The sequence below is a fragment of the Paenibacillus sp. 8b26 genome (assembly GCF_050626875.1).
In the GTDB taxonomy this organism is placed as follows: domain Bacteria; phylum Bacillota; class Bacilli; order Paenibacillales; family Paenibacillaceae; genus Paenibacillus.
This window is the reverse complement of sequence record NZ_CP192445.1, coordinates 4,585,686-4,701,028: the sequence shown is the minus strand read 5'-3', so window position 1 is coordinate 4,701,028 and position 115,343 is coordinate 4,585,686. Positions and strand designations below refer to the sequence as shown.

The following is a 115,343-nucleotide window of genomic DNA, read 5'->3' as shown; positions in this document are numbered from 1 at the left end:
TGCCCAGGCCGCTTCTCTAAAGCCCTCCAGTAGTTCAGCGTCATCCAGCACAAAAGCCATATACTGACGAAGCACCTCAAGTGTCATCAAAGCTCCTGCCGCATTAGCACATTGATGCTCGCCTAACAACGTGATGCCGATTTCCATGTGTCGGAAGGGCCCCGCAAACGAAAAAGTCTGTCCTGTTTCGTCCCCATTCAGCCGTTCATACGTAAACTGTTCTCCTGCTAGATACAAGGTAGCTCCCTGCTTTGCCGCCGTTTCCCGTATAACCTGAATAGCCTTTGGCTGAGATACACAGCTAACAACAGGTACGCCTGGCTTGATAATCCCAGCCTTTTCACCTGCGATCTGTTCAAGTGTATCCCCTAAAATATCCGTATGGTCATAGCCTACATTCGTAATGACAGAAACGATAGGACTCACGATATTAGTTACATCCATCCTTCCCCCGAGGCCCGTCTCCCATACCACAACATCTGGAAAAGTCACCGTTGCATAATATAAAATAGCCAACGCTGTCGATACCTCGAACATCGTGGGTGATCCCAAATCACTGACCGCGATTTTCTTGACCAACGGATACAAACGATTGGCAAGTAAGACCAGTGTATCATCGGGAATATCCGTCCCGTTGAATTGGAATCGGTTCGTAAACCGGGTGATATACGGAGACGTAAAGGTCCCCACATCATAACCGCATTTCAGCAGGACAGAGGTTAAGAAAGCACAAGTCGAGCCCTTGCCATTGGTTCCGGCAATATGCACAAATTTAAGATGCCGTTGCGGATCACCCAACATGCTCATTAACTGCTCAATCCGTTCCAGTCCGGGTCTGATTCCGAACGGAATCAGACCGTTAATCCATTGAACTGCTTCATCATAGCTTTGTAAAGGAGCTACTCCCCCGCCCCTGATCGTATCTGACATTCTCTTCACCTTCAGGTCATTTTATAGTTAGTGGAATTATCCCTTGAGTTCTTCGATCCGTGCGATAACTTTGGCGCGCTTATCCGAATAATCGGCTTGCTTGGCCTTCTCTTCCTCGATGACTTTGGCTGGTGCCTTCGCCACGAAGCCTTGGTTGGACAGCTTTTTCTCCACGCGCTCCACTTCACTGTTCAAATGCTGAAGCTCTTTTTCGAGTCTGCTAATTTCCTGGGCAATATCAAGCAGGCCGGCTAACGGCAGGTACAACTCTGCTCCGCTGACTACAGAAGTCATGGCTTTATCTGGAACAGATAGCTCCAATCCCGCGTCAAATTCAGACGTATTACAGAATCGACGTACATATTCCCCATTGCGGCTAATGATATCGAGAACGGCTTGATCGCCGGGTTTTACGAGCAATTCGATCTTTTTACTCATCGGCACGTTCACTTCAGCGCGGATATTCCGCACAGCGCGAATCACGTCGATCAGCAAATTCATTTCAGCTACCGCATCCTTGTCCTCGAAAGCCGGATCATAGACAGGCCAAGCGGCCAGTGTAATCGTTTCGCCTTCATGCGGAAGATGCTGCCATATTTCCTCGGAGATAAACGGCATGAACGGATGAATCATGCGCAGTGTCCGGTCCAGCACATACGCCAGTACGGACTGTGTTTTCTTTTTCGCCTCTGCGTTTTCGCCATACAGGGAAAGCTTCGCAAACTCGATGTACCAGTCGCACAAGTCATCCCAAATAAAGTTATACAGAAGGCGGCCTGTCTCGCCAAATTCATAAGCATCTATTAGACGCGTGATATCGCGTGAAGTTTCGTTCAAACGATGCAGGATCCAGCGGTCAACTGTGCTCAAGTCACCAGTAATGTCGATATCCGCCGCAGTAACCCCTTCCAGATTCATCAGCGCAAAGCGTGACGCATTCCAGATTTTATTGGCAAAGTTACGAGCCTGCTCTACCCGTTCCCAACGGAAACGAAGGTCCTGTCCAGGCGTGCTGCCTGTAGAAACCATGTAACGCATGGCGTCTGTACCGTATTTGTCGATTACGTCGAGCGGATCTACACCATTTCCGAGAGATTTGGACATTTTCTTTCCATCCGCATCACGAACCAGTCCGTGCATCAACACATCCTTGAACGGAATTTCCTCTGTGAACTCCAGGGCTGTAAAAATCATCCGCGACACCCAGAAATAAATAATGTCATAGCCTGTAACCAAGACATTGGTTGGGTAGTAGCGTTTGAGGTCCTCAGTCTGCTCAGGCCAGCCCAGTGTCGAAAACGGCCACAAGCCAGAGCTGAACCATGTATCCAGCACGTCCTCATCCTGTTTCAGCTTTCTGCCAGCATATTCAGGCAAGGTTGTAGGGTCCTCCACCGATACAATAATTTCTCCGGTTTCTTCATCGTACCAGGCAGGAATACGATGTCCCCACCACAATTGACGGGAAATACACCAGTCACGCACATTTTCAATCCAGTGCAGATAAGTACGCTCAAAGCGATCCGGGACAAAGTTTACGCCATTGCCAGCCTTCTGCACTTCAATCGCTTTGGCTGCCAGAGGCTTCATTTCCACGAACCATTGTGTAGACAGATAAGGCTCTACAACCGCACCTGTACGTTCGCTGTGGCCCACCTGATGCACATGCTCCTCGATACGGATCAGGACGCCCTGCTCTTTCAGATCAGCGACGATTTGCTTGCGGCAATCACTGCGGTCAAGGCCCTGATATTTGCCTGCTTCGGCATTCATCGTACCTGTTTCATCCATAACAGTAATCTGTGGCAACTGGTGACGTTGGCCCATTTCAAAGTCATTCGGATCGTGAGCAGGTGTAATCTTAACCGCACCGCTACCGAAGTCTTTTTCTACGTAGTCGTCCGCAATAACCGGAATTTCTCGTCCGATAATCGGAAGTACGAGTGTTTTGCCGATCATATGCTTGTAACGTTCATCCTCAGGATGTACGGCTACCGCTGTATCGCCCAGCATGGTTTCAGGACGCGTGGTGGCTACAGTGATAAATCCGCTGCCATCTTGAAGCGGATATTGCAGGTGATACAGATTGCCGTTTACCTCTTTGTATTCCACTTCAATATCTGACAAAGCCGTACGTGCAGCAGGATCCCAGTTAATGATGCGTTTACCGCGATAAATCAGGCCCTTCTTGTACAGCTTGACGAATACTTCGCGAACAGCTTGAGACAATCCGTCATCCAGCGTAAAACGTTCACGTGAATAGTCGAGGGAGAAACCCATTTTTTCCCATTGATTATGGATATTGTCCAGGTATAGATCCTTCCATTCCCAAACCTTCTCCAAAAATTTCTCGCGTCCCAGATCGTAGCGCGTCAAGCCTTCCTCACGCAGCTTCTGCTCTACCTTCGTCTGGGTGGCAATGCCCGCATGGTCTGCTCCTGGCAGCCACAATGCGTCATAGCCCTGCATCCGCTTGGTGCGAATAATAATGTCCTGCAAAGTAAAATCAAGAGCATGTCCAATGTGCAGCATGCCTGTAACATTCGGCGGTGGAATAACGATCGTAAAAGGTTCTGCCTCTGGAAGTCGCCCAGCGCGGAAATACCCCTTCTCCATCCACGTTTTGTACCATTTTTTCTCTGTTGATTTTGGATCGTACGTTGTCGGCATTTCCAAGGTTGTCTTGTTGTCTTGTTCTGACATATCAGGATACCTCCATGATTTTTCAATTGGCAAATAAAAAAAGCCCTTCATCCTCAAAGGACGAAAGGCTGTTCTCTCGCGGTACCACCTTTGTTTCACCCCTAGTGTATGTATCCACTGATCCATTACACATGGTGTGACACTTATGCAGATAACGGCTGCGGACCGGCCTTATTCTACCGTGAACCTCGTACCTTCCGTTGGGATTAAATGAGGGACCGTTCGAACAGACGACTCCCGGGTGACTTCGGCCAGTAGCTTCCTGCGGAACCTCACAGCGCTGCAATTCCACTCTCTGAAGGGCTTGCTGCCTACTCTTCCCGATCTCAGTCTTTCAATAGCTATACCACATCATACATTTCCCATTGACTATAGTCAACACCCGTTGCTCATTTTCCAATGACCGGGTTAAGGGATGTACAATACCTGCCCTTCTTCCACATGTTGCTCTGCCAGCCTGTTATACAATTGAAGCTCCCGTGTGCTGAGTTGGTAGCGGTCAGCGATGGTTTCCAGCGTATCTTCACGCTGCACGATGCATAGTCGGACCTTGCGGAAAGACGTTTCATCCTGTGTATGGAAAAAAAGGTTTTTCCACTTGGCATCCTCACGCTCTTCTTCGGCTTCCTGCGCCTGGCCCTGCGGTTCTTGCTCCAGTTGCTGCTGGTATTCCGCTTCCTTCACTGAACGACTGGATTGGAGCAAAGATGAGTAGACCACCGGGTCCGGCTCGTCTGCTTTTTCGTTCTTTTTGCTGTTCAACGCCACGCGCATCTCCGGCTTATCGTCGGCAACAGTATCATGGAACGCACCGTCCACCTGCTCTAATGTCTCAGGTCTAAAATCATTCACCTGACCTGCTTCAAGCTGCGGCTCCAAATAGATCTCCGACTCCGTAACATGATGCGGTTCAGCAAGCAAAGGATCATAGACCACATCGGGAGCGGTGGAGGATATTTTCGGGTCACTTCCCGTCCATGCTTCCTCTTGCTGAAATCCCCATACTTCCGGTGTCTCATGCTCATGCTTTATCCCGGAAGTGCTAACTTCAACAGCTTTACTCGCCCAAGGCTCATAGATCCGGTTCGGGTCTACAGCAGGCTCATAACCTTGCTGTTCCGATGATGACTTCTGTTCCCCATACTTCTGTGACGGCTGTTCCCAGGAAGCGTACTCCTGCTGAGCCGGTACCCTGTATGAAGATTCAGACTCCGTCGTGTGATTGAATACAGAATCCTGGGTGGCATAAGTTTCTTCCTGACGCTGCTCTCCATTCGTGGAAAAGGGTTGAGCGGGATGTTCAGGTGCGTGCACCACCGTAAATTCCTCATCCAGCCAAACCGCTGTCTCCTCCGCATGGGAGCTTTCCACCCCGTGCAGGGAGAGAACACCAGTAATATTCAGACTACGTAATGACAGCAGGTCCACATCAAAATTCTCAATCTCAACAGAGATGTCTTCCAATCTTCCTACCCGATTCAGTGGAATCGTAATTTCCACAGGGATCAAATGATGAAGCTCGTTCGTTACCTGTTCAGGTGTGCGGTATACGCCCTCCAGCAGCAAATGCCCTCGCAAAGCGGCATGGTCGCCGTGGGTTACAACCTGAATGCGTGGCAGAAGCTCAATTTCCTCCAACTCAGCAATCCCGGCAGCTTCCTCCGTCAAATGAATGCGTTCATAAATATCAAAACGCAAGCCTTGCGGCTGATCATTCTGTTGTTTGTTCAAGGATGGCATCCTCCTTTGGGCAGCCTCCGCACATCCTCTGACTCCTGTCAGGCGCACGGAAACTCCATATTGCAAACCGTTTCTAGGTTCAAGTATATGCGCCAAAATAGAAGGCATGCCATCTTTTATAGCTGTTTATGCAGCTTTTGAAAATCATCCGGCCAAGCATCTTCCACAGTAATCGTTTCTCCGCTCAGCGGATGACGGAAGGTAAGACGCTCTCCGTGCAGCGCCTGCCTGCCAAAATCAGCAGCCCGTCCCCCGTATAATACATCCCCCAATAACGGATAGCCCGCATGGCTAAGATGAACGCGAATCTGGTGCGTTCGGCCTGTTTCCAGTGTTAAATATACGAGGCTAACCGCCTTTTGACCGCTCCCCCACACTTCACCAAGTTCCACATGGGTAACCGCGCTCTGTCCGGTCGGAGAAACACGGCGACGCTGCTTGTGATGCCTGTCCTTGCCAATCGGCCAATCCAGCGTCCGCAGTGATGAAGGGACTTCACCCCGTACCAAAGCCACATAACGGCGACCGATATCCTTGGCCCGCATCTGCTCGTCCAGCTTGAGCAACGCGAATTCATTTTTGGCATACAGCACCGGGCCTGTCGTATCCGTATCCAAACGATGTACATGCCGTACTGCCGCATGGATGCCATTCATCTCATAATACGATGCGACCGCATGATCCAACGTCAGTGGGCCATCTTTTACAGCTCCGTCCGGATGTACCGCCATACCCTCCGGTTTGTGTGCGACCAGGCAAAAATCATCCTCATACAGCACCTTCAAATCGTACCAGCGAGGGGTCACGCCAAGGTCCGTAACGGGAAAAAGGGCCAGCCGCAGCCGGTCCCCCACAAGTTCAATCTGCTTTTCGTGTCGCAGTCTGCGCCACAGCTTGTCCGGTAGCTCCAAACGGTTCAGCAACCACTGATCTACAGCATCAGCGCGATTTTCACCCTCTGTGATTTCCCGTCCCGGTGTGACTTCCAGCCACGGTCCCCTTCTTTTCCAGCCGCCTTGCCAGCTCATAGACGTTTGAGCGCGCGATAGTTGGCCTCAATGGTAGCATCAATATCTTCCACCGTATGCACGCCCGACACAAACATGCCCTCAAATTGGGATGGTGCCACACTAACTCCCTCGTTCACCAATTCGGTAAAGTAACGACGAAAGTGGTCCTGATTAATTGTTTTAGCTGTATCAAAATCGACAACCTTCTCTTCCGTGAAAAATGGACAAACCATGGAGCCTACACGGTTGATCGTGACAGGTATGCCCAGCTCACGTGCATTACGTTCAAATCCGGCCTGAAGCCGTGCTGCCCGTTCTTCCAGTCGATCATATACTTCTGGCGTCAGCAATTTAAGCGTCGAATAGCCTGCTGCCATAGCCAGCGGATTTCCGCTAAGCGTACCCGCCTGATAGATCGGACCAGAAGGTGCAATCTGTTCCATAATATCGCGACGTCCGCCATAGGCACCTACAGGCAGACCTCCGCCAATGACTTTACCCAGGCATGTGAGATCCGGGGTTACACCAAAGCGACCTTGAGCTGAATGAAGTCCTACCCGAAATCCGGTCATGACTTCATCAAAAATCAGCAGGCTTCCATACTGCCGGGTTACCTCACGCAAACCTTCCAAAAATCCAGGCTGTGGCGGTACAACTCCCATATTTCCAGCGACCGGCTCGACAATAATGGCGGCAATTTCCTCGCCAAATTTTTCAAAGGCCAGTTTCACAGAAGCCAAATCATTATAAGGAACGGTGATCGTATGTGTGGCCACGGCTTCGGGTACACCCGGACTATCGGGCAGACCCAGTGTTGCCACGCCAGAGCCTGCTTTAATCAGCAAGCTGTCCGCATGACCATGATAAGAACCTTCAAATTTAAGGATTTTGCTGCGGCTCGTAAATCCGCGTGCAAGTCGAATCGCGCTCATCGTCGCCTCGGTTCCCGAGTTGACCATACGAACGATATCCACGGAAGGAACACGCTCACAAACGAGCTTCGCCATTTCGGTTTCCGCCAACGTTGGCGCTCCGAAGCTGGTTCCTTTGACAACTGCAGCCTGTAGAGCCTTAACAACCTCAGGATGTGCATGACCCATAATAAGCGGTCCCCATGAACAAACATAGTCAATATAGGATTGACCGTCGATATCATATACTCGTGATCCTTCGCCACGGTCGATATATACAGGTGTAATCCCAACAGCTTTAAAAGCCCGAACCGGACTGTTTACGCCACCCGGAATATATTGCTTTGCCTCATCAAAGGCTACTTTAGAGCGCGCATCCTCGCGCACCGTTCGTTGTTCGTTGATCATTCTGACCACTCCTGTCTTCTAAAAATACACTTATTGCTTCAACCATCTTGCCGCATCCTTGGCGGAATAGGTAATAATCATATCTGCACCCGCACGCTTCATGCTTGTCAAAATCTCCAGCACCATCGCTTTTTCATCAATCCAGCCTTGGAGGGCTGCCGCCTTGACCATCGCGTATTCGCCGCTGACGTTGTAAGCCACCAGAGGCAAATCAAACTGGTCTTTAATTGTACGCATCACGTCCAGATAGGAAAGGGATGGCTTCACCATCAGCATGTCCGCACCTTCCAGCACGTCGGATTCTGCTTCTCGCAATGCTTCACGTGCATTAGCAGGGTCCATCTGATAGGATTTGCGGTCACCAAACTGCGGCGCAGAATCTGCGGCTTCCCGGAAAGGGCCGTAAAAAGCAGACGCATATTTGACGGAATACGACATAATCGGAATATGCGAAAAGCCTTCCTCATCCAGCCCTTGTCGAATCGCTTGCACAAAACCGTCCATCATATTGGATGGCGCGATAATATCAGCGCCCGCTCTGGCTTGAGAAACAGCTGTACGCACCAGCACCTCCAGAGATTCGTCATTCAGCACTTCACCACATACCTCACCATCATGCTCATGCATGTGGACCATGCCGCAGTGCCCATGATCCGTAAACTCGCACAAACAAGTGTCAGCCACAACCAGCAGCTCGGGATAACGCGACTTGATCAGACGTGTAGCTTCCTGAACAATACCATCGTCCACAAAAGCCGAAGTCCCCAAGCTATCCTTCGTCTCCGGAATGCCAAACAGGAGCACGGCAGGAATGCCAAGCTCACTAATTTCTTTCAGTTCTTCTTCCAATTGGTCCAGAGAAAAGCGGTACACACCGGGCATGGAGCTAATTTCCTGCTTCACTCCTGTACCGAATGTTACGTAGATCGGCTGGATAAAATCAGCCGGATTCAATACCGTCTCACGCACCATGCTACGGATGGCAGCAGATTGACGCAAACGGCGATGTCTGGTAAAAGGAACACTCATGATTGCAAACCTCCAGTTTTTTTACATTCATTTGGTAAAATAAAATTATGATGTCACAGCATTCGATTGTTTCCAGTCACATAGCGATTGGATCAGACTTTCAATAGTTGCCTTTTCCGCCATGAAACTGACGGTCAGGCCCGCCTGGGTCGCTGTTTCTCCAGTGAGAGGGCCAATCACAGCGATCGTCACTCCCTCCAGCAGCGATAGCGGATCTTCGACTCCCATCTGCCTGAGTGCTTCCAGAAAAAAGGTGACTGTTGAGGAACTGGTAAAAGTAATCGCATGGATGGCACGTTCCTCAAGCAGCTTGAGCAGTTCATCATCCTGTGCGTTTGCGGCCAGCATGGTTCGATACAAATCGGCCTCAGTCACCTCAAGTCCCAGCTCTCTCAGCTTCTCCGGCAGCCAGGTCCGGGCAAGATCTCCTCTTGGCAGAAATACGTTCTGACCTGCCTGCAAATCCTGCTCAAACGCTTCGAGTAAGCCCTCTGCCTGAAAAGGACCTTCGATCTGCTCCGCTTCAATTCCGTGCGTGCGAAGTGCCGCCGCTGTAGCCGGTCCGACTGCGGCAATACGCGCCTTAAATAGCGAACGAACATCCTTGCCTTGTTCCTTCAGATGAGTGAAAAAGTATTCCACTCCGTTAACGCTGGTAAAAAACACCCAGTCGTATTCAGGCAATCGTGCAAACGCCTCAGTAATTTGTCGTTTCGTTGGCTCGTCCGTAGGGACAACCGTTTGGATGACGGGAAATTCATAAGGCTCGCCGCCAAGCTCTTCAATCCGATGAACCAGACTGCTGGCCTGTGCGCGCGCACGTGTAACCAAAATCCGCTTGCCGAACAAAGGCATATCCTCAGCCCATTTTAACTGTTCACGCTGATTAACCACTTCTCCGACGACGATGACGGCGGGAGGCTGAAAATTCGCGGCTTTCACCTTGGCCTCAATATCTGCCAGCGTACCCACCAGTGTATCCTGCTCCGCACGGGTTCCCCAACGGATCAAAGCAACGGGTGTGCTAGGCGGCTTGCCGTGCTTCATCAGTTGCTCACTAATATAGCCGATCTTCGCCACACCCATCATAAAGATCAGTGTGCCCGTTGCGTTCGTTACTTTATCCCAATGAATACTCTTATCGAGCTTGTCTGGACTTTCATGACCCGTAATGATAGACAGCGATGAGGCTATATCCCGGTGTGTGACCGGAATGCCCGCATAGGCAGGTACACTGATCGCTGATGTAATGCCGGGTACGATCTCATAGGAAATACCGTGTTTGCGCAGCAGTCCGGCTTCTTCGCCGACCCGCCCAAAAATGGTGGGGTCCCCGCCTTTGAGCCGGACGACTGTTTTTCCTTCCAGAGCCAGATCCACCAGCAACTGATTGATTTCCTCTTGCTTCATGGTGTGACGATCCGGCAGCTTGCCGACATATATTTTCTGAGCACCTGGCTTCATCAAACCTAAAAGTCGAGGGCTTGCCAGTCTGTCATAGACAATCACATCACCCAGTCGAATGCATTCCCAGCCCTTGACCGTAATCAGTCTTGCGTCTCCGGGTCCTGCACCTACTAAATATACCTTTCCCGCCATTCCATCATCCCCTCACCTGCGCCAGAATCTGTTCCGCTCCTTTGGCGATCAAGCTAGCCGCCACCGCTTCTCCCAGCTTTTGCGGATCATTTCCCTGGAGCGTTTCCTTCAAAATAACCTCGCCATCCGGCGAGCCTACCATACCCGTGAGGCGGATCTCTTGATCAACCCAGACTGCGTGGGCCCCGATCGGCACCTGGCATCCCCCGTTCAGCACGCCAAGGAAGGTTCGTTCTGCCGCAACCGTAGCCGAGGTATCCCGGTCGTTGTATAGATGCAGCAATGCGAGTAGCTCTTCATCATTGGCGCGACATTCAATACCGAGTGCTCCCTGCCCAACTGCCGGCAAACAGTCTTCCTCTGGTATATAGGACGTAATTCGGTCTTTCCAGCCCATCCGGTGCAAGCCTGCAGCCGCCAAAATGATGGCGTCAAAACCTTCAGTCTCCAGCTTTTTCAGACGGGAATCAATATTACCGCGCACAGGCTCCAATTGAAGATCAGGTCGTAATGACTTGATTTGACTGGCTCTGCGCAGGCTGCTCGTACCGACCTTTGCCCCTTGCGGCAGGTCGTCCAAGCTCTTGGACCCCAGAGTAACGAAACAATCCCGCGGGTCCTCCCGGCGCGGTACCGCGCCGTTCACCAGCCCTTCGGGCAATTCTGACGGCATATCCTTCATACTATGTACTGCCATATCAATTTCACCTGCCAACATGGCCTGTTCAATTTCTTTGACAAACAGCCCTTTGCCACCCACCTTGGACAACGTTACATCCAAAATCCGGTCGCCCTTGGTCAATATTTTTTTTACGACAAACTGCATATCCAGCCCATGCTCCGCGCACAGCACGTTCAAATCCTCAATGACATGCCCGGTCTGAGTTAGCGCAAGCGCGCTCTGTCTGCTACCTACCACAATTGTTCGCATGCTATTCCTCCTGATTTTGCGCAATCCATATGTCCATCTCTTCTTGCGTCCATGCCGTAAATTCCTGACGTCGTATTTGCTCCAAAATTCCGTTGCTCGCCAAACGTCTCAGCAGTTTCGCCCTTTGCTGCGGGGAAGATACGGTACGTTTAATCGCCTGCCTCATATCGTACATGAAATCCAGATACGGCTCGTATTCGCTACCAAACAGCGTATCCAATGCCGATGTAATTTCGGATGTAACTGCCGGACCCGCACCTGAAGTGGATACGCTGATCGTTAGCCTACCCCGTCGGATGATGCCCGGCGTTATAAAGTCCGCATCTTCCGAGCGGTCCGCCACATTTACCAGTATACCCCTTTGCACAGCCTCATGCGCAACCGTATTGTTCACTTCTCTCCGGTCGGTCGCCGCATATACAAGAAAGGCCCCCTGGAGGTCACCCTCGCGGTATACGCGATTTACCCAGTGGAGCTGCTTATGATCAGCCAGAACCTGTAAATCCGGCGTTATATTCGGACTGATGACGGTAATGAACGCCCCGCTTTCCATCAGTCCCTTTACCTTGCGTTCCGCTATCCTTCCTCCGCCCACAATACAACAGATCTTATTTTTACAATTCAGCGAAATCGGCACAAAATGTTGCAAATGGCCATTCACTCTCCTGTCCACTGATGAAATACAGACCAGGAATTCAGCAAAAAGTTAAGAATTAATAGCGTGTAGCCCACCAATGCCCACTTCGCCATCACAAGGCCCGACTTCTGATTGAATCTTTTGCTCACTAAAAATACAATATACACGCATAGAGCTATCGCTGTCATCAATACTTTCGTATCCAGTAGCAGACGCCAGCGTTCTTCAGCAATAATAGAGATGACGGCAACTACAATGGAGACCCCAAGCAAAGGAGTACCAATCAACAGCGCCATATGGGTATACCGATCCATCATTTCCAGACTCGGCAGACGCCGGATCGTATCATTCCATTTCTTGACTTTCAATTTACGATGCAAAAACAGATAGAGCCCCGAAAATACAGCCGCTACCGTCATGGCTACAAAGCCAAGATTAGCCAAAGCGATATGGATGAGAAGCAGCCCATGCACCGTATGCCAATTTCCAAGTGGATTGTCGGTGGGCTCCATCCATATATTATTGAGCACAAGAACCGCAAAGCTAATAATGTTAAGCAGCAATACCGCAAATTCCGACCGCTGATAGCGTGAGAGAATTAAAGAAATCAGGACCAAAATAAATGAAAACAGAAATAAAAAATCGTAGGTTACAAAAATAGGAAGATGTCCTTCGTTCCAGGTTCTTATTCCCATATATACAAGCTGGAGCACAAGAACGACAGCAAGAAGCCCTGTACCTGTCCGTTTGGCACTCGCATTACGGCGAATGCCATCCGAGAATACAAACAGAAGGCTCAGGGCAAAAACGTAAATCATCGAATCATATATAAGCGTGCTTAAAGCCACGTTCACTCACCCGCCTTTACAGGCCAGCCGGCGCAAACGACGCTGGCGAGGCTTGGGCCTGACCAGATTTTTCATGAATACCGGCCTCCGGTTTCATTAACGCGGATGCATCGCTTTTATCTACTTTCTGAGCGGCGTCCTCCAAACGATCCTCCAGAGCAAAAATGTGGCTAAACAGTTCAAGCGCCTCATTCCCCTGCTTTTGGACAGCCAGTTCCTTCACCGAATTGATCGGATCATGCATCATCTGGTTCAGCATGCTCTTCGTCAAGCGGCTAATCACTTTGCGTTGTCGTTCATCCAACTCGGGAAGCTTGTTGAACAAGCTTTCGAGCGTATCCTGATGCACGGACTCTGCTTTTTCCTGTAAAGCACGAATCACCGGACGCACTCCCATCGTTTTTAACCATTGATAAAACTCGCCAAGTTCTCCTTCGATCATATGCTCAATTTTGGCAGCCTCAGTACGGCGCATTTCCAAATTGCTCTCCACGATGCCTTCCAGATCATCAATATCGTAGAGAAAAACATTCTGCAATTCACCAATAGCCGGGTCCAAATCACGTGGAACCGCAATATCAATCATAAATAAAGGACGGGACCGACGACGTTTCATACTAGCTTCAACCCGCTCGCGATCCAGAATATATCCTTGTGCACCTGTGGAGCTAATGACAATGTCCACATCCGCCAACCGATTCATACCTTCCTCCATCGTGACCGGCGTTCCATGAAACTTGGAAGCCAAATCTTCCGCTCTGGATAAAGTCCGGTTCGCCACAATGACCTCGGCTGCTCCACCGCTGTACAAATGCTTAACGGTAAGCTCGCTCATTTTACCCGCGCCGAGAATCAGCACTTTTTTATCGGTAAACATCCCAAAAATTCGTTTGCCCAGTTCAACTGCTGCATAGCTGACGGATACGGCGCTTTCTCCAATGGACGTCTCCGAATGGGCACGCTTGCCCAATGTGACGGCCTGCTTAAACAGCATATTAAACCACGTTGCCGTAATTTTCTGGGATTGAGCCTGAAGAAAGGCGTTCTTCACCTGTCCCAAAATTTGTGTTTCCCCGATTACCATAGAATCCAAACCACAAGTCACACGGAACAAATGCCGGATGGCCTGCTCGTCCTCATATATATATAGATGCTGTGTAAATTGATCGCGAGGAATGCCGAACCATTGCTCCATAAAACTGCGTATAAAATAACCGCACATGTGAAGGCGGTCCACCACGACATAAATTTCAGTCCGATTGCAGGTTGCGACAATTACGCCCTCCAACACACTTTTGGTGAGTTTGAGTTGTTCCAGCGCTTTTGGCAAATCTTGTTCTCCAAATGTAAATCGCTCTCTGACTTCCACAGGCGCCGTACGATAATTCAACCCAACAACGACGATGTGCATTGCAAATTCACCTGCCTAAACTGTAATAAGAATAACCACTGTTATCATAAACTATGTTAATTATATCACAGAAGTCCGAATCTCCTCCGGCTGTTTTATGAATTGTTTATGAAAATTGGATGGCAAACTCGAACATCCAATACGTCTGTACCGTTGATATAGTTTGAGCCATTTTTAAAGCAAATAACCATGGATTAAATCCATGGTTATTCTTCGCATATGTCTTTTCCGATAGAACGCTCTCCATGGACGCCCTCTTCTTAGATTTCCGGTTGTTCCTCGTCTTCGTCATTCTCAATATAGCTGGAGATGACCGACCATAGCTCGTCCTTACCCATGCCTTCTTCAGATGAAAAGGGGATAAACAACCCCCCGGGAAGTATTCCGAGTTCCTGCTTGATTACTTTATAATGCTTTTCCCGCCGTGTTTTAGGGATTTTATCTGCCTTCGTGCCTACAACGCATACCGGAAGCCCATGATGGCGCAGCCAGTCATGCATCATAATATCATCCTTGGACGGCGGATGGCGCAAATCGACCATTTGAAGCACCAGCTTGAGCGGCTCCCGTTCCAGCAAATACGACTCAATCATTTGTCCCCAGGCTTTGCGAGACGTTTTGGATACCTTTGCGTAGCCATAACCCGGAAAATCGACGAAATAGAGATCATCATTAATCCGGTAATAATTGAGCTGCTGTGTTTTCCCCGGCGTAGAACTGGTGCGCGCCAAGTTTTTACGGCTAATCAACCGATTAATCAGTGACGACTTCCCTACATTGGAGCGCCCCGCCAGAGCAATCTCCGGCAAAGCGTCCACAGGGAACTGATCGGGGCCAACCGCGCTAATAATAAATTCTGCTTTTGTTACTTTCATCGTGTCCTTAATTCCTCTCTAATGTACCCTTGCCTGCTCAACCAAAGCATGCTTTAGCACCTGATCCATATGGGCAACGGGAACAAATTCAACATCCTGCCTGATACTGTCGGGAATATCCTTTAAATCCCGTTCATTATCCTTGGGAAGCAGAATTTTTTTATAGCCTGCCCGGTGGGCTGCCAGCGACTTCTCTTTTAATCCACCAATCGGCAGCACGCGGCCGCGCAGGGTAATTTCCCCCGTCATAGCCACATCCTTGGATACATGACGGTTGGTCAGCGCTGAAATCAATGCTGTAGCAATGGTAATTCCCGCCGATGGTCCATCCTTCGGAATCGCTCCCTCCGGAATGTGGATATGAATATCATTTTTCTCATAAAAGTCCGTAGCAATGCCCAGCTCAACCGCTTTGGAGCGAGTGTAGCTAAATGCGGCCTGCGCGGATTCCTTCATAACGTCTCCCAGCTTACCTGTAAGAATCAGCTTACCGCTGCCGGGTACGACCGTCACTTCAATCATCAGCGTTTCACCGCCGACCTCTGTCCACGCCAAGCCTGTAACCGTACCAATCTGGTCTTCCAGCTCCGCTACACCGTAACGGAATTTGGCGACGCCTAAATAATCTTTCAGATTATCCGGTGTAATTCGAATCGGGCCTTCTCCGCCGGATACCACTGACTTCGCAGCCTTGCGGCACAGAGAAGCCATTTGCTGTTCGAGATTCCGCACGCCGGATTCACGGGTATATTCGCGGATGACACGCAGCAGCGTATCCTCCCCGATGTCCAGCTGCTCCTCTTCCAAACCATGCTCTCTCTTCTGCTTGGGCAGTAGATAACGATTGGCGATTTCGAGCTTTTCCAGCTCGGTGTAACCCGGAATGTACAATGTCTCCATCCGGTCCATCAGCGGACGCGGAATATTATGCGCGGCATTGGCTGTCGTCACGAACATCACATTGGACAAGTCAAAGGGCAGCTCGACAAAATGGTCACTGAACGTATTGTTCTGTTCGGGATCAAGCACCTCCAGCAGTGCCGCCGAAGGATCACCACGAAAATCCGAAGCCATTTTATCAATCTCATCTAGCAAAAAGACCGGATTAGACGTTCCAGCCGTCTTCATTCCCTGAATGATGCGACCTGGCATCGCGCCTACATAAGTCCGGCGATGACCACGAATTTCCGCTTCATCCCGCACACCGCCCAGGGAGATGCGGACAAATTCTTTCCCCATGGACTTCGCGATGGAACGAGCCAGTGAGGTCTTGCCCACCCCCGGTGGACCTACGAGACACAGAATTGGCCCCTTAATGGTCTTCACCAGCTTGCGTACAGCCAGATACTCCAGCACCCGTTCCTTTGGCTTATCCAGTCCATAGTGATCATCATTCAGTATCTCTTCAGCCTTGACGATATCCAGATCATCATCCGTAAACTTGTTCCATGGCAAGCTTAACAGCCAATCGACGTAATTACGGATCACCCCGCCCTCGGCAGAGCTTGCAGGCATCTTCTCCAGACGGTCGATTTCCTTCTCAACCTTCTCCTTCACATGAGCGGGCAGCTCCAGCTCACTTAACTGATTGCGCAGCTCTTCTACTTCTCCTGCGCGACCTTCCTTCTCGCCAAGCTCTTTCTGGATCGCCTTCATTTGCTCACGCAGGTAATACTCCTTCTGCGTTTTCTCCATCTGTTTCTTCACGCGCTGGCTAATTTTACGTTCCAGCTCCAGTACCTCACGCTCGTTATTCAAAATATCCAGAAGCTTCTCCAGACGTTGAGTTACGTCGATCGTCTCCAAAATATCCTGCTTTTCCTTAATTTTGAGCGTCAGATGGCTTGTAATCACGTCAGCCAGCCGTCCGGGCTCCTCAATGTCGGATACCGCAGCGAGAGTTTCGGGGGTTACCTTTTTGGACAAGTTGATATAATGCTCGAACTGGGTCAAAACAGTACGCATGAGCGCATCCGTCTCGGGATGCACGTTTTCTGCCTCATGCAGCTCCTTTGCCAGTACCTCGTAATATTCCTCATTGTCCGTATATTGAATAATCTCGGCACGTTCCAGCCCTTCCACCAGCACCCGAATCGTTCCGTTGGGAAGCTTGAGCATCTGGCGCACTTTGGCTACCGTGCCGACTCGAAAAATATCCTCTTGTGCGGGTTCTTCAATATTCACTTCTGATTGAGAACACAGGAGAATCAAATTATCTTCAACCATCGCTTTTTCCAAAGCCTTGACCGATTTTTCTCGGCCCACATCGAGATGCAGAACCATGCTCGGGTAGACCAGAAGTCCTCTTAAAGGCAGCAAAGGAAAACGACGACCTTTTGTCTTGTTGGGTCCCATCGCTTTCGCACCTCCAGTGATTCTCAAGTTCCGGATTTTACAATCCTTCACGTTGTTATCTTTCATATTTTATCAAATGTTTTATGAAAAAACCAATGAAAGGGTAGTTCATTAGCAAGATCCTGTGTCCGATATCGTCCCGTTATGCGTCCCATCGGCCTGCAACAGGGAAGATTGGGATGGGCGAAAAGTCTCAATTGGCGTGTGTACAGGTAAATCTGACGTCAATTGATCTCCAAATACGTGCCGGAATACTTCCGTAACCGACTGCACCGGAATGACTTTCAAGCCTTCAATGCTGTCAAAAAGAGACTGCCAGTTGTCCTGCGGAATGATCACCTTTTTAGCTCCTGCCTGAAAAGCAGCCTCAACCTTGGCTAATACGCCGCCAATCGGTTTAATACGCCCGTGAATGCTAACCTCTCCGGTCATCGCAATTTCGTGATCCACCGGAATTCCCCGCATTGCAGAAGCAATAGCTGTTGCCATCGCAATACCTGCCGACGGGCCATCTACTGGTGTACCTCCGGGGAAATTAATATGCAAATCGTAATTCGACGGCGATAAACCGAGTGTACGCAAAACGGTCAACACATTTTCCACAGAGCCTTTGGCCATACTTTTACGCCGTAGCGTACGGGAGCCACCGCCAATCTCTTCCTCATCAACTACACCCGTAATATTATAGGTTCCCTTTCCCGCAGGAACCGGAACTGCTGTAACCTCAATCTCCAGCAGCATGCCCATATTCGGGCCATATACGGCCAAACCGTTAACAAATCCGATTTGTGGCAGACCCGGTATTTTCCGGTCAGGACGCGGTTGAATTTGGCTGCTACCTGCTACCCATTCCACATCCGAGGCGTTTAGACGTTCCCGTTTCTCCGTAAGTGCCAATCCGGCAGCAAGCTGAATCATATTGACGGCTTCCCGGCCATTTGTGGCGTAGCGCTGTACAACTTCAACCGCCTCCGGGCAAGGACCGAAGCCCAGCTTGTGGACCGCATCCTCAGCAATACGAGCAATTTCCTGCGGCTGGAGAGCACGAAAATAAATTTCCATGCACCGGGAACGAATGGCAGGCGGCAGTTCATGCGGCGAACGGGTCGTCGCACCTACCAAACGGAAATCGGCAGGCAAACCGTTTTGGAAAATATCATGGATATAAGCAGGAGTATTCGAATCTTCCGAGTTGTAGTACGCGCTCTCCAAAAGTACTTTACGATCCTCCAATACTTTCAACAACTTATTCATCTGTGTAGGGTGCAGCTCGCCAATTTCATCAATGAACAGCATGCCACCATGTGCCTTCGTTACAGCTCCGGGCTTGGGCTGCGGAATACCCGCCACCCCCATCGCTCCAGCACCCTGATAAATCGGATCATGCACCGAACCAATCAACGGGTCTGCAATACCCCGCTCGTCAAAACGGGCAGTCGTCGCATCAATCTCCGTGAATTTGGCGTCTCCCTTGAACGGGGAGGACAGGTTTTTCTTAGCCTCTTCCAGCACCACGCGTGCAGCAGCCGTCTTGCCCACTCCCGGTGGGCCATAAATAATAACATGCTGGGGGTTCGCACTGCATAACGCTGCCTTGAGCGCACGCAGTCCGTCCTTCTGACCGACAATATCCTGTAATGTGGCGGGACGAGTGCGTTCAGCCAGCGGTTTGGTTAATGAAATGGAACGCAGTTTGCGCAGTTTATCCAGTTCCTTGCGGGATTCCCTGTCCACTGCGCTGCGGTTCGTCTTCTGACTCCGCAAAAGATTCCAGAAATACAGACCGATGACAATCCCAAAAAACATTTGCACCAACAACAAAATCATAGTAAAGTCCATCGTATTTCCTCCGTTTCTCATCTCAGCATTTTGAAAAATGCCGCTAAAATGCCGTCTATGAAAAACAGTATTTCCTTTTCCCCAATAGCTAAACGGCAGTCTTCCAAAAGATCAGAGAGAAAATACAAAAACACCGTGAAGAACAGTTCTGTAGCAGAGCTGCCCTCCACGGCGTTTAAATGATGGCAATAGAATATGATTATGCCTCTTTATGGGAATCGATTTTGCCTATACCTTCTCGGCTGTATGACGTTCCTCGCGACCCGGAATTTTACCCGTCTCTTCATACGCCTTGACGATGATGTCAATTTCTTTTTTCAATTCGTCAACCATGTCAGCCTCGGGAACTTTGCGAATCATTTTTCCGTAACGGAACAGAAGTCCTTCCCCACGCGCTCCGGCAATACCGATATCGGCTTCCTTTGCTTCCCCCGGACCGTTCACCGCGCAACCCAATACCGACACTTTAATCGGCACCTTGAGTTTCGCAATATAGTCTTCGACTTCGTTGGCGATAGAGAACAGATCAATATCCAGACGTCCACAAGTCGGACAGGAAATCAAAGTCGCAGCATTCGTGATCAGCCCAAAGGTTTTGAGCAGTTCCCGCGCAACCTTCACTTCTTCAACTGGATCGGCACTCAGCGAAATACGCATGGTCGAGCCAATGCCCGCTGCCAGCAAGGCACCCATTCCCGCTGCACTCTTAACGGTTCCGGTAAAGAGGGTACCCGCTTCGGTAATACCCAAGTGTAGCGGATATTTGATGATTTCGGCTGCCTTCGTATAAGCAGCAATCGCCATAGGCACATCAGATGCTTTCAGCGACACGATAATATCGTGAAAATCAAGCTCTTCCAGTATACCGATATGATACAGTGCGCTTTCTACCATCGCTTCCGGCGTAGGATAGCCGTACTTATCCAGCAAATGCTGTTCCAATGACCCGGCATTCACACCAATCCGAATCGGAATTCCCTTTTCCTTGCATGCCTTAACGACAGCTTCCACTTTTTCACGACGACCAATGTTCCCGGGATTGATACGAACCTTGTCAATTCCGTTTTCAATCGCCAGCAAGGCCAGCTTGTGGTTAAAGTGAATATCCGCTACGAGCGGAATATGGATCTGTTTTTTGATTTCCTTAATGGCTGCAGCAGCTTCCTCATTGTTGACGGTGACCCGTACAAGTTGGCAACCAGCCTCTTCCAAACGGAGAATTTCAGCGACGGTAGCTTCCACATCTGCTGTTTTGGTCGTACACATGCTTTGGATGATGACTTCATTGCTGCCGCCAATCGTCAGGTTCCCGACTTTAACGGGACGCGTGTCTTGTCTTAAGAACATGTACTTTTCTCTCCCATTAACACCAAACCTCCACCCCATAAAACCTCATATGGGTTTAGTGAAGTGGAGATCCGGCTTCTCATGTTTTAGAGATCGCGAAGTATCAATCCTTAGGCGCTCTCTTCTTGTTTTTTATCCTTATCTGTACCACCGAGTTCCGGTGCGATTTTATCTTTTACAACCTGCTCATTGATGACGCAAGTCGTGATATCATCACGGGAAGGAACCTCATACATCACATCCAGCATAATGCCTTCAATGATCGCACGAAGACCACGGGCACCCGTGTTACGCTTGATGGCTTCACGGGCAATGGCTTCCAGAGCATCTTGCTTAAACTCCAAAGTAACATTATCCAGTTCAAGCATCTTCTGATACTGCTTGACTAACGCATTTTTCGGCTCAGACAAAATACGAACCAACGTATTCTCATCAAGCGGCTCCAGCGTAGAAATAACCGGCAAACGTCCTACAAACTCCGGAATCAGACCGAATTTCAAAAGATCCTCAGGCAATACCATAGAAGTATATTCACCCGGTTTCAAATCCTTTTGATCTGTAGTCGCATTAAAACCGATGACTTTCTTGCCAACACGACGTTTGATCATTTGCTCCAGACCGTCAAAGGCACCGCCGCAAATGAACAGGATGTTCGTCGTATCAATTTGAATGAACTCTTGATGAGGATGCTTACGACCACCTTGTGGAGGTACAGAAGCAACCGTGCCTTCCAAAATTTTAAGCAATGCCTGCTGTACACCTTCACCCGATACATCACGTGTAATGGATGGGTTTTCGGATTTGCGGGCTACTTTATCAATTTCGTCGATGTAGATAATGCCACGTTCAGCTTTTTCCACATCATAATCGGCAGCTTGAATCAATTTCAGCAAAATGTTTTCAACGTCTTCGCCCACATAACCCGCTTCCGTAAGGGAAGTAGCATCTGCGATGGCAAAAGGAACGTTCAAAATTTTAGCCATGGTTTGCGCAAGCAACGTTTTACCTGAACCTGTAGGTCCGAGCATCAAGATGTTACTTTTTTGCAGTTCCACATCATCAATTTTGTTTTGCGTATTAATACGTTTGTAGTGGTTATACACCGCTACGGACAATGACTTTTTCGCTTGATCCTGACCAATTACATATTGATCGAGAATGTCACGGATTTGCATTGGTTTCGGAATGTCTTTCAGATCTACTTCTTCCTCATGACCCAGTTCCTCTTCCACGATTTCCGTGCACAACTCAATGCATTCGTCACATATATATACGCCTGGTCCGGCAACTAGCTTGCGAACCTGATCCTGAGATTTACCGCAGAAGGAACATTTCAGTTGTCCTTTTTCATCATTAAATTTAAACATAGAGCCACCCCTTTACAGATTAATCGGTCTAGACAGCACCTGGTCAATGATACCGTATGCTTTTGCCTCTTCCGCTTCCATGAAGAAATCCCGGTCAGTATCACGTTCGATTTTTTCGAGGGGCTGACCCGTACGCTCTACATAGATTTGATTCAGCTTGGCACGCGTTTTGAGAATCCAGTCCGCATGGATCAGCATATCGGAGGCTTGCCCCTGAATGCCACCCAACGGCTGATGGATCATGACTTCGCTGTTAGTAAGCGCAAATCTCTTTCCTGGAGCACCTGCTGTGAGCAGCAAAGAGCCCATACTTGCAGCCATGCCTACACAGATCGTCGATACATCCGGCTTAATGAATTGCATTGTATCATATATACCCATGCCCGCAGTTACAGAACCGCCCGGCGAGTTAATGTACAAATTAATATCCTTCTCCGGATCTTCCGCAGAAAGGAACAATAGCTGTGCAATGACGAGATTGGCGACATCGTCATCAATCGGGCCACTCAGGAAAATGATGCGATCCTTAAGCAACCGCGAGTAAATATCGTAAGATCGTTCTCCTCGATTCGTTTGTTCCACAACCATAGGGACGAGACTCATCACGACCAACCTCTTTTCTTTATTAAAATGAACACCAGTATTCATCCACTTCCTTAAGTCCCATTAAAACGGAAGCAGCAAGCATGAAACGGGAACACCTTACAAAATATTTTAACATGTTCAGAGTCTCGTGTCATATTTCCATCCGCTCATATATGCAGTGCGGGCTGTTGTACAACGTACTTAGCCGAGACCTTCTCATATTTAACCATGTTTCGTATGTATGTGCAAATGTACAGCAGTGACTTATGTACAACAATAAAGCGCAACTCACAGCACTTTCCATAAACGACTAAAATATGGATTGCCCAAGTTAAAAATAAGGCACGTAACTTTCACTACGTGCCTTATCCCTATCTAATTGCTACGTTGCAGCCTGTTCGGCATACCTCGTATATTTTATCGTTTGAATTACTCGGCAGCTTCAGCTGGCGCTTCAACTTCTTTGCTGTTTTCCAACAACAAAGCGATCGTTTTGCGCAGTGAAATTTCTTCTTTCAGGTTTGCGAACGAGCCGTTACCTTCCAGAATACCGCGAATTTCTTCAACCGAACGTTTGTAAGCTTCAGCCATGTTTTTCAGCTCTTCATCAATTTCCGCTTCGGAAACTTCGATGTTTTCCGCTTTTGCCACTTGCTCCAGCACGAGGTTGTTGCGTACACGCTTCTCAGCATCCACTTTCATTTGCGCTTCCAGATCTTCCTGGCTTTGGCCGGAGAATCCGAGGAACATTTCAAGATTCATGCCTTGGCTGCGCAGACGGTTGTCGAAATCGCGAACCATGTTTTGCAGTTCACTTTTGATCATGGCTTCAGGAATGTCGATTGTTGCGTTCTCAGCAACTTTCTCAACTACTGCACCCTCACGGGCAGCTTTAGCTTCGTTTTCCTTACGCTCCAGCAGTTGCTTTTTCAAGTCTTCCTTGAATTCAGCCAGTGTATCAAATTCGCTTACGTCTTTAGCAAATTCATCATCCAGCTCAGGAAGAACTTTGCGTTTCAGTTCATGAACCTTCACTTTGAAGACTGCTTGTTTGCCAGCGAGATCAGCCGAATGATAGTTCTCAGGGAACGTTACTTCAACGTCCTTGGAATCGCCTGTGTGCAAACCGATCACTTGCTCTTCAAAGCCAGGAATGAACGTATTGGAGCCCAGCTCCAGAGAATACTTCTCAGCTTGTCCGCCTTCGAATGGAACGCCATCCACAGAACCGTCAAAGTCGATAATAGCCGTATCGCCGGATTGTGCAGCATCTTCATCAACGACAACCAACTCGGCATGACGTTGTTGCAAACGCTCCAGCTCTTGAGCCAGCTCTTCGTCAGTTACTTCGAGTTTGCTTACAGGCACTTCTACACCTTTGTACTCACCCAAAGTCACTTCAGGCTTAACAGTAACCTTGGCTTTGAATTTGAAAGATTCGCCTTTAGCGAATTGATCAATTTCAACGTCAGGGCTGTCTACCGGGAAAATATCCGTTTTTTCTACAGCTTGGCTGTAGGCTTCTGGCAGCAGGAAGTCAATTGCATCCTGATACAAGCTTTCAATACCATAACGCTTTTCAAAAATAGGACGTGGTACTTTACCTTTACGGAATCCTGGTACACTTACTTGTTTAGCCACTTTATTAAAAGCTTTGTCGAGTGCAGCGGCTACACGATCCGCGTCAACCTCAACTTCAAGAACCCCAAGGTTCTTCTCTATTTTCTCCCAAGTTGCTTTCATTTTATGCTTTCCCCTCCAACAAAATCTTCACTTAGTTTTCATACGATCAACGCACACAAAATAACCACTATAGTATATCTAACATTACTATCTTTTTCAAGGGCAGCCCCTTGAATGCTTCACAAGTAACCGTTTCCGGCCGTTATGGAGTGTTCATTCCCGCCGCTACGAATAGACGCATCGACCGATATACCTGCTCAAAACGGAAGCGCAACGCATCGGTAATGCCATATATAGCACGGGTTTCTTCCTCATCCTTGTTGCCGCTCAGACTCTCCGATACCGTCTGATGGAGTGCTGCCGCCCAAATATCCGGCATCCCGTCCTCCTCCACCAGCATTGACCTGTAATCTTTCGTACCGTACACCGCCATCACAAACTGCGACCATAGCTCCTGCGCAAAATAGAACAGCGTAGGCTCATGCACTTCAGTCTGATCGGCCACCCGCTCCAGAATACGCATAATCGGTTCAGGAAATTCATCCGGCCGCAACGGAATAGACTCAATCTCGATTTCTGCCTTCTCATCTCCCCGGCTGATTTCGATCGTCCCTTCCATTCCGCGTCGTCGTAGTGTCTGCAAAACACGGAATTGAAGCAGAGGGTGGATTTCCCGTTCCTTAATCCAGTTAAGCAGTGCATCGTCGATTTCCGGCAGATCCAGATAAGACAGTTGTTCCAGCGCTAAAATCGTCTGTTCCGACAACGGTTCATCCATAGCCATACGTAGCAACTTGTTGCCGTAGCCTGCATCCTGCTCCTGCTTGAAGCGCGCATTTCGGCGGGCCAGCTCTGCTTCACTGACCTCATCTTCTTCCGCAGCGTCCGTTTCCGCCCCTCTGTCAGCATATTGTGGAAACGCGGCTTCCAGCCATTGTAAAAGGGCATCCCACTCTTCGTATTGCTTCTGTTCCTGTCCCTGACATTGCATCAAAAAACGCAGCATCGCCATCGCCTCTCCGTAACGTTCGTTTTCAAGCATTACAGTGAGTTGAATTTGATAGTAATCCAGTGTCTTCGGAAACAAAACAATATTATTTTCTTTTGTCGTCACCTTGGAGTCCTTTATTCAAGGCACCCCCTCTCCACCGCAAGCTAAAGTATTTGTAGATTATATGAGAAACAGCGGCCGAAGTCCAACCTCTCGTCTTCCACATATTCACCTGTATTCTAACATACCCTTTTATGAGGCAAAAAAAACGATAGCTACTTTGATTTTTATGCTAAAGAAAGCCTGAATTCCGGATATATGCGAAATAAAGCTTGAATCTTTTTTATCCATGTGATATATTAATGTTCGCTTGAATTTTATGTCCCAGTAGCTCAGCTGGATAGAGCAACGGCCTTCTAAGCCGTCGGTCGGGGGTTCGAATCCCTCCTGGGACGTTATCGTGAGAAGCTTCCGTAAGGGAGCTTTTTTTCGTTTCACAACCCCCGCACAAAAATATATATTCTATTCTAATGTAGAAAAGTTCGTATCCACTTCAAAAAAACGCTGAGAATGCTATCATCTAATGTTAAATATTTTCCGACGAGCATGAACTGACGAAGTGCCACAGAAATAAAGCAGTATGCTTACATGTTTGGTACGGCAAGGGAGAATTAATAAATGAAAATCATATCTTGGAATGTCAATGGTTTAAGAGCTTGTGTGACCAAAGGATTTTATACCTATGTAAAAGAAACAGATGCCGATATATTTTGCGTGCAGGAAACCAAGCTTCAAGAGGGACAAATTGTCATGGAGAACATGGACGAATACACGCAGTATTGGAATTATGCTGATAAAAAGGGATATTCCGGCACCGCTATTTTCACCAAAATCAAACCGCTTTCCGTACATTATGGCCTGGAAGAAAATGAAGAGCCGGAAGGTAGAACCATTACTCTGGAATTTGAGAAGTTCTATCTGGTCAATGTGTACACACCGAATACCAAACGGGATTTGTCCAGACTGCCTTACAGACTGGAATGGGAAGACCGATTCCGCAGCTATCTGCAACAGCTGGATACGTTGAAGCCTGTCATTGTTTGCGGCGATTTGAACGTGGCTCATCAGGAAATTGACCTGAAAAATGCGAAAGCCAACCACGGAAATGCCGGATTTACGCCTGAGGAACGTGACAGAATGTCGCAGTTGCTGAGCGCTGGATTTATAGATACTTTTAGACACTTTTATCCCGACCGAACGGATGTTTATTCCTGGTGGTCCTACATGCCGAAGGTGAGAGAACGGAATATCGGCTGGCGAATCGACTACTTTCTCGTCTCGGACAGACTTCGCCCGTTGTTGTCAGATGCGAAGATTGATTGCCATATTACAGGCAGCGATCACTGTCCCGTTATACTAGAATTGCAGGATATTTGAGCGTAATCACTCCAGCTTCAATACCGGAGGCTTATGGAATTGGAATAGGCCGCCAAGCTGATATTACAGCAATGGCGGCCACTTTTATGATCACAAAACAAAGTGCAAATAAGAGCTACAGCCCTAGGTACACCTCAATACGCGAAACCAACCCATTTCTCACGTCCTGTGCCTCTTGTTGTTCCAACACTGATCTGTTTATGGTCTTTCTCTCGCCGCTGGCGTAATACAGTAAATACTTGGCCACCTCGCTGTCCGGCGAATAGGTATCCTTGCGCTCCACGTTGACATAAGTCACCTGACAGCTTCCGAGAAAGCAGAAAGACAACTCACCCGCATCTGTAAACAACCAGCCCGGTAGCTTAGGCTTCAGCTTCAAGGATAGGCCCCTATGATCATAGCCAAACGGTTTCCCGCCCGTCATCATCCATATCCACATATGAATAAATTCTGCCGTAGATCCACTCAGTCTCGCAATATATCCCGTTCCATGCAAACTCGCGTCCGGATTAGCGCTACTAGAAATAAATGAACTATTCTCCAACGTATTTCTTCCATAGATCTCAGGGTCCATAAAAGGGGGCATCGCCTTTTTCATATCAGCGAAAAATTCAGAATAAAGTCCCGATCTTAAACACTCCAATAAATATTTATATTCCATATGCATAAATATGGATTCGTTTTCCAGCCAACCCGGCGTAAAGGCTCTGGAACGACCGAGTTCAAACGGCTGCCCCGTCAGACTTTCATTTACCTTGTACATACCCAGCTTCCCGTCATAAAGCTCGCTATGTCTGATTCGTTGGTACAGCTTCCTTCCGTCTGCAATGTCACCGATAACCTTCATAGCCCGAGTCGGTCCTTCCAGAAAATAAGGTATATCCTTGCGTTCAAAGGAATGTATATCTACGAGCTTGCTCCCGTTCTTATCGTCCTGTACTTCAAACTCTCTGGCTTCATAAAAAAAGAAGGTTGGGTATATCCCCTTTCCTATAAGCAGAGCCCTGTCCATCCCTTGTTGAAGCTTGCGTTCAGCTTGATGTAAAAAGACCACTACACTGTTAAGCGATAATAGCGTTTCTGTTCCTTCAAAGCCAAAACGAACCGCCTCTCGGTATGCCTCTCGGGCATCTGAAATCCGTGACCAAAACTGATAATCCTTACGTCCATTTCCAGCCCCAGTCTCATCAGAGTCGAGATTGTACTCCTCAACTGCGGATTGGAGTTGCCCGATCAGCTCAGCGACCTCATGTGGCACTCGCAACACAGAATCTCCCGAAAGCTTCTCCTGTGCGCCAATTAAAAATCGGACGACTCGCTGTAATTCACACAGTTCACTGAAACCGGAAGCAAACAGCCCCGGGAGTCCGTTCATGGAATCATTCCACCCCGGCTTGCCCGCTTCCATCTCAATTCCCAAGCCCTCCGGGTCGAGCGTGGACAGCTTAATAGCAACCAAGGACAGAAGCTTTTCATATAAATTGGACTTGTAAATCTCGCCGCTTCCCAATCTGGTTCGCACCCAATGGACATCGCGCTCCCTTGCGCGAAGCTGTGCTTCCTTCTCCTTGCTTTCTATAACTGCCCCGTGCTGGCGAATGCGCCCATCAGACATCTGCACGTATTTATTTCGCCGCGGCTGAACCCATGCTGGACTGTCATAATACATATACTCCCTGGTGGTGAGCAACAGTTCCTCCAACTTGTCTGGAAAAATATTTAGGTAGCTTTCGATCAAATCCATGTTATAAGTCCAGTGGTCAATCCAGTAGCCTTCACCAAAATCAGCCTCATAGGATTGCTGCGAATGCTTGAGAGCTTCGATCATAAACGTCTCCATGCTTTGCTTAAGCCCTATATTACAGTGAATAATATGATGAATCAGTTCTCCCGGCGTGTATGACGATTGGAAGAATGTACGCATGGAAGGATGATCGATAGCCTCTACCTGTTCCAGCAACGGTTCGACTTCCCGCACTTGAAAGCTGCATCCCTTAACGACAAGAGGATTATAACCGTCCGGCTGAATCAGGCACATGAACATTCGTATATTGAAATCTCCCACACCGGGATTAAACCAAACATCATTTCTCCGGTTCTGATTGGCATCGCGAAAGTTGCCATTCCCCTGAGAATAGTATCCCGCCTGGAGCTTAAAGAAATTATAGTCTCTTTCCAAGTCCCCATGCTTGCGCGAATATACATGATACACAAAGGGATGTTCCTTGCCATTGTCGAGCAACAGGGGATAACCACCGCGCAGCAGGTTGTCCAGATAGTTCTGGCGGCAGTATTCGTCAAACAACGGAATCGACGTCTGCGTTGCCATAGGGTCCGTCAATCCCTCGGTAAGTGCTGCGGCTTCCTTGGCCTTCTGCTTGATATACGGCATGGTTGCTATTTCCCTAATACGTTCATTTAAAGTTTGAATAGCTTTCACATGTCCGATGACGGTGCAGTGGTTTACGGCTGTACCTGCCGCCAACCGAGCTGTATACCCGTTAAATCCGCATGGCACTTTGTTCGTCGTTACAGGATGCTGTGAAACCAGTTCTTCCACAGAGGTATGGATAAAGTGAACAGGGAAAGTCAGGGACGTATTTTCACCAAATATAATAGACGGGTCAACAATCGGACTCAATAGCCTTGTCTCACCCTCCTGTTCCACAAAGCTATACATAAAATGGCCCGCTTCAATTTGATGAACCTCACTTGTATCCGCTGTACTTCCACGCACCTTATAATAAGGAATACGGTGCTCCAGATTATATACGTCCATCCAGCTTTTCAGAGTATGTCCAAGCTCCTTATACGCCGCATTGTCAATGCCGAAAGGCAGTACGGCAGGCATACCGTCCAGTACCTCAAGTTCTAGCTCCTCCTCGGAATGATTGACGATCTCCACCTTTCGCGCTATTGCAGCGTGGCTTTCATTGGGAATTGTGAAATATTGCACTCTTACCTCCAGCCCCGTGTCCGGGTCTGTGCTGTGAATCTCCAGCATGTGACGAGAAATCAACATTTTTTGCCGTTCACGTTCCAATGGACGCACAGCCGAGAAAGGTTCGATATAGTCCCACTCTCCCTGCCTTTTCACCTTTAAAAACGTTCGGAAACCGTGTATCGGCACAAGACTGTAGCTGCGGTTGGCTGGAAAAAATTCCATAATGGCTCCATTTTTATCTTCCACACCAAAGCTTGCGATTCCCTGCCCACGGTTAACATAATAGGCCCACATCGGAATCCCCTGAACACCGGCAATACCAGGTAAAAAACTGGAAAAGGGTTTGGCTTGCGCATAATTTTCAATCACAAAACGCCCTTGATCGTCAAAATAATACTTTTGCATCGTATACCCCTTTTCTGTTAAAACCCGTTACTCGCCATCACTTGCTTGAACCATAGCGCACTTTGTTTGGGGGTCCGTTCCAGCGTTTCGTAATTGATATGTACGATACCAAAGCGCTTGCTGTAGCCCCAAGCCCATTCAAAGTTATCAAGGAATGACCAGACAAAATAGCCTTTGAGCTGCCCACCCTCCCCGATAAAGCGATGGCATGCCTTCAGATGCTCCTCAATATAGCGCTGACGCCCCGTATCCTCGATCCTTCCATTTACCAATTCATCCTTCATTGCGGCTCCGTTTTCCGTTATTATAATCGGTAAGCCTTTGGTAAAATCCTTTTGAATCCGAGTCAGCAGCTTATACAAGGATTCAGGATGAATCTCCCAGCCCATATCTGTTACTGGTTCCTCTATACGAACTTGCTCCAATTGAAGAAAAGAATCATCCGTAGCCGCGCGAATGACGCTACGGGAGTAGTAGTTGATCCCCAGAAAATCTCCTGGTTGCTTCATCAGCTCCATATCACCCGGCTGTATAAAATCCAACCCGTTCAAGTGTTCCCCATACCACTTCACCATATCTTCAGGGTACTGCCCGTTAAACAATGGCTCGGCAAACCAGCGGTTAATGAAACCATCACGTCGAATGGAAGCTGCTACGTCCTCAGGCCGTTCGGAAGCTGCATCCACATGTTCCATGTTCAGCGTAATACCAATACTGCCCATCAAGCCCTTTTCCTTGTGCAAATTGATGGCAATGCCATGACACAACAGGACATGGTGAGCGGCAGTAAGGGCTTCGTTCCAGTTCTCATGGCCGGGAGCATGTTCACCTGTACCATAGCCCAGGATAGAGGCACAATAAGGCTCGTTCATCGTGTTCCAACAGTTTACGCGTTGTCCAAACCGATCCATTAGTAAAGAGGCATAAATTTTAAAATGCTCAGTAGTCTCACGGTTCGTCCAGCCACCCTTGTCCTCGATCCACTGCGGTAGATCCCAGTGATATAGCGTCAGCATCGGAATCAGCCCGGCCGCCTCAATCTCATCCAGCAAGTTTTCGTAGAAGAGTAACCCCTGTTCGTTAACCACACCCTCTGCAGGAATAATACGAGGCCAGGCCACAGAAAAACGGTAATGTAAAAAACCTAGCTGCTTCATCAGTTGCACGTCTTCCTTGAAGCGGTGAAAGTGATCGCAGGCTATATCTCCGTGGTCACCGCCTATCACCTTCCCTGGTATTTGACAGAAGGTATCCCAAATGGAAGGCGTCTTTCCTTCCTCAGCCATGCCCCCCTCAATTTGATACGCAGAGGTCGAGGTCCCCCATACGAAGGAGGTTGGAAATACAAAACTTTTATCATTCATATTCGATGTCATCCTTTCATCAATTAAGACTTAATGGCTCCTGCCATCGCTCCGCTGACGATAAAACGCTGGAGGAAAATGTACAGAATAACAAGCGGAAGCGTAACAATCAGAATACCGCAGGCCAGCAGTGGCCAGTTGTTCATGTATTGCCCGTAGAAGGAGAACAATCCCTTGGTTACCGGCTGATACGCGGGATCAGACAAATAAATAGTAGGGCCTATGATATCGTTCCACACTCCGATAGCAGTCAAAATGACGCCTGTTGCCAACACCGGCTTCATCAGTGGCACCAAAATCGTAAACAAATAGCGCACATATCCAGCTCCGTCCATTGCAGCCGCTTCATCCAGTTCGCGTGAAACAGATTTTATATATCCAACAAACATCAGGAACGCAATTCCTGTTCCCGTCGTTTTCAGCAAAATAAAACCAAGTTGTGTGTTGTACAGTCCCATGCTATTAATAAGCGCAAATTGTGGAATCAGCGGGTTAGGCAGATACATGGAGATTAGAAAAAATACGTAAAAGAAGTTACTGAACTTAACGTATCCTCGCGCCAGCGGAAAAGCAGCAAACACGGATAACACCAACGTCAATAGGGTAGATACGCCCGTATACAAAATACTGTTCCACATATATTGAGAAAAATTACCTTTTTCCCATGCATCCATGAAATTCTCGAACCGAAAGCCCTTGGCCAGAGCCACAGGATCAATCAGATATTCACTTTGGGTCTTCATTGACACATTAAAGAGATAAAAAAGTGGAAATAAATATAATGAAAGCATGAGCAGTACGATGATGTAGCTCAGCATTTTGGTTCCTTTAGTGCTGCTCATTACATTTCCACCTCTCTTCTACGCAAGTAATATAAAGCAATCATGGACACCGTAAATACGAACAGAAACTGTATCATAGCTACTGCGGAAGCAAGACCATAATCAGACGTTCCCGAGCCAAAGGCTGTTGCGTACACATCAAATGCAAGTGTTGTCGTATTGAATTTACCGCCTGTCAGCACATAGATGATGTCGAAGGTTTGGAGTGCTCCGATAATGGACAGTAACATGTTGACCGTAAAGGACGGTGCAATCATAGGAAAGGTAATATTTTTGAAGGCTTTCCAACCGGAAGCTCCATCCATATATCCAGCTTCGTACAGATCTTTGGGAATAGATTGAAGTCCCGCTAAAAAAATAGTCATCGAATAGCCCATATACATCCATACTTGAACAAAAATAATCAATTCAAATGCAATATTATAATCACCGAAAAAATTGGAACTTGTTCCGAAAAAGTTCATAATGGTTTGCGCAGGACCGCCCAGCGGATTGGCAATCAATTGCCAGATCAGACCGGATACGGTCACTCCCAGCACAACCGGCAGGAAAAATACAGCGCGGTAGAATACATCACCCTTGAGCTTCTTATTAATAAGGATGGCCATGAACAGACCCACCGCATTTTGAATGATTACCACTGCTACGGCAAAATACAAGGAACGACCAATGGAAGCAATCCGATCCCCGGAGTCAGAGGAGCTAAAAAAGGTCATATAATTATCAAACCCCACAAAATTCCACGTTTGTCCCGGTACCCCTGTAGCATTCGTAAAGGAAAATAACACCGTTACCATGGAAGGTCCAAAACCAAGAATTAAATATATCAGCACCGGAATACTCAGTAAAAGATACGGCATTAACCGGGGAGCTCCCTTTCCGAAGGGATACATGGGCCTCACACCTTTTTTTCATTATTTACAGGAGGCTTACAGCTACCTGACAAGATCATAATTCGTGTGCCGGAACCTTGAAATCAGACCCGACACACGGGTAAAATGTATCATTGCGTTGATGCAGATTTTACTGATTTATTTAGGAGCCGCCGCTTCCCAATCCGCCTGAGATTTTTGCGCAAGCTCTAAAGGCGTCTTCAACGGACCAGCAGGCGCCAGAAATTCTGCGTGTACGCTGGCATCCTTGATGTACTGTCCTACATTTTTACGGTTGATGAACAACTGGTCCCAAGAGAGTTTGAAGTCCTTCAGCGAAGGCTGGATTTCATTAATGAATGCACTACTCAACTTCACATCAGGCTGTGTTGGTAAAAATCCCGCAGCGTTCACAAAATCCGTATAGTTCTGCTTTTCGGAGAGCATTTCAAGCCATTTGATCGCATATTCCTTGTTTGGTGACTTTTCCAATACCATCCAGGTCATATCGTACTTGCCTGCAAGATTTTTATTTTTAGCGGGATCATTACTGCCGGGAATCGGGAAATAACCAAATTTCAGATTTGGATTTGCCGTCTGGATGGTAGCTGCATCCCATGTACCGTCTGCGATCATAGCTACACGACCTGTTGCAAACAAACTTGGCAAGGTTCCGTAATCAATTCCCATGAATCCATTGATTGCGTTATTCATTAGAATCTGCGTTTTTTCCAGCACCTCAAGCTGGGAAGCATCTGTTAATTTCGTCTTGCCTGTCCACAGTCCTTTGATATATTCCAGTTGATTATCGTGGATGGAAGCTTGGAGCCCCTGAACAGCGAGGTTAATCGGCCATACGTCCTTACCCCCAAAACCAAGAGGCTCTACGCCGTTCTCCTTAAGCACCTTCATGACATTCACCAGTTCGTCCCATGTTGTAGGTACGGCTAGGTTATACTTCTCAAAAATTTCCTTGTTATAGAATAGACCCGTCAGAGCCACTTTCCCCATATTCACACCGTATACCTTGTTGTTATAGGTCATAGCATTTTTGACATCCGTAGGATTATAATTCTTCATAAACGCTTGATCTGAAAGATCTGCAATTAATCCTCCATCAATCCACTGTTTCCACATCGGATCAGCCGCTCCCTTAGACCATTCCTGCGGTGCGCCTACAAAGCTGAATTTCAAAGGGATAATGTCTGCATCACCTGATGAACCGGCGTTCATGCGCGTTTGCATCAATTGATCATACGTGGAGTCGGCAGGAACTGTCGTGTACTCTACCTGAACATCTGGATATTTCGCTTCAAACTTTTTATTAAATTCCTTAATATAATTATTAATGTTTTCCTGTTGCCAATGAATAATCTTTAATGTGATCTTTTTATCCCCGTTCTGTACAGCTTCGTTACCTTTACCGCAAGCGGCCAATACCACGATTAAAGCGGTTACAATAAGTAAAGAAATACTCTTTTTTAGCATTGCAGAATCCCCCCAAATAATCTTAGAATAAATGCTTTTGCATTTTACGAAAGCAGTTTCGCTATTCACATTTACCATTATGTAACGATGATCTGTATTTGTAAATAGAGATTTGTGAATTATCAAAAAAAACATAAACTACCTTTAAATTAAACTTATTTTTCCATAATACATTAAACTACATCCTAAATAGCACTGTTGACTCTCATCTATGAGGTAGCATAGAATACGAGTAATTATTAAATTTGAATGTAAAGTCAATTCAACTAAAACGGTTTAGTTACGGAGGATTTCATGAATATAAAAACAATAGCTAATATGGCAGGCGTTTCGGTGGCAACAGTTTCGAAAATCATAAACAATTACACTGATATCAGTGAGGAAACCCGGCAGCGAGTGCTTAAAATTATGGAGGAAACAGGCTATAGACCCTCCTCTTCGGCTAAAACGCTTGCTACCAAAAAATCAAATCTGGTTGGCGTTATATTCGCTGGCAAGCTGAATGTCGATTTTAGCCATCCTTTTTTTGTAGATATCATTAATGTCTTCAAAAAACAGATTGGCTTGCTCGGTTACGATTTGTTGTTTTTTTCGAATGAGAAATTTTTGGATAATGGAGAGGACTATTTAGCTCGCTCGAAATATTTTTCAGTGGACGGGTGTATTATTATTGCTGGAGATGAAGTGGAGAAGAGCGTTTTTGATCTCGACGCCAGCCCCATCCCCTGCATCGGTGTCGATATTGAACTAACCGGAGCCAGTTCCTGCTACATTATGTCCGACAATCAGAAGATCTCAATGAAGGTTGTTGAGCATTTTTACATGAATGGCTACCGCGATATGGGTTTTATAGGCATTGAACGCCCATCCTTGGTTATTAAAGAGAGAGAAGAAGCCTTTATCACTTCACTAAAACGGTTTAGTCTTGATGTCAGACCTGAATGGATAGTGTATGGTAAGGACTACGCGGCGGAAGATGGATACCAGATAGCGAAGGCGTGGATACAGCAAGGAAATTTACCAAAGGCTATTTTTGCGGCTACCGACCTGCTTGCCTTTGGTGCCATACGTGCTTTCAAGGAAAGCGGCTTGAAAGTACCCGAAGATATTGCTGTGGTGGGATGTGATGATATAGAAGCCTGTCGTTATACCGACCCTCCACTGACCACTGTTAAACAAGACAAACAAAAAATAGGCCGTCTAGCCGCTATGGTGCTGTTTGACCTGATGAATAAACAAATGGAAACGAAATGTATTAAAGTAGAGCCGGAACTAGTCATTCGTAGCTCCTGCGGAGCCCGGCAAAATTGGAACCATACGCTGGTCAAGGGTTAACACACACCAGCCTCTCAGCGGTTACCACTGGCCGTGTGTCCAATCCGTACCCGGTAATTTGGGCTAATAACACATCAGTATTACATGAACTGTGACCCGCAAGATGGACACTTTGAAAAAAATGTTCATCTTGCGGGTTTTAATCAGTAACAACATGGACCTAAAAAAGTTGACTTCTGATCAATTCAGAAGTCAACTTATTGCAGTTTAATATCCCTTTTGGGAGTGTATCCACAAATAGGGTTACAGTTCAAAATCTACTTTTGGACAGCCCCTTTTTTGATTAGCTGGGCATCGTTCAGAAGAGACCCTTCGTTTAAGCTATTACTTGTAGGCCATCGTCGCGTTCACGGCCTTTTTCCAGCCCTCATACAAACTGCTGCGCGTTTCTCCATCCATAGCGGGGGCAAAAGATCGCTCCACCCTCACACGCTTGCGCAGTTCATCCATGCTCTTCCAATATCCAATCGCCAAACCTGCCAGACATGCGGCTCCCAGTGCTGTCGTCTCATGGATCACTGGCCGCTCTACTGTGGCATCTAGAATATCGCTCTGGAATTGCATCAGAAAATTGTTCAGCACGGCTCCTCCATCCACCCGCAACGTCTTCACGGCAATGCCGGAGTCAATTTCCATCGCTGCAAGCACATCCTTCGTCTGGTAAGCAAGTGCCTCCAGTGTTGCGCGGATAAAATGCTCCTTCGTGGTGCCACGTGTCAGGCCAAACATCGCTCCACGCACCTCACTATCCCAGTATGGACTGCCCAGGCCGACAAAAGCTGGTACCAGATACACCCCTTCCGAAGAGGGAACGCGGGCTGCATAGGCTTCACTGTCTTTGGCTTCACGGAACATGCGCAGACCGTCACGAAGCCACTGAATCGCCGAACCCGCTACAAAGACACTCCCCTCCAGCGCATATTGCACCTTGCCTTCTTCCAGCCCCCAAGCGATGGTCGTAATAAGTCCGTGCTTGGACTCCACCGGTTGATCGCCCGTGTTCATCAGCATGAAGCAACCTGTGCCGTAAGTATTCTTGATCATCCCTTTTTCGTAACAAGCCTGACCAAATAGAGCCGCCTGCTGGTCACCCGCTACGCCTGCAATCGGTATATTTTGACCAAAGAAATGATAATCCACCGTATGCGCATATACCTCGGAAGAAGGTCGTACCTCAGGCAGCATGTTTTTTGGCACACCGAGAATGTCCAGCAGTTCTTCGTCCCACTTTAGCTCATAAATGTTATACATCAGTGTTCTGGCTGCGTTGGAATAGTCGGTCACATGCGCCTTGCCGCCGGATAGCTTCCAGATCAGCCATGAATCAATCGTACCGAACAGCAAGTCGCCTCGCTCTGCCTTTTCCCGCGCACCTTCTACATGATCTAGTATCCACTTCACTTTTGTGCCTGAGAAATACGGGTCAATCAACAGCCCTGTTTTACTGTGGAATAGCTCCTGATGCCCTTGCTGCTTCAGTTCTTCGCAGATCTCGGAGGTTTGGCGCGACTGCCATACAAGTACGTTATACACAGGAAGTCCTGTATTTTTGTCCCACACGGCTACCGATTCACGCTGATTGGTAATACCGATAGCGGCAATTTGGTTCGCTTTTACACCGGATTCGGATAAACAGGATGCAATGACCCCAAGAATGGAACTCCAGATTTCATTCGCATTCTGTTCTACCCAGCCGGGATGAGGAAAGTATTGCGGAAACTCCCGCTGAGCCGAGTACACCACATCCCCTTTACTGTTAAACAAAATCGCTCTTGAGCTTGTCGTTCCCTGATCCAGTGACAAAATATATTTTTCCATCGTTGATCTCTCCCCCTGTAATCCGCTCATTTTATGCTGTTATTTTATTAGCTTTATCACTTTTATAAGTACGGCTGAAACGAAAGGTAATCATGAGTACCACTACAATCATACCCAACACAATCCAGAAAGCTGGAGTCATATTCCCTTTAAATACAGTCTGGTAAAACAACCCTCCGAAAGAGCCCCCCAGCAACGGACCTACAATTGGCACCCAGGCATATTTCCAGTTAGATGTGCCTTTACCGGGAATCGGAAGCAACCAGTGCACAAGACGCGGGCCCAAATCTCTAGCCGGATTAATAGCATAACCTGTCGTCCCACCCAAGGACAAGCCGATACTGACAACCAGAAAACCCACAATAAGTGGTTTCAGTCCCTCAGTAAAGGAGTTGGCACCGAATGACTGCAAAGCAAGAACAAAGATGAAAGTACCGATCATTTCACTAAGCACGTTGGCGAACGGATGATCCATAGCCGGTCCTGTAGCAAATACACTGAGTTTGGTTGCTGTGTCCTCCGTCTCTTTCCAGTGGGGTAAATAATGCAGAACCACGATCACGGCACCCGCCATGGCCCCAAGAAGCTGAGCTGTAATATAGCCCGGAACATCCCTCCACGGAAAAGCACCCTGAAATGCAAGCGCCAGCGTCACCGCCGGATTCAAATGTGCTCCGCTGATCTGGCCAACCGCATATACCGCAACGGCGACCGCGAGCCCCCATCCGAATCCGATCACAATCCAGCCAGAGCCGTGGGCAAATGATTTTTTCAGGGACACCCCTGCGCACACTCCGCCACCTAGAGCAATAAGGATCATTGTCCCTACGAATTCGGCTGCGTATGGCGACATACAACCTACCTCCTCAATATATCAACCGATTTTTAATCGCTTTCACCGCGCACAAAAAAAGAAAAGCCATCACAAACCGCCCCCTGTGCTCTTGCATGGGATGTCTGCGTGGCTCTCTTGTCTCCGTCACGATTATTAACTTAAATTTGATATTATATAAGCTTGTAAGCGATGTCAACTGCGGATTTACGTTTTCTTATGTACTAAAATAATCATTGACCGTGTCAGATTTCCCGATTTATGATGTAAAAAAATAGACGAAAATAAGAATTTCAGGATGGTACGACGCTCCCAAACTCGACGAAGAAGGGAAGAATGTTATGCTGAAATTTCTTCAAAAAATTGGCAAGTCGTTAATGCTTCCAGTAGCCACACTACCCGCCGCAGGGATTTTACAAGGATTGGCTCTGATTAACTATGAAACGGATATACCGCTTGGTCCCGAAGTGGGCGGATTTCTGAATCATTATGTCACTCCTTTTCTGAACGAGGGGGCGGGTGCCATTTTCGGCAATCTGGCGTTAATTTTTGCCATCGGTGTTGCTATTGGCCTGGCCGGGGACGCTGTAGCCGCACTATCAGCAGTCATTGCCTACATGGTGCTGACCCGCATTTTGGCGGCAGTACCGGGCATATTTGCATATATCCCGGATGACGTCAAACTGGATATGGGGGTACTGGGTGGTATTTTTATCGGCGGATGGTCTGCTTTTTTGTTCAAAAAATATCACAACATCCAGCTTCCGGATTGGCTCGGTTTCTTCTCGGGCAAACGTTTCGTCCCTATGGTCACGGCCTTCACGACCATGATTCTGGCCATTCTGCTTGGTATGATCTGGAGTCCAATACAAGATGGGATTGCAGCCTTCGGCAACTGGATTGTCGGCTTTGGCGGAATCGGGTCGATGGTATTCATGATCGCTAATCGGCTGCTGATTCCGCTCGGTCTGCACCATGTACTAAACTCTATCGCGTGGTTTCAGATTGGAGACTACACCAATGCGGCAGGCGAGGTCGTTCATGGTGACCTGACACGTTTCTTCGCAGGCGATAAATCGGCAGGAATGTTTATGTCCGGCTTCTTCCCCATTATGATGTTCGCTCTGCCTGCGGCTGCCCTCGCGTTTATTCATACGGCCAAACCGGAAAAACGTAAAGCGGTCGCTTCCATCTTCATCGGTTCTGCGCTGGCATCGTTCCTGACCGGAATTACCGAGCCCCTCGAATTTTCCTTTATGTTCGTTGCACCGTTGCTTTACGGCATCCATGCACTGCTTACAGGTCTGAGTGGTCTGATCATGCACCTACTGGATGTCAAACTCGGCTTTTCTTTTTCTGCAGGACTCATTGACTATCTGGTCAATATGAAGCTCTCCACCCACCCATTGCGAATGATCCTGGTCGGGCTTGCTTTTGCCGTCGTATATTACTTCCTGTTCCGATTCATCATTCTCAAATTCAACCTAAAAACTCCTGGACGTGAAGACGATGCAGAAGACAGCCTCCTGTCTGACACTAACAAATCCGTCCCCAGCGAAAAGGCGGGTGCCGCATCTGACAGTCAGTCCAGTCATGCAGTCAAGGTGCTGACCTATCTCGGCGGTTCAGACAATATCCAAAGCATCGATGCGTGCATCACACGGCTGCGTCTCGTCGTCAAAGACGACAAAACGGTTAACGACCAAGCTCTCAAGCAGCTCGGAGCGTCGGGAGTCATCAGGCTTGGCAGCGGTACGGTACAGGTTATTTTCGGTACGCGATCCGAAATTCTGAAAGATGAAATACAACGGTTGATGTAGTAATCCGACCTCTGAGCTTAGGCACGTGTGATCTTCATGCAAGAGACGCACGTGCTTTTTAAGTCAGCATTTTGCATAATTCGATTTCCAACGCTCGAAGGTACAATATATAGACGAACTAAACCGTTTCGATCTATATATTGCTGATTTGCAATCGCTCTTGGGATTGTTGCAAAATGCTCAAGTGGATATATGTTTCAAATTTTTTGTTTTTGGTTAAGGCATATGCACATAAATGGATAACCGCTTCATATGATGGAGCTAAACCATTTACAACTTGTTCAGTAGGTAGACCATCTCAGATAGCAAGGAGGGAAATGATGTGAAGACAGTGCGATGGCTGGTGTTATATCTTGCTTTCCTCACGATGATTAGTGGTTGTAGCGGCCCTCTGTCCTCTGAAGGCCGTTCATCTGAAGGCAATTTGTCAAACCACAAAAAGATAACGCTTACATTATGGTACTGGAACCGTTCGATTGACGATGAATTGCTCACTCGTGCCGAAAAACAGTTTCCCGGCATTGAATTGATCACCCAAAAAATCGGCGGTGATTTCAAAGCCAAGCTCAAGACGACTCTGGCAGCCCGTTCCGGTGAACCGGACATCGTAGCTTTAAACGACTGGATGGTAGAGTTGTTTCCCAGTGCGGATCGTTTTTATGATTTGAGGACATTGGGAGCCGATCAGTTCAAGGATCAATATTTGGAGTGGAAATGGAATCAGGGCATTACCCCTGACGGCAAAATGATTGCTTTTCCGATGGATACAGGTCCCACTGCCCTCTTCTATCGCAGCGATCTCTTTGCGCAGGCTGGTCTGCCCAGTGATCCTGAAAAGGTCAGTGCTACGATTCGCACATGGGACGATTATTTGGCCGCCGGAGAACAGCTTCAGCAAAAGCTCGGCAGCCGTTCGTTTTTAGCCGACAATATTGTAAACGTTTACAATCAAATACTTGCCCAAAATACAGACCTGTACTTCAAGCCGGACGGCAGCTACATCGGCAATCAATCCCCTCATATCCGTTTGGGCTGGCAAACCGCCGTGGCTTTTCACAAGAAGCATCTACTCGCCAATGCGGATGGCTGGACCCCTGAATGGAATGCTTCGGTCAATAACGGAAAAGTCGCCTCTTTTGTAGGCGCAATCTGGATGAAGCAGGTTCTCACGGAGGCTGCACCGGATACTGCGGGCAAGTGGAGAGTAGCCCGTGCCCCTGGAGGGGACGGCAATTTGGGTGGATCTTTCATTTCCATCCTCAAATCCAGCAAACATCCCAAAGAAGCCTTTGAAGTGCTGACCTGGCTGCAAAACCCGGAGCACCAACTGGAAGCCTACCAAAAAATCGGGCTGTTCCCGTCCACTCCCGGCGTCTATGACGATCCTGTCATGGAGACACCCGAGCCTTTCTTTGGCGATCAGGCCACCGGACTGATCTTTGCCGCCTCCGCACGTAATGTCAAAAGCAGTTATTTCGGTGAACGATATCCTGTCATCCACGGCATTGTGACCCGCCGCCTTGCGAATGTCGCCAAGCAGAATGCCGATCCCGATGCATTATGGACGGAAACGATGGATCGAATCGAACGGGAATTACAGCGGTAAAAAATCAAAAATTCAAAAAAGGCGTGTGGTCAATATGCTGAAAGAAATCTGGAAGCACCGTGCCGTATATGCCGCTATCTCGCCGTTTTACCTGCTGTTTGGCATCTTCGGCTTGTTTCCGATCGGTTTTTCATTATATCTGGCGTTTCATAAATGGGATGGTATCGGAGACATGACCTATAACGGCTGGGGTAATTTTCGCTACCTTGTGACAGATAACGAATTTTGGCAGGCTGTGGGCAATACCTTTGTGATCTGGGTGTACTCGACGATTCCGATGTTATTTTTTGCACTGATTATTGCCTTCCTGCTTTATGCACCTTTTGTCAAAATGCGTACCCTGTGGCGGGTCGGATTTTTTCTGCCGAACGTGACATCCATTGTGGCTGTTGCCATCATCTTTGGCGCTTTATTTGCCAATAATTTCGGATTTCTCAATTACCTGCTGCAACTCCTGGGCTTGCCTATGATCCAGTGGCTTAATGTGCCGTGGGGGATCCAAATCGCCGTTTCCTCCATGGTTGTATGGAGATGGACCGGCTATAACGCGATCATCTACCTGGCCGGACTCCAGAGTATTCCGCATGTGCTGTATGAGGCTGCGAAAATAGATGGAGCAACTGGAGCACAAGCTTTCTTCCGCATCACCATTCCTATGCTTCGTCCAGTCATCCTGTTTACCGTAATTACGTCCACCATCGGGGGCATGCAGCTCTTCACCGAGCCACAGGTACTGGTCGGTAATGACGGTGGTGCCGGAGCAAGTGGCATGACCATCGTGTTGTACCTGTATCGTGAATCGTTCATTAACAACTATTTTGGATATGGTGCAGCCGTCGGATGGGGCATGTTCCTCATTATCGCCCTGTTCTCCATCGTGAACTGGAAACTCGTACAAGGCAAAAAATAACGGCAGGAAGGGGGTTTTACAGCATGATGCAGGCACGTGTAAAATCCGTTATTTTATATACCGGGCTGTTGGCGGGAATGATCCTGTCGATGTTTCCTTTTTACTGGCTTATCGTCATGGCTACCCGTACCACTTCGGACATCTATCGTTTTCCACCACAGTTGTGGTTTGGAAGCCACTTCTGGAGCAATGTGACGAGAGTATTGCAGCAGATTGATTTTGCCGGAGCCTTTTTTAATACGCTTTTTGTAGCCAGCTCCGTTACCCTGTTGGTGCTGTTTTTCGATTCACTGGCCGGTTTTGCATTTGCCAAATTTGATTTTCCGGGCAAAAAAGCATTATTCATCATCCTGCTGGCTACGATGATGGTCCCTTCCCAACTGTCGCTTGTCCCCTCCTTTGTCATGATGGCTACCTTTGGATGGGTAGGTACGTTCAAAGCACTGATCATTCCGGGGATGGTGAATGCCTTCGGCATCTTCTGGATACGCCAATATGCGGAGGAATCCATTCCAACGGAACTGCTGGATGCGGGGCGGATGGACGGATGCAGCTTTTTTCGGTTGTATTGGAATGTGGCCCTCCCGATTCTACGTCCTGCGTTCGCTTTTCTCGGCGCATTCACCTTCATAGGAGCATGGAATGATTATTTATGGCCGTTAATTGTATTAACCGATGCGCGCAAATTTACGCTCCAGATTGCATTGTCCCAATTGAACGGGATTTACAATACAGATTATGCGATGGTCATTGCTGGCACCCTGCTGGCTGTACTGCCGCTCATCATTTTGTTTCTTTTCATTAGCCGCCAGTTTATTTCCGATCTTGCCGCCGGAGCGGTCAAAGATTAGATTTTCTTGAATCCCACCAAATTAATTTTTGGAGAAAATCATTTGATGAGCCACGTGTTTGAGCAGTATTTTCACAATGTCAAAAATACACCTTTGCAAGATCGCATATGCTTTTCCGTACTGCAAACCGTCATTGAAACTGCGCCTAAGCTGCTGGAGGATCTGCACAGCTACGAGCATCGTTATAAACATCCGATGCCGTTCCCAAGGCTGCCATGCTCCTGTAATACGGGCATGACAGCCTTTTTAGTGTGGAATGCCTGTTCTTGTCTTGGTGTGAGAAATGTGATGAGTGTCATTGCCAGCCTTTCATCTAAAAGCCATCATTGTAGAGTTGTCATCTCGGACTGGTGAACAAATCAGCCCAGAACAATATTTACAACTACAAAGGATGTGTAACGAATTCATGACACAGAACGTGCAATGGAAGCCTTCGCGTTTTAATGCGCGAACCGCAGTGGATGACGGCGGGCTTATGCTGTTCAACAGCTATACAGGAGCCCTCGCGGTATTTGGGCCAGAGGAAAATCAGCAGGTAGTGGCCTTGCTCGACGCCAGACCGGATGACCCTGTGCCTGAAAGCAGCCTTTCCTTGCAGGAGCAGCTTCTACAGCATGGCTTTCTGGTCAATGCTGCAACCGATGAGCTAAAACAAGCGGAGGAATTACATCAGTCTGTGCAGCAGCAGAATAGTATGCATCTGGTTTTGCTCGCTACCGAAGCCTGCAACTTCCGTTGCCTCTATTGCTACGAATCCTTCCCGAGAGCGACGATGAAGAATCACGTTGTGTCCGGGCTGGAAGCCTATATTCAGCAGCAAGCTCAAAGCGGCAATCTCCAGCAGCTCACGATTAGCTGGCACGGGGGTGAGCCATTATTGGCACCGCACGTTATAGAGCAACTATCTCAATCCTTTATTCGCTCCTGCGACCAGCATGGTGTCCTCTATGGCGCAGAAATTTCGACGAACGGCTACTATTTGTCCCGTGAACGATTTGAGCAGCTGTTGGACTGGCGTGTGGAACGATTCATGGTTACGCTCGACGGCAGCGAGGAAGTCCACGATGCACGACGCGGGCTGCATGGCGGAGGCGGTACATTCCGTCGTATCGTCGATAATCTTCTGTCTTTAAAAGACGTACAACGACCGTTTGAGATTAATTTGCGCGTTAACTTCGATAACAGTAACCTGGAGGCCGTCACTGACTTTATCCCGCAGCTTACGGAATGGTTTGCAGATGATCCCCGATTTAAAGTATATTTCCGGCCTGTCGGCTGTATGGGGGGCGAAAATGATCTGAATTTGCCCGTATGCGACGACCGTACGAAAGACCGTAAAATATGGGAGTTTAACGAAGCAGCCATTGCACAGGGATTGACTGTCAGCTCCTTTATCTCGGATATCCTGCTCCCTACAGGAGCCATATGCTACGCAGCCAAGCCCAATTCCCTGATTGTCGGATCAGACGGAAAGCTGTACAAATGCTCAGTCGCCATAGATCAGGAAAACAATCAGTTGGGCCAGATTCACGGAGATGGGAGTATGGAGCTGGATCTCGATAAAATGGCACTGTGGACCACTTCAGGTGAAGAAACGGACGCAAAGTGCCAAGCCTGCTTTTTCCGACCTGCCTGTCAGGGGAATCATTGTCCCCTGTACCGGATGCGCACGGGGAACCGCCCTTGCTCCTACGAAAAACGGCAGATCAAGCGAACCTTGCGTACGGTGTGGCTGCAATCCCAATCGGAGGAGGTGAAATAACATGAAGATTATTCGTCCTGCTGTACGACCTACAGCGATTACAACTGGCCGTCTGTCCAAATCTGTACCCGGCAATTTAAGCTAATCCTAAAGTAAGCTAAGTACACATATCTATAGAGCGCCCGAGCTTCATCCTGCTCTATAACGCAAAAAGGGAGTGCCTCCCAGCTGTAATGGCTGAGGGACACTCCCTTTTCTTTGTTTCTTTACGAGCTGACTGTTTGTCCTTTTTCTTCTATGTCTATGGCTGCTCCTGCACTGGCACCTGCGAGTATTCCCTTTTTCTTGTTGGGATACAGGGAATCCATATAGGTACGGGTTTCTGCAACTACAATTCCCGACAAGCCAAGCAGTGCAATCAAGTTCGGGAAGGCCATCATGGCGTTAAAGATATCTGCCAGTAACCAGATCGCATCCAGCTTAATAAACGCGCCTCCGGCAACCAGCGCAATGAACAGATAACGGTACGGTTTAATCCATTTGACACCCAGCAAATATTCAACACAGCGTTCTCCGTAGTAGTTCCAGCCAAGCATCGTGGTGAACGCGAACATAATCAGAATGATTGTGAGCAGTTCCGCACCAAGCGGGAATGCGCTGGAGAAAGCTTGCTGCGTCATCAAGCCCGCATCGGTAGGACCGCTCCATACGCCGCTAACCAGCAGCGTCAACCCGGTCATCACACAAATAATCATCGTATCTATAAAGACACCTGTCATGGAAATCAACCCCTGCTCCGCAGGCCATTTGGTTTTGGCAGCTGCGGCTGCAATCGGTGCGCTTCCCAATCCGGCCTCATTGGCAAAAATCCCTCTGGCTACCCCGCTGCGCATCGCCAGCATAATCGTAGCCCCGGCAAATCCACCCGTCGCAGACGTCGTGGAAAATGCCGAATGCAGCACAAGCGCGAGTGCGGCAGGAATCTGATCGGCGAACCGAATCAATACGATCATACAGATCAGTACGTACAAGCCTGTTTTGAAAGGGACCACTTTGGTCGATACCTTGGCAATGCTCTTGAGTCCTCCAATGGTAACGAGTCCCGTAAGAGTAGCAATGATCACTGCCGTTACAATCGGCGGAACACCAAAGCTGTTTTCGGTCGAGGATACAATCGCTTTGACCTGCGGAAACGTTCCAATCCCGAACAGCGCCACCAGCATCCCGGAAAAGGCGAATAGCATCGCCAGCGGTTTAAAGCGGCGTCCAAGCCCTTTTTCAATATAATACATCGGGCCGCCGGAAAATTGTCCATTCCGATCCTTCACCCGGTATTTTACCGCAAGCACACCTTCCGCATATTTCGTCGCCATCCCGAAAAAGGCTGCAACAACCATCCAGAACAAGGCACCCGGTCCGCCCAGTTTTATCGCTGTCGCGACGCCGACAATACTTCCTGTACCTACTGTAGCCGCCAGCGCCGTACTCAGGGCCGCAAAGCTGCTGACATCCCCGCTACCTTCATTTGGGGCCTTGCCAATCAGTTTGATCGCCAGAGGCAGGCGGAAAACCTGCAACATTTTCAAACGTATGGTCAGCCACAGACCTGTTCCCATGACGAGAATGATCAGAGGAGCCCCCCATATCCAACTGCTAATCGTTTCTAACACATGTACCAAATTCATTTCAACCCGCTCCTCCAGCATATTAAAAAACAAAAAAGAGTCAAATCCGCTGATTCGACTCCTGGAGAGGTTAAAGGCACGAAAAAATACAACCGTCTTGTGCAGGATTCAGCCACTACAGCTCATAAAAAAGCCTAGGGCATCCCCTGTCACAGGTTATTCGCGTCTCTGTCCTTTTGCCTGAGAGTTTAAGCAGATGATATCTGCGGTGCACCTTCGGCGCCCAATTAAGGGTCTCTCCAGAGTTCTGTCCGTTTACGGTCCCGCTTGTTGCTGTAATCAGCCCAAGCACCTGAGAGTTTTGCCCCTTCGGTCGGAACTTACGTTCCATCTCCCGCAAACATCAACCAGACATATGAAATTGTTTTTTATTATACAGAAAACTTTCAGCTTTTTACAAGTGAAAAATTTGTGAAGTCGTTTGGTTATCTTAAGATGAGCCTATAAAATAAAGGCGGGCGCAGCCAGATTCATCCTCATGATGTTCTCTGTCGCCCCCGCCCCCAGGCCATATTGGGTTATATTCAGTTAGCTTGAATTACAGTTCTTCGCCGTTGGTGGCAATTACATTTTTGTACCAGTCAAAAGAATCCTTCTTGGAGCGCTTCAGTGTTCCGTTACCGTCATCGTCCAGATCAACATAAATAAATCCGTAACGCTTGGACATTTCGGAAGTGGACATACTCACGAGGTCGATAGGTCCCCAGCTAGTGTAACCGATCAGATCCACACCGTCCGCAATCGCTTCCTTCATTTGAGCGATATGCTGGCGCAAATAATCAATGCGATACGTGTCGTGAATGAAGCCGTCTTCTTCCACCTTGTCATATGCACCCAAGCCGTTTTCCACGATGAACAGCGGCTTTTGATAACGGTCATATAATGTGTTCAGCGTAACACGCAGGCCGATCGGATCAATCTGCCAGCCCCAGTCAGAGGATTGTAAATACGGATTTTTCACGCCGCCAATCAGGTTCCCCGCTGCCTTCTCGCCTTCCGGTCCTGCAGAGACGGTCAAGGTCATGTAATAGCTGAATGAGATGTAATCGACCGTGTTGTTTTTCAGAATTTCGGCATCGCCGGGTTCTGTGTGCAAGACAATATTATTTTCTTCAAAATAACGGTTCATATAATTTGAATATTCCCCACGGGCATGTACATCCGTAAAGAACAGATTCATCTGGTTTTCATGCTGACTTTTCAGCACGTCTTCCGGGTTACACGTATGTGCATAGCTTTCCATACGAGCCAGCATACAGCCAATTTGAGAACCAGGAATAATCTCATGGCCTCGTTTTGTCGCCAATGCGCTCGCCACAAACTGGTGATGCAGGGCTTGATAGATCGCTTGTTGCTTATTATCTACACGGTCAATGACCACACCGCCACCTGTGAACGGACTCATCGTCATCACATTGATCTCATTAAAAGTCAGCCAGTATTTCACTTTATCCTTATAACGTGTAAACACCGTTTCGGCATAATTTACGTAGTGCTGTATTACTTCGCGACCCAGCCACCCATTATACTTCTGTGTCAGACCTAGCGGTGTTTCGTAATGGGACAATGTCACCAGTGGCTCTATCCCATACTTGCGCAGCTCGTCAAATACATTGTCGTAAAATTGCAGTCCTGCTTCATTCGGCTCTGCATCATCGCCATTCGGGAAAATCCGCGACCAGTTGATGGACATACGGAATACCTTAAAGCCCATTTCCGCAAACAATGCGATATCTTCTTTGTAATGATGATAGAAGTCCACACCTTCGCGCTTTGGAAAACGGGCATTTACCTTGCCAGCCAAAATGTCTTCGAGCCGCTCGGACGAAATCTCTATAGCATGATCGTTTGTGCGCTCTGCTTTGGGTACATAGGCAATTACGTCCGCACTGGACAATCCTTTTCCATCTACGTCAAAAGCGCCTTCCAATTGGTTGGCTGCGGTTGCCCCACCCCACAGAAAGTTTTTCGGAAATCCTTTTAATGTCTTAGTCATAGTATAAGAGCCTCTTTTCTTAGTTTATAGGTTAACACTTGTGGAGCATTCCAATCAGGTGTTGTCCTGCGCAAACAGCTTGATATCTTCTTTGTAACGATGGTAAAAATCAATACCTACCAGCTTCATATTGTCTTCTGTAGGCACTTCTGTAATAGAGCCCTTGATTCCTTGTGGCGATACGTCCTGAGTGGACCAGCCTTTACCATCTTCGTTATAAGCACCCTCACACTGGTTATGGCGTAACTTCCTTTCTTGATGGCAAGTCTATCGGCGGAAATCAACGATGGACGGAGAAGGCTGCTTAAAGCCGTTTTCCAATATTTCAATTGTCAGCAAAATCTCCTCGTCCTTCACCAGCTTGGGTGTGCCGTTCACGATTGACTCATACAATGAGTCATACAGTTGTCCATAATCTGCTACCGGTGTAGGAATGGTTTCTTCAAAAGCTTCACTGCTACCGGGTAGCACGTATTTAAGCTTGCCATAGGAAGACGGATCATCCAGTCCGAAACCTTCCGCATCCGGGGTCTTGCCGGCTTTCAGCCAGGTTTCCTGCTGATCGTCCCCCCATTTGACAAAGCTGCCTTTCGTCCCGTGAATGGTGAACTGCGGGTAAGGCAGACACACCACAAGAGAGGTTTTGACAATCACTTTTTTGTCCGGGTAATACAATATGGTTTCATTGTAATCATCAGCGCCCTGAGGAGTACGAATGGACTTGATGTCATACCCGACTTGCTCCGGTCTGCCAAATAAGGCGATGAGCCTGTCCAATGTATGAACACCGAGTCCGTAGTACATTCCGTTGACAGGATTGCCGCCGGGCATACTGGCATCGGGACGGAAATAATCGTAATGGGATTCAATTTCGACGATGTCGCCCAGTTTTCCGGAATGGAGAGCTTCCTTGAACGCCAGATAATCGCTGTCAAACCTACGGTTTTGATAAGGCATAATGATGAGATTATGTTCCTTGGCGAGTTGGGTCAGTTCCCGCGCTTGCTCAAGGTTTTCACAAAAAGGCTTTTCCACCAGCACATGCTTGCCATGGGATAGTGCCAATTTTGCATATTCATAATGCGTAGAGGAAGGCGTACATACAACGACGAGTGATATTTCCGGGTCGCCCAGAACGTCCATAATTTGGTCCGAGAACTGAATGTCTGGGTAAGCCGTTTCCATGTCCTCCCTCACTTGGCGTGTGAACACTCTCGATACTTGAAAGGTGTCCCTGATCTGAACATAGGGCAGATGATATCTGGTTGTACTTTTGCCAAATCCTAAATATGCAATTTGAATCGTCATTTCGCAAATCCCCTCGTTTCCTAAAGGCTTAGCTTTACGATATCGCAAGTATTGCCAGAATAATACCACATCATAAAAACTGTTCTTTTGAAATGCATTGACAGATGATATAAAATGGACGTAATGCCCTCATAAGCATCCTAACCGTTGTAACGCGTTTCATGTCAAGTATTTTTCTTATGTGAGGAGAAGCATCATGTCGAATCTTGATCAAATTGCCAAACTGGCTGGCTTTTCCAAAGCTACGGTATCCAGAGTATTAAACAATTCCCCCCATGTGAGCCAGGAAACGAGAAGCAAAATTTTAAAAATCATGCAGGAGCTGGATTACGTTCCCAACCGGAACGCCATTTCCTTATCCAAAGGTCAGACCCTTCAAATTGGCATTATCACTTCAACCATTAATGAAATTGTTCTCGCATTTCTGAACAGCTTTGTAGAGGTGGCGGCCCAGTATGAATTCCAAACGATTATTTATACTTCCGGAGAAGACAAGAAGAAAGAGCTTCTGGCCTTCGAAGATCTGAAAAGAAAAAGAGTTGATGCGTTAGTTATCATTTCCTGTGTAAATGATACCGATTTGTTAAGCACTTATTGCAAGTATGGCCCGATCGTGTCATGGCAACGAATGGATCATACCGATATTCGCTCCGTCGCCATGGACCAGTATGAAGGATATATGCTAGCGCTAAAACACTTGATACAAAAAGGCTATACTCGTATAGCCAATGCCTTTGGTCGCCCGAGCAGCATCAACACCCACAGCAGACAACGAGCCTATGCGTATATTATGGAGCAGCACAATCTTCCTGTATTGCAGCATTGGAATAATTCTTCCATCTATAACATCCGTGACGGTGAACAGGTGGTGCGTGATTTGTTACAGTATCGGGACGAATTCCCACAGGCTATTCTGTGCTCCAACGATTACGTGGCGGTTGGGATCCTCTGCGAAGCCCGTAGACAACTGCTGAACGTGCCGGAAGATCTGGCGATTGTCGGGTTTGATAATACGGAACTTGCGCATACTATGGGCATTACGACCATCCAGAACCCGATTGCAGCTCAGGCGCAAAATGCTTTTTACATGCTTTCCCCTCAGCTCGTAGGTCACCAAATGGAGCTGCATACCCTGCAATACAGCCTCATTGAACGCACGACTACATAGAGTAACGCTTAACCGGGGGGCTAGGTGAAAGTACCTGTGTATGTAATGTTTTTTGTCGAATAAGAAGAAAATATGTTGAAATCGCTTTTTTTTGTGCTACAATAGCACTATATAAAAGGATTGTGACCGGTAATGCGGGCAATGCCTGAGTTCAATTGAGTGCTATTGCTAACAATAGTGTTGAATTGTGCTTGGGCATTTTTTATTGGTAAAGGATGGGAGGGGGAACTTCAATGATTATTGAGAAGGTGCTCAATAACAACGTCCTGTTGACTAAAAATGATAAAGGCAAAGAGGTCATCGTAATGGGAAGAGGCATTTCCTTCAAAAAGGTGGCTGGCGACCAAGTCGATGATCATAAAATAGATAAAATCTTCATGTTAAATGAAAACGAGTTCACAGCCAAATTAACGGAGTTGCTGAACGATATCCCTGTATCGCATCTGGAGGTCGTAAATGAAATTGTGACCCATGCAACGCAAGTGCTGGATACAGAATTAAGCGATAACATTTATTTAACGCTGACCGATCATATTCATTTTGCCATACAGCGGCAAGAAAAGGGGCTAGCGCTCCAAAACGCGATGCTGTACGAGATTAAGCGCTTTTACAAGAAAGAATTTGAGGTTGGACTGGATGCTCTGCAAAAAATTGAAGATACGCTCGGAGTAAAGCTGGACGAAGACGAAGCGGGCTTTATCGCATTGCATATGGTGAACGCTCGAATCGACGGTAACGAAATGAAATCCACGCTAAAAATGACGGAAATCGTTCAGCATATATTGAATATTATTACGTATCATTACGGTATTGTGCTGGATGAGTCCTCCTTTAGCTATTCTAGATTTTTGACACATTTGCAATATTTTGCGATGCGGGTGATTCGTAAAGAGGTCATTCACAGCGGCGAAGAATTTTTGTACAACCAGGTGAAGCAGACGTATACCGAAGCTTTCGCATGTGCGCAAAAGATCAATGAATATCTGGAAAAAACATACGACCAATATTTAAGCAAAGACGAATATGTGTATCTGACCATTCATATTCATCGAGTAACTGAGCGAAATAGCGGAGTAACAGGCAAGTAAACTTCATAATTCCATCGTATAAGGATTGTGACTGGTAAGGCAGGCAAAACCTAAACTGATGGCGAAATCTACGTTCTTCTTTAAGGAGAGGACGTGTTGCTTTCGCTACGAGTTTAGGTTTTTCTTGTTTACAAGGTTAAAAAGATGCACGCCGGCGCATCTTAGCAACAGAAGTAAACGGTAAATCCTATCCATATCAAGAATAACCTATAAGGAGTTCTGAACATGAGTGATAAAGAGCTATCCAAAAAAATAGTGACCCTTGTTGGCGGCGAAGAGAATGTCAATTCGGTATTCCATTGCGCCACACGCTTGAGATTTAAATTAAATGATCGTACAAAAGCAGACAAAGCTGCATTGGAAGCAACGCCCGGTGTCATTACCGTGGTGGAAAGCAGTGGCCAGTTTCAAGTTGTTATCGGCAACAATGTAGGTCAAGTATTTGAGCATATGATGGCAGAAACGAATTTGCAGGATGCCGAAAATGCAGGTGAGAAAAAGGAAGAGTCTTCCGAAAAAACGAACTTTCTTGGTAAAGCCGTCGATATCATTTCCAGCATTTTTTCGCCTCTCTTGGGCGCTCTTGCCGGAGCCGGTTTGCTCAAAGGGATTCTGGCATTAATTTTGTCACTCCATTGGATTAATGATAAAAGCGGTACGTATCTGATCCTAAACGCAGCTTCAGACAGCGTATTTTATTTCTTGCCCGTATTTCTAGCTATTACATCGTCCCGTAAATTTAAGACAAACACCTTTGTATCGGTCGCAATCGCCGGAGCTCTGGTCTATCCGGCGGTTATAGCGGCGGTAAGCAACCCGGAAAGATTGGCGTTTCTGGGTATTCCGATCATTCTGATTAATTACAGTTCCGGTGTTATTCCAATTATTCTCGCAGTCTGGGTTCAGTCCTATGTGGAACGCTGGTTCAATTCCTTTATCCATCAATCGGTGAAAAATATTATCGTTCCGATGCTGGCTTTGCTGGTCGTTATTCCGTTGACATTCCTGGCCTTTGGTCCAATAGGTAACATGATCAGCCAAGGCTTGGCGAACGGCTTTACCTGGGTATACAATTTAAGCCCGCTGGTCGCTGGTGCTGTTGCCGGGGCATTCTGGCAAGTGTTTGTTATTTTCGGCGTGCATTGGGGCTTCGTTCCGGTCATGCTGTCGAATATTGCAACATTGGGCTATGACACGATGCTTCCGATGCTTACAGCAGCCGTACTTTCTCAGGCTGGTGCAACATTGGGCGTATTCCTGAAATCCCGAAATACTCAAATGAAGGCTTTGGCAGGTTCCTCTACGCTGGCGGCTGTTTTTGGGATTACAGAACCAACGATTTATGGCGTAACTTTGAAATTGAAAAAGCCATTTATTTATGCTTGTATTTCCGGTGGTATTGGCGGGGCTATTATCGCTTCCGGCGGAGCGACTGCAAAATCCTTCTCCCTGCCTAGTTTGTTGGCATTGCCGACTTACTTCGGACCTGGATTTTTGTGGCTTGTCATCGGCTTGCTCGTTGCCTTTGTACTTGCAATGGTGCTAGTTATGGTATTGGGCTTTGATGATCCAAAAGAAGAAGCTGTCAAAACAACACCAACACCAGAGAAAAAAGAAACTGTGATCGAGAAGGAAATTCTCGTAAGTCCGCTGCAAGGTAAAGTGTTGCCACTCGAAGAATCTTCTGATGTCGCTTTTGCATCAGGGGCTATGGGTAAAGGAATTCTGATTGAACCTACAGAGGGCGTACTGACTTCTCCTGTAGACGGAACGATTACGACGGTATTCCCGACTGGACATGCTATCGGTATTACTTCCAATGACGGAGCAGAAATTTTGATCCACGTTGGCGTGAATACAGTGAAGCTGAAAGGACAATTTTTTGACAAGCGTGTGAAGGAAGGCGACGTGGTTACACAGGGACAACTGTTGCTCGAATTTGACATTGAACAAATTCAAGCTGCAGGTTATCCGACAGCCACGCCGATCATCGTGACGAATTCTGCTCAGTATCTGGATGTTCTGAAAACAGCAGAATCTGAAGTGAAACGACAAGATTACCTGATGACGGTGGTTGTCTAGTTTCCATTAAACCATAATAAAGCCAGCTAATACTGCTCAAAAAAGAAGCTTTCCGAATGGAAAGCTTCTTTTTTTATACAGAGTGAGACAAGTATTACAGCGAAAAATGGAAATATCATTTATGGTATGTATAAGATTGTTAAATAAAGGAGGATTTCTGTGAAAAAAGGATATATTGTCGGTCTAAGCGTGATTGCGCTGCTCGTCATTGCTATCGCTATTTCGGCTGTGTTCAAATTTCAGGATCTGGAGCAGGTTGTTCAGCAGAAAGACAAAGAGATTCAAGCGAGTAAAAGCAATTATCCCGAAATATACGATCACTTGAATGCGGTTACAATTAATGGTTTTAAAACCATGATCCAGCAGGATCAAAGTGTGTTTGTCTATGTAGGCAGACCTAGCTGTGGAGACTGCAACCGCTTTGAGCCGAACTTTAACAAGATGATTGAGCAGTATAATCTGGGCTCCAAAATCACTTTTTTGAATGTTCACAAAATTCATAAGGACAAGCCTCAATGGAATAAATTTAAAGAGGAATACAACGTAAAGTATACCCCCACCATTGCTGAATTCAGACATGGCAAGCTGGTGGATAAAGTGGAATGGACACCTGAAAGAGACCTCAGTACGGATGTGGTAAAAGAGTGGCTGATTTCCAAGAAACTGATTTTATAAGCATCGTCCTATTCCGTTTCTTATGGACAAGCTTTCATGCAGAAAAAGGTATTCACGCGTTCACCGCATGGATACCTTTTTTAGGAATTTCAGATGATTAAGGTTTCCAAGAAAAATTGGTTCCTGACTCTCCATTCTACCTTATGATACCGCCCTTTGTACTCAGCCGAGTCCTACTGCGCAGACGGATCATGCTTCGATTGTAGAGCACCATTCTGCCAACTCCGTTTCTCATGTACCTTTTTTAGTTAAGCTTATATAGCTAGTATTAGATGGAGTCGGGAAATTCGTATCTGATAATATCGGTTTCTGACACGATATGCCCCATTTGAGATTCGATGAACTCCAAATCCCCTTCGACAGCACCTATATAATGCTTGGTACCCGGCTCTACGACGATAACCTCACCGGGGTTGACCATTTGCATTATTCCATCGATACAGACGCTTCCCACCCCGGACGTAATAGTCCACACCTCTTTACGGAACTGATGTTCATGATAGCTGATGAATCTTCCAGCAGAGATGACTACCCGTTTGGTGACTGTCTGTAAGCCGCTGGCCGCTTGTTGCTGGGACAATACCGTTTGCTTCCCCCAAAAGCGCTCCTCAAAACGAGGACCAATCTCAATTTCCGCCACCATATCCTTAATCCCTGTGGATGATTGTCGATCAGTGACCAGCACGCCATCCGGCCCGGCAACGACAATAATGTCCGGGACATTCCAGATGCTAACCGGAATCTCAAGTTCATTGATAATATGCGAATCATGAGAAGCTTCTGAAATATAGCCCGGGCCGCTCAGCTCTGAACTCATTTCCCGCACCAGCGAATCCCAAGTTCCTAGATCCCTCCACTCCCCATGATACGGAAGCACCGAAAGCCGACGGGTCTGTTCCACTACCGCAATATCGAAGCTGGTTTTAGGCAATTCTGCATAATTTGTCGAAAGTGATGCATAGTCCGATGATAGGCCCTTTTGCTCCAGCATGTCCAATAAAAAACCAAGCCTGAAGGCAAATACACCGCAATTCCATAGGGCTCCTTCCCGGATCAGCGCCTCCGAACGGATCAGATCCGGCTTTTCCACAAATGAGCTAACCCTGAGATACGGCTGATTGGCGGAGGAAGATGACGAAGGAACAATATAGCCGTATTTGTCAGAAGGCTCGGTTGGAGCAGCTCCCATGAGTGCGATGTCACTCCCGGATTGCTCCAATATAGATGGGAGCCTGCGCAGATGCTCGAAAAACTCATCCCCAGCATATCCGTCCACCGGCATGACCCCTACAATCTCGTCGCGCGACGCACCTGCCCGGTCATGTAAGTAGGCCGCAGCCAAGGAAATGGCCGGAAATGTATCCCGCCGGGTCGGCTCCTCAATTACCACAGCGTCCGCCCCAATTTGCCCGCGGATCAGCTCAGCTTGAGTTCCACTCGTTGAAAAATAGGCCTCCCCTGCCAAATTGGCTTCAGATAACTGCCGCCAAATCCGTTGCAGCATGCTTTCAGGTCGTTCGTCATGACGCAGAATCGTAAGAAACTGCTTGGGGCGACTCTCATTGGACAAAGGCCAGAGACGTTTCCCGGAACCTCCAGATAGTAAAATCATTCGCAATGATGCAACCTTCTTCCTATAAATTAATAAATTAGTGCCATCTGGCACTGTTCGTTTTTCATATATTTGCCGAATACATAAGTATGCATAAATCGCAATTTATACATGATTACATCATGTATTTGTATATTAGTTTGTACAGGAGCTGTCGTCATGTCTATTAAAATACTTATCATTGAAGATGAAAAAAGTTTGGCAGATATGATCGCCCTTCATCTTCAGGAAGAAGGTTATCATACCGAACTTATTTACGATTCCAAACAAGCACTTCCAGCACTTATGCGTTTTAAGCCTGATATTATTGTGACCGATCTTATGTTTTCCGGTATGGTCGAATGCGCACTGATCGGCCAACTCCGTCAATATACGATGGTTCCTGTGCTGGTGATCTCCAACAATACCCTTTTGAATATAAGAATTAAAGCATTGGAAGACGGGGCGGATGATTTTTTATGCAAGCCATTCAACCTGAGAGAGCTAAACGCTCGTATCAAAGCCTTACTGCGCCGCTCTGGCCGCAACATACCTGCCGAGTCCCAAGCCATAACCAAAAAACTCAAAAAAGTGCGGGTCTGGGTGAATGATTACCGTCACAGCCTGTTGGTCGATGACCGGGAGGTTGAAGTGACTCAAATCGAATTTTCCATTATAAAAGAGCTATCCTGCTATCCGGGGAAAGTCTTTACCCGCAGCGAGCTGATGGATCGGATTAAAGGCGGAGACGGTGCCTATCTCGATCGCACGATTGACGTACATATCTCCAGTCTCCGCAAAAAAATCGAACGAGACCCCAAAAATCCTCAGCACATCCGTACCGTCTGGGGCCGGGGGTACAAATACGAGATGTAGCCGTGCCTTCTAATGGCTACTGAATTGCATCATGGTAACTTCCTTCTACGGAATCTTTCGTTTTTTCCATCGCCGATAAGGAAGAAAACAAGCCGCCCCACCAAGTATCCCAAGTATGAACAATATCCAGCCAAAGCGGTAGGCGGAAGCCAGAATAATGACGACCTTGCCGCTTCCGCTGCCACTGGTTATAAATCCGGTAGTCACTCCGTTCACCGACAGACGGGCACGCTGGGTTTCACTTCCCAGTCTGAATTCCCACAGTGGATTGGGCGACTCGGTTTCCCGAATCAGCACCTGCTGATGCGTCGGATTATACAGCGTAAAGCTGCGTTCCATGGAATTTTCACGAGAAGCCTGAATACTTTCTGAAGCATGGGAAGCCGTAAAAAAGGTTTCCATATCCGTCCCCTCAAACAACGTAAGCTGATCCACTGTAATCATCGCCTGATAAGGGATGACGGAATAATGCTTCATTTGAAATAAGCCTGACTGCTTCTTATGCGCATGCGCCAAAATCTGAAACTGCATAAAGGCGGTTCCTGCCGGAGCCTTCACAATCTGATCATAATGATTCCATTGCTCCTTATCTCGCTCCTCCACCTCGTTAATATAAGAGGTCTGGAGGATTTGGGAGGCTTTATTTAAAAAAATAACCTTCATATGCCGACTTCCAATTTGTTCTGACCGTGCATCCAGTTGTACGGCATACTCTTGCAGTGGCTCAACCTTCATCTTCTTCGACGCATATATATTCCAATCACATGAATAGCTCGGTGCGTAACGAATGGACAACCCCTCGCCGCCAGATGACAGACTCGTCTTCCCAGGCTGAATATCCGCCACGCAGCCTACATCATTGGTTAGAGATTCCTTCGTATTATCCTCTGGCATAACCGTCACTTCCTGCGCAGCCATCCGATGAATATCTCCATACCCGCTCATGGACGGCACCTGACTGTCCGACACCAGCGTTAAGCGATACTTCCCTTTGGTTAAAAACAGATTTTTGAACTCTACACGTCCATAATCGTTCAGTAAACCGGGAATTTGAATGATTTGTTTGGCAAAGCCATCCTGATTCGGCACCGTTTCAATGACCTGTTTTTCGGACGAAGAGGTAACGGGCAACCGCTTATACGACTCACCTGTATGGATCGTTCTTGTCAGCACCTTTCCTGTCTCTTCATTCGTCCACTTCACCGTCAATGCCCCATGATACCCGGCAGGTAAATCAGCCAGAATAGCTGTGGAATAGGTGCCAGTTTTGGCGATCTCCACATCCCTGCTTAATGTACCTTTCTGATAGCTGATTCCCCGTCCCATGCTGAGCCTCGGCAGAGCACGCTCTGACTGCACATTTCCTTGGGCGTTAAAATCGCTCTCGGCCTCCAGGGTGAAAAAGAGCTTGCCCCGCTTCAACGCCTGCTCCACCGGAAAAGATAGCTCATCCAGTTGGTCTACAGGCACAATCGCAAATTGATTGATCGCGTTAAAACCTTGCAGGTTATTAACTGTAATCGGGGTATCCCCTTTGGGAAAAGCATGTTCTCCCAGGTCGACCCATTGGAACTGATTCAAGCCTTCATCATGGGTCTTGATGTCGACCACTCCACCCGGCAGCGTAACTTGCAGCTTCCCGCCAGCTTTATTCATAAACACTCTCGCAAATACATGCGAGGTTTGCGACTGTGCCAGCTTTTTGTGCATCGTAAATGCGTTAGGCTTACTATATTGTCCCAAATCACGTAACTGGATATCATGAATCCACCAGTAATTCTTTTGCTGCGGGCGTTGCAGGGTTAACAAATCCATTCGCATCCAGTAGCTGCCCGGCGGGGACACATATTCCCCGTAAAATTTCACACCGTCAAAATTGTATCCCTCCGAAGGAGCCACAACATAGCTAACCCCCAGCTCACGCATCTGCTTATCATAAAATCTCATTTTAACATGCATTTTGTTCGTGCCGCGTCCAGAGACGGTAATCTGAAACTGGTACGGGTTATTTTCCTTGGCTTCCAGCAAACCGGATCTGGCGACCTGCCATATATTGCTCGGGTCTCCCTTCATAATCTCGCCGTGTAGGGTCGGCACATCATTCAATTCCTCACGCGGATTAGCCTCCACGCTGAACAACTGCGGATTATCCGGTTTGAAGAAGGTTTCGGTCCGCAGCATGGAATCAAAATCCACGACTGTTTTCCCTTCAATGCTGCTCATCTGATAAGGGGCCACATCCAGTTTCTTACTGGCAAAGGTGACAGCAATCCCAGCGTCCATTTCCATATCAAACGGGAAATTCCGTATATTTTGGGACGATAAATACCATAACCAATCGTTGGTCGAGGCAAAGGTTTTGGACCATTTTAAAAAAGCATTGCCATCTTCAATGACATCAAACGGGCGCAAGTAATCCTCTGCCGGAAGCTGTGACAACAGCAAATCGTTAAAGGAGGCCGCTTCCACATAATCCCCCTTGTTAACCGTCTGAATGGTTTTTAGCTCAGGCTTCAACGCACTGAATAGTACCCCGAAACGACTAAAATCAAATCCAGGCAGATGACTGTAGCTCTCCAGTCGGCTAAAACCGTAAGGTGTCACTATTTTGCTCGGTAATATGTTCATATAAGACGGAGCCTGATCCAGATTAAATATGGAAAAAAGTCCGTTCTTGTATGTGCGCTTCAGCCCCGTCTGACCTTCCAGTTGAGACAGATGAAAATCCTGCCGCTTCTCCTGTCCCTCATATTCGTCATGGTACACTAACTGATCAACCCCAAAGGTGGAGAACAACCAGCCTAACCGAGAGCTTAGCCCGTTGTCCAGCAAATACTCCAGAAAGTTCATATAGTATGTAATCCCGGGGTCGTTGCCTTCATGATGGAAAATCGTATTTTTAGGAGATGAGTACACCTGAAAATCCCCGGTTGCCTTCTCGGTTGCTGTCTTACCCTTATTCCATTTAGGCGTGGCCACGCCGTTAAAGCTCTGAATCATATTGTCGGCAATCGGAAAATACAAGACCTTGCTGTCGAAGCGATCCGGGTCGGTCAGCTTTTCAGCCATTTGGCTGTAAGCCTCCGGCACTTGAACCGGCTTGTAATATCCCTCAATAAATTGGGTACGCAAGGGTGCAAAATACACGCCAAGGCACAGGACGACAATGACAAGCGCCAGCCTTTTATACACTCGTTGCAGCGGCGATGAGCCGAACCATTCCATAAACTGAATCACGCCGAAGGTCAGCAGCACCCCGAAATTAAGGGCAATCAGCCCGATAAACTTGTTGGGATCACGGAAAACTGAGCCAATCACAGGTGTCTTCGTCACCAGAATGACAAACCACTTGGCAATGGACGGAAAGGTTGTCCCGGTGGCTAAGACGAGAAATAATAACGTAAGCAGCGAAAAGATGAGAATGATCGGATTTTTGTGTGAGCGCGTCACCATCGCATAGCCAATCAAGAGCAGTAAAAGCCCTCCGCCCACATAAAACATCGCAGGCAGTGAGGAAAAGGAAAACATAGGCCACCAATAGCTCAGCAAGTAGCCCACATTATATAAGCTGCTGTTACGACTGAACAGGGACAAAGTATCGACGACGTTGATATTATGCTGCGATGCCTGAGCATCCATCACCATACTGCCGAGATATAGGGACAACCAGTAAAAACTGAGTAGCCCGAAGAACACGCCAAAAATGATCCCTTTACGCAAAAAATTGCCGTATAACGGCTGTAAATAGGTGCGACCGGCCTTGCGGTGCGTCCAGGTCAGTTTGATCAGTAAGAGCACGGTGAACAAGCCCAAATAAATCATGCCGAAGAAAAAATAATGAATCGCAGCGGCGCTGACGGTAAATACCGCCGCCAACAGGAACAAGTCTATCCAGTTCCGCTGGTACAGCTTGTGAGGATTATAGTTTTTAATTTGCTGAATTTGAAATTTGGGATCAACCGCGCTGAAAAAGAAACGCAGCATTAACGGAAACAAACTATACCCACAGAGCAAATAAATATGCTGAATGCGGAAAATAACCCACGGATTCAGTGCATAAAACAGTGCGCCGATCATGATGGCAAAAATACGGGTTTTCGTAAAGCTCGGTGAATAATATACACTGACCAGCCGCTTGGCAAAGGCATACATCGAAAATGCGGAAACAAACAGCAGACCCGTGATAAACGACTTGAGCAAAACCGGCCCGCTTTCCCCGAATAGCAACGAAAGTCCGTAGAAGGGCAAGATATAAAGGATACGGGGAGCATTGAACATGGTAGAGGTAGACCACCTTTCGTTCCATACTCCCATAATTTCCTCCAGATACCGATGAGAGGTGGCTCCAAAGGCAATATCACTAAATACGATTTGCCCCGGTCCATAGATAGGCGCAAGATATACGCCAATCGCTGCCAGCATCAGCAAGATTGCTGCCATATCATAGCGGTATCGAAATATCCATTTTCTTACCATGCCTGGCCCCCCCTCTCTTGAAATTTCCGATGATCTTTCGGTTTATCTCTCCGTTATCTTCTCAAACGAACGATTGCCTGCAAGCCTTGATCCGTATTACGCAGCTTTAAGCGGCCACTGATCGTCTTTAGATAGGCATCCATATGATACAGGCTGAACGTATGCTCCTGCGAGTTTTGGGAATAGTCCGGCTGGAAATAGCTCCAGCGCATCTTGTCATCAATGCCACCGCCCGTATCCTCAATGGTAATAACAATTTCTCCTTCTTCCAGCCGCGAGCTAACCTTGAGGACTTGAGTCTGGCGCTTGGAAAGCAGCAGACCCGTACGTCCCCGCTCCTGATCCTCCGATAGCTTATTCGTTTGGCCCATCGCCTGTACCGAGTTCTCCAGCAATCCCTGAATCGTCTTGTACAGCATCGGCGTTTGGGCTGCAATGGACGGAATAGGCTCTTGCCGCAAGATGACCTGAATATCCTTCATGTTCAACGAACGGTTCGCCCATTTCAGCGACTCAGATAATACCTCATTCATATCCGTAAAGCTGATTCCGCTGTTGTCGTGCATCTTCTCTTCCAGCTCATCACGTAAGGTGCGGACTCCGGTCAGCAGCCCTCCCAGTGAGGATTCCTGTTTGAGACGTCCCTGAATGAAATTTTCATTCAACTCACGGAAATATTCCAATTCCTCATGGGATGCTCCCTTTCCCTGACTGGAAGCTGCTTCAAAGCGGTTCGCCAGATCATGATAAAAGCCTAACAGCTTCAAGTCATCTCCGCCTGTCAGGCGGGCAGTCTGCTCTTGCAACTCTTGTAGCCGCTGCTCAATCGTCTGCATTAACGGCAAGTAGTACGTATCCTGCTGCTGACGCATATCTTCATCCCGCCGTTGGTCCTGCACCTGATTATTCACGAGCGTATCCTTCACGATCCGTTTGCGAAACTGTACGAGAATGGCCCATAGTATCAACAATAGCAGAGCCATGACCAGCCATACCTTTTTGCGAAAAGAGCTGATCCGCTGGGCAGTGTCCTGATCAACATCCTCAACTGAAATGTAAAGAGCCTCTTCCCCAACGCGGCTGAACCCTATGCCGTGTTTCACTCCCTGATCTTCAACAACACCCGTATTGCCCTCCAGCAACCTGCGGGTTACACCCGTAATGTCTGTCCGATTGATATCCGATGTGTTGAGGGAAGCTACGACCTTGAATTGATCATTATAAAATAAAGTCTCGTGCGGATTGACCGGTTTACTCTTGATGATACCGCTGAGCATACCGGAGTCAATGGTACGCACCATAAAGCCGCCCGTCTGCGCCCCTTGAATCCTGCACACGATATACTGCGCAGGCTGATGATCCTCTGTCACAAAGGAGCTTACGGCACAGCCGTTTTGCAGCAATTTAATTTGCTGTACCGCGCTTTTCATCTCACGGTTATCACGTCCGGCAATCACACGATACTGTTCATCCAGCACATAAAATGCCCCGCTTTCACGCTTAAAGCCCTCGGTATACTGACGCGTCCCCTGATTCAGTATATTTCTGCCGAGGCTGGAGGCCAGCTCATTCAGTTCAGCCTGCCATGCCGCGTAGTGCTCGGATATACGGCTGGACCAATCCTGCACCTCATACCGGAGCTGCTTGTCCTGAATGTCCGCCAATTGACCGCTGAACTGTCGAACAATAAACCACTGAAGCACGATGGCCAGAAGCATGGTCATACCCAGAACAAGCAGGTACAGGATTAGCTTTTGCCAACCCGGTTTCAACAAAGCCCATCGTCTCATGCTTCCCTGTCTCCTCCATTCGGTTCGATTCGGCCCAGAATAGCCTGCATCAGACACTCCAGCTCATAGCTGACCAGCGGAAGCCGTGCGCACAGCAGCCGGGGAGTCCGACGCTGGAGTGCGGCAAACCTCGCAGCGGTTTCCGTCGCCCCATCCGTCAGCAGCAGCAACTCGCAGGTTTTTGCAATATATAAACGACCCAGCTCTTCTTCGCTATACTCGCGCAGATCAACAATGTAAATATCATGACGATCGTCCATATGCTGAAGTGCGCTGGAGACGGTCAGGGTTACTCCCGCATGCCGTGCAGCATGATACTGGTGAAGCAGACGCATTCCTTTTTCCCAGAGCGCATGCTCAGCCGAGTCGAATCGTTCACAAAACAGACGCAGCGCTCGTTCTGTATTGACATCTTTCAAAAATGCCAAAACGCTGATATTATACATGTAGTTCCTCATTTCTTACTTCCTGATTGGAGTTGCGCAGTTCATATGACACCCCAAAACATTCTATTTGTTGACGACAGCCCTATGGTTTTGTCCCTGCTTGAACGGACATTGTCGGAAGAAAGGTTCACCTTACATACCGCTCATACCACCAAAGAAGCCTTGCAGGTGCTAGAGCAGCACCCAATTGATGTCGTGGTTTCCGATCTGCTTATGCCTGGTCTGGACGGGATTACCTTCCTTCGCATGATCAAGGAGGATTATCCCCATATCGTGCGGATCATTTTGTCAGGTCACCTGCATACGCAGACCATTTTATCCGCGATTAATCAAGTGGGCGTCTTCCGCTTTTTGACCAAACCACTGGAGCTCGATGATGACACACTGAAAAAGATTCTATACGAGGCGCTTGATGAAGCCAAGCTCAATCGAACACATCTGAACACAAACCAGAGCATCGCTCCTGCCCTGTCGGTATTTATAGACAGCATTCTGAATGCTCCATACCGACCCTATGTGCTGATGAATGAGCAAGATATCGTAACTGCAGTACATGTTGCACTCGCTGAACTGTATCCTGTAGGCAGCTCTCTTCGCCACCCTAAACAGGCAGGCATTCAGTTAGCCGCGCATTCACTGTATATACCGTATGAGGAGTCGGAATCTTCCGATCCTGACCTGTACACGCTGGATACGCTGACCGTCGGCCATTCATCCTTACGACTTATCCGCCTTAGCGAGATCGCCTGAGTGACGGGAGCCTCCCTTTAACACGGAGGCTCCCCCAATCACAGTCAGACATACATACATCCACAACATCCCCATCGTCAGCAACGGGTGACGGATATAGTTTTTCAAATTCCCCCATGTATACAGCACCGGACGGAAGAAGTACCAACGTTCCAGTGCCTTTCGCAATCCGCCCTCTTCAGATGACATCGTACGATCCATCACCGAAAAGTAGTAGGCTTTTTTACGTAATACATCGTGTAGATACACCTGTTTTTCATCATGATATACCCGTGTAAATACCGCCCGGCGAATGACTCCACCAGACTCTATATAACGTAGGGTTGGCTGTATTTCTTCAAAAGCAATCTGCTCCGCATTGAACCCGCCCGTCGATTCATAAGCGCTCATGCGCCAGAAGCGTGCCGCTTCAATGGAGCGTTTTCCCAAGGTCTCACCCGCGTTGTTAATCACATTTCGCTCAAAAACCTTCACTTTGGAAAAAAAATTGTCCGCATCCGAATACGCCTCCTCCGGAACGACCAAGGCGCCGATATCCTGATGATCGTCAAAAAAGTCGATGCTCTGCTGAATCAGATGTTCGGCTAAAATCATATCGGAATCCAATACAAATATATATTCGGCACCCAAGCGTTTCGCTTCCTCAACCGCCCTGACCCTTGCAACTCCCCGCTCCCCATGAGGAAGCTCCAATACCGTTACGGGTACTGTACTCCCTGCTGACAGCATGCGAATCGTCTCGACGGTCCGGTCATTGGAGCCATCATCGGCAATCACAATATGCAGATCCTTGTAATTCTGCCCCATGCAGCTTCGCAAACAAGGCTCTATCGTCCGTTCATTGTTGTACGTGGAGAAGAGAATGACCACTTTGTCCACTCTGTTCCGCCTCCTTTACCCATTCTCCGATCAACTGCTCAAATGCAGCCGCCGTATGATCAAAATGAAATCCCAGCGCATACTGATACGCCCGCTCACGCATGGCCATATAGTCTTCGCCGCCGTTTGCTGCTCTTTCCATTTGTTCAGATAATCCCCGGATATCGCCGTGAAAGCATAGATACCCGCTCTTCCCAAAATCCGTCGCATCCACCAGTCCGGGTGAATTACTGACGATGCTGGGAGTCCCCACAGCCGCTGCTTCGGTAATCGTCAAGCCCCAGCCTTCACGCAAGGAAGGGAAGACGAGCGCGTGGGCGCGGCTCATCAGCTCCAGCTTATGCTCTGCTGAAACAAATCCGTAAAAGGTAATATCCGCTTGGGATTGTCCCTGTTCATCCGGTTCTCCGTAGGTCAATCCATACCGTTTCATAATCGGCAATAATTGTTCTGCCACATAGGTTTTATCGGTTTTTCCAGCGATCCATAACATAGCCTGAGGAAATTTTTTCTTGAGCCTTCCAAAAGCTTCAACCACCAGATCAATGCCTTTATATTTCACAAAGCGCCCGGCGTACATAAAGGTCGGATTGGACTCCTTGGTTAAAAATTGTTCCCGAGACCAGTGTTCAAACTCAATGCCTTCAGGCAACAGATGGACACGATCCGGGTGAAAGCCCAGCTTGAGCAGATCATAGCGGGTAGAAGGGGATACGGTGATTGTCCGATCCTTACGAGCAAGCTTGAGCATCCGGGGCTCCAATCGATATCCGATATGATTCAGCGGAAAACCAGCATTTTCAAACCATATTTCCCTTGTTAGCTGATGTATAAAGAAAATCCGCTTGGGTGCCTCCACCCAGAAACGGGTGAAAAACTGATGTGTGTTCGCCTGATTAATCACATAATCAATATGCTTACGATGATGGCGATAATAGCGCATGGCATAATAAATGACGCTATAAATGTTTCCTTTTCGGATATACGTAATTCCGTCTATGATTTCTTCCTCGGGCATCCCCTCGAGCCTGGGCGAAAAATGAATAAACTGAAAACGGTCTTGCTGTGAGCGTTTGAGCATTTCGTGGGTAAAAATTTCGGCTCCCCCGCTTTTAGGCGAACGAATGTCACGCCAGGAGAGCAACAGAACTACGGTTTTACCATCCTGTTCAGGTATTGTATTCACGGGTTGAATCCCCTCTTATCTTTATTTTGAACAAATATACATAGGCATCTACCACAAAGTAGAGAGACATGGCGCCGTAAACAATCAATTCAGATAGCAGAAAGTCAGACGGGTTTTGATGCGCTACATGAAAGGCTGCCAATAAAGTCGCAGCTCCGGCCAGCAGCCCGAACATAAATTTGCGTCTGCCCACCAACACATGCACATGAACAAAGAACAGCACGATAGAAAACAGCCAGTACACCCATCCTCCCAACGGAATATAAGCTTCTGCCGACTGGTATGAAGCCCCGAATAGTACGGGAATAGAAGGCGGGAATATAAAGGTGGTGCCCACATATACACAGATCGCTGCAACAGCCATTAATCCGGCATAGACGGCAACCAACTTGCCCAGGGCTTGGCGATCATGACCCTGCGCACCGAGCTTTGGAATAAAGGCGGCAATCAGGCTGTACGACACGTAATAGACCAACTGGCTGTATTTCAACGCAATCGCATAGCCACTGGCCTGTTCGGGAAAATAATGCTGCACATAGAGCATGTCAATGGAGATACAGAACAAAATAAATAAATTCGTAATGAGACTATCCGTAAAATCCTGACCTAGTGATTTCCATAGCCCGGAAGGTATACGTTCTCCAGTCCGTCCGAGTAAAGATAAGCCCCGAACCGAAACAGCCCAGCCGTGAAGCAGCGACAGCAGCATCCCCCCACAGCTTGCCAGCAGTAAAGCCTCCAGCTTCAGCCCTGATGCAGCCAGTATAAAGAACAGGATCAGCTTTCCTAAAACCTCCAAGTAATAGTTCACATTCAGCGCCAGCATGCGTTCTCTGCCCTGTAAATCTCCACGGCACGAGCTGACGAGAATATGCAGCCCCACCAAGGCATACAGCATAAATAGCGGACCGGAATCCACGCCTAATAACGAACGCAGTAACGGATGAAGCGCCAGTAATATCGCCATGGCAAGCACGGTTAGCAACAGAGGTGCTTTTAGCAATAGGGAACCGAGTGGCAGGCTACGCAGCGGAACCTTCTTGTCTCCCTTGGAGACCAGCTTGGCTGTTAATAGCTGAATGGACAGGCCCAAAACGGACAAAAGTGCAAAGAGGGCCAGCAGCGCATTCGCCTGACCATAAGCTTGTCCGGTAAGATACCAGCTCGCTGCAATATGGAAGAAAAAATTAAATCCGTTCAGCAGCACATTAAATAGAGGAAACATCAACGTTCGCAAGCGGTTTGTCACGTTCTTATCTCACCCGCCGATCCAGCCGCCAAATATCAATAATGGAGCGCAAAAAACGAATCGAATCCTTCCAGACATGGATGTGCGATCCGTCCCGATCAATACACTTGACGGGTAATTGCAGCACCCGAAGCTGGAGTCGCTTGGCAATAAACATCATTTCCAGATCCAACGCCAGTCCAAGCTGTTCCTTCAAATGCGGGAACATCCGCTTCACAGCAACGGAACTCATCACTTTAAGCCCTGTCTGGGAATCCACTACGCCTGTCGGTAAAAACGGCCGGGAAATGACACGTTTGCCAAAGCTGACTACAGATCGTAATAAGGAACGGTTTTCAGCGGTCATGTCTTTGGTTCCAATCACCACATCATAGTAGCCCTGCCTAACGACATTAATCATTCTGGCAATATCCTCAATAAAAAAGGAGTCGTCCGCGTCCACAAATACGTAGTAATCCGCGCCGATGGTGCGCATCCCTTCCAGATACGTTCCTGCTTTGCGGGTATTGCGTCCCAGTTCCCTGGTTTGAAGCAGCGGACTCAGATTCTGATTAATCCGGTTCACGGACAGGTCTGTCGCCGCCTCCAGCGCTTTGATCAAGGCATTCGTGCCATCATGACTGCCATCATCAATGAGATAAATAGAGCCCTCCACAATATGACTGCGGATAAAAGCTTGCAGCCGTTCAGCAAACTTCTTGACATGAACAAAACGCTGCTCCTCGTTATATACAGACAAGATGAAAGCAATATGCTGGCTTTTGGCCGAATACTCGGGATAGAGCAAGCTTTGAATTTCGGAAAGCATCTCTTCGTTGTCATTGGCTTGCCAAAACAGCAAGCGCAAGCGGCCTATTCCGGTAATCTGCACCATATGCTGATCACTGAACGGATGCGATACATCCGTCACCAGTAACAGCGGCATCTGCGGAAAGCGACTACGGATCTGATTCGCTACCCGTACAGCCTGTCCAGGCTCCCTGTAATCAATCAGGCAGCAGCATGCGTCCTCATAAGCTGAAGTGACCTCCTGATCCTCGCACTGTATATACTCGTAAAAATAAATCACGTTGGGATAATCAATAGCCCTGTGGTTATCGCTAAAAATGGCTATAGGTCCCTGCACACAAACATCTCCTTTTCCTCCGGGTAATTCTATTTTGTTGAAAAGTAATTAAAAATGTTTGTTTAAAGGGATTAAACATGGCTGCTAATCCTTCATATTTTTTTAACAAAATATCTGACATGCCATGATACATATGGATAGTGTCGAATTGAGACTGATATTTCACATTTAGCAGAAAACAAGCATTTAGACCTACTTTCCCCTGTAAAAATAAGTGTCAAAAGGCCTTGTATTCCATTCTTCATATATAGTTCTTTTTAATCAAAATCAGAATGTATTATGGTTATTTTGTCATATAAAAATAGACGAATAAAACAGATTTACACGTCCATACTATGGGCAACATGTCATCTTTCGACACGAATGGTCATCAATACGAAATGAAAGAAGGTTATTCTTATGGAAGCATTTTATATAAATAGGGACGGATCATTATCTACTCCGCTACGGGGAAAGGATGTATTAGCCAATCCACTTTTGAACAAAGGGGTCGCTTTTACCGATGAGGAACGCAAAGAACTGGGTCTTGAAGGAATTCTTCCGCCAACCATCCTTTCTCTGGAGAAACAGAGCGTCCGGGCATACCAGCAATTTTTGGCACAACCGACCATGCTGCGCAAAAACGCTTCCCTGAACGATCTTCACAATCGAAATGTCGTGCTATATTATCGATTGCTAACCGACCATTTGAGCGAGATGCTGCCCGTTGTCTACACACCTACGGTGGGGACCGCGATTCAGGAATATAGTCATGAGTATAATCGCCCTGGAGGTGTCTATTTGTCGATTGATAATCCGAACGGCATCGGACAAGCATTCTATAATTCTGGCTTGAGCGGTGAGGATGTAGATCTGATTGTAGTGACGGATTCCGAAAGTATTTTGGGGATCGGTGACTGGGGCGTGGGAGGCATTAATATTGCCATTGGCAAGCTGGCTGTATACACGGCTGCGGCAGGAATTCACCCGGGACGGGTGCTACCGATTGTGCTGGATGTGGGTACGAACAATGAAAAACTGCTGAATGATCCGCTGTATATCGGAAACCGCCATAAACGGGTTCGCGGAGAGGCTTACAACCAGTTTATTGATACCTTTATCAGCAAAACGTTAGCTCAATTCCCAAAGGCGCTTTTGCATTGGGAAGACGTGGGTAGCGTGAATGCACGCCATATTATCGGAAAATACGGTCAAAGTATTCTCACGTTTAACGATGACATTCAGGGTACGGGAGCCGTAACCTTGGCTGCAATTCTTTCGGCGGTAGGCGTCACCAAGGTTCCGCTGCGTGAGCAACGAATACTGGTCTTCGGCCCGGGAGCAGCGGGAATCGGCAACGCCGACCAAATCCGGTTAGCCATGATCGTGGACGGCCTTGCAGAGAAGGATTCCTTCAAGTCGTTCTGGGCCTTTGATTATCGAGGTCTGCTCACAGACGATATGGAAGATGTATTGGATTATCAGAAGCTGTATGTGCGCAAAAAAGAAGAAGTCAGCTCATGGACACGGTCTGATGACGGCAAAATACCGCTGCTGGAGGTCATTCGTCAGGTAAAACCTACGATATTAATCGGAACCTCCGGCGTAGCGGGTGCCTTTACCGAAGAGATTATCAAAGAAATGGCCAAGCATGTGGAGCGTCCCATTATTATGCCGATGTCTAACCCTACGAACCTTGCGGAAGCTGTTCCGGAGGATTTGATCCGATGGACAGATGGCAAAGCACTGATCGCTACCGGAAGTCCCTTTGAACCTGTCAGCTATAACGGAACGAAATTTGAAATTGGACAGGCGAATAATGCCTTTGTTTTCCCGGGGCTTGGTCTGGGCGCAATTGTGGTCCGAGCTAAGAGAATTACACCCGCCATGTTTACCGCTGCGGCAGACGCTGTTGCCAATGGGGTAGACACCGATCAACCCGGAGGCGCATTGCTTCCCAACATCCGAAAATTACGGGATGTTTCATACGCTGTTGCGGTTGCAGTAGGAAAAGCCGCGATTCAGGATCAGGTGGCTCAGGCACGCATTTCAGATATCGAGCAAGCCGTTCGGGATGCGATGTGGAAGCCGGAATATGCGAAGGTAAAAGCAGTGGAAAACGTAATACACCACCCGCATTAATAGGGCTTTCAGGAGGAAAAATCCATGAGTGTCGGACATATCTTTTACATTTTGGTGCCTATTTTCTTCGTTATTATTTTAGGGTGGTTGGCAGGCCATTACAAAAGCTTCGATGCCTCTTCCTCGAAAGCCCTAAATTCACTGGTTACCAAATTTGCGCTGCCCGCGCATTTATTTATCGGCATTACGACCACCAGCAGGAAATCCCTTATCGAGCAATGGCCTTTCTTGCTGGCTCTGTTCATTGGTATTGTCGGCTTTTATGTCGTCCTCCTGCTGGTGGGTCGGTTTGCGGTGAAGCAATCGGTAAAGGATGCATCCATGTTTGCTTTGAACTCGGCCCAGCCGACATTTGCCTTTATGGGCATTCCGGTACTAGGTGCCATCTACGGTTCCTCTGCTGTAGCCATTCCGATTGCACTTACGGGGATCGTAGTCAATGCCGTTCTTGATCCAGCGGCTACCATTATAGCTACCGTCGCCAGCCGGAACTCAGGCAAAGAGCGGAATGGTCATCTCGGGAAGCTTGTTTGGGACTCCATTCTCCACGGCTTAAGAGAACCGCTGGCGCTGGTGCCGCTTATTGGTGTTATTTTGACCTTGTTCGGCTTCCACTCCCCGGATTTGCTGAACAAATCGTTCAATCAAATTGGCGATATTACGTCCGGGGCCGCTTTATTCGCGGTCGGTGTGACCATTGGCGTGCGCAACATCAGTTTCAGCATAATCGCCATTGCCATCGCGCTGTTAAAAACGATTGTACAGCCTCTATTGATGCTGCTGATTGCCTACCTGTGCGGCCTTTCGTCTGCCGATACGGTGAAGGCGGTATTACTCGTTTCCTTCCCAGGCTCAGCTGTCGCTGCCATGATTGCTACACGTTTTGAAAGTCTGGAATCGGAAACGGCCTCTGCTTTTGTCATTAGTGCGGTCATTTCTCTTGCTACACTGCCTGTGCTGATTTCCCTGCTGGTGTGAATCATTTCCTATTAGACATTGGAGCTTGCCGCAAATTCCTTCGTGTAGATAGAACTGACCATTAACACTAGAGTGGCTCCAGGTCAAGCACAAACTGCCGCAGAGCGAATGGATGACGGTTTGACATAACGTATGAACGAATGTACAGTAATAGTCAAAAGAATAGGAAGTCCACTAGGGGAGCCGCTTATGGCTGAGACAAGAACGTATCTTGGACCCTTTGAACCTGATCTAGTTCGTACTAGCGTAGGAAAGTGGAGCCTTCGTATATAAGGTCCCTCGTGCTTTTTTGCGCATTGGACCTATGATGAAGCCGCTCCAGTTTTCGGGGCGGCTTTTTAGCGCTGTTCCGGAATTGCATTCTTGCGGGACTTCCTGCTCTTCATTTTGTTGGAGGTGGGGAAATGAGCTTTACACAAGAGCTCCGTCGGCAGGCGGATGGCATTTTTCAAGCGATTTTTGAGCATCCCTTTGTGAGAGGTATTGCTGAAGGGAGTTTGACAAGAGAACAGCTGATTCACTATGTAAAACAGGACTTTGAATATCTGAACGCCTACATGCGGATATACGGCATTGCGATCTCCAAATGCACGAGCCGGGAGGACATAGCTGCATTTAACGAACAAATCTCTTTTATCCTCCACAGTGAGATTCATCCGCATCAAAATTTCTGCGCTGTCGCAGGTGTGACCTATGAAGAGTTGCAGGGATATCCGCTTGCTCCGTCCGCTCACCATTATATCCGCCACATGCTGACGGTCGCGCATGAGGGCAGTCTTGGCGAGATCATGGCCGTGCTGCTGCCGTGTCCGTGGACATATCTTGAGATTGGCCGCAGGCTGCTGGATGAGGTAAGGCCGGACGAGTCCCACCCGTTCTATGAATGGATCAACTTCTACCAGTCTGAAAATCTAACAACCAAGTTTCGAGAACGTGTGGATGCTTGGGCGGAAGGCGCAACGGCTGCCGAGCGGGAACGGATAATTGAGCATTTTATGCTGAGCTGCCAGCTGGAATATATGTTCTGGGATATGGCTTATAAGCAGGAAGAATGGCCGGTCCAGATGCAGGCTGCGGTCGGGTCAACGATATGAGTACATGGGAAAAGGATTGTTCGGAGCTTCTGACAAAGGTACACAGCAGCAACCCCCTCGTTCACAATATGACCAATGTGGTGGTCACCAACTTTACAGCTAACGGCCTATATGCGCTGGGCGCTTCGCCGGTGATGGCTTATGCACCCGAGGAAGTTGCGGATATGGCAAAAATAGCAGGTGCCGTCGTTTTAAACATCGGTACGCTGAACCGCGAACTGGTCGATGCCATGATCACTGCCGGACAATCGGCGAATGAACATGGCGTTCCGGTTCTGCTAGATCCGGTCGGTGCGGGAGCAACTCACTTTAGAACTGAGTCGGCATTGCGAATCCTGAGTGAAGTCAAAATCTCACTGGTACGGGGCAATGCGGCCGAAGTCGCACATCTTATCGGGGAAGCCCATGAAATTAAAGGCGTAGATGCTGGTGACAGCCCGAGCAGCAATCATGTCGATCTGGCAATTCGAGCTGCGCGGGCACTCAGTACCATCGTTGTCATCACTGGAAAAGAGGACGTCATCACCGATGGATCTAGTGCACGAATGATTTGCGGCGGAGACGCGCTGCTTACGAAGGTAACCGGAGCAGGCTGCCTGCTGACCTCTGTGTTGGGCGCTTTTGCCGCCGTTGAATCTAATCTGCTGCTCGCAGGGACAGCAGGCTTGGCATTTTACAGTGCAGCGGCTTCCCGGGCCGCCGCACGCACAGCAGACCTGGGACCCGGCAGCTTCCAAATTGCCTTTCTCGACGAGCTAGCTCAACTGCATACGGGCTCGCTGATGGGGCATGTATCAGTTCGTGAAAGCGGAACAACGACAGCAGGTGGTACGCGATGACAGACGTTCTTGTACCCAGAGCACTGACGATTGCCGGTTCGGACAGCGGTGGCGGGGCCGGGATTCAGGCCGATCTCAAAACCTTCCAGGAGCTTGGCGTATACGGCATGTCGGCGATTACGGCCGTTACCGTACAGAACACCTTGGGGGTTCACGGCGTATATCCGCTGCCACAAGAGGCGGCAGCCGAGCAGATTGAAGCGGTAGGATCAGACCTTGGCGTGGATGCCCTGAAGACTGGCATGCTGTTTGATGCAGGCATCATCCGTCTTGTGAGCGAGCAGATCCGAAAGTTCGGCTGGAAAAAGGTCGTCGTCGATCCCGTGATGATTGCCAAGGGAGGCGCAGAGCTGCTGCAATCGGAAGCAGTGCAGGCTTTGCAGGACGACCTGCTCCCCTTGGCCCTGGTTGTTACGCCGAATATCCCGGAAGCGGAAGCCCTGACAGGGATCAGCATCCGTACGATGGAGGATCGCCGGGAGGCTGCGAGACATATTAGCAATATGGGTCCAAAATTCGTCGTGATCAAGGGCGGTCACGCTGACGAAAGCGAGAACAGCGGGCAGATTGTTGATCTGCTCTTTGACGGAGCCACCTTTACAGAGCTACGCGGCAAGCGGGTACGGACTGTCCATACACACGGAACAGGGTGTACCTTCTCGGCAGCGATCACCGCCGAACTAGCAAAAGGGATGTCTGTACCGGAGGCTATCTCGAAGGGTAAAGCCTTTATCCAGGCGGCGATTGAGGAACCTTTGCATCTTGGACAGGGACATGGCCCCACCAATCATTGGGCCTTCCGCCGTCGTCAGGAGATGCTTCTATGAGCAGCAGAATATTGTCAGAGGCGGTGCGCCGCCATCTACAGATGTACCTGGTGCTTGGAAGCGTGAATTGCCTCGCGGAACCAGGCTGGGTTGTGCAGGAGGCTCTGGCTGGCGGCGCAACCATGGTCCAGTTCCGGGAAAAGGGCCGTGGTGCATTAACAGGCGCCCCTATGATTGAACTGGCACGCCGGCTACAAGACCAGTGCCGCCGTATGGGGATTCCCTTCATCGTGAATGACGATGTAGAGCTGGCTCTTGAGCTTGACGCCGACGGCGTTCACATCGGCCAAGACGACGAATCGGCCGATTCCGTCCGCGAGCGGATCGGAAACCGGATTCTCGGCGTCTCCGCCCATACGATTGAGGAAGCCCGCCGCGCCATCCTGCAAGGTGCAGACTATCTCGGCGTGGGGCCTATCTATCCGACCATCTCCAAGGATGATGCCAACGCCGTGCAGGGTCCGGCCATATTGCATGAGCTGCGCAAAGCGGGAATGGATGTGCCGATCGTCGGGATCGGGGGCATTACGGTGGATCGTGTAGAGGAAGTGGTACGTGCGGGTGCGGATGGTGTAGCAGTGATTTCGGCCGTGACGCGGGCAGAGCAAATTCGGACTGCGGTCGAGGAATTGAAGAAAAAGGTAGTGTTGTACATCTAACATCCGGAGGTGTCTTAAAAACCATACAATAGCAAATGGGAAAGCATCTTGCTTTTGTGTGCAAACGGACCGTTGTTCCAGTCGCTATTGTCTTCAGATGATCAGATACTTTTTGGATAACACAAAAATGGGGAGCGGAATAATCTGCTTCCCGCTGCCCAATTTATTTTCGATTTTGACTTAAAATAAATTTGCTACTTCTCAGCAGCATGAGCAATTCCTTGATAGTGATGAGCAAGGGCTTTGTGATAATATTCTTTTTCGGCAAACTGAAAAAACAACACTGGATTGTTCGCGTTAGCCATTTTCATACGTTCAAAATGCTCCGCCTTTACAAAATTTTGACCAGCGAGTTGATTAGGGTCGTTATACGTATACATATCACGGTAAAAAACTGTATTGTACAAAATATACACTCCCTGTCTTGTTTTGATGTGTAGACAATAACACTGTATGGTAAACACCCAGTTATGGTCACATGATAAGAGCCCAAAGGTCGGCGTGGGGCCCATCTATCCGACCATCTCCAAGGATGATGCCCATGCCGTGCAGGGGCCGGTGATATTGCACAAGCTGCGCAAAGCGGGAATTCATGTGCCGATCATCAAACATCCGGGGGTGTCCCAAGAACTATAAAATGCTATGTATTTTCCTTCGTAGTTTCACACCGTTTTTAAATGAAGAGAGCTGTCTCAGTTGTAGAAAAACCTCCAAATTAATTAATTCATCTTGTGCCGATCCCTATTGATCCACCTTCTGATAGCAATAAACAAAAAAGTAAAAAGCGCAACGAAAAAAATGATACCCACTATTACTATAATCAGAGCAGTAGTCATACTTAACAACTCCTTCCTTTTTCGCTCGTATATCCGTGAAGGCTACCGACGATCTGCACACTGATATTGTATAATAATTGTAAATGGAGTGAGGGGAGAAAACTATGCTGAACAAGCTGAAGAATCCATTTTTTCTTATTCTGATAATTTTCTTGGCTACCTTAATAGTGCGAATTATATATTATAATCCACCCCATTATATTTATGATTGGTTGATGGGTGCATATGCCATCCGTTTGATTGGTCGGACGATGTACGAAAAATACCAGAATAATCATAGGACCCGTATTATAACCGATACGATTGTAGAACTGATAATGCTTATGATCTCATTTGGAATTATCCTATTTTTATTTATCTCACAAGAAACATGGTGGCATAAGTCGCTTTTTCTAATTGGAGAATCCCAATTCCTTATTTATAGCGGCGTAACTTTTAAAGAGATCATACAAAAAGAACGGAATTGATCTGTCCCTCTTTTTGTATGTTTACTGCTGTACATAATTCATTTTATAAGGAGGCCTTTATGAAAATACAAAAAAAATACGTGCTAAGTTTCATAATCCTTTTTGTAGTAATCGTTGTTATAAGAGTCATTTTTGCATCTAAAATAACTATAACCTTTAAGGAAGCGGCTTTGGGGCAAGTATATTTGGAAGAAATTGATACAATTGAACTCATTAAATCAGATGATAATTCTACAAACGAAAGAAAGATAACCGTGTCAGATCCTAAAGTAATTCATCTAATAATAAATGAACTTTCGCAAGTACAGCTAAAAAAATCCAATTCAGGTTCCCCCTCGTCCGACTCGTACTGGATCACTATAAGATCAAAACAAGAAAGAAAACTTGGATTAACCATTTTAGGAGAGAAAAATATAGTAATTTATAAATACAATTCAGCCAATCCTAAAAATAGCATTGTTTCATATGAAATTGTTAGCAGGTATAATGGAAAACTAATACAAGATTTATTCGAATAAATTTTGTTGTAAAAAATAAAAGATGACCGCTTGTCTTAACCAAGGCAAGTGAAACCAGGTATACACCGAGGACCAGGAAGGATAATAGTCTGGCACATCTCGCCATCGTGCCCAGGTACAGGCACCCTACAAGCTGGCTACATGCTTCTTCACACTTGTTCCGAATTCAATGGACTGAACCAGGTTAAGTACGAATTGTTTGAGAAGATAATTGAATTTAATATCAAGGATAAGGCTAAGAATCCGAATTTTTGGCGGCAATAGCATAATATCGAAGGAGGAAAACATGGAGGTTTTTGCGAAATATTTGGCAGGTATCGATAACCCCGACCACCGCGACCGAACAGAGGAAATTTTGGCGTGGATCGCCAATAAATTCCTAAATTTAAAACCTCAAATCAAGTGGAATACGCCAATGTTTTCAGATCACGGCACATTTATCATCGGCTTTTCCACAGCGAAGCATCATTTGAGCGTTTCACCCGAAGAAGTAGGTATTGCGCACTTTGCCGATGACATTGCACAAGCTGGCTACAGCGCTACCAAAGGCTTGCTTCGAATTCCGTGGAATAAGCCGGTAAATTACGAATTGCTTGAGAAAATGATTGAATTTAATATTCAGGATAAAGCAGAATATACGAATTTTTGGCGGAAATAATGTATCAAGCCTTATCAAAAAACGCATGACACGAAAAAATGTCATGCATTTTTTGCAACTCAATTAAGGAGCCGACGGTTCTATAGTAGCCGTATGCGAACGCCCGTCAAAATACTTCCCCAGTGTGCGAAGAAAATAAAGTATTAGACTGGAGTCATTGATTTAACGCGGTTTTTGAATTGAATAATCTGTAGCTTATAAAAATTAAGTTTTAGACTGATCCATAAATAAAATCAGCGGTAGTCTAAGACTTGATAAATAAAGTATTAGACTTCTGCCGCTGTTGTCGTTGAACTAACGTTTCCCGTTAGTTCAGTCATGTAGTATTTCTTCAATATTAATAAAAAGGCTGATACCTTTAAAAGGGTATCAGCCTTTTTTATGTTGCTCGACAAACTGGAAGTTTGATCAATGGTATTCGGATAAACTCTAGCTAAAAATCTAGTCTTACCTGTCTTTAATATTCATCGACTATCTTTATTATATTTCCTGTATTTTTCTGCCCAATTTGCAAATGTTTCAATCACAGGTAAAAATTCACTCCCTATTTCAGTTAGATAGTATTCCACTTTTGGTGGTACTTGTTTATAGACTTCACGATGCACGAGTCCGTATTGTTCAAGCATGCGAAGCTCCTTTGTGAGGTTAGCTTCTGTAATATATGGCACTCTCCTTTTAATTTCTCCAAATCGAAGGGTGCCCTGACCTAAAAAGTAGATAATGACCATTGACCATTTTCCATTGATTATCTTTTGTACATCTGCCACAGGACAGCTCAAATCTACGATTTCACTATCTTTCTGTTCCATATTCCCTCCATTACTATCATATTTGATAGTACCTATCAAAAAATAACGTACTTTTCAATAAAATATGTATCAAATATATTATATGTAACAACGAATATATGCAACTATAAAAAATAAATAGTAAGTAAGGAGAATCTATAATGAGAAAAATCTTATTAAATGAATATGGAACTGTAGATGTTCTTCATGAAATCAAGGAGCCCGTCCCAACCCCTGGCAAAGGAGAGATACAGATAAAGCTTGTTGCAACAAGCGTTAATGATACAGATATTTTAATCAGGCAAAATGGCCCCTTCCCTACTATGCCCAAAGAATTACGACCTATTCTTCCACACATGCTTGGTGTGGACTTCTCTGGAATTATTACCGCAGTTGGTGAGGGTGTAAGCAAATACCACGTTGGTGATCACGTAATTGGCCTTACAATGAGTGGCACTTATGCTGAGTATCTCATTCTCGACGAAAACAGTCTCCTGGCTAAAGTACCATCAGACCTAGACCTTGTCCCTCTTGGCGGCTTATACGTAACAGCTGCCACTGCTTGGGCTGCTATTGTTTCAAATGGAAAAGTAGAGTCAGGTCAAAAAGTTTTAATTCATGGTGCTGCCGGAGGGGTTGGTAGTATGGCCGCGCAGCTCGCCAAACATTTCGGGGCTTCTGTAATTGGAACAGCTGGCTCCTATTCAAAAGAATACTTGGTGGAATTAGGTGTAGATGAAGTAATCGATTATAGAAGCCAAGATTTTACCAAACTAGTTTCTAATGTAGATCTGGTCGTTAATATAACAGGTCCTACAACTCTCGAGCAAAGCTATCAAGTAGTAAAGAAAGGGGGACGACTCACTTCTACAAATGGTGTTCCAGACAAAGAAAAAGCCGCAAAAATGGGTATTGAGGCGTCATATACAATGGGAATGATTTCCCCAGAAGACCTTACTTCAATCATCCGCTTGTATAGCGAAGGAATACTGAAATTAAACATTACCAAAAAGTACCGATTTACGTTAGATTCGATTAAACAAGCTCATTTAGATTTTGAAAAAGGCCCCAATCAAGGGAAAAGAATTATTGAATTTGATAAAAACGAATGAGGAGATCCAAATGAAAAATCAACTAATTATCACTAATCTAAGTAAAGAGTTACCTGACGATCCAGCTCTATTGACTCAACATATGGAATATTTTAAAAATTTAGCTGAAAACGGTAAGTTCTTATTAGTTGGTACTGGCGACTTCAATGGCATTGGGGGTATTTATGTAGCGGTAACATCCAATGAAGAGGCAAAAGTTATTATTCAAAATGAACCACTCTTTTTAGGCGGTTATATGAACTATACCATCACTGAAATTGATGTGGTATTTTCATATCCTGGATTAGAGGAGTTGCTTAAGTGAAAAATTAACTATATATACAAAAAGGGACTCTTACGGGTTAAGTGGTAGTCCCTTCTTGCTTTTTATTCTGACTGGGGAAGTATTGTCAGTCTACAACTTTATTTACTTAGTCTATCACTTTATTTTCTTTTGACACCCAGCACATCAAAATACCACGCATCCTCTAGGCTCTCTTTTTCATTACATTTTAGGAAGAAGAACGCCCCTCATTTCTCTTATTCTTCTCCAGGGATTTGATTGGAGTTATTGATTTTATTAATACTTATGTTTAGACCGAGCTTTCAAAAATAGATAACATACATTATTCTTAAATTCCAAGCAATCGGATACTTGTTTTCTATATCTTTTGGCCTTGCGTGTCCCGTGAATGAGATTGGACAATCTGGAAGCCGGAATCTGATATGTAGTGCAAAACGTTTTCTGATCCATTCTTTTCTCGATCAGTTTTTGTTTGATCTCCCATCCAAAAGGGGTTACAGGATTTCGTTGATTCAGCCTTATGACCTCCACATCTGGAGACCGCCAATGGACCGCTGGTCCGTACTTTGGCGGTGCTGCCAGGCAAGCAGGACGTAGCGTGTGAACACAATTGTCGTATGGCTAACGAGCAAATCGTATGAACGACCTTGAAACTCTTTTTGAAGTCGCAGCAGCGATTTAGCGCACTTGAAGAAGACCTCAATATCCCACCGCATTCTGTAAATTCGGATGATCTCCTGAGCAGTTAAACTCAGATCGGTCGAGAGAATAGCGAGCCACTCGTTTTTCTTGGAACGATGACGGACAAATACCACTGTCACCGGAATATCTGGAGCCAGTTCCGTCCGGATTTGACGTAGGATGTTGGTATTTTTGCCTTCGACACGAGTCGCAGCAGTATATAGTTCTCGCAGACACAGTCGCTGTGCATTCACCAAGTAGCGTTTGTTATCGTTCTTTACCATGCCGATCACATGCAACGCACGACGGGTTACTTCTTGAATCAGCGGCGCATGCGTAAACCAACTGTCCATCAGGACATATGTCGCGGAAACGCCGGCTTGAATAGCGCGATCCAGCATCTCGGCGATGACTTGAGGGGCGGATCGCAGAGCTTCTTCACGACGTTTGTAGCCATGGGTACGCTTATCGATTCCCTGCATCATCCCGTTAATGGCGGATTTCGCGGAACTAAGCAGGGCAAAGTCCATGGGGATAAACGAGTGACCGTCGGACCAGCCCATCGTAAGTAAGCATGCGAAAACCTTTATAGTAGCTCCCTGTCGCATGGTCCTTGAAGCGCGCCAGCATTTCTACGGCTTTACTCCGATTGCGTTCGAACATAATCGTCAAAGATGAAAGCAGTCTCCCGATGTTCCGAAGTTAGGTTTTCGACTCGCTGTACGGTATCGCTGCTTAGCGATAGCAAAAAACGTCGCCACGCGTACCCGCCGTGATTGAGAAACCGATACACCGTATCTTTTCTGGGGAATGATTCGCCTTTGCTGCTCTCCAGCAAACGGAGCCAGTTCTTTTGGCAGTTGATCAATTGGTTTCTTTTGCTCTATCATATAGAGGACACCTCTTCTGTATGGTAGTGCTTGCTCGACACTCTCACTTTACCAAGCGAAGCGGTGTTTTTCTATTTTGCAAGAGGGTTATTTAACCTCTTAAAAACCAAGTAACTACAATGATTCAAACCGATTTTCGCAGCTAAAATTGCCGAACAAACCCTTGATGTACAAGGGCAAATCAGCCATCCATTGCTGGAGTTGGCAAGCTATCCGTCAAGTGCGCAAACTTACTTTTGAGACATCTCATCTCACTAAGCAAGAGGTTTATCCAATGTTTTTCGATATGACGATTTTCCCCCGTTTCGGCAGCTCTTCGCTTCTGTGATACGCCTGAAGCAGGCCTTGAGCAGTAAAGGGATAGGTCTCATCGATATGGATATTCAATTTATTCTCTTTCATATGGCGAACAATGGATTCAAAATCGGTACGGTTAGGTCTTGCCTGGAAGAAACATGCGGCAATGTCGCGGACCTTCGGATATTGATTGATCGCGAATGCCACCACTGAAATATAGGTCCCGCCATCCTTGATGACCGAGTAGTTCTTCTTTCCGATTTCTCCCGGTAACCCGGTACCGAAAGTGGATTGGTCCATAGCGGAATCCAATACGATATCAACAGGATCTGTTATTTGGGTGGCAAAGTCGACTTTCGTGTAGTCGAACACCTCGTCAGCACCGAGTCCTTTGACGAAATCATGATTATAGTCCCTCGCGGTTGCGATAACATATGCTCCATGTTGCTTGGCCAACTGGACCGCCGCATGTCCCACTCCTCCGGCGCCGGCTTGAACAAGGATGCGTTGTCCCGGTTGAAGACGGCCATGCTCAAACAGCGCTTGCCAAGCTGTCAGGGCAACCGTAGGCGCGGCGCCTGCCTCTTCGAAGGAAAGACTCTCAGGAATAACGGCAAGAAGATCTTCCTCCACCGCAACATAGTCCATGTAGGAACCCCTCTGAACCATGCCCATGACACGATCCCCCGGCTTGAAATGACGCACTTTTCCGCCAACCTCTTTTACAATGCCGGCTACTTCATTACCAAGAACAAGCGGCAATTGAAAAAATTGAGCTGGAAATTTATCCGCCATCGGACTCTGAAGTATCGCGCCGCTGCGAAATAAAATATCTGCGGGATTGATGGAAGAGGCGCGCATTTCGATGAGAACCTGTGTGTCGGTGAGTGCGGGGATTGGCACTTCCAGTTCCTCTAGCACTTCGGGGATTCCAAAGCTTGTCAAAGCAATAGCTTTCATGATTATCCTCCTCTTAAATTGAACATACGTTGATTTTTCAACTGTCGCTGTTTCTAGTGTGTTAACTGGGCCAAATCCTTGCATTATCCGTAAATTGCTTTCCCACTGGGGAGGGAATATCAACCGTTTCCCGTCCTTTATGGAGCCTAAGGTGATGTCATCGCCGGTCGGATATCATTTTATGAAACATCTCGTCTAATAACATTATTTCTGCTTTTTGGCTGATGGCATGGTTCCCAAGCTTTACATCAATTATGAAGTCATTGCTCAGCATCTGGCGGTAACGGGAAATAATATCGTTGTCAGGCAATTCTCCCATTGCCTTCGTTTCGGGTGGGATTACCGGAATTCCGGCTTGCTCTACCAGGTGAATGTTTTGTTTAATATCTGCGGCGATCTTGCTTAGAGTGCTTACACTTCTTGCCGTCTCTATATCCACCATTCCGTCATTCGTATAGAAATGCTTGTTGACGATAGCCAACGCAGTATGCGAAATATGGAATGCTTGAATGTCTTTTTGGATTTCATAATGCAAATCTACCGATTCAAATATTTGGGCAAGCTCTTTCACTCTTTCGGTCGTTAATCCATTTATTTCACCAAAAATGGTTCCTTGATGTTTTTCGGAACCGAATTGGGCGTATAGAACATCTTCTTTGATGTCTCCACCGGCGCCCGGGAATCCCGGAAGTAAGCGATCGCCCACGATTTCAAGCCAAGAGTCATATCCAATGGTGTTGGTAAAGGTGACGATGGTCTTGCTCCGATTATGCTTGATCGCAGACAGGGCAGATTCGGCCTGATCATATCGTACTGGAACAAAGATAAAATCATAAATGTCGTCGTTATCAAGCTTTTCTATCGTGTTGATCGATATTTTCTTTATCGATCCATTATCGTTGTATTGCAGGCCGTCCCTTTTCAGCGCCTCCAGTCTCTTTCCTCGTGCCAGTATAGTGACGTCCAGTCCCGACTGTGCTAATCGGAGTGCATATACACTACCAATCACGCCGGCGCCAAATATCAAAAGTCTATGTGGTTTGGTGTTCAATATGATCCTTCCTTTCATAGAATTAGTCACAGATTGTTTAAGCAACACCTGTTTGATAAGATAATAATATCGCATGCTTATGATTTCAACCGGCAGAGTTAGATGAAAGTTGCATAGGCAACACATTGTGATAATTGATGTTTAACAAGGAGATATAGAAATGGTAAATCAGGAAGATCCGAGGGTGTTGCGCACACGACAGTTAATTAGGGCAGCGTTCAGAGATTTGTTGCGGAGAAAAGGATTTGATGCAATCACCATCAAAGATATCGCTCAGAAAGCAACCATTAACCGCGCCACCTTTTATGCCCATTTTGAAGATAAATATGCTTTGCTTGACGAAGTCACAGAACAGGCTTTTCATGAAATGATTCCTGAGCAAGTGGCGAATGCACAGGAGTTTACGGATGAAATATGTGACCAGTTGATCTTGCTGACGCACCAATACATCGTGGATTTTTATCGGATCTGCAGAATGGATTCCAATTCGATGGCTACGCTTGTCGATGAAAAAATAAAGAAAATGCTGCAGCAAACCATAGAGAGCATTTCTCTGAAAGGGGATACCCCCCATGGGGCGGACAGGCATCATATAAAAATCATGGCGGCCATGACAGGTTCAGCGATCTATGGCGCTGCGCATTATTGGTTGAATGTCGAGGAGAAGGATCGAACCGATGTGCTTGTAGACATTGTTCGTCCCTATGTAATGAACGGTCTGGGGCTGTATCGCAATGGCGATGAATACAGATGAAAAACGAGACTGGTCAGATAGGGAACGATGGTGTACCATAAGTTACACATCTCTCTTTGTTTGCATGGTTGCTCAACACATCCATGATACCAAACGAAGAAGGTGTTTTTTATCAAGAGAAGTAAATAGATTGATTCAACGCCTACAGACGCAAGGTGTTTAGGTTAATTCGTTGCTGCGAAAATTGAGTTACAAAGGCCATTGAGCAAGGGTTTATTGCCGAGAAAAATCCCATACTTGCTGTTAATATTGTTTGGGCATCACTGCCATATGCGGAAGTCTTCGTGAAGGTTCTTTCAATAGAAGGGTGTTAAAGGCTGTGAAAGAGCTTGCGCCAAAGCATTGGGAGATTCATCACGTTGACTTATCAACGATTCCTCTTTATAATTCTGACATCGAGAGCCAAGGCGATCCCCAGTCGGTTGTCGAATTTGAAGAAAGCATTCGAAAAGCGGACGGTGTACTGATTGTCACCCTGAATACAACATGGGAATTCTAAGCGTTTTGAAAAAACACGAAAAACCGAATGAAACCACCGGAGAATTGGACGACGAATCAACGCTTCGCTATTTGGAAAGATTTCTGACAGCTTTCGAAGAATGAATCTTGTCTTTAAACAAACTTATAAGTGAAAGATGTGAAGGAATTATGACTAATCATAAAGTATACTACGGTAAAGATATCGAGGTAATGTTTAATTCGGAGGTATGCATTCATTCTGGTATTTGCGTAAAAGGCCTCCCTGGTGTTTTTAATTTAAGCAAGCGTCCTTGGGTTAATCCCGATGCTGACACTATGGAGGCAATTGCCCGACATATTGATACCTGCCCAAGCGGAGCACTGACGTATAGACGTCTGGACGGTGAATATTCAACAAAGAAAGAGGGATGAACATGCATACTGTAGATCATGATACCGCTAATAAAAGATTTCTTATTCGAGATAACGGCGGCATTGCTGCGGTGATGACGTATGTAATCTCAAGTCCGGAGCTTTACATTATTGATCACACTTTGGTCGAAAATGCTTACCGAGGACAAGGGCTTGGCGATAAGCTGGTCAAAGCTATGGTGGAATACGCGCGGGAAAACGGTATTAAGATTTTACCCTTATGCCCGTTTGCCAAGGGACGATTCGAACGTCTCTCCGAATACGCGGATGTTCTCCATAAATAATCGCTAATAATATAATGATGACAATAATAAGAGAAGAGCCTGAGGGTACGAGATTTCTTCGTCCCTCTCAGGCTCTTCTCTTATCTGTCAATCGATCCCCGTACTGTCAGAAGAAAATAAAGTATCGTTGAGATGTTCTCCATGACTGTGCCGAATAAATATGAATTCCATTTTCCGTTCTCTACCGTCTGTAAAAGTATACCTTTATAGGCTAACATAATTTCTACACAAGCTAGCCCCGGAAGAATCTCATCTTTCGTCGTGCATAACATGCCAGAACACTTACTGGTCACATTCAAAGAACGCCCCCTTCCCACTCGGATTATTATCGTATGTTTCCAAGTTTTGAGGTGGGCGTACAGTAAAAAATAGCCTTGGCCGACTAACGGCCAAGGCTATTTGCATACGAGCGAATCGGAGCCGATTCGTGATTAGTGACCTATCATCATCGCGGGGTCCGGATTATCCTCGCCAGCGGTTCCGTCTTCTTCCTGCTGCTTCGGTTTATGCAGAAGGAGCGACAGTGCGACACCTGCGGTCACGATGCATACGGACAGGAAGAACGTGTCGCCACAACCCGCGACGACGGCACTCAGTGGATTCGCGTCCGCTCCCGCGCTTGCGGCGTGGGAAGTGATTTGCGACGTCACTTCCGATCCGTCAATATGGCGCTTTCTCGTACAAATCCGCAGGCAATGCCTGCACGAACGGCGACCAATCGCCCGTCGTGTAAAGATGAAGCCGGTGCATGGCCCGCGTACACGCCGTATAAAGAAGTTTGCGTTCGTTGTCCCGGCCGTAAGCTTCGGACGAAGCATCATAGACCAAGACTGCATCGAACTCGACACCTTTAGCGAGATACACGGGAATGACCATCACTGCTTTTTCAAAGTCTGACGTCTCCTTCGTAATGAGCTGCAGAGCTTCGCCTCCATGAATCCGTAACGATTCATAGGCCTCACGACTTTCGGCTGCGGTCTTCGTAATGACGGCGATGGAATCGAAGCCCTCGACCCTGAGCGCCGCAATGTCTGCCAGAATTTGCACATCACGCTTCTCCCCGCCGTCCAGTCTCGTGAGAAGTGTTTTTGGGCCTCCCCTTTCAAACGGAGCAATTTCTTCCCCGCCTGGAAGCATCGATTTCGTAAATTCAACAATCTCTTTGGTTGAACGATAACTGCGTACAAGGCAGACAAAGCTTGTTTCAGCTTCGCCGAAAAGGCGGACCAGCGGCGAATCGGATGCGTCCAGACTTGTGGCCTGCATGAAGATCGCTTGCCCGAAATCGCCGAGCACTGTCATCCGGGCACGGGGAAACAGCTTTTTTAAATATTCATATTGAAACGGCGAATAATCCTGACCCTCATCAACGAAGACATACCGAATTTCCGTGTTCGTCCGGACGCCTTCGATCAGTTCTTTTAGATACAAATACGGAGTCGCATCCTCGTAGAATAACTCGCTCCGGAGCAGCGCTTCCTTGGTTTGCCTGCATATTTCAGGCCACAGCGGGGGGATGACGGCCCCATTCGTTTTCTCTCGATAAGCAGCTTCGTCGACAAACAATTGGCCATATATGCCTTTGATATCTACAAACGAGAGTTTCTTCACGATTTTCCTTAGCGGTTTAAAGCTTTCTTTCACGATCCTGCGGCGGAGCAGATCTTCCTCTCTCCGGGCGAAGTCAAAGTCACCTTCATCTTCCCGGCGCTTATTGTTTATTTTCTCGCGAACTACGGCGTATTGTTCCGCAACGTCGAAGACTTCCTTCTCTTTATGCAGCATTCCGAAGACTTCCGCGTACTGCTCGGTGTCGAGATAATTCAACTCTTCCTCTACCCAAAGCGCGTCCCGTTCCATGCGTTCCAGCGAGGCCAGTTCATTCAGCAGCCATTCTTGCAAGAGAACGACACGATTGAACAACGGCAGTGAACGGTCATAACCGTAAAATTTCGCTCTCATTCGCTCCGCGGTAATCAAATCGCGGTCCCGAAACCGAATACCGTAGAATCGCATGCCTTCCCGTCCCAACCACATTCCATAGTTCTGCAGGGCTTGCAGGAAAGCCTCGGAAGCTTTGTACTCGATCCCCTGAAGACGAGCCTCATATCCCGGTGCTCCTTGTGCGGTCAGTACGTATTCGATCTGATCAAAGGGATCCTCCGGCCGTAACGAGGAACCTGACCAATAGTCGAGATATTCTTGAAAAGTCGCCTGCTGCATATTCTCTTCACCAAGCTCCGGAAGGACGGTGGAGATATAACTGGCAAACATCGGATTCGGTGAGAAAAGAACGATCTGATCGGCCCTGATCGTCTGGCGGTGTTTGTAGAGCAAGTACGCCACCCGCTGCAAAGCCGCGGAAGTCTTACCACTGCCGGCCGCCCCCTGTACGATAAGCATCCGGCTTTTGTCATTGCGGATGATGGCGTTTTGTTCCTTCTGAATGGTTGCCACGATACTCTTCATTTGCGAGTCTGCACCTTTGCCGAGCACTTGCTGCAGCAATTCATCTCCGATCGTTTCGCTCGCGTTAAACATGTTGCGGATTTGCCCGTTTTGAATCTGAAACTGCCGTTTGAGCTCCATCGTCCCATCGATTCGCCCGCCCGGCGTGACATAAGACGCTCGGCCGGGGGAGTAGTCGTAGTACAGGCTCGCGATTGGCGTACGCCAGTCATAGATCAGAAAGCTCAACCCGTCTTCGTCGACGAAGGAAGATACGCCGATATAGATCTGCTCGCTGAGATCCAGGCCATCCTCCTTAAAGTCGATGCGTCCGAAATAAGGAGACGGGAGCAGACGGTTCATGCTTTTCCATTGCTGCGTCAACAGCTTGTGGCCGCGCTCCCGTTCGGCCAACACCGCCGACTGCTGGTTAATCGTGTAGAAGGTCTCTTCAAAATCTTCATGGGTGCTTGTGTTGATCGTAACATCTTCCCAAAACCGCTTGCGGATGTCCGCAGCCTGATCGCGTAGTCCGGCAACCTCCGGCTCCAGTTCGGCGATTCTCGCCTGCAGCTTGTTCCTGACCCGTTCCAGCCGCTCCTGTTCCTGCTGCCAATCCTTCGTTTCCTTCATCTCTCCTTGAACACACTCCTTTTTCCGTTTTCTGGGACAAAAAAGAGCATTGACAAATCAAAGTTCCAGATGTACAATTAAATTAGGAATAAAATTGGATTTACTTTTACTTTTAAATTCGTCAATGGCGCTATCGATTATATCATAGCGTTTATTTGTGTTCAATTTATTTTTTTGTTGTTACCCCCGGCAGTGCTGAACACTGACCCGGATTGTGGACTGTTTAAACAAACCACCGCGAAGTAACTCCCGTTAGTTCAATAAAAAAGATGCTCCCGCGCCTTCGCTTGGGCTACATCCTCCTCATTATATTCCATTTCCAATTATTAATTGAAGTGCATGCGCGAGTAGCATGTATTGCTTTGAAAAGAGCATTGTCCTAATCTAAGCACTACTGGATTTAATTATTTTGGTTTTTGGTCCCCCACTCACATAACCCTTCCAAAACGGGTAATAGTGTTTCCGCTTTATCTGTGAGACTGTACTCGACTTTAGGGGGAACTTGAGGATACTCTTTCCGATTCACCAGACCATCCGCTTCCAATTCTTTTAGCTGTGAACTTAATGTTTTATAAGTAATAGCTCCTATCTGTCTTTTCAGATCGTTAAAGCGAACCGGTTGGTTTTCTGCCAGGAGGTAAATAATAACCATTTTCCATTTACCACCAATAACTGACACGGTATAACCAAAAGGTGTATCTTGAATATTTTTAACTTTACCTTTAAATTCAGCCATACTCATATTTACACTATCCTTTCGGGTAGTACCTATCAAAAAAGTGCGTACTACGTTTTTATTTGTGTTCAGTTTATACTGACCTTACTTTTGAAGTAAAGGAGAGAAAAACATGACTAAAAAAACAATACGCCTGTTAATGCCACAATGGCAAGGGGGAAACAATTCTAACTACTCTTTTGGAGCCGAACTGCTTGCTTGGCTAGCTCCGGACAATGATCAACCCCTTATTCATGTTCCAGTGCAAGCTTATGATGGAACTCCGCTTGAAAACGAGAACGGTATGAATGGGAGAAAACAGCTACTTGAACAATTAGAGGCTGCCCAGCATATCATTGACGCTCATAAGCCAGATCGCATTGTAATGTTTGGTGGTGACTGCTTGGTTGAACAAGCCCCTTTTGCCTATTTAAACGAACGATACGGCGGGGAATTAGGTTTAATTTGGATCGATGCTCACAGTGATTTAGTTCGATATGTGGGCTATGATAACGGACATACATTACCGCTCGGGAATCTGTTGGGAGAAGGAGATGAGGAGTTCGCAAAACATGTGAAAATCCCTCTGAAACCAGAAAATGTATTTATCGCGGGATTAGCTGTTCCTACAGAGCAAGAAATAGAAGTGATTTCAGAAGCGTTTCAAAGACTAGGTATAGCTCCAACAGAACCAGACACAGAGGTGATTCAAAGACTAGGGATTAGAACTGCAGGAACCCAAGAGTTAACGAACAGTACTGAATCTATAAGAGAGTGGGTTAAAGAAAGTGGCATCAAGCACCTGGCTATTCATCTTGATTTAGATGTGCTTGACCCCAAGGCATTTCGTTCTTTATTATTCGCCAACCCTGAAGCACCTTATAATTATTCTCCTGCAGGAACCATGCAAATGCCTCAACTACTTCATCTGATTAAAGAACTATCTGAAGAAACCGATGTAGTTGGCTTGGGTATAACGGAGCATATGCCATGGGATTCTATTAACTTGAAGAATCTGCTTGGAGAAATACCTATTTTAAATAAGTAAATTGACTATAGAGTAAAATCCACACCCCGAATCTCGGATGATTATATTATATGTCTAAAATTCGGGGTACGGTTCACTTAAGTGGTCGCTCGCTCAACTAAATTGAACTCCAAAGGATGTAATTCTTCATGAAGCCCCTCAAGGGCATTTCGAATCATAATGAATGCATTTTCCGCTTGCTTGTCAATCGGGTAATGAATGGTGGTTAAATCAAGCAAATGCGAAATTTCGGTATTATCAAAGCCCACCACTGCAACATCACTCGGTACAGAAACACCAAGCCTACGTGCTTCGGTCAAAAGACCTGCAGCCAAATAATCGGTAGAACAAGCGAAAGCATCCGGCTTGTGGGGTTGTTCTCCCCACCAGTGAGCAATTTGTTCACCCGCTTCTATTGAATTCAAGTCATAAAAATGCGGAAAGGCCTCAGCGTCCAGATCATATTTTTTGCAAAAATCATGATAGGCCCGAATGCGCTCCTTCGTATTCAACCCCCTCATGTTCCCATACACATTCACAATGCTGCGATAGCCTCTGGCATACAGATGCTCCAGCGCAAGCATGTACCCCTGATACTGATCCATAAATACGGACGGAATCGTCTCGATGTTCACCCGCTGCCACGTCACAATTGGGCCATATTTGGTGTAGTGCTCAATCACACTCCACTCATTGACACGAATCATGCAAACCAAAGCATCCAGTTGCTTTCTCCGCAGCATTTCCAGTGCTTCCAGCTCCCGATCCTTTACTCCATTCGTAATGAACAGCGCTATATTAAAGCCATGCTCCTGAGCATACGTTGTAAAGCCACGCACAAATAAACCCAATGAATCATTAAAAGAAATTGAAATAATTCCTATGAGCTTGGTCATGCCCTTTTTTAAAGATACCGCATTTAAATTAGGAACGTAATCCAGTCGGTCTATGACCTCCTGCACACGCTGTCTTGTCGGTTCACTTACGTACGGATGGTTATTAATGACACGGGACACCGTAGCCGAGGATACACCCGCGAGCTTTGCAATTTCATGAATATTCGCCACATTTCTCACCTCGTTCTTTCTATTTTAGCATGTTCGTGGTCCCGGCCTCTGATTGTCACCCTTTCAAAATAAGTTTTTTAAAAACGCTTGACCTGTAATGCATTACAGGGATTACAGTGAAATAGAAGCTTGAGAAAGCGGTTTAAAAAACATACTCAGGAGGCACTAACCATGAAAAAAGGCTTAAAGATTGCAACCATTGGCGGAGGCTCCAGCTATACACCAGAATTAGTAGAAGGCTTCATCAAACGTTATGAAGAGCTTCCCATTCGGGAATTGTGGCTGGTAGACATTGAAGCAGGACGCGAAAAGCTGGAGATCGTGGGAGCCATGGCCAAACGAATGGTGAAGGCTGCAGGCATCGATTGTGAAGTACACTTGACGCTGGATCGCCGGAAAGCCTTGAAGGATGCCGATTTTGTAACAACACAGTTTCGGGTAGGCTTGCTCGAAGCCCGGATTAAGGATGAAAGTATTCCGTTAAAACACGGTATGATCGGTCAGGAAACCAATGGTGCCGGCGGGATGTTCAAAGCCTTTCGTACCATTCCCATTATCCTTAGTATCGTCGAAGATATGAAAGAACTGTGTCCAAATGCGTGGTTGATTAATTTTACCAATCCTGCAGGTATGGTCACCGAAGCGGTGCTTCGTTATGGTCAATGGGACAAAGTCATCGGATTATGTAATGTTCCAATCGGCGCGATCAAGAGTGCATCGGCTGTGCTGGACAAACCAGAAGAAGAGCTGTTCTTTAAATTTGCAGGAATTAACCACCTTCACTGGCATAAAGTATATGACAAAACAGGGGCCGAATTAACGGAGCAAGTGATTGAAGGACTGTACGCGCCCGGCGCAAAACCGGAAAAGGTCGTTGAAAATATTAGAAACATGCGTTTCCTCTATGATCAGGTTCGTCAATTGAAAATGCTGCCTTGCCCTTACCATCGGTATTACTACATGACAGACAACATGCTGAAGGAAGAATTAGAGGAAGCCAAAAACGAAGGAACTCGGGGTCAAGTCGTCAAACGTCTCGAAGAAAGCCTGTTTGAACTGTATAAAGATCCGAATCTGGATTACAAACCAGAGGAATTATCCAAACGTGGCGGTGCCCATTACAGCGATGCAGCCTGTGAAATTATTAATTCGATCTATAACAACAAAGGCACACTGATGGTTGTCAGTACACGTAATAATGGAGCGATTGATGATGTCCCTTATGACAGCGCGATTGAAATTACCAGTGTGATTCGTGCACATGGTGCTGAACCCGTGAACTTCGGCAAATTCCCGCCTGCACAGCGCGGCTTGCTGCAAGTGATGAAGGCCATGGAAGAATTGACGATTGAAGCGGCGGTCACTGGTGACTACGCAACAGCGCTGCAAGCCTTCACCCTGAATCCGCTCGTTCCAAGCGGTGACATTGCTCAAACCGTGTTGGATGAATTGCTGGAAGCACATAAAGAGCATTTGCCGCAATTTTTTGCCAATAAGGCGAAGGCGACAGTGTAAATTAATAAAACATGCTGTCCGTACCGGACATATGAAAAAAACGGTCGTCTCCCTCCGTTTCGGATGGGATCACGACCGTTTTTTATTTAGCATCCACGTAGAATGTAGATGAACCTGCTGCTATACGTCGTAGGAGGGGGATACTCTCCCTGCGGTTAAGACTGCGAAGTTTATGCTAACGATGCTTATGCTCCGACGTCCAGGGGGTTCTCATCCCACTGGAACACAAAAAAGCTCCCTTATGGAAGCTTCTCTGTTATACGTCCCAGGAGGGATTCGAACCCCCGACCGACGGCTTAGAAGGCCGTTGCTCTATCCAGCTGAGCTACTGGGACAAAATGGTATTCGTTGGAACCTTATGTATTCAGTGCATTGATTATTATATCATATTTTTGCTAACTGTCAAAAGCATTTTTTTATCGTACAGTAAACAGGCTGCAAAAGGAATCATTTGGACGCTGACGGGGTATTATGTACAAAAGGCCATGCTACGAAGGAGGTATATAATCCGTGAGAGGTCTATTGTCATCCCTTTGTTATTTCAGTATTTTTTTCGCCCCTTTTCTGTTGCCCGTCATTGTATGGATTGCGGTACGGGACGAGTATGTTCGGGGACATGCAAAAAAGGCTATTTTATCGCACATTTTCCCTATTATCGCGGCGATTCCGCTATTGTATTTTATTGCAACGGCGAATCATGCAGGTTCTGTAATCGGGTTTGTGCTGCTATTCGCTGTGGTCTATCTCGGGGTATTTGTTTACAACATCTACAAAGGTATCATGACGCTCCGTGAAGCCGCATAAATCTGAAGAAGAAGCCTCCTGCATTCCACGAGTTAAGCGGGATACGGAGGCTTCTTTAACCATTTTTGATGGACAAATTTATTTATTACCGAAACGTCTAGGACTTTTTGGCACTTCATGCCTTACGTTTTTCTCAAGCACTTCTTCCGCAAATTCATTGTTATGAATATAACTGCTGCCTTTGTTCTTCTTATACTTCGCTTTGCCGTCTATGATTTCCCCCTCCTTTCACGCTGATCCCGCAGTGGCGCTGGAGCCCAAATCAACAAAAGCCGAGGCATGGCGCATCCTATTCTCATACGCCGAACTCCTTGGCAAATTCCGTGCTGAGCTGCCCATAGGAAAGTAACTCCCTTTTAAACTTTTCTCGTTCTTCCCCAGCCGTAATGTGTGTGGAGTCGGTAAAAGCCTTGTCCGTCACTTCCTCAAACGCGGAATGCAGATTATTATCGTACCAATCCAGCGCCAAATCGGCGTCATTACGAATGATGCGTACCACGTCATAACCTTCCTGACGATCCTGCTGATTGGTGGCGGTGATGTAGACCAGCAGTTCCGGGTCATCTGCCGCACCGGGTCGCACCTCTACCTCAGCGCAGCGCACTCCGTCAAGTTCGGTGAAGCGGCGTATTTTAGCATCCTTGATGTAGTACATTTGCCTTCCTCCTTCCTTGCGAATACACGGGTTGCCCCATTTGTAGTTTTCGGAACGGACAGACATTTTATGCTCCTTTTCGGCATATATACTGATGAACTGGGGATTTAGTTTTTGTTTCATCCCAACACTGGATGAACACGACAAAGAGAGGATGAACAGACATGTGCGGAATTACTGGTTTCATACAGTGGAACGGAGACCTAATGCATCAATCGGAGCTGCTGCTCAATATGACGCAAACGCTCTCCGATCGCGGACCGGATGCTGCAGGCACCTGGATATCCAACCCGTGTGCCTTCGGACACAGAAGACTGAGCGTCATGGACCCGGAAAACGGTGCCCAACCCATGATCCGGCAGCTTGAGGATATCACTTATACGATTGTATATAACGGGGAAATATATAACGCGCCTGAGCTAAAAAAAGAGCTGCAACAGCGAGGGCATTTTTTCCGGACACAATGCGACACAGAGGTATTACTCGAAGCCTACATGGAGTGGGGCCCGGATTGTGTGGATCGGCTGAACGGCATTTTTGCCTTTGCGGTCTGGGACAGTGAGCGAGAGCAGGTGTTTCTGGCACGCGATCGGCTGGGGGTTAAGCCGTTATTTTACAGCCAAACCGGAGATGTATTCGTATTTGGCTCGGAACCCAAAGCGCTGCTCCAGCATCCTGCGGTAGAAGCCGCAGTCGACGCCGAGGGCTTGGCTGAAATTTTTATTATCGGGCCTGCACGCACCCCCGGACACGGCGTCTATTCGTCCATGAAGGAGTTACGCCCCGGACATACGCTCACGTACAGCCGCGACGGTGTGCGCATTCAAGCCTACTGGAAGCTGGAAAGCTTTGCGCATGAGGATAACACCGAAGAAACAGCGCTCAAGGTACGCGAGCTGTTGCTGGATACGGTGGAGCGGCAACTGATTTCAGACGTTCCGGTATGCACTTTGCTGTCGGGCGGTCTGGATTCAAGCGCACTGTCCGCGCTGGCTGTCGATTATTACAAGCGTACCGGACAGGGACAAGTTCATACGTATTCGGTCGATTATGTGGATAACGACAAGCATTTTAAAGCCCATGCGTTCCAGCCCGGAGCCGATGCTCCCTGGATTCAGCGGATGGTCGATGAGTTAGGCACGAACCACCACTGGATCGAATTCGATACACCCGAGGTCGTAGCAGCGCTGAACAACTCCACGCTAACGCGGGATTTGCCCGGTATGGCGGATGTGGATTCGTCGCTGTATCTCTTTTGCCGGGAGATTAAAAAAGGAGCCACTGTCGCCATTTCCGGCGAAGCGGCGGATGAAGTGTTTGGCGGATATCCATGGTTTCATCGTGAGGAAATGCTCAATTCGGGTACGTTCCCGTGGGCAGTCGCTCCCGATATGAGAGCCAGTCTGCTGTCTCCCGAGGTGCGGGACTGGATCAAGCCCTTGGAGTATTTGAACGACCGATACTCGGAAGCGGTAGGAGAAGTGCCGAAGCTGCCGGGGGAAACAGGTAAAGCTGCGCAAATGCGCGTCATGTCCTATCTGAACATCACCCGCTTTATGCCTACTCTGCTGGACCGTAAGGATCGGATGAGTATGGGAGCCGGACTGGAAGTGAGGGTGCCGTATTGCGACCATCGACTGGTGCAGTATGTATGGAACATCCCGTGGAGTATTAAAATGACGGGCGGACGTGAAAAAGGTATTTTGCGCAAGGCGCTGGAAGGTGTACTGCCGGATGATGTGCTGTATCGCAAAAAAAGCCCGTATCCCAAAACGCATAATCCTTCCTATCTTGCTGCTGTGAAAAAGCAGGCGCTGGATCTATTGGATGATTCCTCCTCCCCACTGCTCAAGCTGATTGATGCCCAAAAAGTACGGGATATCGCGGCCTCACCGGAGGCATCTACTAATTTGCCCTGGTTCGGTCAACTGATGTCGGGTCCGCAGTTGTTTGCCTACTTGGCCCAAGTGGATAACTGGTTGCGCACTTACAAGGTAGCGATTCGGTAAGGATTAGCCAATAGCTAAAGTAGCAGGCTTCGAGGCAAAGAACGGTTATTAGTTCGTGGTGTACGGGAAATAGCGACGGAAAATAGTGAAAGTCAAAAGGCTATCCGCAGCTCATGGCTAGCGGATAGCCTTTTGATCGTTATGTGTCTGGCCTGTTACTTATATCAAGCTATGCCTGTGGATTCCCCAGCTTTTTCGCCAAGTCCCGCAATGCTACACCACGGTGGCTAATGGCTTGCTTTTGTTCCAGCGTCAGTTCGGCCATCGTCTTTTCAAACTCCGGCAAATAAAACAACGGATCATAGCCAAATCCCCCGCTGCCTGCGGTTTCCGTTGTAATCCAGCCCTCCACGGAGCCTGTCGATTCCAGCGTCTCGCCAGTCTGCGGATTATACAGAATCAAGGTACAGACGAATTGAGCCGGGCTTAGCAAAGGCTGTCCGGTATCATCACCAAGCTGCTTCGATTCCAGAACGTCGAGCAGCTTGATATTGTTTTCGTGATCGCTAGCGCCTTCCCCAGCATAACGGGCCGAGTATACGCCTGGCGCTCCGTCCAGCAAATCTACGCACAGGCCGGAATCATCAGCCAGCACAGGCAATCCGAGCACATCTCCGACTGCTTTGGCCTTTTTCAATGCATTCTCGGCAAAGGTTTTACCATCCTCAACGACATCAGGAATATCGGGGTAGTCGTACATGCTTTTGACTTCCTTGCCAAACGGAGCAAAGGCATGTGCGAACTCCCGCACTTTCCCTTTATTCTTCGTAGCGACAATAACAACCGGACCCTCCAACAGCATCAGGCCCCAGCCCCCGCACGTCCTGCTCCGATCTTGTCTGCAATCGGTCCGAGCACCTCTTTTTGACGCTCGATCATTTGCAGAATTCCTTGTTCACCCAAGCTGAGCAGTTGATCCAGCTCATGACGGTCGAACGGACTTTCTTCACCCGTACCTTGCAGCTCGACATACTTGCCGCCACCCGTCATCACGAGGTTCATGTCTACCTTGGCCTTCGAATCCTCTTCATAGTTCAGATCCAGTAGCGCCTTGCCACCAACAACCCCCACGCTGACGGATGCCAGAAAATCAGTAATTGGAAAAACAGGCAGCTTGTGCTGGACTGCAATTTTATTTACAGCAATCGCCAGCGCTACGAAAGAACCGGTAATTGAGGTCGTGCGTGTGCCGCCATCCGCCTGAATCACGTCACAGTCGAGCGTAATTGTCCGCTCACCCAGCGCCTGCAAATTCACAACCGAACGCAGCGCTCTTCCGATCAGACGTTGAATTTCCATCGTCCGGCCTGTCAGCTTCCCACGTGCAGCTTCTCGCTGATTACGCGTATGGGTCGCCCTCGGAAGCATGGAATACTCTGCCGTTACCCAGCCCTTTCCTTGTCCCTTCATAAAGGGTGGAACGCGTTCTTCCACGGTAGCCGTACAGATGACTTTCGTCTCGCCAACCTCTATAAAAACAGAGCCCTCCGCATACTTATTTACTCCTGCTGTCAATTTCATTGGGCGCAGCTCATCACCGTTTCGTCCGTTAGATCTACTCATGCTTTTTCCTCCTACGTCGTATGCAACCTGTTCTTATACATTTATTCTACCAAAGTGTGCAGGCAAAAGCACCCCAAGGACGATTCGCCGCCCTTAAAGAGGAATTTCGTTAATATGCTGCGGCTTGGCTACAGGCTCTCCATAATTCTGATTATTTTGTCCAATCACGCTTTTTTCACCGTTCAGCTCAATTCGAATTTTAGTTTTAACCGCATCCTCTGAATTGTCTGCCGCCGTCAGCACGACCGATTCCAGAAACTCGGCAGGCACCGCTTCTCCCTTGGCAAACATGTCATCCGAGAGCGATACCGTAATCACGTTATCCTTGGAGCGTTCCACGGATTTCAGAGCCGTCTCCCCTGTCATGACTTCCTGTAGTCCGTCCTGGGTCTGCGGCCCCTGGATCAATTGATGCAGCGCGGACTGAACACGATCTTTTTCCGGGCTGACCAGCCGTGTTACAGGCACATAATATTGAACTCCGGCAGGAGAAGATGATGAAAAATATACTGTGACCGGACTGGAATCCAGCGGCGTTACACCATGACCAACCTCCAGGTTAATGCCTACTGCACGAGTCAGCGGATGATCCAGCGGTGTGCCGCCAACAGGCATTTCGCTCAGCTTTTTGCCATCCACCCAGATTTGTACACTTTGAATGTCGGGACGGTCAGTCAGGGTCCAGGTCAAGCTCTCCATTAATTTGCGTTCTTCCTGTGGCTTGTAGCTACCAAACGATTTGTTGAATTCGACGACTGCCAGCTTGTTCTTCTTGTCCACCGTCACACTCTTCACTTCCGTACCTTGTGGCAACACGCCCTTAAAGCCTTCTGGCAATAACCCGGCATACGGTCCGCCCTCAACCAGCGTTTCCAGCGCCGACTTGGCATCCGCCTGCACATCACCTGTAGCAATCGGCAAAGATACCGGAGCCAGTAGACCGTTATGATCCTGTAAAAATACAGCTCTCAACTGTCCGATGCTGACGGGAGCTTTTCCTGTCACCGCCTTAATCATGGACTGCTCCGTCGTGGATGGCGGGGGATCAATAGATGCCGATTCATTGCCGAAAAGACTGCATCCGGACAACAACAACGGCAGGGACAGCAGCCCTACTACAGACGTTACGCGCAATGGATGTTTTATGTTCATAAATGAAGTTCCTCCCTAACAATTTTGTACAGATTGTACTAATATGTATACGAGCCTCGCGTAAAAAATAACTACTTTTTCATCCGACTGGACACACTGGTCATAATTGCAGTAGAAATCAGGAACGATACGAGGAGGGAAACTTCAACTTTATGGACAAGAAAAAAGTGCCTTATAGCCTGAACAGTAAAAAAGTAGCCGATGCCACCCGCGAATGGCTGCACAAGCGTGGTGTAAACATTACAGAGATCGCAGAGCTGGTCATGCTTTTACAAAAAAAATATTATCCGAATTTAACGATGGAAGAATGTATGGAGAATGTGGAAAAGGTGCTGATGAAGCGCGAAGTCCAAAATGCGGTGCTCACAGGCATCCAACTGGATATCCTTGCCGAGCAAGGCGCTCTCCTTCCCCCATTGCAGGATATGATTGAAAATGATGAAGGGCTGTACGGAGTGGATGAAATTTTGGCCTTTTCCATTGTGAATGTATACGGCAGCATTGGATTTACGAATTACGGTTATGTCGACAAGCTTAAACCAGGTGTGCTGGAACGACTGAACGATAAAAGTCTGGGGCCGATCCATACGTTTCTGGACGATATTGTCGGCGCTATCGCTGCTTCGGCCAGCAGTCGTATCGCCCATCGCAAGCAAGCGGAACGCGAGCAGGAGCTTGGGGAGGAAAGCGCCCCGGATACGACTCGTTAATTAACGACACGTTAGATAACGACGGTTAGAATAGAACAGATATATGCAGGGTAAGAGGAGAACAAGACATAGCAAACGTGACCGAAGGATATACATTCCGCACAATGAAGGCTGACGATTATGATCAGGCTATTGCACTGTGGAATGGGATTTTATTATATTCCCGAGGGCTGGAGTGGCGTCTGAGCGCTTGATCTATGTAAGCAGAAATGCCGGGTCTGATTCGAATGAGAAGCAATCAGACCCGGCGCATGGGGAAAACTAATGTGATTTATACAATCTGATTTAATTTTTTGGGCGCAGTGCACGTTCTACAATTCCCAGCGTGGATTGACGAGAGAAGAACCGGGACACCTGAGCTACCCAATAGTTTTGGCGACCGGAAATGATGTGACTACGCCCCTTTTCAAATGCTCTCAGCGCGTTCTTCACAACGGTTTGGGGAGTTTCCCTAACTCCAATTGACGCTTCACTTGCGCCAACAATATCAAAAAATGGCGTTTCTGTTGAGCCTGGACAAAGGGCCAGAACTTTAAGCCCCCGTTTCCGATTTTCGGCCCATAGCGATTCAGTAAAAGAAAGCACAAATGCTTTGGTTGCTCCATACACCGCCATATACGGATCGGGCTGAAACGCCGCCGTGGAAGCAACATTGATTAATCCCCCATCCCGATTACGCAATAAATCAGGCATAAATGCATGCGTGATATCGACTAAAGCGGTCACATTGAGCATGACTTCCTCATGCTGCCGTTCTCCTGAAACCTGCTCGAAGTATCCATAGGTGGCAAAGCCTGCGTTGTTAATCAAGAGATCCACCTTTAATTGATGTTTTTGAACCTCCTGATGTAATGTTTGCGGTGCTCCTATCGCGGAAAGATCAAGTGCGATGACTGTTGTCTTTACATTGTATTTAGCAGAAAGCTCTTTAGCCAACGCCTTCAACTTCGTTTCATTACGTGCCACCAAAATGAGATTGCATTTTTGAGCTGCCAGCGAATAGGCAAAGGCTTCGCCAATACCGGATGATGCGCCTGTGATCAGAGCTGTTTTGTTTGCGTACATAAACATGATTATGAACCTCCATAGTATCGTTGTTTTATTCAAGAAACATTGTTACCATTGTTCCAAAATGAACTGAAGTCACCTATTATGACGACCTCAGTACACCTTATATCTTAAGATTGGGATGAGGATGTTTTAAATGCTGCGAGCACATTCTTCAGTGTAAATGCATACACCCCTTGAGCCATATCTACTTCTGAAAAATGACCTGCAAACTGAAGATGTATGACTCCATGTAAAGCAGACCAAAACATCCGGACAACCAGCAGCGGATCATGTTCTTCCAGTTCACCCTGCTTCATAGCGTGTATGACGGTTTCCAGAATTCGAGATAGGGCCGTAGTCGTACCCTCCAGACTCTGTTCATCCGGTTTAAAATCAGATAAAGCCCCGCCAAACATCATTTTGTAATAGGCTGAATGAAGCTGTGCAAATTGCCAATACGCCCAGCTTAAAGCTTCCAGATCAGCGAGTACGTTATCGGTGCTTGGAACTTGTTGAAAGGTTTCGGCCAATAGCCGACATCCATCCAGGTACATCTCATTGGCGAGACCATCCTTGCTGCCGAAAATACTGTAAATAATCTTGGTGGAACAGCTTAATTTCTGGGCAACTCGTCGCACGGTCACAGCCTCTGGCCCTTCTTCCGCAAGAAGGATACATGCCGCATCAATGACATTTTTTCGTAGCAATTGCTGCTGCTGTAGCTTCACTTCCGAATAGGTTTTATAGGGATGCGATGGCTCGGACATTTTTTAATGCACTTCCTTACTATTTTTAACATAGAGTTTGAGCGTGATCTTTTCGGAAACAACGTTACCAACAAGAATCATAGTATTCTAATTCTGAATTTTTGTCAAATATTAAACTCGCTACAGCATCAATAGGCAATGCCTACCCGTGTGTGTAGAAAATCGCTACTACTCAATTGACGATACGTAAAATCGGCCGTGTCAGCGGTCGTAATTTGTGTGCCACCCTCGGGCAGCAGATCCTTTTCCACGCGATATATGCCCGTCCGCGCTCCGTCCGGCAGCCATGTCGGGCAGACTATCGTCCAGTCCAGCGCCGAATCGCGCAGCAGTTCGTACACCCGGCGGTGTTCCTCAGCCGCACGGGTGCTGCGCCGCCGGGGCTCGGAGGATTCATACCGATACAAACCCGGCTCTGTCCGGCTCTGTAAAATCCCTGCCGTCCCCACTGTAATGAGCCGGGGAACGGACTGCTCCTGCATAAGCCGGATCAGCAAACGGATATTAACGGATAAGGTCGTGGTTCCATCCGTATTCAGCGCGCTGATGACTGCTGTCGTCCCGCCCTTCAACGCTTGTGCTACATTCTCAGCATTGGTGGCATCTCCTTGTACGATCTGGAGCTGCGTTCCATATCTTAATTTGTAATCCTCCAGCTTGTCCGGTGCACGAACAAGGGCTGTAACGGTGTGACCGTCCGCTAATGCATATTCCAGAATAAAACGCCCCACACGTCCGGTAGCCCCCAGCAGCAGCAAATTCATAAAAGCCTCTTTCCCGGCATGGATGCCGTTGTCCTTATATTACTTTCCGCCATTACTTTCCGCGAAGCGGGTAGAAGCGTGCGATAGGGTTCGTCTCGCTTATAGAGGCCCGACCGCGTCGCTCCAGTTCCACCAGATGGGCCAGTGTCTCGGACATGGCAAACCGTAGCTGATGAATCCCCAGTTTGTCACTAAATACAGCGATACACAGCTCATAGGCTGTACTGCCCTCTGACTGAATCAATTCATGGAACTTGTCCAGCCGTTCCTCATGATGCGCCATCAGCGCCTGCGTCCGTTCACGAAAATAACCAAACGGATTACGGTGCCCCGGATATGCCCACGCTACCTCCAGCTCGCCAAGACGCTGCAAGCCGTCTAAAAAAGACTGCAAAGGCTGAGTATCACTCCCCGGCAGCAGGCTGATATTAGGCGAAATCCTTGGCAAAACCGCATCACCGCACAGAATAACGCCGCTATTCGGCTCATACAAAGAGACATGTCCGGGCGCATGCCCCCCTGTCTCAATGGGCAGCCAGCCACGTCCACCCCATTCCAGACGGGCATCCTCCCCGACAGGAATAACGGTGATATCAGGCTGTGGATTCACTTGCAGATGAGCCTGCTGCATGTGCAGTTCCAAGGCCGATACCTGCTCCACAGGAAAGCCGTGACGGACAAAAAAGCTTGGCAGCCTCTGCTCCATCGGCATAGAGATATCCGCTTGTGAATCCGGCTGGCCCCACATCATCATCGCTTCCTTATAGCTTCGCGCTGACATATGTACACGAGCCTGACTTTGCTGCTGCATCCAGCCCGCCAAACCGTAATGATCCGGGTGATGATGAGTCACGACAATGTCCGAGATATCACCAAAGGACATCCCCAGCTCCTGGAAGACATGCGCCCATTCTTCCTCCGTATCCGTACTGCGCGGGCCGGGGTCTACGATTGTAAATCCGTCCTGCCCCTTCAGCACATAGCTGTTCACCCAGCGCAGCGGAAAGGACATGGATATTTTGACCTGAAAGCCTCCGTCGATCCGTTCACACGGGGTTAGCTCCGGCATCTTCATGGCTTCCCAACCGCCTTTCCGTATCAAGCACGCACACCGACAAAAATCATTCGGGGCGATACATTTTCCATATATTTATCTTCATTATAGCTTCCATGTACCTGCTCTACAGACAGTCCCGCTTCCTCCAGCAAAGCACGGAATTTTTCATATGGGTACAGCTTGACGCGTTCATGATACACACGTACAGGCTCTTCACCTGCTACAGTTGTATCCTGACCAGCAGCACCGCCCTCAGAAGCCGAAACAGAAGCGATGGAACGAATGGCAATCTGTTTTTTCACAAATCCGTCCTCGATAACCCGATGCTCCTCAATCTGATTTCCTTCATCCTCCCGCGACGAATGCGGCACCAGATGAGCAGCTACGTACGCAGGATTCAAATAATCTATAATAAAACGTCCGCCCGGCTTCAACAGCCGATAAATTTCTTTTAATACTTTAAGCTGCTCCGCATCCTCCTCAAAGTAACCAAAGGAAGTAAACAAATTCACTACCGCATCAAAACTCTCCTCAAGAGGCACCTCTCTCATATCGCCCTGATGCCAGCTAACCCGTCCTTCGGGATCGGCAGCATGTGCCTCACGCAGCAGCACACCGGACAAATCCACACCCGTTACCTTATAGCCCGCATCCGCGAGCGCAAGAGAATGGCGTCCCATACCACAGCACAAGTCCAATACGCTAGAGCCCTGCGGCAATTTGAGCCAAGAGATCATTTTCTGTACTTCATGATAGGCTCCCTGAAAGTCGCGATGCTTGTATACTAATAAGTAATCTTCCCCAAAGCTCTGCTCATACCATTCTGCCATATTATTTCTCCTCCATAAACTCGTTTCGCTCTATTACATACTATATTAGCTTTTTCAAACTGGAAACTCAAAAACATTACGATTAAGCAACATGTTACAATAACCATATTTAAGCTTAAATATTCATAGGAACTTCATACCAGCTTCATGCGATTCACCCTATTTTATCATTAAAATGAATCATGGGAACGCCTTTTGACGGTATTTATGAAGGAAAGGAGCGGCAACGTTATGATTCAAATCGGACTGACGGGTTGGGGCGATCACGATGATCTGTATCCGGTCGGCACCAAAGCCAATCAAAAATTAAGCATCTATGGAAGCCATTTTACAGTGGTTGAGATGGATAGTTCTTTTTATGCCGTACAGCCTACGGATCGTATGGCACGCTGGGCGACCGAAACCCCTGACTCATTTTCATTTCTCGTCAAAGCCTATCAGGGCATGACCGGGCATACGCGAGGCAAACAGCCTTATTTCAAAACAACTGATGCCATGTACGAAGCATTGCATACATCCATACAGCCTCTCCGCGAAGCAGGCAAGCTCAAGGCTGTGCTGTTCCAGTACCCTCCCTGGTTCGACTGTACACGTGAGAACGTCGTCGTGCTACGTGACACGAAAAAAAGGATGGGAGATGTCCCATCTGTACTTGAATTCAGAAATCAAAGCTGGTTCACACCCGAATTTCGAAAGCAAACACTGGCATTTATGCGTGAGGAAGGCTGGATACACAGCGTATGCGACGAGCCGCAGGCGGGACTGGGGTCCGTCCCGATTGTGCCGCAGGCTACAGACAGCAATCTGACGGTGGTACGTCTTCACGGACGGAATGTATCCGGCTGGAATCAAAGCTCCGCGCCCAACTGGCGAGAGGTTCGTTACCTGTATCGGTATAATGAGAACGAGTTGGCCGAATGGAAAGACCGCTTGCTGGAACTGGAGCAGCAAAGCCGCGAGGTGTGCGTTATTTTCAACAACAACTCAGGTGGAGATGCCGCCGCTAACGCCAAGCAGCTCATGAACATGCTCGGCATGGAGCCTAAGCCTTTTCCACCCCGCAAGCCACCGGAAGAGGACAATGAACCGGAACAGCTTGAACTATTTTGAAGGACGGGCTGAGGATGAAAGGTTTTGAATAGCACTCCTGAGCTTGCGTTCGTTATCCAGCAAATGCGGGTCCTCAGGCAAGTATTGCAAAGCTTTTTGGTTATGCTCATATGAAGCGTCCAGCTTGCCCAGATTGGCACAGCAATGGCTAAGTCGTACATGCGGCAGCCAGGAGTAGCAGGGCACCGGAACAGCTCTCAAGCCAGATACGTCCTGCTGCTCCAGTGCTTTTTCGTACCAGTAGGTGGCTGTGCTCCACTCTTTTCGTGTGAAAAACCAGTCACCGATCATGCAGCACAAGTCCGCTTGCGGCACATCATATCGGAAGGAGCGCAGCAGACTATCCAGTTGTTGCTCCGGCTCCCCGAGATGAAGATAGCATTCCGCCAAACGCACGCAAGCGGTAATCCGGTCCTCCCGGTAGCCGCTCGGCTCCCCCAGCAGGCGAATGAACGCCTCTGCCGCCTCGGCATATTCCTTACGATCAAAGCACTCATTCGCGTGAAAATACAGTAGACGTCCCTCCACCTTGCCGCTTTCGCTGATCCAGCGGGCAAGAATATGTTGATTGCGGAGCGTGTGATCTTCCATGCGGCGGTGTGTTACAGCCACATCGGAATGAACGATTCGCCCTTCTGATATCACCAGATCCTCATGCAGACGCCCTTCCCAGCGGTATAGCCGCTCCCGCTTCACGAGACGGATACGGCACGAGGTAAACAACGGCTCACCCTGCTCATCTTCCGCCAGATGGAGTGGCATCACCACCGCGTCGATGTCCGCAGACAAACGCCGCTTCAAGGAACGCATACGCTCCCGGTCCGGCTCCAGCAGTACATCGTCCGCATCCAGCCACAAGATATAGGAACAGGTCGCCTTGTCGAACGATTCGTTACGGGCGGCGGCAAAATCGTCGTTCCAGTCGAATGTATACACCCGATACGTATAACAGGCTGCAATGGTCTTCGTCTGATCCGTGGAGCCTGTGTCCACGATGATGATTTCATCCATCAGGTCCGCCACCGAATCCAGACAGCGGGCAAGCGTCTGCTCCTCGTTTTTCACAATCATACACAAGCTGATTGTGACGGGAGGTTTAGTTATGGAGCCCCCCGCGCTACAGCTATGCGCCTTGGGCATTTCCGTCGTCATGACTTCACGCCATCCCCTTTACCGTCGGCTACATTCCCGGTCTTTTTCCCGGTAGACCCGCCATCAGTATATGAACCTTTCCCTTCATCCTGCCTCTTGCCTGCCTGTTCAGGACGTGGAGTCCTCTCCGCTGGCAAAGCCCGTTCCTCCATATACCGGATTCGCTGTACCGCCTTGTCGAGCGCTGCCTTGCGCTGATTCATTTTGCGAACATGCTGCTCCTCCACCAGCCGGAATTGTTCCTCGTCCAGCTCCATCCAGCGGGCCAGATGCTCTGCCCCCGGCTTGGCCTCACACAGCTCTTTCGCTTTTTTACGGCCTGCAAAGCACAAATATTTGTGATGCACCTCCAGCGCTTGTTCATCAACATAAGGAAACAGCACACCGGACAGGCTCCCGGCATAGTAGGTCCGCTTGTGATCGTGAAACGGATGATATCCGTAGGGGACAGAAAGGACGAGCGCCCCTTTTTTATGAAGCAAACGGTAGGCGTGTGCAAGCAATGTATGAGGGTGTGCGTAATGCTCCAAAATCTCGCCTAAAATAATCGTGTCAAATCCGCCGGGCGGACGTTCGAATTGAGAAATATCTTTTAACTGAAAATGAACTCTTCCACGAACAGGTGCAGATTCCTGACGAAGTTCTTTTTTTGCGTATGAAATACTGCCCTCTTCCAAATCAATGGCCGTTACCTCAAAACCTTCCCTCCCGAGCAAAATGGACGTTATCCCCTGACTACATCCAGCATCCAGCACGGTATGACCTTGCACATGGCGGCAAATCCAGTGGATTCTGCTACGGGTAGCCTCATGGGATTCCTCCGAGTTAATCTGCCCGTAATAACGCTCATTCACCTGATCACGGTTAGCCAACAGCGGCGCCCCCTCCAGTAACGGGATGCCCCAGTATCACGACATGCCCGCCTGTGCAATGCACCGTTGCATTACGTGTATCGAACACCAGCGGGGCATGGTCGACTAACTGCTGGTAATCCAGGGCAGAATGATCCGTCGTGATCACGACGATATCTGCACTTTCCCACATCCGGGTGGTCGCCACACGAGATTGGATGACCTCGCCGTTCAGCTTAAAGCTCTTTACATACGGGTCGGTGAAGCTCACCGAAGCGCCCATTTCCTTTAAATGCTCAAACAGGACAAGAGCAGGGGATTCCCGAACATCATCTATGTCTTTTTTGTAGGCTACGCCCGCCAAAACGATCTCGGCCTTGTTCACGGCTTTACCTTCCTGGGCGAGCAGGGTTTCAATTCGCTCCGCAATATACAGCGGCATACGCCGATTCATACGGTCTGCCAAATCCACAAACTCCAGCGGAAACCCATGCTGCTCGGATTTCCATGACAAATACAGCGGATCGACGGGAATACAGTGACCCCCGATGCCAGGCCCCGGATAGAACGGCATATAGCCAAAGGGCTTCGTCGCTGCCGCATCCAGCACCTCCCATATATTGATGCCGATTTTCTCACAGGCCGCTGTCAGCTCATTGACCATCCCAATGTTGACACTGCGGAACGTATTCTCGAACAGCTTCGCAGCTTCCGCGACAGTTGTCGAGCTGACCGGAACCATTTGATCCAGAAAGGAGCCGTAAAAAGCTACTCCTGCTGCCAGGCAGTCCGGTGTACAGCCACCGATCACCTTGGGCGTGTTCCGAATGTTAAAATGAACACTGCCCGGATCGACACGCTCCGGTGAAAAACACACGTAAAAATCCTGACCTACCGTCCAGTCCCTGCGCTGTTCAATCACCGGGCGGATCAGTTCCTCCGTCGTTCCCGGATACGTGGTGCTTTCCAAAATCAGCAGCGTCTGTTTACGTAAATGAGGGATAGCCTGGTCGACAGCCGCTTCTATATAGGTCGTATCCGGCTGATGGTCATCCGTCAGTGGTGTAGGCACGCAGATGACGACGATATCCGAATGCTCCAGCACTTTGATATCCGTAACCGGATGCAATCGCTGTCCGATCAGCCCCTCCAATGCATCATCGCTAATATCTATGATGTACGATTGTCCTTGAAGCAGCTTGGCTACTTTGGTCGGATCGGAATCCACACCGTACACGTCGTAACCGGCTCGTGCCATTTCCACAGCCATCGGCAGTCCCACGTAACCGAGGCCGATCACCGCAACCTTTACCGTTCCTTTACTTATTTTTTCTATAAGTTGCAAAATACCCACCTCTTTCATCGTTACTCCATGCCTCGCAATAGCTCAGCAATGCCTGCGCGGTCCATTAGCTCATCGTCCGAGCGGTATTGGTTAAAGCTCACCCGCTCCAGCCCGCCATATTGGCGCAGTAATCGCTTGTCTGCTTGCTGTGGGAGAATGACAAAATAACGATCATCATAGCGGTACGTGTGCGGCACCTCATAAGGTGAAATCAGCACTTCGTGCAGCTTTTCCCCACCGCGTATGCCGATTTCCTTCAACTTTAGGGCTGGCTGACCTGCCTGCTCCTTCATCACTTCCGCCAGATCCGCAATGTTGCAGCCCTTCATTTTCATAACCAGTGTCTCTCCACCAATCGCTGTCACAGAAGCCTTCAGCAGCAAACCAATAGCCTCTCCAAGCGTGAGGAAAAAGCGGGTCATATCAGGACTCGTCAGCGTCAAATCCTGCCCTTCCGCAATCTGGCGCTTGAACAGCGGCACAACACTTCCGCTCGTACCCAGCACATTGCCGCCGCGAATACACACAAAACGGGTGCGCTCGCTCAGATCGTTGGCACGAATCATCAGTCTTTCGCCAATCGCCTTCGTCATGCCATATACATTCACCGGGTCTACTGCCTTGTCGGTAGAGACGTCAATAACCTTGGTGACTCCCTGCTCAATGCTGGCCCGGATTACATTTTGCGTACCGTGTACATTCGTCTTGAAAGCCTCCTCCGGCTGTCTCTCGCATACAGGAACATGCTTCAACGCCGCCAGATGGAACACATAATCCATCCCGCGACATGCCTCTTGCAATGCTTGTAGATCCCGAATATCACCAATAACGAAATTCAACCGGGGATCAGACTGGAATTGACGCTGCATGGCAATCTGTGCAAATTCACCACGTGAAAAAACACGAATTTCCGCTGGCCCTTCCTTGAGCAACTCCTCCGTCAGACGTTGCCCCCAAGATCCCGTCCCTCCGGTCACCAGCAGTTTTTTTCCTTTGAACAATATAATCTCCTCCTGACCGTTACAAATTGGCAGTACCCGTTCCCAGAAATTCAGCCAGCACAGCATTCATGTCATCCACTGTCAGTCGATCCTTCGCTGGCACTTTTTTTACCGAGGTATTGGCGGCGTGAATGACGTTCACATAGTTGCGAAGCGGAATGATCTCATGTGGCAGCTCCGTTACATATCCATGCGTACCCTTGCCGGGAATGACAATACGGTAATCATCCAGAAAGTCCGTCGCTTGATAGCGGAACACATAAAAGGAGGGCGAACGGTGAAATACCGGTGCCATCTGACCTTCTACCGCGTCCCACAGGTAACCCATCTGGTTCACCAACGCGACCGTATCTGGCAGAAATTTGTAATCATGTAACTGTTGTACAAACGATTGATGATACAAATCGTCGGAATCAATTCGCGCAATAAGCAGTTCGTCCGCAGCTTCGATATACGCATTAATGCGGCGCTTGCTTTCGATGCTCGTGCCAAAGCGGATAGGGTCGGGAATCGGCTCACGCTTGGCTAATTCATCCTCCACGATGTCACTGCATCCGCCCGCCAGCTTGACGACAGACAAGAAATCCGCATTCGTCTGACTGAGCAAGCTGCGCAGCGTAAAGGTTCTGAATACATCCAACCGCTCGCTGATCCACTCACGTGTCAGCCGATTGGGATTCATCCCGTAGTTATTAAAATTAATTTCAATCACAATCTTGCGATTCATTTATCTTCCTCCCTTTCAACCGTCTCCTCACAAGTTATGAAACCGCCGGGGAAACGGCACGTATAAATGCATCAACTCTTTCAATAAATAGGTAGAATCCAAAAAGAATAGCTGATCATACAAAAACCTTGCCGCTTTCGACATATGATAGAATACAGAGTTTTTTGCACCATTCTAAAAGCTGAAGAAGAAGGATAGATAGGGAGGAAGCATGATATGACTAAGTCAAAGTATCTGGAGATTGACGAGGTACTGAATCATTTGAAGTTGGCACTGGATCAACAGCAGCCCTTCTCGTTCATTCGGATTGGGGATGGTGAAAATTTGATTTTGTCTCAGGATACCGTCTGGCCGATGGAAAAGGTGTTGCAGGAACGTTGGGCAGTCAAAGCCAATCTCGGGCAAAAAGGATTGTTTCTACCGAATACGGAATTGCGAGATGCGGTGGCCGAGGCGGTACGCAAAGCCGACATTGCTGGCATCCTGCCTTATGATGACGAATCTATCAAAGCACCGTCCTATATGAAGCGGGAGCTGACCGACCAGGTTTTTAACCATTACGGCCTCTCTCCTGCACTGACCTGCCATGCCTGCCTGAACCGGTATTTGGCTGAGACACCCGCTTTCTGGGACATGCTTAAAAATCGGCGCATCCTGCTCGTCACCCGAACAGCCACCGAAGTGAAGCCCGTCCTTGAAGCCGAGCCATATCAGCTGCATATCCCGCACACGCTTGCATTTCATCAATATGAACAAATGAATAAAACGCTCCAGTGGATCGCAGCGCATAAAGATGACTTTGATATTGCGCTATTCTCCTGCGGGGTCAATGCGGTCGTACTGGCGGAAAAAACGGCAGAACTAACTGGCAAAGTAGGTATAGACTTCGGCAAGGCAATTAATATCGTAATGTTCGGCAAAGCGAATTAATGGATAGCCTCTGCTTCTCATATCAAAAAAGCACCAGCAAATTCAAGATTTGCTGGTGCTTTTGGCTATCACAAACCGTCCTAAAGTCCGTGGTCGCATGGAATATCCATATAAAGCCTTGAAATCTTATTTGCTTAAAAATAGACTTTGAGATTTCCTGTCAATTATTTTACAATATTATAGAAAATAGCATTAAATTGGAGATCATGAGGAGGATATCGTAAATGACACATAACAAGAAATTGAAGACATATCCACTTACAAAAGCAAAGCATGTAAAGGTTCATGGTCGAACTACACAAACACTTACACCTCTTACTCTGTTTTGGACAGGCAGCGGCATTGAATTGAATATCAAAGGCTCGGAGCTGTGGATTGAAGTTGAGGCCGATTACCAGGTGTATGAGCACTGGATCAGTATTGTCATCAATGGTGTCCCGATGAGTCGTCTGATGGTGACCGCAGGACGGCATTGGATTTGTCTTTTGAGAGGAATGAATCCTAACATGGTTAAAAATGTCCGGGTGGTCAAGGATGTCCAGCCTATGAGTTCGGACTCGCGCTGCTTGTTGCAAATTCATGCCCTGAGGGTTGACGGAGAATTACTGCCGGTCAGCGATAAGCCCCACAAGGTGGAATTTATCGGTGACAGCATTGCCTCGGGAGAAGGAACAATTGGAGCGAAGGAGGAGACAGACTGGGTCCCCATGCTGTTCACGGCACTACGCAATTATACAGCCATAACAGCCGAAGCACTGAATGCGGACTACCGAGTGTTATCACAAAGCGGATGGGGTGTCCTAACAAGCTGGGATAATAATCCGCATGCGAACATTCCGGCATATTATGAGCAGGTATGTGGTGTGCTCACCGGAGAGAAAAATGAAGCATTAGGGGCATTTTCCGATCATGATTTTACCTCATGGCAGCCAGACGTGGTCGTGGTGAATTTGGGGACTAATGACGGGGGAGCCTTTTATTCTCCTGCATGGACGGACCCAGTAAGTGGGAAAGTGTACAAGCAACGCTTGAACAAGGACGGTTCATTTAATGAAGAAGATTTACAAGCCTTTGAAAACGCTATCACAATTTTTCTTGCCAAGCTTCGGACCTGTAATCCTGCTGCCCATATTGTGTGGGCCTATGGGATGCTTGGCACTCCGATGATGCCAGCGATCTACCGGGCGGTAGACGCGTACAAGAAAAGAACGAGGGATCGGAATGTGTCCGTGTTCCAACTGCCGAACACGACGGAAGAAACGTTAGGATCTCGCAGCCATCCCGGGCTCACCGCCCATACCAAAGCAGCAGATGAGTTGACAGGGTATTTGCGAGAGATTTTAAAGAATTAGAATCCGGGAAGCAGAATATGGAGAATCGGTCACATGGGACGAGACGCTCCGATTCTAGGAGCCTGAACTGATGAGCTTACAGCAAACAACACCCAGGATATTTATATTCTGGGTGTTGCAGCGAGCTCTTAATTAAGTAAATACTCGTCTGATATATTTAGAAAAAAGGAGTCGAAGCGATGCCAGTAAATACCTCCGGACCGTTACGTACGGTCGTCGATACCCCGGAAATATAAGAGGAATACACCGTTTGTATCGCCCATGGCGCGGAAAGATCCTGTGCATTAAAAGCTTGCGTTTCAGTGGCTCCTGTGACGCCAAGTACACCCTCTGCCCGGTAAATAACATCGTTCGGATCGTACTCGGCACCACGCACGATTTCAATCGCATACGTATCACCAAGCTCACCGATCAGACCGATGGAACCGCTAAAGGTCACTACCGGACCCGGTACGAGATAGGTTCGCAGCCCAATCAGGCCGAACCGCTCCGGTTCAGGACCCAGCTGGATATCGGGGCCCTCACCTGTTTTTGATGAATTTGTTGAACTTCTCATATCCAGAAAAAAACCCATTGCTTATCCCTCCAAATTGCAAGATACTCCATGTTATGCGATGAAATTCTTAAGCGTATTGGACAAATTAGCAATAAATCTATCAATTCCGCTTAAAATAGCCGATAGTAAATACATACTATATAAATTTTGGAATTGAAATGTACATAGAAAGCAGGGGGTTTGATGAAACAACTGAAACGACTGAAAACTTTAACGCTTCGCAAAAAATTGACAGCAGCATTCCTGCTGGTCATGCTTGTTCCTAGTATTATTGTCAGCTCTTTTTCTTATCAGGCAGCGTATAACCAGACAGACCAGCAATTAATGGACAGTGCGACGACTAGCGTTACCGCAGCCGACCGCGCAGTCACCCAGACGATTCAAGCCAAAATTGCAGATATCGAATATTATGCTACTACGATGACGGCCAGTGACAACACTCCAGAAGCAGATGCAGCACTCCTGACGGAGCTGCAAATCTATTTGAAAATGCATGCGGAAGCCCTCGATATGTTCGTAGGAACTCCCGAAGGAAAACTCATCATTGGCAAAGCCGTAGGCTCCAAAAACGATCCTCGTGAGCGTCCTTGGTACAAACAGGCCATGGAGAAACCCGGGCAAACCGTAATCAGCCCTGTCGGACTCAATACGGCTAAGGTCGCCGTTGTGTATATTTCACGTACGCTTCCTGACAATAGCGGTGTTCTTGGTCTTTCCCTGAACCTGAATAATTTAAAGGAAATTACGAATTTAAAAATCGGGCAGCAAG

The 115,343-nt window shown here is 47.7% G+C and carries 97 protein-coding genes, 2 tRNA genes, 3 pseudogenes and 3 riboswitches (2 of these 105 cut by a window edge); of the genes and pseudogenes, 39 read left to right on the top strand and 63 right to left on the bottom strand.

Annotated elements, in window-relative coordinates; genetic code table 11:
• The 19 genes from ACQ4MX_RS21875 to ACQ4MX_RS21785 form a co-directional block, all read right to left on the bottom strand.
• A protein-coding gene (locus ACQ4MX_RS21875; protein WP_431087293.1) for a bifunctional folylpolyglutamate synthase/dihydrofolate synthase crosses the window boundary here: on the bottom strand, nucleotides 1-930 show its 5' portion. Its footprint begins 447 nt before the window's first position; only the first 930 of its 1,377 coding nucleotides appear in the window; its start codon is at nucleotides 928-930; the stop codon falls past the left edge of the window.
• Between the two features lie 36 nt (nucleotides 931-966).
• Nucleotides 967-3,633 carry a valine--tRNA ligase gene (locus ACQ4MX_RS21870; protein ID WP_431087292.1) on the bottom strand — a complete coding sequence of 889 codons (2,667 nt, stop codon included), beginning with the start codon at nucleotides 3,631-3,633 and terminating at the stop codon, nucleotides 967-969.
• A 408-nt stretch (nucleotides 3,634-4,041) separates the two neighbouring features.
• On the bottom strand, nucleotides 4,042-5,364 hold the full coding sequence (locus ACQ4MX_RS21865) for a LysM peptidoglycan-binding domain-containing protein (protein ID WP_431087291.1): 1,323 nt from the start codon (nucleotides 5,362-5,364) through the stop codon (nucleotides 4,042-4,044).
• Between the two features lie 125 nt (nucleotides 5,365-5,489).
• Nucleotides 5,490-6,401, bottom strand: a complete 912-nt coding sequence (locus tag ACQ4MX_RS21860; protein ID WP_431087289.1) for an RluA family pseudouridine synthase — start codon at nucleotides 6,399-6,401, stop codon at nucleotides 5,490-5,492.
• The gene (hemL, locus tag ACQ4MX_RS21855; protein WP_431087288.1) at nucleotides 6,398-7,702 is read right to left on the bottom strand and encodes a glutamate-1-semialdehyde 2,1-aminomutase; all 1,305 of its coding nucleotides are present in this window, start codon (nucleotides 7,700-7,702) and stop codon (nucleotides 6,398-6,400) included. Before hemL ends, ACQ4MX_RS21860 begins: the two co-directional genes overlap by 4 nt.
• A 30-nt stretch (nucleotides 7,703-7,732) precedes the next feature.
• Entirely contained in the window at nucleotides 7,733-8,731 is a 999-nt protein-coding gene (gene hemB / locus ACQ4MX_RS21850) for a porphobilinogen synthase (protein ID WP_431087287.1), read from the bottom strand.
• A 45-nt stretch (nucleotides 8,732-8,776) separates the two neighbouring features.
• Nucleotides 8,777-10,330, bottom strand: coding sequence for a uroporphyrinogen-III C-methyltransferase (gene cobA / locus ACQ4MX_RS21845; RefSeq protein ID WP_431087286.1), 1,554 nt, complete (start codon nucleotides 10,328-10,330; stop codon nucleotides 8,777-8,779).
• 4 nt (nucleotides 10,331-10,334) lie between these two features.
• Complete coding sequence (gene hemC / locus ACQ4MX_RS21840; protein WP_134913026.1) at nucleotides 10,335-11,261, bottom strand: hydroxymethylbilane synthase; 927 nt, start codon at nucleotides 11,259-11,261, stop codon at nucleotides 10,335-10,337.
• 1 nt (nucleotide 11,262) lies between these two features.
• Nucleotides 11,263-11,910, bottom strand: a complete 648-nt coding sequence (locus ACQ4MX_RS21835) for a precorrin-2 dehydrogenase/sirohydrochlorin ferrochelatase family protein (RefSeq protein WP_431087285.1) — start codon at nucleotides 11,908-11,910, stop codon at nucleotides 11,263-11,265.
• An 8-nt stretch (nucleotides 11,911-11,918) separates the two neighbouring features.
• On the bottom strand, nucleotides 11,919-12,746 hold the full coding sequence (ccsA, locus tag ACQ4MX_RS21830; protein ID WP_431087284.1) for a cytochrome c biogenesis protein CcsA: 828 nt from the start codon (nucleotides 12,744-12,746) through the stop codon (nucleotides 11,919-11,921).
• Nucleotides 12,747-12,762: 16 nt separating this feature from the next.
• Nucleotides 12,763-14,157 (bottom strand): glutamyl-tRNA reductase, encoded by a 1,395-nt coding sequence (gene hemA, locus ACQ4MX_RS21825; protein WP_431087283.1) that lies wholly within the window; start codon nucleotides 14,155-14,157, stop codon nucleotides 12,763-12,765.
• A gap of 260 nt (nucleotides 14,158-14,417) precedes the next feature.
• Complete coding sequence (gene yihA, locus ACQ4MX_RS21820; protein WP_014277608.1) at nucleotides 14,418-15,032, bottom strand: ribosome biogenesis GTP-binding protein YihA/YsxC; 615 nt, start codon at nucleotides 15,030-15,032, stop codon at nucleotides 14,418-14,420.
• A gap of 18 nt (nucleotides 15,033-15,050) precedes the next feature.
• On the bottom strand, nucleotides 15,051-17,387 hold the full coding sequence (gene lon / locus ACQ4MX_RS21815) for an endopeptidase La (RefSeq protein ID WP_431087282.1): 2,337 nt from the start codon (nucleotides 17,385-17,387) through the stop codon (nucleotides 15,051-15,053).
• Between the two features lie 111 nt (nucleotides 17,388-17,498).
• Complete coding sequence (gene lonB / locus ACQ4MX_RS21810; RefSeq protein WP_044645653.1) at nucleotides 17,499-19,226, bottom strand: ATP-dependent protease LonB; 1,728 nt, start codon at nucleotides 19,224-19,226, stop codon at nucleotides 17,499-17,501.
• 228 nt (nucleotides 19,227-19,454) lie between these two features.
• Complete coding sequence (gene ispG / locus ACQ4MX_RS21805; protein WP_134913021.1) at nucleotides 19,455-20,573, bottom strand: flavodoxin-dependent (E)-4-hydroxy-3-methylbut-2-enyl-diphosphate synthase; 1,119 nt, start codon at nucleotides 20,571-20,573, stop codon at nucleotides 19,455-19,457.
• Between the two features lie 110 nt (nucleotides 20,574-20,683).
• Nucleotides 20,684-21,940 (bottom strand): ATP-dependent protease ATP-binding subunit ClpX, encoded by a 1,257-nt coding sequence (gene clpX / locus ACQ4MX_RS21800; RefSeq protein ID WP_025684004.1) that lies wholly within the window; start codon nucleotides 21,938-21,940, stop codon nucleotides 20,684-20,686.
• A gap of 12 nt (nucleotides 21,941-21,952) precedes the next feature.
• Nucleotides 21,953-22,543, bottom strand: coding sequence for an ATP-dependent Clp endopeptidase proteolytic subunit ClpP (clpP, locus tag ACQ4MX_RS21795; RefSeq protein ID WP_431087281.1), 591 nt, complete (start codon nucleotides 22,541-22,543; stop codon nucleotides 21,953-21,955).
• A gap of 411 nt (nucleotides 22,544-22,954) precedes the next feature.
• Nucleotides 22,955-24,268 carry a trigger factor gene (gene tig, locus ACQ4MX_RS21790; protein ID WP_431087280.1) on the bottom strand — a complete coding sequence of 438 codons (1,314 nt, stop codon included), beginning with the start codon at nucleotides 24,266-24,268 and terminating at the stop codon, nucleotides 22,955-22,957.
• Between the two features lie 142 nt (nucleotides 24,269-24,410).
• Nucleotides 24,411-25,322: a hypothetical protein gene (locus tag ACQ4MX_RS21785; RefSeq protein ID WP_431087279.1), complete on the bottom strand. Its 912-nt coding sequence runs from the start codon at nucleotides 25,320-25,322 to the stop codon at nucleotides 24,411-24,413.
• A 258-nt stretch (nucleotides 25,323-25,580) separates the two neighbouring features.
• On the opposite strand from ACQ4MX_RS21785, the gene ACQ4MX_RS21780 reads away from it, so the two are divergent.
• Nucleotides 25,581-25,654: transfer RNA gene (locus ACQ4MX_RS21780), tRNA-Arg, on the top strand.
• 223 nt (nucleotides 25,655-25,877) lie between these two features.
• Nucleotides 25,878-26,636: an exodeoxyribonuclease III gene (locus ACQ4MX_RS21775; protein ID WP_431087278.1), complete on the top strand. Its 759-nt coding sequence runs from the start codon at nucleotides 25,878-25,880 to the stop codon at nucleotides 26,634-26,636.
• A 115-nt stretch (nucleotides 26,637-26,751) separates the two neighbouring features.
• Here ACQ4MX_RS21775 and ACQ4MX_RS21770 read toward each other — a convergent pair whose 3' ends face one another.
• The 5 genes from ACQ4MX_RS21770 to ACQ4MX_RS21750 form a co-directional block, all read right to left on the bottom strand.
• Entirely contained in the window at nucleotides 26,752-29,985 is a 3,234-nt protein-coding gene (locus ACQ4MX_RS21770) for a cellobiose phosphorylase (RefSeq protein WP_431087277.1), read from the bottom strand.
• Nucleotides 29,986-30,002: 17 nt separating this feature from the next.
• A complete protein-coding gene (locus ACQ4MX_RS21765; protein WP_431087276.1) occupies nucleotides 30,003-31,349 on the bottom strand; it encodes a GH1 family beta-glucosidase in 1,347 nt (448 codons plus the stop codon).
• Nucleotides 31,350-31,372: 23 nt separating this feature from the next.
• A complete protein-coding gene (locus ACQ4MX_RS21760) occupies nucleotides 31,373-32,191 on the bottom strand; it encodes a carbohydrate ABC transporter permease (protein ID WP_431087275.1) in 819 nt (272 codons plus the stop codon).
• Nucleotides 32,191-33,084, bottom strand: coding sequence for a carbohydrate ABC transporter permease (locus ACQ4MX_RS21755; RefSeq protein WP_431087274.1), 894 nt, complete (start codon nucleotides 33,082-33,084; stop codon nucleotides 32,191-32,193). Before ACQ4MX_RS21755 ends, ACQ4MX_RS21760 begins: the two co-directional genes overlap by 1 nt.
• Before the next feature lie 138 nt (nucleotides 33,085-33,222).
• A complete protein-coding gene (locus tag ACQ4MX_RS21750) occupies nucleotides 33,223-34,551 on the bottom strand; it encodes an ABC transporter substrate-binding protein (protein ID WP_431087273.1) in 1,329 nt (442 codons plus the stop codon).
• A gap of 294 nt (nucleotides 34,552-34,845) precedes the next feature.
• On the opposite strand from ACQ4MX_RS21750, the gene ACQ4MX_RS21745 reads away from it, so the two are divergent.
• Nucleotides 34,846-35,886 (top strand): LacI family DNA-binding transcriptional regulator, encoded by a 1,041-nt coding sequence (locus ACQ4MX_RS21745; RefSeq protein WP_431087272.1) that lies wholly within the window; start codon nucleotides 34,846-34,848, stop codon nucleotides 35,884-35,886.
• A gap of 324 nt (nucleotides 35,887-36,210) precedes the next feature.
• Here ACQ4MX_RS21745 and glpK read toward each other — a convergent pair whose 3' ends face one another.
• Nucleotides 36,211-37,704: a glycerol kinase GlpK gene (glpK, locus tag ACQ4MX_RS21740; RefSeq protein ID WP_431087271.1), complete on the bottom strand. Its 1,494-nt coding sequence runs from the start codon at nucleotides 37,702-37,704 to the stop codon at nucleotides 36,211-36,213.
• 31 nt (nucleotides 37,705-37,735) lie between these two features.
• Complete coding sequence (locus tag ACQ4MX_RS21735) at nucleotides 37,736-38,557, bottom strand: MIP/aquaporin family protein (RefSeq protein ID WP_134913016.1); 822 nt, start codon at nucleotides 38,555-38,557, stop codon at nucleotides 37,736-37,738.
• Nucleotides 38,558-38,877: 320 nt separating this feature from the next.
• Here ACQ4MX_RS21735 and nagE point away from each other — a divergent pair, with 320 nt between their 5' ends.
• From nagE to ACQ4MX_RS21705, 6 genes and pseudogenes are all read left to right on the top strand, one after another.
• Nucleotides 38,878-40,356 carry an N-acetylglucosamine-specific PTS transporter subunit IIBC gene (nagE, locus tag ACQ4MX_RS21730; RefSeq protein WP_431087270.1) on the top strand — a complete coding sequence of 493 codons (1,479 nt, stop codon included), beginning with the start codon at nucleotides 38,878-38,880 and terminating at the stop codon, nucleotides 40,354-40,356.
• Between the two features lie 322 nt (nucleotides 40,357-40,678).
• Entirely contained in the window at nucleotides 40,679-41,962 is a 1,284-nt protein-coding gene (locus tag ACQ4MX_RS21725) for an ABC transporter substrate-binding protein (RefSeq protein ID WP_431087269.1), read from the top strand.
• A 34-nt stretch (nucleotides 41,963-41,996) separates the two neighbouring features.
• Nucleotides 41,997-42,872 carry a carbohydrate ABC transporter permease gene (locus tag ACQ4MX_RS21720; protein WP_149094795.1) on the top strand — a complete coding sequence of 292 codons (876 nt, stop codon included), beginning with the start codon at nucleotides 41,997-41,999 and terminating at the stop codon, nucleotides 42,870-42,872.
• Nucleotides 42,873-42,895: 23 nt separating this feature from the next.
• Complete coding sequence (locus ACQ4MX_RS21715; RefSeq protein WP_134913014.1) at nucleotides 42,896-43,723, top strand: carbohydrate ABC transporter permease; 828 nt, start codon at nucleotides 42,896-42,898, stop codon at nucleotides 43,721-43,723.
• A gap of 39 nt (nucleotides 43,724-43,762) precedes the next feature.
• Nucleotides 43,763-43,906: pseudogene (locus ACQ4MX_RS21710) on the top strand (NADH-dependent alcohol dehydrogenase); the annotation flags it as partial.
• Between the two features lie 223 nt (nucleotides 43,907-44,129).
• Nucleotides 44,130-45,485, top strand: coding sequence for a radical SAM protein (locus ACQ4MX_RS21705; RefSeq protein WP_431087268.1), 1,356 nt, complete (start codon nucleotides 44,130-44,132; stop codon nucleotides 45,483-45,485).
• Between the two features lie 206 nt (nucleotides 45,486-45,691).
• On the opposite strand, the gene ACQ4MX_RS21700 is transcribed toward ACQ4MX_RS21705, so the two are convergent.
• The 4 genes and pseudogenes from ACQ4MX_RS21700 to ACQ4MX_RS21685 all read right to left on the bottom strand — a co-directional run bounded on the left by ACQ4MX_RS21700 (nucleotide 45,692) and on the right by ACQ4MX_RS21685 (nucleotide 50,414).
• Nucleotides 45,692-47,110, bottom strand: a complete 1,419-nt coding sequence (locus ACQ4MX_RS21700; RefSeq protein WP_337916437.1) for an alanine/glycine:cation symporter family protein — start codon at nucleotides 47,108-47,110, stop codon at nucleotides 45,692-45,694.
• A gap of 158 nt (nucleotides 47,111-47,268) precedes the next feature.
• A riboswitch (glycine riboswitch) is annotated at nucleotides 47,269-47,363 on the bottom strand.
• Nucleotides 47,364-47,380: 17 nt separating this feature from the next.
• Nucleotides 47,381-47,457: riboswitch (glycine riboswitch) on the bottom strand.
• A 191-nt stretch (nucleotides 47,458-47,648) separates the two neighbouring features.
• Nucleotides 47,649-49,106 (bottom strand): glycoside hydrolase family 1 protein, encoded by a 1,458-nt coding sequence (locus ACQ4MX_RS21695; protein WP_431087267.1) that lies wholly within the window; start codon nucleotides 49,104-49,106, stop codon nucleotides 47,649-47,651.
• 54 nt (nucleotides 49,107-49,160) lie between these two features.
• Nucleotides 49,161-49,331: pseudogene (locus ACQ4MX_RS21690) on the bottom strand (family 1 glycosylhydrolase); the annotation flags it as partial.
• Nucleotides 49,332-49,373: 42 nt separating this feature from the next.
• Nucleotides 49,374-50,414 carry an oxidoreductase gene (locus tag ACQ4MX_RS21685; protein WP_431087266.1) on the bottom strand — a complete coding sequence of 347 codons (1,041 nt, stop codon included), beginning with the start codon at nucleotides 50,412-50,414 and terminating at the stop codon, nucleotides 49,374-49,376.
• A gap of 196 nt (nucleotides 50,415-50,610) precedes the next feature.
• On the opposite strand from ACQ4MX_RS21685, the gene ACQ4MX_RS21680 reads away from it, so the two are divergent.
• The 4 genes from ACQ4MX_RS21680 to ACQ4MX_RS21665 all read left to right on the top strand — a co-directional run bounded on the left by ACQ4MX_RS21680 (nucleotide 50,611) and on the right by ACQ4MX_RS21665 (nucleotide 55,427).
• Entirely contained in the window at nucleotides 50,611-51,582 is a 972-nt protein-coding gene (locus ACQ4MX_RS21680) for a LacI family DNA-binding transcriptional regulator (protein WP_431087265.1), read from the top strand.
• Nucleotides 51,583-51,815: 233 nt separating this feature from the next.
• Nucleotides 51,816-52,670 carry a BglG family transcription antiterminator LicT gene (gene licT, locus ACQ4MX_RS21675; protein ID WP_431087264.1) on the top strand — a complete coding sequence of 285 codons (855 nt, stop codon included), beginning with the start codon at nucleotides 51,816-51,818 and terminating at the stop codon, nucleotides 52,668-52,670.
• 225 nt (nucleotides 52,671-52,895) lie between these two features.
• Entirely contained in the window at nucleotides 52,896-54,752 is a 1,857-nt protein-coding gene (locus ACQ4MX_RS21670) for a beta-glucoside-specific PTS transporter subunit IIABC (RefSeq protein WP_431087263.1), read from the top strand.
• Between the two features lie 159 nt (nucleotides 54,753-54,911).
• Nucleotides 54,912-55,427 (top strand): thioredoxin family protein, encoded by a 516-nt coding sequence (locus ACQ4MX_RS21665; RefSeq protein ID WP_431087262.1) that lies wholly within the window; start codon nucleotides 54,912-54,914, stop codon nucleotides 55,425-55,427.
• Nucleotides 55,428-55,695: 268 nt separating this feature from the next.
• Here the strand turns inward: ACQ4MX_RS21665 and ACQ4MX_RS21660 are convergent, their stop codons facing one another.
• Nucleotides 55,696-57,039 carry a sugar phosphate nucleotidyltransferase gene (locus ACQ4MX_RS21660; protein ID WP_431087261.1) on the bottom strand — a complete coding sequence of 448 codons (1,344 nt, stop codon included), beginning with the start codon at nucleotides 57,037-57,039 and terminating at the stop codon, nucleotides 55,696-55,698.
• Nucleotides 57,040-57,198: 159 nt separating this feature from the next.
• On the opposite strand from ACQ4MX_RS21660, the gene ACQ4MX_RS21655 reads away from it, so the two are divergent.
• Nucleotides 57,199-57,894 carry a response regulator transcription factor gene (locus tag ACQ4MX_RS21655; protein WP_431087260.1) on the top strand — a complete coding sequence of 232 codons (696 nt, stop codon included), beginning with the start codon at nucleotides 57,199-57,201 and terminating at the stop codon, nucleotides 57,892-57,894.
• Between the two features lie 45 nt (nucleotides 57,895-57,939).
• On the opposite strand, the gene ACQ4MX_RS21650 is transcribed toward ACQ4MX_RS21655, so the two are convergent.
• Genes ACQ4MX_RS21650 through ACQ4MX_RS21640 form a run of 3 tightly spaced genes read right to left on the bottom strand, consistent with a single transcriptional unit; the run spans nucleotide 57,940 to nucleotide 64,606 of the window.
• Entirely contained in the window at nucleotides 57,940-62,370 is a 4,431-nt protein-coding gene (locus tag ACQ4MX_RS21650) for a hypothetical protein (protein WP_431087259.1), read from the bottom strand.
• A 53-nt stretch (nucleotides 62,371-62,423) separates the two neighbouring features.
• Complete coding sequence (locus tag ACQ4MX_RS21645; RefSeq protein WP_431087258.1) at nucleotides 62,424-64,160, bottom strand: sensor histidine kinase; 1,737 nt, start codon at nucleotides 64,158-64,160, stop codon at nucleotides 62,424-62,426.
• Nucleotides 64,157-64,606 (bottom strand): hypothetical protein, encoded by a 450-nt coding sequence (locus ACQ4MX_RS21640; RefSeq protein ID WP_431087257.1) that lies wholly within the window; start codon nucleotides 64,604-64,606, stop codon nucleotides 64,157-64,159. Before ACQ4MX_RS21640 ends, ACQ4MX_RS21645 begins: the two co-directional genes overlap by 4 nt.
• Nucleotides 64,607-64,651: 45 nt before the next feature.
• Here ACQ4MX_RS21640 and ACQ4MX_RS21635 point away from each other — a divergent pair, with 45 nt between their 5' ends.
• The gene (locus tag ACQ4MX_RS21635) at nucleotides 64,652-65,356 is read left to right on the top strand and encodes a response regulator (protein WP_431087256.1); all 705 of its coding nucleotides are present in this window, start codon (nucleotides 64,652-64,654) and stop codon (nucleotides 65,354-65,356) included.
• On the opposite strand, the gene ACQ4MX_RS21630 is transcribed toward ACQ4MX_RS21635, so the two are convergent.
• From ACQ4MX_RS21630 to ACQ4MX_RS21615, 4 genes are read right to left on the bottom strand one after another with little or no spacing between them, the layout of a single operon-like run.
• Entirely contained in the window at nucleotides 65,324-66,235 is a 912-nt protein-coding gene (locus ACQ4MX_RS21630; RefSeq protein ID WP_431087254.1) for a glycosyltransferase family 2 protein, read from the bottom strand. The two genes, ACQ4MX_RS21635 and ACQ4MX_RS21630, sit on opposite strands and share 33 nt — an antisense overlap.
• A complete protein-coding gene (locus tag ACQ4MX_RS21625; RefSeq protein WP_431087252.1) occupies nucleotides 66,195-67,421 on the bottom strand; it encodes a glycosyltransferase family 4 protein in 1,227 nt (408 codons plus the stop codon). The genes ACQ4MX_RS21630 and ACQ4MX_RS21625 overlap by 41 nt, the downstream gene beginning before the upstream one ends.
• Complete coding sequence (locus tag ACQ4MX_RS21620; RefSeq protein ID WP_431087251.1) at nucleotides 67,405-68,670, bottom strand: transporter; 1,266 nt, start codon at nucleotides 68,668-68,670, stop codon at nucleotides 67,405-67,407. The genes ACQ4MX_RS21625 and ACQ4MX_RS21620 overlap by 17 nt, the downstream gene beginning before the upstream one ends.
• 4 nt (nucleotides 68,671-68,674) lie before the next feature.
• Nucleotides 68,675-69,796, bottom strand: a complete 1,122-nt coding sequence (locus ACQ4MX_RS21615; RefSeq protein ID WP_431087250.1) for a glycosyltransferase family 2 protein — start codon at nucleotides 69,794-69,796, stop codon at nucleotides 68,675-68,677.
• Nucleotides 69,797-70,195: 399 nt separating this feature from the next.
• On the opposite strand from ACQ4MX_RS21615, the gene ACQ4MX_RS21610 reads away from it, so the two are divergent.
• The 6 genes from ACQ4MX_RS21610 to thiE all read left to right on the top strand — a co-directional run bounded on the left by ACQ4MX_RS21610 (nucleotide 70,196) and on the right by thiE (nucleotide 76,314).
• On the top strand, nucleotides 70,196-71,917 hold the full coding sequence (locus ACQ4MX_RS21610; protein WP_431087248.1) for an NAD-dependent malic enzyme: 1,722 nt from the start codon (nucleotides 70,196-70,198) through the stop codon (nucleotides 71,915-71,917).
• Nucleotides 71,918-71,941: 24 nt separating this feature from the next.
• The gene (locus ACQ4MX_RS21605) at nucleotides 71,942-72,895 is read left to right on the top strand and encodes an AEC family transporter (protein WP_431087246.1); all 954 of its coding nucleotides are present in this window, start codon (nucleotides 71,942-71,944) and stop codon (nucleotides 72,893-72,895) included.
• Between the two features lie 166 nt (nucleotides 72,896-73,061).
• A riboswitch (TPP riboswitch) is annotated at nucleotides 73,062-73,165 on the top strand.
• A gap of 134 nt (nucleotides 73,166-73,299) precedes the next feature.
• A complete protein-coding gene (gene tenA, locus ACQ4MX_RS21600) occupies nucleotides 73,300-73,989 on the top strand; it encodes a thiaminase II (protein ID WP_431087244.1) in 690 nt (229 codons plus the stop codon).
• Nucleotides 73,986-74,828 carry a hydroxyethylthiazole kinase gene (thiM, locus tag ACQ4MX_RS21595; RefSeq protein WP_431091381.1) on the top strand — a complete coding sequence of 281 codons (843 nt, stop codon included), beginning with the start codon at nucleotides 73,986-73,988 and terminating at the stop codon, nucleotides 74,826-74,828. Before tenA ends, thiM begins: the two co-directional genes overlap by 4 nt.
• Nucleotides 74,825-75,655 (top strand): bifunctional hydroxymethylpyrimidine kinase/phosphomethylpyrimidine kinase, encoded by an 831-nt coding sequence (gene thiD, locus ACQ4MX_RS21590; protein ID WP_431087242.1) that lies wholly within the window; start codon nucleotides 74,825-74,827, stop codon nucleotides 75,653-75,655. The genes thiM and thiD overlap by 4 nt, the downstream gene beginning before the upstream one ends.
• Entirely contained in the window at nucleotides 75,652-76,314 is a 663-nt protein-coding gene (gene thiE, locus ACQ4MX_RS21585) for a thiamine phosphate synthase (protein WP_431087240.1), read from the top strand. The genes thiD and thiE overlap by 4 nt, the downstream gene beginning before the upstream one ends.
• Nucleotides 76,315-76,508: 194 nt before the next feature.
• Here thiE and ACQ4MX_RS21580 read toward each other — a convergent pair whose 3' ends face one another.
• Nucleotides 76,509-76,730, bottom strand: a complete 222-nt coding sequence (locus ACQ4MX_RS21580; protein ID WP_238533430.1) for a hypothetical protein — start codon at nucleotides 76,728-76,730, stop codon at nucleotides 76,509-76,511.
• An 85-nt stretch (nucleotides 76,731-76,815) separates the two neighbouring features.
• Here ACQ4MX_RS21580 and ACQ4MX_RS21575 point away from each other — a divergent pair, with 85 nt between their 5' ends.
• The 3 genes from ACQ4MX_RS21575 (at nucleotide 76,816) to ACQ4MX_RS21565 (ending at nucleotide 78,793) form a co-directional block, all read left to right on the top strand.
• A complete protein-coding gene (locus ACQ4MX_RS21575) occupies nucleotides 76,816-76,950 on the top strand; it encodes a hypothetical protein (RefSeq protein WP_431087237.1) in 135 nt (44 codons plus the stop codon).
• A 726-nt stretch (nucleotides 76,951-77,676) separates the two neighbouring features.
• Nucleotides 77,677-78,135, top strand: coding sequence for a hypothetical protein (locus tag ACQ4MX_RS21570; protein ID WP_431087235.1), 459 nt, complete (start codon nucleotides 77,677-77,679; stop codon nucleotides 78,133-78,135).
• A gap of 286 nt (nucleotides 78,136-78,421) precedes the next feature.
• Nucleotides 78,422-78,793: an iron chaperone gene (locus ACQ4MX_RS21565; protein WP_431087233.1), complete on the top strand. Its 372-nt coding sequence runs from the start codon at nucleotides 78,422-78,424 to the stop codon at nucleotides 78,791-78,793.
• A gap of 464 nt (nucleotides 78,794-79,257) precedes the next feature.
• On the opposite strand, the gene ACQ4MX_RS21560 is transcribed toward ACQ4MX_RS21565, so the two are convergent.
• Nucleotides 79,258-79,602 (bottom strand): winged helix-turn-helix transcriptional regulator, encoded by a 345-nt coding sequence (locus tag ACQ4MX_RS21560; protein ID WP_014277655.1) that lies wholly within the window; start codon nucleotides 79,600-79,602, stop codon nucleotides 79,258-79,260.
• A gap of 140 nt (nucleotides 79,603-79,742) precedes the next feature.
• Here ACQ4MX_RS21560 and ACQ4MX_RS21555 point away from each other — a divergent pair, with 140 nt between their 5' ends.
• Nucleotides 79,743-80,693, top strand: coding sequence for an NADP-dependent oxidoreductase (locus ACQ4MX_RS21555; protein WP_431087231.1), 951 nt, complete (start codon nucleotides 79,743-79,745; stop codon nucleotides 80,691-80,693).
• Between the two features lie 10 nt (nucleotides 80,694-80,703).
• On the top strand, nucleotides 80,704-80,997 hold the full coding sequence (locus ACQ4MX_RS21550; protein ID WP_431087229.1) for a YciI family protein: 294 nt from the start codon (nucleotides 80,704-80,706) through the stop codon (nucleotides 80,995-80,997).
• Nucleotides 80,998-81,252: 255 nt separating this feature from the next.
• On the opposite strand, the gene ACQ4MX_RS21545 is transcribed toward ACQ4MX_RS21550, so the two are convergent.
• The 4 genes and pseudogenes from ACQ4MX_RS21545 to ACQ4MX_RS21530 form a co-directional block, all read right to left on the bottom strand.
• Nucleotides 81,253-81,492, bottom strand: a complete 240-nt coding sequence (locus ACQ4MX_RS21545) for a Rha family transcriptional regulator (RefSeq protein ID WP_081473775.1) — start codon at nucleotides 81,490-81,492, stop codon at nucleotides 81,253-81,255.
• A 20-nt stretch (nucleotides 81,493-81,512) separates the two neighbouring features.
• Nucleotides 81,513-82,513 (bottom strand): annotated as a pseudogene (locus ACQ4MX_RS21540) (IS4 family transposase); the annotation flags it as partial.
• 301 nt (nucleotides 82,514-82,814) lie between these two features.
• The gene (locus ACQ4MX_RS21535) at nucleotides 82,815-83,804 is read right to left on the bottom strand and encodes an NADP-dependent oxidoreductase (protein ID WP_431087227.1); all 990 of its coding nucleotides are present in this window, start codon (nucleotides 83,802-83,804) and stop codon (nucleotides 82,815-82,817) included.
• Between the two features lie 157 nt (nucleotides 83,805-83,961).
• Entirely contained in the window at nucleotides 83,962-84,855 is an 894-nt protein-coding gene (locus tag ACQ4MX_RS21530) for a ketopantoate reductase family protein (RefSeq protein ID WP_431087225.1), read from the bottom strand.
• A gap of 160 nt (nucleotides 84,856-85,015) precedes the next feature.
• Between ACQ4MX_RS21530 and ACQ4MX_RS21525 the strand changes: the two genes are divergently transcribed.
• The 4 genes from ACQ4MX_RS21525 to ACQ4MX_RS21510 all read left to right on the top strand — a co-directional run bounded on the left by ACQ4MX_RS21525 (nucleotide 85,016) and on the right by ACQ4MX_RS21510 (nucleotide 86,784).
• On the top strand, nucleotides 85,016-85,609 hold the full coding sequence (locus ACQ4MX_RS21525; RefSeq protein ID WP_431087223.1) for a TetR/AcrR family transcriptional regulator: 594 nt from the start codon (nucleotides 85,016-85,018) through the stop codon (nucleotides 85,607-85,609).
• A gap of 253 nt (nucleotides 85,610-85,862) precedes the next feature.
• On the top strand, nucleotides 85,863-86,108 hold the full coding sequence (locus ACQ4MX_RS21520; protein WP_431087221.1) for an NADPH-dependent FMN reductase: 246 nt from the start codon (nucleotides 85,863-85,865) through the stop codon (nucleotides 86,106-86,108).
• 149 nt (nucleotides 86,109-86,257) lie between these two features.
• Nucleotides 86,258-86,500 carry a (4Fe-4S)-binding protein gene (locus ACQ4MX_RS21515; protein ID WP_014277666.1) on the top strand — a complete coding sequence of 81 codons (243 nt, stop codon included), beginning with the start codon at nucleotides 86,258-86,260 and terminating at the stop codon, nucleotides 86,498-86,500.
• A 2-nt stretch (nucleotides 86,501-86,502) separates the two neighbouring features.
• A complete protein-coding gene (locus tag ACQ4MX_RS21510) occupies nucleotides 86,503-86,784 on the top strand; it encodes a GNAT family N-acetyltransferase (RefSeq protein ID WP_014277667.1) in 282 nt (93 codons plus the stop codon).
• Nucleotides 86,785-87,444: 660 nt separating this feature from the next.
• Here the strand turns inward: ACQ4MX_RS21510 and helD are convergent.
• Together helD and ACQ4MX_RS21500 are read right to left on the bottom strand one after the other, a co-directional pair.
• Entirely contained in the window at nucleotides 87,445-89,865 is a 2,421-nt protein-coding gene (gene helD, locus ACQ4MX_RS21505; RefSeq protein WP_431087218.1) for an RNA polymerase recycling motor HelD, read from the bottom strand.
• Between the two features lie 400 nt (nucleotides 89,866-90,265).
• Nucleotides 90,266-90,607 carry a winged helix-turn-helix transcriptional regulator gene (locus tag ACQ4MX_RS21500; RefSeq protein ID WP_014277680.1) on the bottom strand — a complete coding sequence of 114 codons (342 nt, stop codon included), beginning with the start codon at nucleotides 90,605-90,607 and terminating at the stop codon, nucleotides 90,266-90,268.
• A 106-nt stretch (nucleotides 90,608-90,713) separates the two neighbouring features.
• Here ACQ4MX_RS21500 and ACQ4MX_RS21495 point away from each other — a divergent pair, with 106 nt between their 5' ends.
• Nucleotides 90,714-91,628: an arginase family protein gene (locus ACQ4MX_RS21495; protein WP_431087215.1), complete on the top strand. Its 915-nt coding sequence runs from the start codon at nucleotides 90,714-90,716 to the stop codon at nucleotides 91,626-91,628.
• Between the two features lie 77 nt (nucleotides 91,629-91,705).
• Here ACQ4MX_RS21495 and ACQ4MX_RS21490 read toward each other — a convergent pair whose 3' ends face one another.
• Nucleotides 91,706-92,674, bottom strand: a complete 969-nt coding sequence (locus ACQ4MX_RS21490) for a LacI family DNA-binding transcriptional regulator (RefSeq protein WP_431087213.1) — start codon at nucleotides 92,672-92,674, stop codon at nucleotides 91,706-91,708.
• A 171-nt stretch (nucleotides 92,675-92,845) separates the two neighbouring features.
• Here ACQ4MX_RS21490 and ACQ4MX_RS21485 point away from each other — a divergent pair, with 171 nt between their 5' ends.
• Nucleotides 92,846-94,189, top strand: coding sequence for a 6-phospho-beta-glucosidase (locus ACQ4MX_RS21485; protein WP_431087211.1), 1,344 nt, complete (start codon nucleotides 92,846-92,848; stop codon nucleotides 94,187-94,189).
• 261 nt (nucleotides 94,190-94,450) lie between these two features.
• Here the strand turns inward: ACQ4MX_RS21485 and ACQ4MX_RS21480 are convergent.
• Nucleotides 94,451-94,524 (bottom strand) — tRNA-Arg (locus ACQ4MX_RS21480).
• A 175-nt stretch (nucleotides 94,525-94,699) separates the two neighbouring features.
• Here ACQ4MX_RS21480 and ACQ4MX_RS21475 point away from each other — a divergent pair.
• Entirely contained in the window at nucleotides 94,700-94,993 is a 294-nt protein-coding gene (locus tag ACQ4MX_RS21475) for a DUF4870 domain-containing protein (RefSeq protein ID WP_431087209.1), read from the top strand.
• Between the two features lie 295 nt (nucleotides 94,994-95,288).
• Here the strand turns inward: ACQ4MX_RS21475 and ACQ4MX_RS21470 are convergent, their stop codons facing one another.
• The gene (locus ACQ4MX_RS21470) at nucleotides 95,289-95,648 is read right to left on the bottom strand and encodes a hypothetical protein (RefSeq protein ID WP_025683645.1); all 360 of its coding nucleotides are present in this window, start codon (nucleotides 95,646-95,648) and stop codon (nucleotides 95,289-95,291) included.
• A 164-nt stretch (nucleotides 95,649-95,812) separates the two neighbouring features.
• Here ACQ4MX_RS21470 and asnB point away from each other — a divergent pair, with 164 nt between their 5' ends.
• The gene (gene asnB / locus ACQ4MX_RS21465; RefSeq protein ID WP_431087207.1) at nucleotides 95,813-97,657 is read left to right on the top strand and encodes an asparagine synthase (glutamine-hydrolyzing); all 1,845 of its coding nucleotides are present in this window, start codon (nucleotides 95,813-95,815) and stop codon (nucleotides 97,655-97,657) included.
• A gap of 169 nt (nucleotides 97,658-97,826) precedes the next feature.
• Here asnB and ACQ4MX_RS21460 read toward each other — a convergent pair whose 3' ends face one another.
• The 3 genes from ACQ4MX_RS21460 to ACQ4MX_RS21450 form a co-directional block, all read right to left on the bottom strand.
• Entirely contained in the window at nucleotides 97,827-98,459 is a 633-nt protein-coding gene (locus ACQ4MX_RS21460; protein ID WP_044648295.1) for an XTP/dITP diphosphatase, read from the bottom strand.
• The gene (gene rph, locus ACQ4MX_RS21455) at nucleotides 98,459-99,220 is read right to left on the bottom strand and encodes a ribonuclease PH (RefSeq protein ID WP_134912982.1); all 762 of its coding nucleotides are present in this window, start codon (nucleotides 99,218-99,220) and stop codon (nucleotides 98,459-98,461) included. The genes ACQ4MX_RS21460 and rph overlap by 1 nt, the downstream gene beginning before the upstream one ends.
• Before the next feature lie 93 nt (nucleotides 99,221-99,313).
• Nucleotides 99,314-100,372: a GerMN domain-containing protein gene (locus tag ACQ4MX_RS21450; protein ID WP_431087205.1), complete on the bottom strand. Its 1,059-nt coding sequence runs from the start codon at nucleotides 100,370-100,372 to the stop codon at nucleotides 99,314-99,316.
• Between the two features lie 152 nt (nucleotides 100,373-100,524).
• On the opposite strand from ACQ4MX_RS21450, the gene ACQ4MX_RS21445 reads away from it, so the two are divergent.
• Nucleotides 100,525-101,082, top strand: a complete 558-nt coding sequence (locus ACQ4MX_RS21445) for a phosphatidylglycerophosphatase A family protein (RefSeq protein WP_044648298.1) — start codon at nucleotides 100,525-100,527, stop codon at nucleotides 101,080-101,082.
• 285 nt (nucleotides 101,083-101,367) lie between these two features.
• On the opposite strand, the gene ACQ4MX_RS21440 is transcribed toward ACQ4MX_RS21445, so the two are convergent.
• From ACQ4MX_RS21440 to ACQ4MX_RS21420, 5 genes are all read right to left on the bottom strand, one after another.
• A complete protein-coding gene (locus tag ACQ4MX_RS21440) occupies nucleotides 101,368-102,153 on the bottom strand; it encodes an SDR family NAD(P)-dependent oxidoreductase (RefSeq protein WP_431087202.1) in 786 nt (261 codons plus the stop codon).
• A 107-nt stretch (nucleotides 102,154-102,260) separates the two neighbouring features.
• Nucleotides 102,261-102,899, bottom strand: a complete 639-nt coding sequence (locus ACQ4MX_RS21435) for a TetR/AcrR family transcriptional regulator (protein ID WP_431087200.1) — start codon at nucleotides 102,897-102,899, stop codon at nucleotides 102,261-102,263.
• Nucleotides 102,900-103,027: 128 nt separating this feature from the next.
• On the bottom strand, nucleotides 103,028-103,663 hold the full coding sequence (locus tag ACQ4MX_RS21430) for an NAD(P)-dependent oxidoreductase (protein ID WP_431087198.1): 636 nt from the start codon (nucleotides 103,661-103,663) through the stop codon (nucleotides 103,028-103,030).
• Nucleotides 103,664-103,715: 52 nt separating this feature from the next.
• Nucleotides 103,716-104,738 carry an MBL fold metallo-hydrolase gene (locus ACQ4MX_RS21425; protein WP_431087197.1) on the bottom strand — a complete coding sequence of 341 codons (1,023 nt, stop codon included), beginning with the start codon at nucleotides 104,736-104,738 and terminating at the stop codon, nucleotides 103,716-103,718.
• Between the two features lie 23 nt (nucleotides 104,739-104,761).
• Nucleotides 104,762-105,550: a class I SAM-dependent methyltransferase gene (locus tag ACQ4MX_RS21420; protein WP_431087196.1), complete on the bottom strand. Its 789-nt coding sequence runs from the start codon at nucleotides 105,548-105,550 to the stop codon at nucleotides 104,762-104,764.
• Between the two features lie 231 nt (nucleotides 105,551-105,781).
• Here ACQ4MX_RS21420 and ACQ4MX_RS21415 point away from each other — a divergent pair, with 231 nt between their 5' ends.
• Entirely contained in the window at nucleotides 105,782-106,660 is an 879-nt protein-coding gene (locus ACQ4MX_RS21415; RefSeq protein WP_431087194.1) for a DUF72 domain-containing protein, read from the top strand.
• On the opposite strand, the gene ACQ4MX_RS21410 is transcribed toward ACQ4MX_RS21415, so the two are convergent.
• The 5 genes from ACQ4MX_RS21410 to ACQ4MX_RS21390 are packed head-to-tail and all read right to left on the bottom strand — an operon-like array spanning nucleotide 106,652 to nucleotide 111,736.
• Nucleotides 106,652-107,764: a tetratricopeptide repeat-containing glycosyltransferase family 2 protein gene (locus ACQ4MX_RS21410; RefSeq protein ID WP_431091380.1), complete on the bottom strand. Its 1,113-nt coding sequence runs from the start codon at nucleotides 107,762-107,764 to the stop codon at nucleotides 106,652-106,654. The two genes, ACQ4MX_RS21415 and ACQ4MX_RS21410, sit on opposite strands and share 9 nt — an antisense overlap.
• Nucleotides 107,765-107,808: 44 nt before the next feature.
• Nucleotides 107,809-108,684, bottom strand: a complete 876-nt coding sequence (locus tag ACQ4MX_RS21405; protein WP_431087193.1) for a class I SAM-dependent methyltransferase — start codon at nucleotides 108,682-108,684, stop codon at nucleotides 107,809-107,811.
• Entirely contained in the window at nucleotides 108,677-110,026 is a 1,350-nt protein-coding gene (locus ACQ4MX_RS21400; RefSeq protein WP_431087192.1) for a nucleotide sugar dehydrogenase, read from the bottom strand. Before ACQ4MX_RS21400 ends, ACQ4MX_RS21405 begins: the two co-directional genes overlap by 8 nt.
• A gap of 2 nt (nucleotides 110,027-110,028) precedes the next feature.
• Nucleotides 110,029-111,009 (bottom strand): polysaccharide biosynthesis protein, encoded by a 981-nt coding sequence (locus ACQ4MX_RS21395; RefSeq protein WP_431087190.1) that lies wholly within the window; start codon nucleotides 111,007-111,009, stop codon nucleotides 110,029-110,031.
• 19 nt (nucleotides 111,010-111,028) lie between these two features.
• The gene (locus ACQ4MX_RS21390) at nucleotides 111,029-111,736 is read right to left on the bottom strand and encodes a glycosyltransferase family A protein (protein ID WP_431087189.1); all 708 of its coding nucleotides are present in this window, start codon (nucleotides 111,734-111,736) and stop codon (nucleotides 111,029-111,031) included.
• A 216-nt stretch (nucleotides 111,737-111,952) separates the two neighbouring features.
• On the opposite strand from ACQ4MX_RS21390, the gene ACQ4MX_RS21385 reads away from it, so the two are divergent.
• Nucleotides 111,953-112,666, top strand: coding sequence for a GT-D fold domain-containing glycosyltransferase (locus ACQ4MX_RS21385; RefSeq protein WP_431087188.1), 714 nt, complete (start codon nucleotides 111,953-111,955; stop codon nucleotides 112,664-112,666).
• A gap of 224 nt (nucleotides 112,667-112,890) precedes the next feature.
• Nucleotides 112,891-114,018, top strand: a complete 1,128-nt coding sequence (locus tag ACQ4MX_RS21380; protein WP_431087187.1) for a GDSL-type esterase/lipase family protein — start codon at nucleotides 112,891-112,893, stop codon at nucleotides 114,016-114,018.
• 157 nt (nucleotides 114,019-114,175) lie between these two features.
• Here ACQ4MX_RS21380 and ACQ4MX_RS21375 read toward each other — a convergent pair whose 3' ends face one another.
• Entirely contained in the window at nucleotides 114,176-114,592 is a 417-nt protein-coding gene (locus ACQ4MX_RS21375) for a hypothetical protein (RefSeq protein ID WP_149094756.1), read from the bottom strand.
• 165 nt (nucleotides 114,593-114,757) lie between these two features.
• Here ACQ4MX_RS21375 and ACQ4MX_RS21370 point away from each other — a divergent pair, with 165 nt between their 5' ends.
• On the top strand, nucleotides 114,758-115,343 hold the 5' portion of the coding sequence (locus ACQ4MX_RS21370; protein WP_431087186.1) for a methyl-accepting chemotaxis protein. It continues 1,409 nt past the right edge of the window; 586 of the gene's 1,995 nt are visible here — the first part of the coding sequence; it begins with the start codon at nucleotides 114,758-114,760; its stop codon lies beyond the right edge, outside the window.

What these genes read in the sequence shown, in the direction of transcription:
- ACQ4MX_RS21870 (WP_431087292.1), bottom strand. Translation starts at nt 3,633, where the DNA reads ATGTCAGAACAAGACAACAAGACAACCTTGGAAATGCCGACAACGTAC.
- ACQ4MX_RS21860 (WP_431087289.1), bottom strand. Translation starts at nt 6,401, where the DNA reads ATGAGCTGGCAAGGCGGCTGGAAAAGAAGGGGACCGTGGCTGGAAGTC.
- hemL (WP_431087288.1), bottom strand. Translation starts at nt 7,702, where the DNA reads ATGATCAACGAACAACGAACGGTGCGCGAGGATGCGCGCTCTAAAGTA.
- hemB (WP_431087287.1), bottom strand. Translation starts at nt 8,731, where the DNA reads ATGAGTGTTCCTTTTACCAGACATCGCCGTTTGCGTCAATCTGCTGCC.
- cobA (WP_431087286.1), bottom strand. Translation starts at nt 10,330, where the DNA reads ATGGCGGGAAAGGTATATTTAGTAGGTGCAGGACCCGGAGACGCAAGA.
- hemC (WP_134913026.1), bottom strand. Translation starts at nt 11,261, where the DNA reads ATGCGAACAATTGTGGTAGGTAGCAGACAGAGCGCGCTTGCGCTAACT.
- hemA (WP_431087283.1), bottom strand. Translation starts at nt 14,157, where the DNA reads ATGCACATCGTCGTTGTTGGGTTGAATTATCGTACGGCGCCTGTGGAA.
- yihA (WP_014277608.1), bottom strand. Translation starts at nt 15,032, where the DNA reads ATGAAAGTAACAAAAGCAGAATTTATTATTAGCGCGGTTGGCCCCGAT.
- lon (WP_431087282.1), bottom strand. Translation starts at nt 17,387, where the DNA reads ATGGGACCCAACAAGACAAAAGGTCGTCGTTTTCCTTTGCTGCCTTTA.
- lonB (WP_044645653.1), bottom strand. Translation starts at nt 19,226, where the DNA reads ATGGACTTTACTATGATTTTGTTGTTGGTGCAAATGTTTTTTGGGATT.
- ispG (WP_134913021.1), bottom strand. Translation starts at nt 20,573, where the DNA reads ATGTTCTTAAGACAAGACACGCGTCCCGTTAAAGTCGGGAACCTGACG.
- clpX (WP_025684004.1), bottom strand. Translation starts at nt 21,940, where the DNA reads ATGTTTAAATTTAATGATGAAAAAGGACAACTGAAATGTTCCTTCTGC.
- clpP (WP_431087281.1), bottom strand. Translation starts at nt 22,543, where the DNA reads ATGAGTCTCGTCCCTATGGTTGTGGAACAAACGAATCGAGGAGAACGA.
- tig (WP_431087280.1), bottom strand. Translation starts at nt 24,268, where the DNA reads ATGAAAGCAACTTGGGAGAAAATAGAGAAGAACCTTGGGGTTCTTGAA.
- ACQ4MX_RS21775 (WP_431087278.1), top strand. Translation starts at nt 25,878, where the DNA reads ATGAAAATCATATCTTGGAATGTCAATGGTTTAAGAGCTTGTGTGACC.
- ACQ4MX_RS21770 (WP_431087277.1), bottom strand. Translation starts at nt 29,985, where the DNA reads ATGCAAAAGTATTATTTTGACGATCAAGGGCGTTTTGTGATTGAAAAT.
- ACQ4MX_RS21765 (WP_431087276.1), bottom strand. Translation starts at nt 31,349, where the DNA reads ATGAATGATAAAAGTTTTGTATTTCCAACCTCCTTCGTATGGGGGACC.
- ACQ4MX_RS21760 (WP_431087275.1), bottom strand. Translation starts at nt 32,191, where the DNA reads ATGAGCAGCACTAAAGGAACCAAAATGCTGAGCTACATCATCGTACTG.
- ACQ4MX_RS21755 (WP_431087274.1), bottom strand. Translation starts at nt 33,084, where the DNA reads ATGTATCCCTTCGGAAAGGGAGCTCCCCGGTTAATGCCGTATCTTTTA.
- ACQ4MX_RS21750 (WP_431087273.1), bottom strand. Translation starts at nt 34,551, where the DNA reads ATGCTAAAAAAGAGTATTTCTTTACTTATTGTAACCGCTTTAATCGTG.
- ACQ4MX_RS21745 (WP_431087272.1), top strand. Translation starts at nt 34,846, where the DNA reads ATGAATATAAAAACAATAGCTAATATGGCAGGCGTTTCGGTGGCAACA.
- glpK (WP_431087271.1), bottom strand. Translation starts at nt 37,704, where the DNA reads ATGGAAAAATATATTTTGTCACTGGATCAGGGAACGACAAGCTCAAGA.
- ACQ4MX_RS21735 (WP_134913016.1), bottom strand. Translation starts at nt 38,557, where the DNA reads ATGTCGCCATACGCAGCCGAATTCGTAGGGACAATGATCCTTATTGCT.
- nagE (WP_431087270.1), top strand. Translation starts at nt 38,878, where the DNA reads ATGCTGAAATTTCTTCAAAAAATTGGCAAGTCGTTAATGCTTCCAGTA.
- ACQ4MX_RS21720 (WP_149094795.1), top strand. Translation starts at nt 41,997, where the DNA reads ATGCTGAAAGAAATCTGGAAGCACCGTGCCGTATATGCCGCTATCTCG.
- ACQ4MX_RS21715 (WP_134913014.1), top strand. Translation starts at nt 42,896, where the DNA reads ATGATGCAGGCACGTGTAAAATCCGTTATTTTATATACCGGGCTGTTG.
- ACQ4MX_RS21705 (WP_431087268.1), top strand. Translation starts at nt 44,130, where the DNA reads ATGACACAGAACGTGCAATGGAAGCCTTCGCGTTTTAATGCGCGAACC.
- ACQ4MX_RS21700 (WP_337916437.1), bottom strand. Translation starts at nt 47,110, where the DNA reads ATGAATTTGGTACATGTGTTAGAAACGATTAGCAGTTGGATATGGGGG.
- ACQ4MX_RS21695 (WP_431087267.1), bottom strand. Translation starts at nt 49,106, where the DNA reads ATGACTAAGACATTAAAAGGATTTCCGAAAAACTTTCTGTGGGGTGGG.
- ACQ4MX_RS21685 (WP_431087266.1), bottom strand. Translation starts at nt 50,414, where the DNA reads ATGACGATTCAAATTGCATATTTAGGATTTGGCAAAAGTACAACCAGA.
- ACQ4MX_RS21680 (WP_431087265.1), top strand. Translation starts at nt 50,611, where the DNA reads ATGTCGAATCTTGATCAAATTGCCAAACTGGCTGGCTTTTCCAAAGCT.
- licT (WP_431087264.1), top strand. Translation starts at nt 51,816, where the DNA reads ATGATTATTGAGAAGGTGCTCAATAACAACGTCCTGTTGACTAAAAAT.
- ACQ4MX_RS21670 (WP_431087263.1), top strand. Translation starts at nt 52,896, where the DNA reads ATGAGTGATAAAGAGCTATCCAAAAAAATAGTGACCCTTGTTGGCGGC.
- ACQ4MX_RS21660 (WP_431087261.1), bottom strand. Translation starts at nt 57,039, where the DNA reads ATGATTTTACTATCTGGAGGTTCCGGGAAACGTCTCTGGCCTTTGTCC.
- ACQ4MX_RS21655 (WP_431087260.1), top strand. Translation starts at nt 57,199, where the DNA reads ATGTCTATTAAAATACTTATCATTGAAGATGAAAAAAGTTTGGCAGAT.
- ACQ4MX_RS21650 (WP_431087259.1), bottom strand. Translation starts at nt 62,370, where the DNA reads ATGGTAAGAAAATGGATATTTCGATACCGCTATGATATGGCAGCAATC.
- ACQ4MX_RS21645 (WP_431087258.1), bottom strand. Translation starts at nt 64,160, where the DNA reads ATGAGACGATGGGCTTTGTTGAAACCGGGTTGGCAAAAGCTAATCCTG.
- ACQ4MX_RS21640 (WP_431087257.1), bottom strand. Translation starts at nt 64,606, where the DNA reads ATGTATAATATCAGCGTTTTGGCATTTTTGAAAGATGTCAATACAGAA.
- ACQ4MX_RS21635 (WP_431087256.1), top strand. Translation starts at nt 64,652, where the DNA reads ATGACACCCCAAAACATTCTATTTGTTGACGACAGCCCTATGGTTTTG.
- ACQ4MX_RS21610 (WP_431087248.1), top strand. Translation starts at nt 70,196, where the DNA reads ATGGAAGCATTTTATATAAATAGGGACGGATCATTATCTACTCCGCTA.
- ACQ4MX_RS21605 (WP_431087246.1), top strand. Translation starts at nt 71,942, where the DNA reads ATGAGTGTCGGACATATCTTTTACATTTTGGTGCCTATTTTCTTCGTT.
- tenA (WP_431087244.1), top strand. Translation starts at nt 73,300, where the DNA reads ATGAGCTTTACACAAGAGCTCCGTCGGCAGGCGGATGGCATTTTTCAA.
- thiM (WP_431091381.1), top strand. Translation starts at nt 73,986, where the DNA reads ATGAGTACATGGGAAAAGGATTGTTCGGAGCTTCTGACAAAGGTACAC.
- thiD (WP_431087242.1), top strand. Translation starts at nt 74,825, where the DNA reads ATGACAGACGTTCTTGTACCCAGAGCACTGACGATTGCCGGTTCGGAC.
- thiE (WP_431087240.1), top strand. Translation starts at nt 75,652, where the DNA reads ATGAGCAGCAGAATATTGTCAGAGGCGGTGCGCCGCCATCTACAGATG.
- ACQ4MX_RS21570 (WP_431087235.1), top strand. Translation starts at nt 77,677, where the DNA reads ATGAAAATACAAAAAAAATACGTGCTAAGTTTCATAATCCTTTTTGTA.
- ACQ4MX_RS21565 (WP_431087233.1), top strand. Translation starts at nt 78,422, where the DNA reads ATGGAGGTTTTTGCGAAATATTTGGCAGGTATCGATAACCCCGACCAC.
- ACQ4MX_RS21560 (WP_014277655.1), bottom strand. Translation starts at nt 79,602, where the DNA reads ATGGAACAGAAAGATAGTGAAATCGTAGATTTGAGCTGTCCTGTGGCA.
- ACQ4MX_RS21555 (WP_431087231.1), top strand. Translation starts at nt 79,743, where the DNA reads ATGAGAAAAATCTTATTAAATGAATATGGAACTGTAGATGTTCTTCAT.
- ACQ4MX_RS21550 (WP_431087229.1), top strand. Translation starts at nt 80,704, where the DNA reads ATGAAAAATCAACTAATTATCACTAATCTAAGTAAAGAGTTACCTGAC.
- ACQ4MX_RS21535 (WP_431087227.1), bottom strand. Translation starts at nt 83,804, where the DNA reads ATGAAAGCTATTGCTTTGACAAGCTTTGGAATCCCCGAAGTGCTAGAG.
- ACQ4MX_RS21525 (WP_431087223.1), top strand. Translation starts at nt 85,016, where the DNA reads ATGGTAAATCAGGAAGATCCGAGGGTGTTGCGCACACGACAGTTAATT.
- ACQ4MX_RS21515 (WP_014277666.1), top strand. Translation starts at nt 86,258, where the DNA reads ATGACTAATCATAAAGTATACTACGGTAAAGATATCGAGGTAATGTTT.
- ACQ4MX_RS21510 (WP_014277667.1), top strand. Translation starts at nt 86,503, where the DNA reads ATGCATACTGTAGATCATGATACCGCTAATAAAAGATTTCTTATTCGA.
- helD (WP_431087218.1), bottom strand. Translation starts at nt 89,865, where the DNA reads ATGAAGGAAACGAAGGATTGGCAGCAGGAACAGGAGCGGCTGGAACGG.
- ACQ4MX_RS21500 (WP_014277680.1), bottom strand. Translation starts at nt 90,607, where the DNA reads ATGAGTATGGCTGAATTTAAAGGTAAAGTTAAAAATATTCAAGATACA.
- ACQ4MX_RS21495 (WP_431087215.1), top strand. Translation starts at nt 90,714, where the DNA reads ATGACTAAAAAAACAATACGCCTGTTAATGCCACAATGGCAAGGGGGA.
- ACQ4MX_RS21485 (WP_431087211.1), top strand. Translation starts at nt 92,846, where the DNA reads ATGAAAAAAGGCTTAAAGATTGCAACCATTGGCGGAGGCTCCAGCTAT.
- ACQ4MX_RS21470 (WP_025683645.1), bottom strand. Translation starts at nt 95,648, where the DNA reads ATGTACTACATCAAGGATGCTAAAATACGCCGCTTCACCGAACTTGAC.
- asnB (WP_431087207.1), top strand. Translation starts at nt 95,813, where the DNA reads ATGTGCGGAATTACTGGTTTCATACAGTGGAACGGAGACCTAATGCAT.
- ACQ4MX_RS21460 (WP_044648295.1), bottom strand. Translation starts at nt 98,459, where the DNA reads ATGCTGTTGGAGGGTCCGGTTGTTATTGTCGCTACGAAGAATAAAGGG.
- rph (WP_134912982.1), bottom strand. Translation starts at nt 99,220, where the DNA reads ATGAGTAGATCTAACGGACGAAACGGTGATGAGCTGCGCCCAATGAAA.
- ACQ4MX_RS21450 (WP_431087205.1), bottom strand. Translation starts at nt 100,372, where the DNA reads ATGAACATAAAACATCCATTGCGCGTAACGTCTGTAGTAGGGCTGCTG.
- ACQ4MX_RS21445 (WP_044648298.1), top strand. Translation starts at nt 100,525, where the DNA reads ATGGACAAGAAAAAAGTGCCTTATAGCCTGAACAGTAAAAAAGTAGCC.
- ACQ4MX_RS21440 (WP_431087202.1), bottom strand. Translation starts at nt 102,153, where the DNA reads ATGTTTATGTACGCAAACAAAACAGCTCTGATCACAGGCGCATCATCC.
- ACQ4MX_RS21435 (WP_431087200.1), bottom strand. Translation starts at nt 102,899, where the DNA reads ATGTCCGAGCCATCGCATCCCTATAAAACCTATTCGGAAGTGAAGCTA.
- ACQ4MX_RS21430 (WP_431087198.1), bottom strand. Translation starts at nt 103,663, where the DNA reads ATGAATTTGCTGCTGCTGGGGGCTACCGGACGTGTGGGGCGTTTTATT.
- ACQ4MX_RS21425 (WP_431087197.1), bottom strand. Translation starts at nt 104,738, where the DNA reads ATGAAGATGCCGGAGCTAACCCCGTGTGAACGGATCGACGGAGGCTTT.
- ACQ4MX_RS21420 (WP_431087196.1), bottom strand. Translation starts at nt 105,550, where the DNA reads ATGGCAGAATGGTATGAGCAGAGCTTTGGGGAAGATTACTTATTAGTA.
- ACQ4MX_RS21415 (WP_431087194.1), top strand. Translation starts at nt 105,782, where the DNA reads ATGATTCAAATCGGACTGACGGGTTGGGGCGATCACGATGATCTGTAT.
- ACQ4MX_RS21400 (WP_431087192.1), bottom strand. Translation starts at nt 110,026, where the DNA reads ATGAAAGAGGTGGGTATTTTGCAACTTATAGAAAAAATAAGTAAAGGA.
- ACQ4MX_RS21390 (WP_431087189.1), bottom strand. Translation starts at nt 111,736, where the DNA reads ATGAATCGCAAGATTGTGATTGAAATTAATTTTAATAACTACGGGATG.
- ACQ4MX_RS21385 (WP_431087188.1), top strand. Translation starts at nt 111,953, where the DNA reads ATGACTAAGTCAAAGTATCTGGAGATTGACGAGGTACTGAATCATTTG.
- ACQ4MX_RS21380 (WP_431087187.1), top strand. Translation starts at nt 112,891, where the DNA reads ATGACACATAACAAGAAATTGAAGACATATCCACTTACAAAAGCAAAG.
- ACQ4MX_RS21375 (WP_149094756.1), bottom strand. Translation starts at nt 114,592, where the DNA reads ATGGGTTTTTTTCTGGATATGAGAAGTTCAACAAATTCATCAAAAACA.